The 109,980-nt window shown below is 68.5% G+C and carries 116 protein-coding genes, 2 tRNA genes and 3 pseudogenes (1 of these 121 only partly in view); 61 read left to right on the top strand and 60 right to left on the bottom strand.

Translation table 11 applies throughout. The features are described 5' to 3' along the window. Positions 1–1,679, bottom strand: the 5' portion of a protein-coding gene (locus AC4FS1_RS00605) for an alpha-galactosidase (protein WP_491151763.1). It extends 523 nt beyond the left edge of the window; 1,679 of the gene's 2,202 nt are visible here — the first part of the coding sequence; its start codon is at positions 1,677–1,679; the stop codon falls past the left edge of the window. A gap of 133 nt (positions 1,680–1,812) precedes the next feature. Here AC4FS1_RS00605 and AC4FS1_RS00600 point away from each other — a divergent pair, with 133 nt between their 5' ends. The 5 genes from AC4FS1_RS00600 to AC4FS1_RS00580 all read left to right on the top strand — a co-directional run bounded on the left by AC4FS1_RS00600 (position 1,813) and on the right by AC4FS1_RS00580 (position 7,559). Next, entirely contained in the window at positions 1,813–3,012 is a 1,200-nt protein-coding gene (locus AC4FS1_RS00600; protein ID WP_491151761.1) for an ROK family protein, read from the top strand. Positions 3,013–3,103: 91 nt separating this feature from the next. Next, positions 3,104–4,372 (top strand): ABC transporter substrate-binding protein, encoded by a 1,269-nt coding sequence (locus tag AC4FS1_RS00595; RefSeq protein WP_491151759.1) that lies wholly within the window; start codon positions 3,104–3,106, stop codon positions 4,370–4,372. After that, on the top strand, positions 4,369–5,364 hold the full coding sequence (locus AC4FS1_RS00590; RefSeq protein WP_491151757.1) for a carbohydrate ABC transporter permease: 996 nt from the start codon (positions 4,369–4,371) through the stop codon (positions 5,362–5,364). The genes AC4FS1_RS00595 and AC4FS1_RS00590 overlap by 4 nt, the downstream gene beginning before the upstream one ends. Next, complete coding sequence (locus AC4FS1_RS00585) at positions 5,361–6,212, top strand: carbohydrate ABC transporter permease (RefSeq protein ID WP_491151755.1); 852 nt, start codon at positions 5,361–5,363, stop codon at positions 6,210–6,212. The genes AC4FS1_RS00590 and AC4FS1_RS00585 overlap by 4 nt, the downstream gene beginning before the upstream one ends. A gap of 36 nt (positions 6,213–6,248) precedes the next feature. Next, on the top strand, positions 6,249–7,559 hold the full coding sequence (locus tag AC4FS1_RS00580) for an ADP-ribosylglycohydrolase family protein (protein ID WP_491151753.1): 1,311 nt from the start codon (positions 6,249–6,251) through the stop codon (positions 7,557–7,559). 109 nt (positions 7,560–7,668) lie between these two features. Here AC4FS1_RS00580 and AC4FS1_RS00575 read toward each other — a convergent pair. Then, positions 7,669–7,944: pseudogene (locus tag AC4FS1_RS00575) on the bottom strand (winged helix-turn-helix transcriptional regulator); the annotation flags it as partial. Further along, a pseudogene (locus tag AC4FS1_RS00570) lies at positions 7,941–8,270 on the bottom strand (VOC family protein); the annotation flags it as partial. The pseudogenes AC4FS1_RS00575 and AC4FS1_RS00570, both read right to left, overlap by 4 nt. A 138-nt stretch (positions 8,271–8,408) precedes the next feature. Between AC4FS1_RS00570 and AC4FS1_RS00565 the strand changes: the two are divergent. After that, on the top strand, positions 8,409–9,110 hold the full coding sequence (locus AC4FS1_RS00565) for a DUF899 domain-containing protein (protein ID WP_491151751.1): 702 nt from the start codon (positions 8,409–8,411) through the stop codon (positions 9,108–9,110). A gap of 100 nt (positions 9,111–9,210) precedes the next feature. Here the strand turns inward: AC4FS1_RS00565 and AC4FS1_RS00560 are convergent, their stop codons facing one another. Together AC4FS1_RS00560 and nhaA are read right to left on the bottom strand one after the other, a co-directional pair. Next, positions 9,211–9,495 carry a hypothetical protein gene (locus AC4FS1_RS00560; protein WP_491151750.1) on the bottom strand — a complete coding sequence of 95 codons (285 nt, stop codon included), beginning with the start codon at positions 9,493–9,495 and terminating at the stop codon, positions 9,211–9,213. A 169-nt stretch (positions 9,496–9,664) separates the two neighbouring features. After that, positions 9,665–11,020, bottom strand: coding sequence for a Na+/H+ antiporter NhaA (gene nhaA / locus AC4FS1_RS00555; protein WP_491151748.1), 1,356 nt, complete (start codon positions 11,018–11,020; stop codon positions 9,665–9,667). A gap of 165 nt (positions 11,021–11,185) precedes the next feature. Between nhaA and AC4FS1_RS00550 the strand changes: the two genes are divergently transcribed. Further along, entirely contained in the window at positions 11,186–11,875 is a 690-nt protein-coding gene (locus AC4FS1_RS00550; RefSeq protein WP_491151747.1) for a hypothetical protein, read from the top strand. A 51-nt stretch (positions 11,876–11,926) separates the two neighbouring features. Here AC4FS1_RS00550 and AC4FS1_RS00545 read toward each other — a convergent pair whose 3' ends face one another. From AC4FS1_RS00545 to AC4FS1_RS00535, 3 genes are all read right to left on the bottom strand, one after another. Beyond that, a complete protein-coding gene (locus AC4FS1_RS00545) occupies positions 11,927–12,367 on the bottom strand; it encodes an iron chaperone (RefSeq protein WP_491151745.1) in 441 nt (146 codons plus the stop codon). 192 nt (positions 12,368–12,559) lie between these two features. Next, the gene (locus AC4FS1_RS00540) at positions 12,560–13,672 is read right to left on the bottom strand and encodes a fatty acid desaturase family protein (RefSeq protein ID WP_491151743.1); all 1,113 of its coding nucleotides are present in this window, start codon (positions 13,670–13,672) and stop codon (positions 12,560–12,562) included. Between the two features lie 191 nt (positions 13,673–13,863). Then, entirely contained in the window at positions 13,864–14,067 is a 204-nt protein-coding gene (locus AC4FS1_RS00535) for a cold-shock protein (protein ID WP_135068062.1), read from the bottom strand. A 96-nt stretch (positions 14,068–14,163) separates the two neighbouring features. On the opposite strand from AC4FS1_RS00535, the gene AC4FS1_RS00530 reads away from it, so the two are divergent. Together AC4FS1_RS00530 and AC4FS1_RS00525 are read left to right on the top strand one after the other, a co-directional pair. After that, positions 14,164–14,379 (top strand): hypothetical protein, encoded by a 216-nt coding sequence (locus AC4FS1_RS00530; protein WP_491151741.1) that lies wholly within the window; start codon positions 14,164–14,166, stop codon positions 14,377–14,379. A gap of 318 nt (positions 14,380–14,697) precedes the next feature. Next, positions 14,698–15,168, top strand: coding sequence for an SRPBCC family protein (locus AC4FS1_RS00525; RefSeq protein WP_491151739.1), 471 nt, complete (start codon positions 14,698–14,700; stop codon positions 15,166–15,168). Between the two features lie 84 nt (positions 15,169–15,252). Here the strand turns inward: AC4FS1_RS00525 and AC4FS1_RS00520 are convergent, their stop codons facing one another. Then, the gene (locus AC4FS1_RS00520; RefSeq protein WP_491151737.1) at positions 15,253–15,564 is read right to left on the bottom strand and encodes a hypothetical protein; all 312 of its coding nucleotides are present in this window, start codon (positions 15,562–15,564) and stop codon (positions 15,253–15,255) included. A 208-nt stretch (positions 15,565–15,772) separates the two neighbouring features. Between AC4FS1_RS00520 and AC4FS1_RS00515 the strand changes: the two genes are divergently transcribed. Beyond that, complete coding sequence (locus tag AC4FS1_RS00515) at positions 15,773–17,104, top strand: APC family permease (RefSeq protein ID WP_491151735.1); 1,332 nt, start codon at positions 15,773–15,775, stop codon at positions 17,102–17,104. A 23-nt stretch (positions 17,105–17,127) separates the two neighbouring features. Here the strand turns inward: AC4FS1_RS00515 and AC4FS1_RS00510 are convergent, their stop codons facing one another. After that, entirely contained in the window at positions 17,128–17,844 is a 717-nt protein-coding gene (locus AC4FS1_RS00510; RefSeq protein ID WP_491155603.1) for a sulfite exporter TauE/SafE family protein, read from the bottom strand. 214 nt (positions 17,845–18,058) lie between these two features. On the opposite strand from AC4FS1_RS00510, the gene AC4FS1_RS00505 reads away from it, so the two are divergent. Continuing rightward, positions 18,059–18,991: an ROK family protein gene (locus tag AC4FS1_RS00505; protein ID WP_491151734.1), complete on the top strand. Its 933-nt coding sequence runs from the start codon at positions 18,059–18,061 to the stop codon at positions 18,989–18,991. Positions 18,992–19,008: 17 nt separating this feature from the next. Here the strand turns inward: AC4FS1_RS00505 and AC4FS1_RS00500 are convergent, their stop codons facing one another. The 8 genes from AC4FS1_RS00500 to AC4FS1_RS00465 form a co-directional block, all read right to left on the bottom strand. Then, positions 19,009–19,386 carry a UBP-type zinc finger domain-containing protein gene (locus AC4FS1_RS00500; RefSeq protein WP_491151733.1) on the bottom strand — a complete coding sequence of 126 codons (378 nt, stop codon included), beginning with the start codon at positions 19,384–19,386 and terminating at the stop codon, positions 19,009–19,011. Between the two features lie 19 nt (positions 19,387–19,405). Then, a complete protein-coding gene (locus AC4FS1_RS00495) occupies positions 19,406–20,200 on the bottom strand; it encodes a DUF2510 domain-containing protein (RefSeq protein ID WP_491151731.1) in 795 nt (264 codons plus the stop codon). Positions 20,201–20,251: 51 nt separating this feature from the next. Beyond that, positions 20,252–23,848: an error-prone DNA polymerase gene (locus tag AC4FS1_RS00490; RefSeq protein WP_491151729.1), complete on the bottom strand. Its 3,597-nt coding sequence runs from the start codon at positions 23,846–23,848 to the stop codon at positions 20,252–20,254. A gap of 189 nt (positions 23,849–24,037) precedes the next feature. Then, the gene (locus AC4FS1_RS00485; protein WP_491151727.1) at positions 24,038–25,660 is read right to left on the bottom strand and encodes a DNA polymerase Y family protein; all 1,623 of its coding nucleotides are present in this window, start codon (positions 25,658–25,660) and stop codon (positions 24,038–24,040) included. Next, complete coding sequence (gene imuA', locus AC4FS1_RS00480) at positions 25,661–26,386, bottom strand: DnaE2-dependent mutagenesis accessory factor ImuA' (RefSeq protein ID WP_491151725.1); 726 nt, start codon at positions 26,384–26,386, stop codon at positions 25,661–25,663. It lies immediately after the preceding gene. Positions 26,387–26,547: 161 nt separating this feature from the next. Continuing rightward, on the bottom strand, positions 26,548–27,045 hold the full coding sequence (locus AC4FS1_RS00475) for an HNH endonuclease (RefSeq protein WP_491151724.1): 498 nt from the start codon (positions 27,043–27,045) through the stop codon (positions 26,548–26,550). Positions 27,046–27,371: 326 nt separating this feature from the next. Continuing rightward, positions 27,372–28,262, bottom strand: a complete 891-nt coding sequence (locus AC4FS1_RS00470) for a M23 family metallopeptidase (RefSeq protein WP_491151722.1) — start codon at positions 28,260–28,262, stop codon at positions 27,372–27,374. Between the two features lie 231 nt (positions 28,263–28,493). Continuing rightward, positions 28,494–29,195 carry an iron-dependent transcriptional repressor DtxR gene (locus AC4FS1_RS00465; RefSeq protein WP_491151720.1) on the bottom strand — a complete coding sequence of 234 codons (702 nt, stop codon included), beginning with the start codon at positions 29,193–29,195 and terminating at the stop codon, positions 28,494–28,496. 198 nt (positions 29,196–29,393) lie between these two features. Between AC4FS1_RS00465 and serC the strand changes: the two genes are divergently transcribed. Continuing rightward, positions 29,394–30,506 carry a phosphoserine transaminase gene (serC, locus tag AC4FS1_RS00460; RefSeq protein WP_491151719.1) on the top strand — a complete coding sequence of 371 codons (1,113 nt, stop codon included), beginning with the start codon at positions 29,394–29,396 and terminating at the stop codon, positions 30,504–30,506. Between the two features lie 77 nt (positions 30,507–30,583). Here the strand turns inward: serC and AC4FS1_RS00455 are convergent, their stop codons facing one another. Both AC4FS1_RS00455 and AC4FS1_RS00450 read right to left on the bottom strand, forming a co-directional pair. After that, entirely contained in the window at positions 30,584–31,258 is a 675-nt protein-coding gene (locus AC4FS1_RS00455) for a DUF3027 domain-containing protein (RefSeq protein WP_491151717.1), read from the bottom strand. Further along, positions 31,242–31,625, bottom strand: a complete 384-nt coding sequence (locus AC4FS1_RS00450) for a cold-shock protein (protein ID WP_491151715.1) — start codon at positions 31,623–31,625, stop codon at positions 31,242–31,244. Before AC4FS1_RS00450 ends, AC4FS1_RS00455 begins: the two co-directional genes overlap by 17 nt. Positions 31,626–31,738: 113 nt before the next feature. On the opposite strand from AC4FS1_RS00450, the gene AC4FS1_RS00445 reads away from it, so the two are divergent. The 3 genes from AC4FS1_RS00445 to AC4FS1_RS00435 are packed head-to-tail and all read left to right on the top strand — an operon-like array spanning position 31,739 to position 35,424. Then, the gene (locus AC4FS1_RS00445) at positions 31,739–32,005 is read left to right on the top strand and encodes a multidrug ABC transporter ATPase (RefSeq protein WP_491151714.1); all 267 of its coding nucleotides are present in this window, start codon (positions 31,739–31,741) and stop codon (positions 32,003–32,005) included. 2 nt (positions 32,006–32,007) lie between these two features. Continuing rightward, the gene (locus AC4FS1_RS00440) at positions 32,008–33,735 is read left to right on the top strand and encodes a helicase-associated domain-containing protein (RefSeq protein ID WP_491151712.1); all 1,728 of its coding nucleotides are present in this window, start codon (positions 32,008–32,010) and stop codon (positions 33,733–33,735) included. A gap of 39 nt (positions 33,736–33,774) precedes the next feature. Next, the gene (locus AC4FS1_RS00435) at positions 33,775–35,424 is read left to right on the top strand and encodes a DNA repair helicase XPB (RefSeq protein ID WP_491151710.1); all 1,650 of its coding nucleotides are present in this window, start codon (positions 33,775–33,777) and stop codon (positions 35,422–35,424) included. 45 nt (positions 35,425–35,469) lie between these two features. On the opposite strand, the gene AC4FS1_RS00430 is transcribed toward AC4FS1_RS00435, so the two are convergent. Next, positions 35,470–36,354: an alpha/beta fold hydrolase gene (locus tag AC4FS1_RS00430; protein ID WP_491151708.1), complete on the bottom strand. Its 885-nt coding sequence runs from the start codon at positions 36,352–36,354 to the stop codon at positions 35,470–35,472. 75 nt (positions 36,355–36,429) lie between these two features. Here AC4FS1_RS00430 and AC4FS1_RS00425 point away from each other — a divergent pair, with 75 nt between their 5' ends. From AC4FS1_RS00425 to AC4FS1_RS00410, 4 genes are all read left to right on the top strand, one after another. Next, positions 36,430–36,972, top strand: coding sequence for a TetR/AcrR family transcriptional regulator (locus tag AC4FS1_RS00425; protein WP_491151706.1), 543 nt, complete (start codon positions 36,430–36,432; stop codon positions 36,970–36,972). 58 nt (positions 36,973–37,030) lie between these two features. Then, a complete protein-coding gene (locus AC4FS1_RS00420) occupies positions 37,031–37,723 on the top strand; it encodes a response regulator transcription factor (protein WP_491151705.1) in 693 nt (230 codons plus the stop codon). A gap of 143 nt (positions 37,724–37,866) precedes the next feature. Beyond that, complete coding sequence (locus AC4FS1_RS00415; RefSeq protein ID WP_491155602.1) at positions 37,867–39,483, top strand: HAMP domain-containing sensor histidine kinase; 1,617 nt, start codon at positions 37,867–37,869, stop codon at positions 39,481–39,483. 111 nt (positions 39,484–39,594) lie between these two features. Further along, complete coding sequence (locus tag AC4FS1_RS00410) at positions 39,595–39,882, top strand: WXG100 family type VII secretion target (protein ID WP_491151704.1); 288 nt, start codon at positions 39,595–39,597, stop codon at positions 39,880–39,882. Between the two features lie 79 nt (positions 39,883–39,961). On the opposite strand, the gene groL is transcribed toward AC4FS1_RS00410, so the two are convergent. From groL to AC4FS1_RS00385, 5 genes are all read right to left on the bottom strand, one after another. Further along, positions 39,962–41,581, bottom strand: coding sequence for a chaperonin GroEL (gene groL / locus AC4FS1_RS00405; protein ID WP_491151702.1), 1,620 nt, complete (start codon positions 41,579–41,581; stop codon positions 39,962–39,964). A gap of 227 nt (positions 41,582–41,808) precedes the next feature. Beyond that, positions 41,809–42,009, bottom strand: coding sequence for a cold-shock protein (locus AC4FS1_RS00400; protein WP_491151699.1), 201 nt, complete (start codon positions 42,007–42,009; stop codon positions 41,809–41,811). A 127-nt stretch (positions 42,010–42,136) separates the two neighbouring features. Further along, a complete protein-coding gene (locus AC4FS1_RS00395) occupies positions 42,137–42,727 on the bottom strand; it encodes a LytR C-terminal domain-containing protein (RefSeq protein ID WP_491151697.1) in 591 nt (196 codons plus the stop codon). A gap of 30 nt (positions 42,728–42,757) precedes the next feature. Then, entirely contained in the window at positions 42,758–43,003 is a 246-nt protein-coding gene (locus tag AC4FS1_RS00390) for a DUF3263 domain-containing protein (protein WP_491151695.1), read from the bottom strand. 9 nt (positions 43,004–43,012) lie between these two features. Further along, positions 43,013–44,005, bottom strand: a complete 993-nt coding sequence (locus tag AC4FS1_RS00385) for a DUF2332 family protein (protein ID WP_491151693.1) — start codon at positions 44,003–44,005, stop codon at positions 43,013–43,015. A gap of 72 nt (positions 44,006–44,077) precedes the next feature. Between AC4FS1_RS00385 and msrB the strand changes: the two genes are divergently transcribed. Both msrB and AC4FS1_RS00375 read left to right on the top strand, forming a co-directional pair. Further along, complete coding sequence (gene msrB / locus AC4FS1_RS00380) at positions 44,078–44,485, top strand: peptide-methionine (R)-S-oxide reductase MsrB (RefSeq protein ID WP_491151692.1); 408 nt, start codon at positions 44,078–44,080, stop codon at positions 44,483–44,485. Between the two features lie 17 nt (positions 44,486–44,502). Next, positions 44,503–45,099, top strand: a pseudogene (locus tag AC4FS1_RS00375) (nitroreductase family protein); the annotation flags it as partial. Between the two features lie 131 nt (positions 45,100–45,230). On the opposite strand, the gene AC4FS1_RS00370 reads toward AC4FS1_RS00375, so the two are convergent. Continuing rightward, positions 45,231–46,196 carry a DMT family transporter gene (locus tag AC4FS1_RS00370; protein WP_491151690.1) on the bottom strand — a complete coding sequence of 322 codons (966 nt, stop codon included), beginning with the start codon at positions 46,194–46,196 and terminating at the stop codon, positions 45,231–45,233. Positions 46,197–46,314: 118 nt separating this feature from the next. Then, positions 46,315–46,387 (bottom strand) — tRNA-Thr (locus AC4FS1_RS00365). A 173-nt stretch (positions 46,388–46,560) separates the two neighbouring features. Between AC4FS1_RS00365 and AC4FS1_RS00360 the strand changes: the two genes are divergently transcribed. After that, the gene (locus AC4FS1_RS00360; RefSeq protein WP_491151689.1) at positions 46,561–46,992 is read left to right on the top strand and encodes a hypothetical protein; all 432 of its coding nucleotides are present in this window, start codon (positions 46,561–46,563) and stop codon (positions 46,990–46,992) included. Between the two features lie 10 nt (positions 46,993–47,002). Here AC4FS1_RS00360 and AC4FS1_RS00355 read toward each other — a convergent pair whose 3' ends face one another. Further along, entirely contained in the window at positions 47,003–47,965 is a 963-nt protein-coding gene (locus tag AC4FS1_RS00355; protein WP_491151687.1) for a DsbA family protein, read from the bottom strand. Positions 47,966–48,183: 218 nt separating this feature from the next. Between AC4FS1_RS00355 and AC4FS1_RS00350 the strand changes: the two genes are divergently transcribed. Next, on the top strand, positions 48,184–49,287 hold the full coding sequence (locus AC4FS1_RS00350; protein ID WP_491151685.1) for an ABC transporter ATP-binding protein: 1,104 nt from the start codon (positions 48,184–48,186) through the stop codon (positions 49,285–49,287). 71 nt (positions 49,288–49,358) lie between these two features. After that, positions 49,359–50,687 carry a DUF4032 domain-containing protein gene (locus tag AC4FS1_RS00345; RefSeq protein WP_491151684.1) on the top strand — a complete coding sequence of 443 codons (1,329 nt, stop codon included), beginning with the start codon at positions 49,359–49,361 and terminating at the stop codon, positions 50,685–50,687. Positions 50,688–50,711: 24 nt separating this feature from the next. On the opposite strand, the gene AC4FS1_RS00340 is transcribed toward AC4FS1_RS00345, so the two are convergent. Next, positions 50,712–51,353 carry an NAD(P)-dependent oxidoreductase gene (locus AC4FS1_RS00340; protein ID WP_491151682.1) on the bottom strand — a complete coding sequence of 214 codons (642 nt, stop codon included), beginning with the start codon at positions 51,351–51,353 and terminating at the stop codon, positions 50,712–50,714. A gap of 206 nt (positions 51,354–51,559) precedes the next feature. On the opposite strand from AC4FS1_RS00340, the gene AC4FS1_RS00335 reads away from it, so the two are divergent. Continuing rightward, complete coding sequence (locus AC4FS1_RS00335) at positions 51,560–52,765, top strand: acyl-CoA dehydrogenase family protein (RefSeq protein WP_491151681.1); 1,206 nt, start codon at positions 51,560–51,562, stop codon at positions 52,763–52,765. Between the two features lie 139 nt (positions 52,766–52,904). Here the strand turns inward: AC4FS1_RS00335 and AC4FS1_RS00330 are convergent, their stop codons facing one another. Then, positions 52,905–53,015 carry a helix-turn-helix domain-containing protein gene (locus AC4FS1_RS00330; protein WP_491151679.1) on the bottom strand — a complete coding sequence of 37 codons (111 nt, stop codon included), beginning with the start codon at positions 53,013–53,015 and terminating at the stop codon, positions 52,905–52,907. Continuing rightward, positions 53,012–53,383, bottom strand: a complete 372-nt coding sequence (locus tag AC4FS1_RS00325; RefSeq protein WP_491151677.1) for a hypothetical protein — start codon at positions 53,381–53,383, stop codon at positions 53,012–53,014. The genes AC4FS1_RS00330 and AC4FS1_RS00325 overlap by 4 nt, the downstream gene beginning before the upstream one ends. 53 nt (positions 53,384–53,436) lie before the next feature. Between AC4FS1_RS00325 and AC4FS1_RS00320 the strand changes: the two genes are divergently transcribed. The 7 genes from AC4FS1_RS00320 to AC4FS1_RS00290 are packed head-to-tail and all read left to right on the top strand — an operon-like array spanning position 53,437 to position 58,989. Next, positions 53,437–54,573, top strand: coding sequence for an FAD-dependent oxidoreductase (locus AC4FS1_RS00320; protein ID WP_491151675.1), 1,137 nt, complete (start codon positions 53,437–53,439; stop codon positions 54,571–54,573). Next, a complete protein-coding gene (locus AC4FS1_RS00315) occupies positions 54,570–55,157 on the top strand; it encodes an amino acid synthesis family protein (protein ID WP_491151673.1) in 588 nt (195 codons plus the stop codon). The genes AC4FS1_RS00320 and AC4FS1_RS00315 overlap by 4 nt, the downstream gene beginning before the upstream one ends. 21 nt (positions 55,158–55,178) lie before the next feature. After that, entirely contained in the window at positions 55,179–55,958 is a 780-nt protein-coding gene (locus AC4FS1_RS00310) for a class II aldolase/adducin family protein (protein ID WP_491151671.1), read from the top strand. A 46-nt stretch (positions 55,959–56,004) separates the two neighbouring features. After that, positions 56,005–56,949, top strand: a complete 945-nt coding sequence (locus tag AC4FS1_RS00305) for a 3-hydroxyacyl-CoA dehydrogenase NAD-binding domain-containing protein (RefSeq protein WP_491151669.1) — start codon at positions 56,005–56,007, stop codon at positions 56,947–56,949. Then, positions 56,949–57,788, top strand: coding sequence for an alpha/beta fold hydrolase (locus tag AC4FS1_RS00300; RefSeq protein ID WP_491151667.1), 840 nt, complete (start codon positions 56,949–56,951; stop codon positions 57,786–57,788). Before AC4FS1_RS00305 ends, AC4FS1_RS00300 begins: the two co-directional genes overlap by 1 nt. Before the next feature lie 32 nt (positions 57,789–57,820). Further along, entirely contained in the window at positions 57,821–58,276 is a 456-nt protein-coding gene (locus AC4FS1_RS00295; protein WP_491151665.1) for a YbhB/YbcL family Raf kinase inhibitor-like protein, read from the top strand. Continuing rightward, a complete protein-coding gene (locus AC4FS1_RS00290; protein WP_491151663.1) occupies positions 58,276–58,989 on the top strand; it encodes an amidohydrolase family protein in 714 nt (237 codons plus the stop codon). The genes AC4FS1_RS00295 and AC4FS1_RS00290 overlap by 1 nt, the downstream gene beginning before the upstream one ends. Before the next feature lie 22 nt (positions 58,990–59,011). Here the strand turns inward: AC4FS1_RS00290 and AC4FS1_RS00285 are convergent, their stop codons facing one another. The 6 genes from AC4FS1_RS00285 to AC4FS1_RS00260 all read right to left on the bottom strand — a co-directional run bounded on the left by AC4FS1_RS00285 (position 59,012) and on the right by AC4FS1_RS00260 (position 63,873). Beyond that, complete coding sequence (locus tag AC4FS1_RS00285) at positions 59,012–59,176, bottom strand: hypothetical protein (protein ID WP_491151661.1); 165 nt, start codon at positions 59,174–59,176, stop codon at positions 59,012–59,014. Next, a complete protein-coding gene (locus tag AC4FS1_RS00280; RefSeq protein ID WP_491151659.1) occupies positions 59,173–60,135 on the bottom strand; it encodes a M20/M25/M40 family metallo-hydrolase in 963 nt (320 codons plus the stop codon). The genes AC4FS1_RS00285 and AC4FS1_RS00280 overlap by 4 nt, the downstream gene beginning before the upstream one ends. Positions 60,136–60,158: 23 nt before the next feature. Beyond that, on the bottom strand, positions 60,159–61,697 hold the full coding sequence (locus tag AC4FS1_RS00275; RefSeq protein ID WP_491151657.1) for a GMC family oxidoreductase: 1,539 nt from the start codon (positions 61,695–61,697) through the stop codon (positions 60,159–60,161). Between the two features lie 44 nt (positions 61,698–61,741). Continuing rightward, a complete protein-coding gene (gene pldH, locus AC4FS1_RS00270) occupies positions 61,742–62,467 on the bottom strand; it encodes a pyridoxal 4-dehydrogenase, SDR-type (RefSeq protein WP_491151655.1) in 726 nt (241 codons plus the stop codon). 62 nt (positions 62,468–62,529) lie between these two features. After that, positions 62,530–63,288 (bottom strand): 4-pyridoxolactonase, encoded by a 759-nt coding sequence (gene pldA, locus AC4FS1_RS00265; RefSeq protein ID WP_491151653.1) that lies wholly within the window; start codon positions 63,286–63,288, stop codon positions 62,530–62,532. A gap of 93 nt (positions 63,289–63,381) precedes the next feature. Further along, positions 63,382–63,873 carry a hypothetical protein gene (locus tag AC4FS1_RS00260; protein ID WP_491151651.1) on the bottom strand — a complete coding sequence of 164 codons (492 nt, stop codon included), beginning with the start codon at positions 63,871–63,873 and terminating at the stop codon, positions 63,382–63,384. 181 nt (positions 63,874–64,054) lie between these two features. On the opposite strand from AC4FS1_RS00260, the gene AC4FS1_RS00255 reads away from it, so the two are divergent. From AC4FS1_RS00255 to AC4FS1_RS00230, 6 genes are all read left to right on the top strand, one after another. Continuing rightward, entirely contained in the window at positions 64,055–65,158 is a 1,104-nt protein-coding gene (locus AC4FS1_RS00255) for a putative B6 ABC transporter substrate-binding protein (protein ID WP_491151649.1), read from the top strand. A 106-nt stretch (positions 65,159–65,264) separates the two neighbouring features. Further along, a complete protein-coding gene (locus AC4FS1_RS00250; protein WP_491151647.1) occupies positions 65,265–66,863 on the top strand; it encodes a putative B6 ABC transporter ATP-binding protein in 1,599 nt (532 codons plus the stop codon). After that, positions 66,860–68,002, top strand: a complete 1,143-nt coding sequence (locus AC4FS1_RS00245) for a putative B6 ABC transporter permease subunit 2 (protein ID WP_491151645.1) — start codon at positions 66,860–66,862, stop codon at positions 68,000–68,002. The genes AC4FS1_RS00250 and AC4FS1_RS00245 overlap by 4 nt, the downstream gene beginning before the upstream one ends. Beyond that, positions 67,999–68,928: an ABC transporter permease gene (locus AC4FS1_RS00240; RefSeq protein WP_491151643.1), complete on the top strand. Its 930-nt coding sequence runs from the start codon at positions 67,999–68,001 to the stop codon at positions 68,926–68,928. Before AC4FS1_RS00245 ends, AC4FS1_RS00240 begins: the two co-directional genes overlap by 4 nt. A gap of 31 nt (positions 68,929–68,959) precedes the next feature. Further along, the gene (locus AC4FS1_RS00235) at positions 68,960–70,120 is read left to right on the top strand and encodes a pyridoxal-phosphate-dependent aminotransferase family protein (RefSeq protein ID WP_491151641.1); all 1,161 of its coding nucleotides are present in this window, start codon (positions 68,960–68,962) and stop codon (positions 70,118–70,120) included. A gap of 42 nt (positions 70,121–70,162) precedes the next feature. Further along, positions 70,163–70,954, top strand: coding sequence for an IclR family transcriptional regulator (locus tag AC4FS1_RS00230; protein ID WP_491151640.1), 792 nt, complete (start codon positions 70,163–70,165; stop codon positions 70,952–70,954). A 77-nt stretch (positions 70,955–71,031) separates the two neighbouring features. Here AC4FS1_RS00230 and rlmB read toward each other — a convergent pair whose 3' ends face one another. Together rlmB and cysS are read right to left on the bottom strand one after the other, a co-directional pair. Further along, entirely contained in the window at positions 71,032–72,033 is a 1,002-nt protein-coding gene (rlmB, locus tag AC4FS1_RS00225) for a 23S rRNA (guanosine(2251)-2'-O)-methyltransferase RlmB (protein ID WP_491151638.1), read from the bottom strand. Then, positions 72,026–73,450: a cysteine--tRNA ligase gene (gene cysS / locus AC4FS1_RS00220; RefSeq protein ID WP_491151636.1), complete on the bottom strand. Its 1,425-nt coding sequence runs from the start codon at positions 73,448–73,450 to the stop codon at positions 72,026–72,028. The genes rlmB and cysS overlap by 8 nt, the downstream gene beginning before the upstream one ends. A gap of 93 nt (positions 73,451–73,543) precedes the next feature. Here cysS and AC4FS1_RS00215 point away from each other — a divergent pair, with 93 nt between their 5' ends. Further along, on the top strand, positions 73,544–74,464 hold the full coding sequence (locus tag AC4FS1_RS00215) for a DMT family transporter (RefSeq protein ID WP_491151634.1): 921 nt from the start codon (positions 73,544–73,546) through the stop codon (positions 74,462–74,464). Positions 74,465–74,466: 2 nt separating this feature from the next. Further along, the gene (locus AC4FS1_RS00210; protein ID WP_491151633.1) at positions 74,467–74,925 is read left to right on the top strand and encodes a GNAT family N-acetyltransferase; all 459 of its coding nucleotides are present in this window, start codon (positions 74,467–74,469) and stop codon (positions 74,923–74,925) included. A 118-nt stretch (positions 74,926–75,043) separates the two neighbouring features. On the opposite strand, the gene ispD is transcribed toward AC4FS1_RS00210, so the two are convergent. Both ispD and AC4FS1_RS00200 read right to left on the bottom strand, forming a co-directional pair. Then, positions 75,044–76,243 (bottom strand): 2-C-methyl-D-erythritol 4-phosphate cytidylyltransferase, encoded by a 1,200-nt coding sequence (gene ispD / locus AC4FS1_RS00205; protein WP_491151631.1) that lies wholly within the window; start codon positions 76,241–76,243, stop codon positions 75,044–75,046. A gap of 23 nt (positions 76,244–76,266) precedes the next feature. Further along, positions 76,267–76,749, bottom strand: coding sequence for a CarD family transcriptional regulator (locus tag AC4FS1_RS00200; RefSeq protein ID WP_491151630.1), 483 nt, complete (start codon positions 76,747–76,749; stop codon positions 76,267–76,269). 155 nt (positions 76,750–76,904) lie between these two features. Between AC4FS1_RS00200 and AC4FS1_RS00195 the strand changes: the two genes are divergently transcribed. Then, complete coding sequence (locus tag AC4FS1_RS00195) at positions 76,905–77,384, top strand: DNA modification methylase (RefSeq protein WP_491151628.1); 480 nt, start codon at positions 76,905–76,907, stop codon at positions 77,382–77,384. 26 nt (positions 77,385–77,410) lie between these two features. On the opposite strand, the gene AC4FS1_RS00190 is transcribed toward AC4FS1_RS00195, so the two are convergent. Continuing rightward, a complete protein-coding gene (locus AC4FS1_RS00190; RefSeq protein ID WP_491151626.1) occupies positions 77,411–78,097 on the bottom strand; it encodes a response regulator in 687 nt (228 codons plus the stop codon). Beyond that, positions 78,094–79,314 (bottom strand): sensor histidine kinase, encoded by a 1,221-nt coding sequence (locus AC4FS1_RS00185; protein WP_491151625.1) that lies wholly within the window; start codon positions 79,312–79,314, stop codon positions 78,094–78,096. The genes AC4FS1_RS00190 and AC4FS1_RS00185 overlap by 4 nt, the downstream gene beginning before the upstream one ends. Before the next feature lie 170 nt (positions 79,315–79,484). Between AC4FS1_RS00185 and phoU the strand changes: the two genes are divergently transcribed. Further along, positions 79,485–80,165 carry a phosphate signaling complex protein PhoU gene (phoU, locus tag AC4FS1_RS00180; protein WP_491151623.1) on the top strand — a complete coding sequence of 227 codons (681 nt, stop codon included), beginning with the start codon at positions 79,485–79,487 and terminating at the stop codon, positions 80,163–80,165. A gap of 4 nt (positions 80,166–80,169) precedes the next feature. Here phoU and AC4FS1_RS00175 read toward each other — a convergent pair whose 3' ends face one another. Beyond that, positions 80,170–80,922, bottom strand: coding sequence for a phosphoglyceromutase (locus AC4FS1_RS00175; RefSeq protein ID WP_491151621.1), 753 nt, complete (start codon positions 80,920–80,922; stop codon positions 80,170–80,172). Positions 80,923–80,992: 70 nt separating this feature from the next. Between AC4FS1_RS00175 and AC4FS1_RS00170 the strand changes: the two genes are divergently transcribed. Further along, a complete protein-coding gene (locus AC4FS1_RS00170) occupies positions 80,993–81,796 on the top strand; it encodes a class I SAM-dependent methyltransferase (protein WP_491151620.1) in 804 nt (267 codons plus the stop codon). Positions 81,797–81,811: 15 nt separating this feature from the next. Here AC4FS1_RS00170 and ygfZ read toward each other — a convergent pair whose 3' ends face one another. The 3 genes from ygfZ to AC4FS1_RS00155 form a co-directional block, all read right to left on the bottom strand. After that, positions 81,812–82,915, bottom strand: a complete 1,104-nt coding sequence (ygfZ, locus tag AC4FS1_RS00165; RefSeq protein WP_491151618.1) for a CAF17-like 4Fe-4S cluster assembly/insertion protein YgfZ — start codon at positions 82,913–82,915, stop codon at positions 81,812–81,814. Next, positions 82,915–83,514 (bottom strand): heme-binding beta-barrel domain-containing protein, encoded by a 600-nt coding sequence (locus AC4FS1_RS00160; protein ID WP_491151616.1) that lies wholly within the window; start codon positions 83,512–83,514, stop codon positions 82,915–82,917. Before AC4FS1_RS00160 ends, ygfZ begins: the two co-directional genes overlap by 1 nt. 843 nt (positions 83,515–84,357) lie before the next feature. Further along, on the bottom strand, positions 84,358–84,648 hold the full coding sequence (locus tag AC4FS1_RS00155) for a hypothetical protein (RefSeq protein WP_491151614.1): 291 nt from the start codon (positions 84,646–84,648) through the stop codon (positions 84,358–84,360). A gap of 113 nt (positions 84,649–84,761) precedes the next feature. On the opposite strand from AC4FS1_RS00155, the gene AC4FS1_RS00150 reads away from it, so the two are divergent. The 3 genes from AC4FS1_RS00150 (at position 84,762) to AC4FS1_RS00140 (ending at position 88,627) form a co-directional block, all read left to right on the top strand. Then, positions 84,762–85,457 carry a winged helix-turn-helix domain-containing protein gene (locus AC4FS1_RS00150; protein ID WP_491151612.1) on the top strand — a complete coding sequence of 232 codons (696 nt, stop codon included), beginning with the start codon at positions 84,762–84,764 and terminating at the stop codon, positions 85,455–85,457. Between the two features lie 66 nt (positions 85,458–85,523). Continuing rightward, positions 85,524–87,692, top strand: coding sequence for an RNA degradosome polyphosphate kinase (locus tag AC4FS1_RS00145; RefSeq protein ID WP_491151611.1), 2,169 nt, complete (start codon positions 85,524–85,526; stop codon positions 87,690–87,692). Next, a complete protein-coding gene (locus tag AC4FS1_RS00140; protein WP_491151610.1) occupies positions 87,689–88,627 on the top strand; it encodes an NUDIX hydrolase in 939 nt (312 codons plus the stop codon). Before AC4FS1_RS00145 ends, AC4FS1_RS00140 begins: the two co-directional genes overlap by 4 nt. On the opposite strand, the gene AC4FS1_RS00135 is transcribed toward AC4FS1_RS00140, so the two are convergent. Then, positions 88,513–89,031, bottom strand: coding sequence for a hypothetical protein (locus tag AC4FS1_RS00135; protein WP_491151609.1), 519 nt, complete (start codon positions 89,029–89,031; stop codon positions 88,513–88,515). The two genes, AC4FS1_RS00140 and AC4FS1_RS00135, sit on opposite strands and share 115 nt — an antisense overlap. A gap of 182 nt (positions 89,032–89,213) precedes the next feature. Between AC4FS1_RS00135 and AC4FS1_RS00130 the strand changes: the two genes are divergently transcribed. The 4 genes from AC4FS1_RS00130 (at position 89,214) to pstB (ending at position 93,265) form a co-directional block, all read left to right on the top strand. After that, entirely contained in the window at positions 89,214–90,314 is a 1,101-nt protein-coding gene (locus AC4FS1_RS00130) for a phosphate ABC transporter substrate-binding protein PstS (RefSeq protein WP_491151608.1), read from the top strand. Between the two features lie 82 nt (positions 90,315–90,396). After that, entirely contained in the window at positions 90,397–91,350 is a 954-nt protein-coding gene (gene pstC / locus AC4FS1_RS00125; RefSeq protein WP_491151606.1) for a phosphate ABC transporter permease subunit PstC, read from the top strand. A 1-nt stretch (position 91,351) separates the two neighbouring features. After that, a complete protein-coding gene (gene pstA, locus AC4FS1_RS00120; RefSeq protein ID WP_491151604.1) occupies positions 91,352–92,449 on the top strand; it encodes a phosphate ABC transporter permease PstA in 1,098 nt (365 codons plus the stop codon). A gap of 36 nt (positions 92,450–92,485) precedes the next feature. Next, positions 92,486–93,265, top strand: a complete 780-nt coding sequence (gene pstB, locus AC4FS1_RS00115) for a phosphate ABC transporter ATP-binding protein PstB (protein ID WP_491151602.1) — start codon at positions 92,486–92,488, stop codon at positions 93,263–93,265. Between the two features lie 16 nt (positions 93,266–93,281). Here the strand turns inward: pstB and AC4FS1_RS00110 are convergent, their stop codons facing one another. The 4 genes from AC4FS1_RS00110 to sigK form a co-directional block, all read right to left on the bottom strand. Then, positions 93,282–94,166, bottom strand: coding sequence for an aminotransferase class IV (locus AC4FS1_RS00110; protein WP_491151600.1), 885 nt, complete (start codon positions 94,164–94,166; stop codon positions 93,282–93,284). A gap of 286 nt (positions 94,167–94,452) precedes the next feature. Beyond that, positions 94,453–95,091 (bottom strand): DNA-directed RNA polymerase subunit beta, encoded by a 639-nt coding sequence (locus AC4FS1_RS00105; RefSeq protein ID WP_491151598.1) that lies wholly within the window; start codon positions 95,089–95,091, stop codon positions 94,453–94,455. 50 nt (positions 95,092–95,141) lie between these two features. Beyond that, positions 95,142–95,969: an anti-sigma factor domain-containing protein gene (locus AC4FS1_RS00100; protein WP_491151596.1), complete on the bottom strand. Its 828-nt coding sequence runs from the start codon at positions 95,967–95,969 to the stop codon at positions 95,142–95,144. After that, positions 95,966–96,568, bottom strand: a complete 603-nt coding sequence (gene sigK, locus AC4FS1_RS00095; RefSeq protein ID WP_491151594.1) for an ECF RNA polymerase sigma factor SigK — start codon at positions 96,566–96,568, stop codon at positions 95,966–95,968. The genes AC4FS1_RS00100 and sigK overlap by 4 nt, the downstream gene beginning before the upstream one ends. Before the next feature lie 200 nt (positions 96,569–96,768). On the opposite strand from sigK, the gene AC4FS1_RS00090 reads away from it, so the two are divergent. From AC4FS1_RS00090 to AC4FS1_RS00075, 4 genes are all read left to right on the top strand, one after another. Further along, a tRNA-Lys gene (locus AC4FS1_RS00090) sits at positions 96,769–96,841 on the top strand. A gap of 303 nt (positions 96,842–97,144) precedes the next feature. Beyond that, on the top strand, positions 97,145–97,741 hold the full coding sequence (locus tag AC4FS1_RS00085) for a Type 1 glutamine amidotransferase-like domain-containing protein (protein ID WP_491151592.1): 597 nt from the start codon (positions 97,145–97,147) through the stop codon (positions 97,739–97,741). A gap of 100 nt (positions 97,742–97,841) precedes the next feature. Then, entirely contained in the window at positions 97,842–98,198 is a 357-nt protein-coding gene (locus tag AC4FS1_RS00080) for an META domain-containing protein (protein WP_484533468.1), read from the top strand. Positions 98,199–98,279: 81 nt separating this feature from the next. Then, entirely contained in the window at positions 98,280–98,780 is a 501-nt protein-coding gene (locus AC4FS1_RS00075; protein ID WP_491151590.1) for a hypothetical protein, read from the top strand. 69 nt (positions 98,781–98,849) lie between these two features. Here the strand turns inward: AC4FS1_RS00075 and AC4FS1_RS00070 are convergent, their stop codons facing one another. The 4 genes from AC4FS1_RS00070 to AC4FS1_RS00055 all read right to left on the bottom strand — a co-directional run bounded on the left by AC4FS1_RS00070 (position 98,850) and on the right by AC4FS1_RS00055 (position 101,382). Next, positions 98,850–100,013, bottom strand: a complete 1,164-nt coding sequence (locus AC4FS1_RS00070; RefSeq protein WP_491151589.1) for a tyrosine-type recombinase/integrase — start codon at positions 100,011–100,013, stop codon at positions 98,850–98,852. 291 nt (positions 100,014–100,304) lie between these two features. Next, positions 100,305–100,616: a hypothetical protein gene (locus AC4FS1_RS00065; protein ID WP_491151587.1), complete on the bottom strand. Its 312-nt coding sequence runs from the start codon at positions 100,614–100,616 to the stop codon at positions 100,305–100,307. After that, the gene (locus AC4FS1_RS00060; RefSeq protein WP_491151586.1) at positions 100,613–100,864 is read right to left on the bottom strand and encodes an addiction module protein; all 252 of its coding nucleotides are present in this window, start codon (positions 100,862–100,864) and stop codon (positions 100,613–100,615) included. The genes AC4FS1_RS00065 and AC4FS1_RS00060 overlap by 4 nt, the downstream gene beginning before the upstream one ends. Positions 100,865–101,055: 191 nt before the next feature. Further along, entirely contained in the window at positions 101,056–101,382 is a 327-nt protein-coding gene (locus tag AC4FS1_RS00055) for a hypothetical protein (protein ID WP_491151584.1), read from the bottom strand. Between the two features lie 560 nt (positions 101,383–101,942). Between AC4FS1_RS00055 and AC4FS1_RS00050 the strand changes: the two genes are divergently transcribed. The 3 genes from AC4FS1_RS00050 to AC4FS1_RS00040 all read left to right on the top strand — a co-directional run bounded on the left by AC4FS1_RS00050 (position 101,943) and on the right by AC4FS1_RS00040 (position 104,454). Further along, entirely contained in the window at positions 101,943–103,061 is a 1,119-nt protein-coding gene (locus tag AC4FS1_RS00050; RefSeq protein WP_491151582.1) for a hypothetical protein, read from the top strand. A gap of 230 nt (positions 103,062–103,291) precedes the next feature. Next, positions 103,292–104,056 (top strand): hypothetical protein, encoded by a 765-nt coding sequence (locus AC4FS1_RS00045; RefSeq protein WP_491151581.1) that lies wholly within the window; start codon positions 103,292–103,294, stop codon positions 104,054–104,056. A 116-nt stretch (positions 104,057–104,172) separates the two neighbouring features. Further along, positions 104,173–104,454 (top strand): hypothetical protein, encoded by a 282-nt coding sequence (locus AC4FS1_RS00040; protein ID WP_491151579.1) that lies wholly within the window; start codon positions 104,173–104,175, stop codon positions 104,452–104,454. Positions 104,455–104,960: 506 nt separating this feature from the next. Here the strand turns inward: AC4FS1_RS00040 and AC4FS1_RS00035 are convergent. Together AC4FS1_RS00035 and AC4FS1_RS00030 are read right to left on the bottom strand one after the other, a co-directional pair. Further along, positions 104,961–105,473: a restriction endonuclease gene (locus AC4FS1_RS00035; protein WP_491151577.1), complete on the bottom strand. Its 513-nt coding sequence runs from the start codon at positions 105,471–105,473 to the stop codon at positions 104,961–104,963. 13 nt (positions 105,474–105,486) lie between these two features. Beyond that, positions 105,487–106,335 carry a hypothetical protein gene (locus AC4FS1_RS00030; RefSeq protein ID WP_491151575.1) on the bottom strand — a complete coding sequence of 283 codons (849 nt, stop codon included), beginning with the start codon at positions 106,333–106,335 and terminating at the stop codon, positions 105,487–105,489. A gap of 185 nt (positions 106,336–106,520) precedes the next feature. Between AC4FS1_RS00030 and AC4FS1_RS00025 the strand changes: the two genes are divergently transcribed. Together AC4FS1_RS00025 and AC4FS1_RS00020 are read left to right on the top strand one after the other, a co-directional pair. Continuing rightward, complete coding sequence (locus AC4FS1_RS00025) at positions 106,521–107,570, top strand: hypothetical protein (RefSeq protein WP_491151573.1); 1,050 nt, start codon at positions 106,521–106,523, stop codon at positions 107,568–107,570. Positions 107,571–107,770: 200 nt separating this feature from the next. Beyond that, positions 107,771–108,046, top strand: coding sequence for a hypothetical protein (locus tag AC4FS1_RS00020; RefSeq protein WP_491151571.1), 276 nt, complete (start codon positions 107,771–107,773; stop codon positions 108,044–108,046). 99 nt (positions 108,047–108,145) lie between these two features. Here the strand turns inward: AC4FS1_RS00020 and AC4FS1_RS00015 are convergent, their stop codons facing one another. Then, positions 108,146–108,565, bottom strand: a complete 420-nt coding sequence (locus AC4FS1_RS00015; protein ID WP_491151569.1) for an META domain-containing protein — start codon at positions 108,563–108,565, stop codon at positions 108,146–108,148. A gap of 124 nt (positions 108,566–108,689) precedes the next feature. Between AC4FS1_RS00015 and AC4FS1_RS00010 the strand changes: the two genes are divergently transcribed. Both AC4FS1_RS00010 and AC4FS1_RS00005 read left to right on the top strand, forming a co-directional pair. Then, the gene (locus AC4FS1_RS00010) at positions 108,690–109,133 is read left to right on the top strand and encodes an SRPBCC family protein (protein ID WP_491151568.1); all 444 of its coding nucleotides are present in this window, start codon (positions 108,690–108,692) and stop codon (positions 109,131–109,133) included. 68 nt (positions 109,134–109,201) lie between these two features. Beyond that, on the top strand, positions 109,202–109,858 hold the full coding sequence (locus AC4FS1_RS00005) for a hypothetical protein (protein ID WP_491151566.1): 657 nt from the start codon (positions 109,202–109,204) through the stop codon (positions 109,856–109,858). The last annotated feature ends 122 nt before the right edge of the window (positions 109,859–109,980 follow it).

The raw sequence follows: 109,980 nt of genomic DNA, 5'->3' as shown, positions 1-109,980 counted from the left end.
TGCGTGCGGTGGGTCGTATGCGCAGTCGGCGCGCCGACGTGCGAGCCGACGAGCTCCGGAGGCAGGAGGAGCCCCGTCCAGCGCTGGATCTGCTGGCGCTCGAGGGCATCGATGCAGTCGCTCGCCCACACCCGCTGCGTGCGCTCGAGAACGGCGAGGTCCACGCGCCCGCCTCCGGAGGAGCACGACTCGATTTCCAGTCCCGGGTGCCTCCGGTGCAGCTCGTCCATCAGCGCGTAGGTCGCCAGCGTCTGCGCGTGCACCCGCGGAGCGCCCGTCGCCCGGTCGCCGGCTTCGACGAGATCGCGGTTGTGGTCCCACTTGATGTAGTCGATGGAGTACTCCTCCACGAGGGAGCTCATCGACTCCAGGATGTAGTCGAACGCCTCGGGGATGGTGAGGTTGAGCACCTGCTGCGAGCGCCCGGCGATCGGCAGGCGCTCGCCCGGGGCGAGAATCCACTCGGGGTGGGCGCGAGCGACATCCGAATCCTCGTTGATCATCTCGGGCTCAAACCACAGGCCGAACTGCATCCCGAGCGAGCGCACGACGTCGACGAGAGGACCCAATCCGTCCGGCCACACGTCGCGCGCGACCTGCCAATCGCCGAGACCGGCGCGATCGTGGCGGCGGTGGGTGAACCAGCCGTCGTCGAGGACGAAGCGCTCGACCCCCACTCGGGCGGCCAGCTCGGCGAGCTGCGTGAGGGAGGCCAGGTCCTGGTCGAAGTACACCGCTTCCCACGTGTTGAGGACGACGGGTCGGGGAGTCGTGGGGTGCGATTGCCTGCCGCGGAGATGCTCATGGAATGCCTGGGCGATCCGGTCGAGCCCTACTCCGTAGGCGCCGTACACGAACGGGGATGAGTAGGACTCCCCCGGCTCCAGGATGATCTCCCCCGGGAGCAGGAGTTCGCCGGCGCCGAGCACCCGCGCGCCGGTGAGGCCGAGTTCCGCGAAGGTGGCGTGGTTGCCGCTCCACGCAGTGTGAACGGCCCATACCTCGCCCGAGCGGAAGCCGAACCCGGGTGTGCCGGCGGCCAGGAGGATGCTGGCGTCGGAGCCCGTGCGGCCTCGCCGACCCTCACGGAGGTGCGTCCCGCCGACGAAGGGATGTCTTTGCGGTGTGCGCTCGCGGAGGTGGCGCCCGGTGAAGTCCAGGATCTCGGCTGCTTCGGCGGGAACGGGGAGCACCACCCGCAGCGCGTTGACGTGATAGTTGCTGCGCTGCGCGGTGTTCGTCACGCTTGCGGCGACACGGATCAGCCCCGAGGACAGCATCTCGATCGTGGTGGTGACACGCAGCTGTGCAGCGAGGTCCTCTGCATCCACGATGAGGGTCTGCGCTCCCCCGCTCGAGTCGTCGAGGCGCCACTCGCTGAGGTGGAAGGCGGACGAGAAGCTCGTTCCGTTCCGATGGCCTTCCAGACCCGGGGTTCCCATCCATCCCGCAGACTGCTCCGGAAGCACGCTGGGCGATTTGCGCACCTCCAGCAGGTCGGCACCGCCCTGCGTGTCGCCCAGCGAGGCAAGGAAGGCGGCATCGTCGGAGGTCGAGGCGACCGAGGGTCCCCAGTGCAGGATTCGCGGGATGCCGCCGGACACATCGACCATCAGGGACGTGTCGCCGGCTGCGAGGACGACCGGCCCGGCTGCCTCTTTCGCCCTCGGTACACTCATCCGAACTCCTTTGTCACGCACTTCATATTTCGGACCGAAACTAATAAAGTCAAGCATGGCACAGATGCCCCACACGCCTTCGGTCGCCGTCGACCGCCCGCGCGACGCCTCCTCGAGCGGACGGACGTGACTCGTGGACGCCCATGAAACGGCCTTCGGCCCGGTGCTGTCGGCATCATCCAAGGCCGTTGCCATCGAGATCCTCGTCCACGGGGCAGAGTCCCGCGCACGCCTCGCGCAGCGCATGGGGCTGTCGCCGGCGACCCTCACGCGACTTGTCAGGCCACTGGTGGAAGCGGGCGTCCTCGTCGAATCGGATGCCGTTCGAACGCCCGGCCGGGGGCGGTCCTTCCTCCCCCTGGACGTCGTCCCCGGCAAGTACCTCTTCATCGGGCTGAAGCTGACAGAGCAGTCCATCTACGCCGTCGTCACCGATGTTCGTTCACACGTCCTCGCTCAGGAAACGGTGCCCTTGCCGTCTCTTCGCGTCGCCGATGTGGTGGCCTCTGTCAAAGACGTCGTCTCCGACTTCCAGGCGCGGATTCCGCAGCAGGTGACTGCCGTGGGGCTCACAGTGGGAGGCAAGGTCGAAGCGGGTGAGGTGGTCGCCGACTCCCCCTACCTGCACTGGCACGACGTGCCGTTCCGCTCTCTCGTGAGCGAGGCACTCGAGCTCCCGGTGCATCTGGACAACGATGTCGTGGGGCTCACGAGGGCTCAGCAGTGGTTCGGGCACGGAAGGGGCTACTCGAGCTTCGCCCTGCTGACCGTCGGAGCCGGAGTGGGATACGGGCTGGTCATCAACGACGTCATGGTTCCCACCTTGGTGAACCCGGTGAGCCACTACCCGGTGGATCCGCTGGGGCCGCTCTGTCCGCTCGGTCATCGTGGGTGCATGACGGCCATGCTGTCGTCGGGGGCGATCGCCACCGCGGTGTCGGTGGCGCACGGCCGCTCCATCGGCTACGACGAAGTCCTGAACATGGCGAAAGGCGGGGACGCGACGGCCGTGCGGGTGGTGCGCGATGCCGCTCGGGCCCTCGGCCGCGCGGCATCAGCCATCACCGCGCTCACGGGGGTGACCCGGATCATCCTCTCGGGCGAGGGTGTGCACCTCGTCGATGTCGCCGGCTCGAGCGTCGAGGAGGGGCGAGCGGAGTACGACGTCGATGGGGCGATGCACGGAGAGCTGATCGTCCGCCCCATGGACTTCATCGAGTGGGCTCGCGGCGCGGCCGTCATTGCGATCCAGAAGGAGTACCCCGGCGCTGCCGCCGGCGCAACGGCTGATGCGGCACCGCTCGAGCCGGAGCCCGCCGCCTCATTCGGTTAGGGAATTGCACGGCATCTTGACATTTCTCGTTTCAGGCTGAAATTATGTCCGAGGGCCCGTCTCAGGACTTTCAGCGTTAGGAATCGCAACGATGCATACCTTCTCTCTCAGGACGCCGGCCATCCTCACGGCCGCCGCCACAGTGCTGATCCTCAGCGGCTGCACCGGTGGTGGCACCGGCTCCAATGCGGACGGTGACACACTGCGGTATCTCGTGGAGCAGCCCGAGGATCCCGCGGCGTTGCAGGCGCTGGAAGATCACCTCGCGGAGTTCTCGGAATCGAGCGGGATCGACGTCGAGGTCGAAGCGATGCCGTTCGACACCCTCCGCACGGTTCTGCAGACGCAGCTGCAATCCGGCGAGGGGCCCGATGTGTTCAACTGGGGCTCGGGCCCAGGATTCGGCGGGGCGTTCGCGGAGGCGGGCCTGCTCTACGACCTCACCGACGCCTACGCCGAGTACGACTGGCCCTTCTACGACTTCGCCAAGGAGCGCGTCACCTTCGAGGACACTCTCTATGGCATCCCCGGCGAAATGGAGACCCTCGGGCTCTTCTACAACGCGGATCTCTTCGCCGAGCACGACATCGCGCCTCCGGAGGACCTCGCCGGGTTGGAGGCCGCCTCGAAGAAGCTCGCGGATGCGGGCATCGTTCCGATCGCCGCCAGCAACCAGGAAGGGTGGCAGGGCGGGCACCTGCTGAGCATGGCGCTCTCGAGCCGCGTCGGGTCGACGGGAATGGACGCGCTGGTCAGTGGCGAAGCCTCGTGGGATTCCCCTGACGTGGTCGCCTCCCTTCAGCTGTGGCAGGACTACCTGGAGCAGGGCTACCTTCCGGAATTCCCGACCTCGCTCAGCTACGACGGCGCGAGTGCGCTCTTCTACTCGGGCGAGGCGGCCATGGTCCCGACCGGGAGCTGGCTCATCTCTGAAATCGACGACAACGCAGACTTCGAAGTCGGGTACATCCCCTTCCCCGCTGAGGATGGCCCCGGAATCTTCGCGGGCGGACTCGGCTCAGGTCCGATGATCTCCGCGAGCACGACGAAACTCGATTCTGCCCTCGAGCTCGTCGACTACCTTGCATCGCCGGAGCACGCGCAGTGGATGGTGGAGAACCTGAACGTCATCCCGCCCCAGCCGATCGCCGCAGACGTCGACGTGTCGCCGCTCTTTCGTCAGGTGCTCGATGACACCGCGAAGTTCTCCGATGGCACGGGCGACTTCGGTTACAACATCGACGTGCTGACCACGGATGAGTTCAACGAGGCCATGCTCGACGGTGTCGCTGCGATCCTCTCCGGTCAGATGAGCGCCGAAGAGGTCGCCGCCCAGATGCAGGCTGCGGCGCAGCAGTGACCGTCGGGATCGCGGTCGGCGCCTCGGCTCTCGCCGACGGGCCTGACCCGGCGACCAAGAAGAGAAGGCGCTCGACCCGGATCGTGCTCGACACGCCGCGCGCGACCAGGCGGGCGCAGACCCGCCTCGGGTTGCTGCTCGTCGCGCCCGTGATGATCCTGGTCGTGCTCTTCTTCCTCGTGCCCCTCGGAAACGCCATCTGCTACGCGTTCGTGGACTTCAACGGGGTGAACCCGAACCCCGAGTTCGTCGGGCTCGCCAACTTCATCGAGCTGTTTCAGGATCCGAACCTCTGGCCGGCGTTGAAGAACAACGCCATCTGGATCATCATCGGAACGATCGCGCCGCTGGTGATCGGGCTCGCTCTCGCGCTTCTCATGTGGAACGTCGGGCGGGGTGGCGTCCTCTACCGAGTCGCGTTCTTCCTCCCGTACGTCCTCCCGCAGGTGGCCGTCGGCGTGGTGTGGAGCTGGATCTATGACCCGGTGCGCGGCTGGCTCAATCAAGCGCTCGATGCGGTAGGGCTGTCCTTCCTGCGGACGGGATGGCTCGGCAACCCGGATACAGCTCTGTTCGCGGTGCTCGCCACCGCCATCTGGGCGACATCGGGTTTCGTCTTCGTCATCCTGCTCGCCGCGCTACGGAACGTGGACATCGAGCTGGTCGACGCGTCCCGGCTCGACGGGGCGAACACCATCCAACGACTCTGGTACATCATCCTTCCGCAGATCATGCCGGTGTTCCTGATGGTCACGACGATCACTCTCGTTGGCGGGTTCAGCGTCTTCGACATCATCTTCGTCATGACCGGGGGCGGTCCGGCCGGTGCGACCGATGTGCTCGGCACGCTCGCCTACAGCGAGGCATTCCAGCTCAACCGCATCAGCTACGGCACGACCATCGCACTGGTGATGACGGTCCTCGCGGTCCCGTTCGCGGTATGGCTGAACCGACTCCAACGACGGGTTTCTCTGCAGGGAACGGGCGCATGACCATCAACGACAACCCGACCTCTCCGCGCGTGAGAGCGGGGCGCGTGGGCAGGCACGCCGTTCTCATCGTGCTCTCGCTGTTCGCGATCTTCCCGATCATCCTCACGATCTCGACGGCTTTCAAAACGGACGCCGACGTGACGGTGAATCCCTTCGGGTTGTTCTCGTCGTTCTCCTTCGAGAACGTCGTGGCCGCCTGGACGGACGGCAATTTCGGCGACTACGTGCTCAACAGCTTCCTCCTGTCGGTGCCCAGCACGATCCTGGTGGTGGTCGTCTCGACGATGGCGGGATACGCCTTCGCCCGGCTGCCCTTCCCCGGGCGTGGCATCGCGTTCTACTTGGTGATGCTGGGCCTGCTGGTGCCCTTCTTCACCTACATGATCCCGCTCTACTTCCAGCTCAGGGGGATGGGTCTTCTCGACACCCTCCCCGGCGTCAACCTGGTACTCACCACGACGGGGCTCGCCTTCGGAACGTTCTTCATGAGGGCGTTCTTCTCCGATCTGCCCACCGAGTTGGAGCAGGCCGCACGCATCGACGGGGCCTCCGAGTGGCAGATCTTCTGGAGGATCATGGTCCCGCTGGTCTCGGCGGGAGCCGGAGCGCTCGCCGTTTTCACCTTCCTCCAGAACTGGAACAACTTCCTCGTTCCCCTGCTCTACGTTCCCGGCGGGGAGTTCCGCCCGCTCACGACGGGGCTGTATCTGTTCCTCGGCGGCCGGTCGATCGACATCGGGCCACTCGCGGCGGGCACGCTCATCACGATCATTCCGGTGATCGTCGTGTTCATCCTGTTGCAGAAGCAGGTCACTCAAGGTTTCCTCTCCGGTGCGGTCAAGGGCTGATCCGCTCCGTTCCCCCTCGACCCGAAAGCGACGCGCATGCACGACGTCCTCGATCCCCGCGACTATGTCCCCGACGAGGCCGAGCAACTGCGATTGAGCGGGTTCGACGTCGGCGAGATGGAACAAGAGGCCGCGGACGCTGCCCGGCGGGGAGATCTGGCGGCGCTCCTCTCCCTCGAAGAGAGGATGCGACGGCTCGAACGGACGCCGGACTGGCGGTACCGCGAGCCGGACGACGATGCGTCGCTGGAGGCCCTGTTCGCGGGGATGCCGCGAACAGCGGTGGATGCCGCGCAGCTGCCCTCTCGCATCCGCGGCGCTTGGCTGGGGCGAACCGTGGGGAACACACTCGGGAAGCCGATCGAGGGGCTGACACGCGCCGAGCTCGAGATCTACCTGAAGGCGACCGGCCACTGGCCGCAGCGTGGCTATCTCCCGCTGCTGGAGCCGCTGCCCGCGGGGGTCGGTGCGCTCCACCCCTCTGCGAACACGGCGTCGGCGGGGCTCTTCGAAGACGTACCCCGCGACGACGACATCGACTGGACCATCCTCGGCCTCCACCTGCTGGAGACGTACGGGCGCGACCTGACCACCGAGCAGGTCGCGGCCGAGTGGCTCGACCGGGTGCCGTTCAGCCAGACCTTCACGGCGGAGCGCGCGGCGTATAGGAACCTCATCCACGGTGTGACCCCGCCGGACACGGCAACCCGGAGCAACCCGTACCGGGAGTGGATCGGTGCACTCATTCGCGCCGACGCCTTCGGATTCACGAACCCGGGCGATCCCGGTGAAGCGGCCCGGCTCGCCCTCGTCGATGCCCGGCTGACGCATACCGCGAACGGCCTCTACGGCGAGCTGTGGGCGGCGGCCCTGGTTGCCGCAGCGCTGACGTCGACCAACGCCGAGGACGCTCTCCGCCGGGCAGCGGGCGTCGTGCCCCCGGAGTCCCGGCTCGCGGAGGCGCTCGATGGCGTGTTGGATCTGTTCGATTCCGGCGCGGACCACGTGGCGGCGCTCGACTGGGTGGACGAGACCCTCGGCGAGTACCCGTGGGTACACACCATCAACAACGCCGCCCTCATCGCGATCGGCCTGTTGTGGGGCGACGATTTCGTCAGCGCCGTGGGGATGACGATCTCGGGCGGGCGGGACACGGATTCCAACGCCGCGACGGTCGGGGGCGTCTTCGGCGCTATCCATGGGGCTGGAGGCATCCCCGCCGAACTGATCGGAACCACTCACGTTCGGGTGCGGAGCGCCGTGCGCGACTTCGATCGCGTGACCATCGACGAGCTGACGGAGCGCACTCTCGCTGTCACCCAGAAGCTCGCCTTGGAGGAGCGGTGACTCCGGCCGCCTAACGTGATCCAGATCAGGGCGGCGACGGGGCTGACGGCGGCGCGGCAGTTGCGGAGGAGCGTGTCGGGGCGCCTCGCGATCCCGCCGCCCGTACGCCCTCCTCGGCGCCCCAGCGTCCGAGCGCGACGATCGCCTCGCCCAAGGCGAACCCGCGATCGGTCAGCGCGTACGCCCGGGTGTTGTGCCGGAGGGGCAGCCGGGAGAGCACGCCGGCCGCTTCGAGCTCGCGCAGGCGGGTCGCCAGCATGTTCGTGGGCACTCCGAGGTCGCGCTGCAGATCGCCGTAGCGCTGTGGCCCGTCGAGCAGCCGCTCCACGATGAGGAGTGCCCACCGTGGTCCGACGATGTCGAGGGCTGCGGCGAGGTCGCTCACGCGCTCTGATCGGCGTCCGGCTTCATCCAGAACGGCGAATAGTGGTAGCCGTCCGGGTCGTCGAACTGGCGCTGGTACATGAAGGGGTAGTCGTCGGTGTCACCGATCCGCCCGCCGGCCGCGCCGGCGCGCTCGGTGAGCTCGTCGACCGCCTCGCGGCTGCCGAGGTCGAACGACACCGTGACCTTCGAGGGCGTGTCGGGTCCACCCACCAGCTCCTCGGCGGCGCCGACGCTCGCGTACATCTCGCGGCTGCCGAGCATGACGTACTGCTCGGGCGCGATCGCGAAGCACGACACGTTGTGATCGGACATCTCGGCGTTGAGTGCGTCGTCAAGCCCTGCACTCGCACGGCCCTCTTGACTGGCTGTCGCGGGCGCGTAGGGTGAAGGCCAAATGTGTACGGTGTGAACATCATCCGGCGCGCTGCGGCGCCCCGGTTCGATCTGAAAGGGGTGAGACTCATGGATTCCACGACCATCACGGCGCACCCGCCCATCACCGACGCGGACGAATGGCGCCGCCAACTGGACGAACTGCGCGTGCGCGAGAAGGCGGCCACGCGCGAGCTGGACGCGATCGCCGCTCAGCGACGACGGCTGCCCATGGTCCAGATGCCCGACTACGTTCTCGACAGCGAGAACGGGCCGGTCCGCTTGGCGGACATGTTCGAGGGGAAGTCGCAGCTGATCACCTACCACCACATGTGGCGACCGGGACAGGAGTGGCAGTGTGGCGGCTGCACGGGCTTCACCGCCCAGTTCACGCGGCTGGGCTTCCTGGACCTCTACGACGCCCGCTTCGTGATCGTCACGCAGGGCGAGATCGGCGAGGCGCTCGCCTACCGGGACAAGGTCGGCAATCGGATGCCGTGGTACTCCACGGGCGCAAGTTCCTTCGGCGCGGATGTCGACGCCCCTCCCGGAGGCGGCTTCGCCGTGAACGTGTTCCTCCGCGACGGCGACACCGTGTACCGGACGTGGCACACGAACGGACGGGGCACGGAACAACTCACCCACACGTTTTCCCTCATCGACCTGCTCCCGTACGGCCGGCAGGAGGAGTGGCAGGATTCCCCGGAGGGCTGGCCTCAGCATCCGGCCTATGAGGGATGGCTCGACTCGAAAGACATCGCGCGTCTCTACGGTCCGAAGCAGCCGACCTGAGCCTCAGAGGAGAAGCACGCACGGCGAAGGCCCCCTGCGAAAAAGCAGAGGGCCTTCGTTGCAAGCGATCGGGGTTGTCCCCTGTGCTCGGTGCTGAAGCTCAGCGACCGTTGCGAGCCTCGCGGTCGTCGCGGTCGTAGAACTCCCGGCTGCCCGACTTGGCCAGCCCGCGGCTGATCATGTAACCGATGGTGAGCAGCGTGGCGTAGAGCCAGACCTGCGACGCGCCGAAGCCCTGGCCGTCTTCGTGGTTGTCGACGACGAGGGAAGCGATGAACATCGCGACCAGAATCACCACGTAGGCGATGAACTCGGTGGTCTTGAACGCCGCCTTCGTCTCGGTGGAGAGGCGGGAGCTGCGGACGTTCTGAGTGGTATTGCTCATTAGTGATTTCTTTCCTGTGACGGTCGGGCGCGAATGCGCGCCTCAGGGAGATAACCAGGCTGAACGAATCCTGTATCCCCCCTTGCTTTTCGGGGCCGGCATCAGGAAAAACCAGACGGCACACCCTGCGCCCCCACCGGCTCGGCGCGCGGCCGCGGGCGCGCCGAGGTCAAGCGGTGCTGTCGCCCTGTCCGGCGGGGCGTTGGTACACGTCCGGAACACCGTCCTCATCCGCATCCACGCTCTCCTCCTCGGCGATGCGCTTGTAGACGCGGTTCCGCGCGATCAGGATGAGGGACGCGGCGAGCGACGCGATGACCGACGCGAGCATGATCGCGATCTTGGCGTCGTCGTTGTGCACGCTCTCGGGACCGAAGCTGAGTTCTGCGATGAGCAGGGAGACGGTGAATCCGATGCCGGCGAGGATGCCCACACCGATGAGGTCGATCCACCGGAGGGCCGGGTCCAGGCGCGCGTGCGTGACGGCGGTGAGTATTCGCGTCGTGAGGACGATGCCGATGGGCTTCCCCAGTACCAGTCCGGCGACCACCCCGATGGTGACCGGATCCGTCACGGCGCGCGCGATCCCGTCCACTCCCCCGACGGCCACTCCGGCAGCGAAGAACGCGAAGATCGGTACGGCGAAGCCGGCCGAGAGCGGTCGGAAGCGGTGCTCGAACACCTCCGCCAGTCCTCCCTGCAGGGACGTCAGCGCGGAGCCTCTGGGCTGTTTCACCGGGACGGTGAAAGCCAGCGCCACGCCGGCGATCGTGGCGTGCACCCCTGAGGCGTGCATGAACGCCCACGCGAGGAAGCCGATCGGGAGGAGGATCAGCCAGGCGGCTGCGGGCTTCAGGTGGAACAGCTTCTGGTATCGCTGCGCGATGACGCCGTACATGCCGACGGTGAGCACCGCGAGGAGAAGCGGAATGAGCTCGATGTCGCTGGTGTAGAAGATCGCGATGATGACGATCGCGATGAGGTCGTCGACGACGGCGAGGGTGAGAAGGAAGATGCGCAGCGGGCTCGGCAGGTGCGATCCGACGATGGCCAGGACCGCGACGGCGAAGGCGATATCGGTCGCCGCGGGAATCGCCCATCCCGCGAGCAGAGTCGGCGACTGCCACACGATCGCCACGTAGATGAGTGCGGGGACGGCGACGCCTCCCGCAGCTGCGGCGATCGGAACGACGGCCGTCCGGAAGTCCCGCAGATCGCCGACGATCAGTTCCCGCTTGAGTTCGAGCCCGACGAGGAAGAAGAAGATCGCGAGAAGCCCGTCCGCCGCCCACGCACCGAGGGACAGTTGCAGATGCCAGGGCGCGTAGCCGATCGTGAAGTCACGCAACGCGAAGTACGCATCGGCGGCGGGCGTGTTGGCCCAGATGATCGCGACGGCGGCCGCGGCCACCAGAAGGGCGCCACCGACGGCTTCCTTCCTCAGCAGCGTGCCGATGCGGCTGGCCTCGGCGTAACTGCCGCGCTGGGGGAAAGCGGCCGGGGTCGATCGTGGATTCTGTGGCATCGGTTCCCGCCTATGGCTTCGGTCGACAAGGGAAGTGTCGACCAGACTTCCCGACGCGCCTCGTCCACCCTACCGGCGCGACTGCCGCGTCCAGGCATCGTAGTCCGTTCGCTCCACCGCGGCGAAGGGGGGTGCGAAGCCTGCGCGCATGCCGACAATGGCCCCATGTTCCGTGGTTTCTCCGGGGTCGTCGGCGCCGCCCTCCGCGGCTTCTTCGCCCTCCTCCTGCTCGCGCGTCGACCCCGACCGATCCACGCACGAGGCGTCCTGCTGGAGGGCGACCTGACGTGGATCGGCGGGACGGTGTCCTCCGGTATCCGATGGATCGACGAGGCGTCGCCCGCCCCCGTGCCGGTGGTCGCGCGGCTATCGCGGTCGGTCGGCCTGCCGCCGGCACTCCCGGATGTTATCGGCCTGGCCCTGCGGTGCCGCGCCGGCGGGCGGGCTGTCGACCTCGAACTGGCGACGACCGGCGTCGGAGTGCCGTCCCGCTTCCTCCTCCTGCTGCGCCGCTCCCCCACCCGCGCCACGTTCGGAAGCCTCCTGCCCTACCGATCGCAGAACGGGCCGATCCTCGTGTGCGCGCGCAGCGCTCCCCCGCGGATGCTGCCGGCCGAGGTCGCCCGCGTCGGGGATGCCCTGCGCCGGGAACCGTGGCGCATCCGCCTGTACTTCGCGAGACCGACCGGGAAGTGGCATCCGTTCGCTCAGGTGGACCTGCGCACATCCGCCGAGCAGGACGACCGCGACCTGCGCTTCGACGCTGTGCGCAACCCGCTCCCGGGCGCACAGATCTACCGATGGGTGGAGCGGCTGCGTCAGCCCTCGTATCGGCGCGTGCAGGGCACACCGTGACGCCGTGGATGCCCCGAACGATGTCGGCGGGCGCGCGGGTGGAGCCCGGACTTACGTGACGGCCTTCCGCACCAGGTCCGTCACCGTCGCCTCGACACCGGGCGTCCAGGTGCGCACCGCGAACCCGACCGGCCACATGTCGCCGTCGTCGAGGTGGGACTTGTCTTCGAAGCCGATCGTGGCGTAGCGCGTCTTGAATTTGCGGGCCGGCTGGATGAAGACGACGATCTTGCCTTCGGCGTTGGCGAACCCGGGCATGCCGTAGTACGTCTTGGGCACGAGGTCGGGGGCCACTTCGCTCACCACCTTGTACAGCCCCTCGGCGAGGCTCTTGTCCTCCGGTTCGAGGTCGGCGATGGCCTCGAGAACCGCCTTCTCACCGGCGGCGCGGCTCTTGCCGGCCTTCTCCTGCTCCCGCAGCTCTTTGGCGCGCTGCTTGACCGCCTCGCGTTCTTCCGCGCTCAGTCCGTCGGACGTATCCGTCTTAGCCATAGCCCTTACCTTTCGCTACCTGCCTGAGGTGTCGAGCCTCACGTTACGGCGCTGAGTGCGGCGACGCTTCTCGGATCGTGATCGAGTCGGCGAATCACTCCCGCGGCAGGGCGACAGGTCTTCCATCGCACCTGCCCGTCAATGCGGAACGCCCCCTTCCGCGCAAGGCGGGAGGGGGCGTTCCGGGTGCCGTCAGATACCGCGTATCTGGTGACGGGTGGGGCAGTCGAAGGGGTCGCGCGCGGCGAGCCCGACCTCGTTGAGGTACTTGATGACGATGCCGTAAGACTGGATGAGGCTCGTCTCGGTGTACGGAACGTTGAGCGTCTCGCACGCCTCGCGCACGATCACGCGGGCCCGTGACAGATACGGGCGGGCCATGCTCGGGAACAGGTGGTGCTCGACCTGATAGTTCAGGCCGCCCATGAGGGCGGTCGCCCACCACCCACCGCGAACGTTGCGGGAGGTGCGGACCTGCTTGGTGAAGAAGTCCAGGCGGGCGTCCGGTGCGATGACCGGCATGCCCTTGTGGTTCGGAGCGAAGGAGGCGCCCATGTAGACACCGAACACGGCCATCTGCACAAAGATGAAGGCGACGGCCAGTCCGAGCGGCAGGAAGAGGAAGACGGGAACGATGACCGCGGCCAGGCGCAGCAGGATGAGGGTGAGCTCCATCCAGCGGCCCTTGATGGGCTCACGCGAGGTGATGAGGTGCTTGATGCCGAGGAAGTGGAGGTTCCAGCCCTCCATGGTCAGCAGCGGGAAGAACAGCCACCCCTGACGCTGGGTGATGAAGCGAACCACACCACGCGCCTTGGCGGCGTCGTCCTGGACGAACGAGATCGTGTCGATCTCGATGTCGGGGTCTTTGCCGACCCGGTTCGGGTTGGCGTGGTGGCGGCTGTGCTTGGAGTCCCACCACGAGTAGCTCATGCCGACGAGGGCAGGGCCGATGAAGCGGGAAAGGCGATCGTTCGCCGGACCGGAGGAGAGGATGACGCGGTGCGCGGCCTCGTGTGCGAGGAACGCGATCTGCGTGAAGACGATGCCGAGCGCGGCGGCGATCAGGAGCTGGAACCAGCTGTCGCCGAGCAGGATGAATCCTGCGATGCAGCCGGCCAGGGCAACGAGGAGAGCGCCGGCGACCAGGGCGTAGAACCACTGGGCACGACGGAGAAGACCCATTTCTTTCACCACCTGCGAGACCTGTGTATAGGCCTTGGCGACCGGGGGGAATGATTCACGGGTGGCATATGTCTGCCGGACCGGACCCAGTGTGGCCTTTGTGGGGGTGACAGTGGTCAAGGGTCTCCTTGGGTTAGACAGCCAGACCCAAGGTCATGCTGAAAGTGATATGCGGGGGCGGATGCGCCCGCTATTGCCGACCATACTAAGGACGGCTGGTACCCGTATGTCAACGCGCGGATGCACAGTTACTGCACAGCCGCCCGAAACGAGATGGATGCGGCGGGCTTCACGCCCGCCGCATCCTCACGTCACACGAGGCGGATGCTCGAGGCCTGGGGGCCCTTCGGGCCGCGCTCGACGTCGAACTCCACGCGCTGCGCCTCTTCGAGGGAGCGGAAGCCGCCGCCCTCAATCGCGCTGTAGTGCGCGAACACGTCGGGCGAGCCATCCTCGGGGGCGATGAAGCCATAGCCCTTTTCGGAGTTGAACCATTTCACAGTTCCGAATGCCATCGGATCTCTCTTTCTTAAAGAGGGGCCGCTACGGCGGCCCCGATTACCGCGACGAAAAGATCGCGGAGATGTCGGGCGACGTCGCCCAGGATGGGGGTGGCTGTCGAAGCAGCCCAGTGCGTCTTCCAGGCAACGCTGCGCCAGAAGGAGGGCGGCGAAGACGCCGAGGCGAGTGCCGACGGCATCGTGTGCCGAGAAGCGCGTGTCGTCGATGGTCACGTGCCCGGCGTATTCACCGGCACGGTGTGCGACATACACGTCGAGATCGGCCTTGAGCCAAGTCAACGGAGAGGAAGAAAGTTCAGAAGGTGAAAGCAAAGAAGAGATGTGAAGATGTCGATTCAGTCGTGCAACCCGGTTCAGCGATGAGAGCGGGTCTGTGGATTTTTGCCCGGATGGGCGGTGTCCGTCATTGGAGAACTCATCCGGACAGGCGACGCGCGTGATGCTCGTCGTAGTACGACACTACCCCAGTGCGGTGCCGCTGTCTGCATGTTCACCCGAATGCTGCGAAACCGGCGGCCGTTCAGCGCCTCGCGCGCTGAGCGCCGCATTATGCTCTCGCTGCACGGGATGGCCGACACCGGAACCATCACGAGAGAAAATCCCCCAGAAGAGGATGAGTCACGCATGCCCCACTTGACCAGCACGGTGGACATCGACGCGCCCGCCCACGTCGTGTGGCGAGCCCTTACCGACTTCGAGAGCTATCCCGATTGGAATCCGTATTACCGTTCCGCCTCCGGGGTTGCCGCGGCCGGAGAGACGGTTCTCCTCGGCGCGACACTTGACGAGGGCTTCGGGAAACCGCGACAGGGGCCCGTCCGGGTAGTCACGGCGACTCCCGGGACGGAGCTCCGCTGGACGAGCCGATTCCTGCTGCCTGGGCTGATGGACGCCGATCACCGGTTCACTCTCACCGCGTTGAGCTCGACTCGCACCACGCTGGCGCAATCGGAGAAGCTGACGGGGCTGCTCGTTACTCTCTCGCCCGCGATGATGAAGAAGATTCAGGTCAAGCTCGGTGAATTCGACCTCGCCCTCAAGTCCCGCGCCGAAGGACTGGCCACCCGGACGAATGCCGATGACACGCAGGCCTGACCGCAACCAGCACACCTGGGTGGAGTGCGACCCGCTTTAGGTGCGCGCCGTCTCCTTCAGCTGCCTTCGAGAAACCCGGCCACCTCAGTGGCCCTCGTCCCAGTCGAAACCGCCTGTTCGTCCGGCCACGACAGCGGTGCGCCGCCGGATGCTCCAGGCTGCGAGCTCCTCCCCCTCCAGGGTGAATGGCAGCTCCGGCTCGGAGCGCACCGCGACGAGAGAGATTCCGGCACCCAGGGTCACCCAGGCTTGGCCGGTCTGCCCGTCCAGGAGCACCGGGAAGGACACCATCTCCGTCCGCTCTTGCTCGGAGAGAACTCCGCAGTACTCCAGCAGCGCCTCGGCGACGTCGTCAGTGGTCGCCATTCGGGCACCGGTCACGAAGATGTCGAACATCTCGGGTCTCCTCCGGTCGCGAGACGATTCGGGCGACGAGCTCACGACTCTGTTCATCCTCCTCTCAGGGGGTGCGACAGCCTAGGTCTTGACCGTCTCTGCGACGCGCGGTAGTGGGAGGCCGGCAGAAGAAGGGCGCGGCCGTTGCGTCCGCGGCCTCCCTGTCAACCCGACGGCGGCGCGCGCGGGGACCTCCTACGGTGAAACGATGACCACAGACAGGGAACCGCCCACGCGTCTGCGGCGAGGCATCTCCGGGCCGCTCCTGTTCGCTTTCATCCTCGGTGACGTGCTCGGTGCGGGGATCTACGCGCTGATGGGCGTGCTCGCCGGGCGGGTGGGCGGGATGCTGTGGGCTCCGCTTCTGCTGGCCCTCCTGCTCGCGTTGCTGACGGCCGGGTCGTATGCCGAACTCGTCACGAAGTACCCGCGCGCCGGGGGCGCCGCCGTCTTCGCCGAACGGGCCTTCAAGAACCCCCTGGTGTCCTTCCTCGTCGGCTTCAGCATGCTCGCCGCCGGGGTCACCAGTGCGGCGGGCTTGTCCATCGCGTTCGCGGGAGAGTACCTGAGCACGTTCATCGACCTCCCCGTCATCCCCGTCGCCATCGTCTTCCTCGCGATCGTCGCGGCGCTGAATGCCCGCGGCATCCGCGAGTCGATGGGGGCGAACCTCGTGATGACGGTCATCGAAGTGAGCGGTCTGGTACTCGTGGTGGTCGTGGTCGCCATCCTCCTCGGCCGCGGCGGTGGGGACGTGTCGCGCGTCACGGAACTTCCCGAGGGCGCGGCCTTCGGGCCTGCCGTGCTCGCGGGCGCCATCATCGCCTACTACTCGTTCGTCGGGTTCGAGACGTCGGCCAATGTCATCGAAGAGGTCAAGGACCCCTCCCGCACCTTCCCCCGCGCCCTGTTCGCCGCGCTGCTGACAGCCGGCGTGGTCTACGTGCTCGTGGGGCTGGCAAGTTCCATCGCCCTGCCCGCCCAGGAGCTGGAAGACTCGAGCGGACCGCTGCTGCAGGTCGTCGAAGCCAGCGGGGTGCCCGTCCCGCCGTGGCTGTTCAGCCTCATCGCCCTGATCGCCGTGGCCAACGGTGCGCTGCTGACGATGATCATGGCGAGCCGACTCGCGTACGGGATGGCCGAGCAGGGCCTCCTGCCGAGCGTCCTGGCGCGAGTGCTGCCGAAGCGGAAGACCCCGTGGGTGGCCATCGTCGCCACCACCGTCGTGGCGATGCTCCTCACGCTCGTCGGAGACCTGGCGACACTGGCCGAGACGGTCGTGCTCCTCCTGCTCATCGTCTTCCTCAGTGCCAATGTCTCGGTCCTGGTCCTGCGGCGCGATCACGTCGAGCACGAGCACTTCCGGGTGTGGACGTTCATCCCCGTGCTGGGCATCGGCTCCTGCATCCTGTTGCTCACCCAGCAGCGGCCGGAGGTGTGGCTGTTCGCCGGCATCCTCCTCGCCGTGGGCGTGGTGCTGTTCCTGCTCGCCCGCTGGACGCGTCGGCGCAGCCAGGGTGCGACAACGTCCAGGCCCTGAGCGCCCTGCGTCACTAAGGAGCGTCACCAGAGGAGATAGAGCGCCCCGACGATCGTCAGCCCGATCACGAGACGCTCGAACACGACCTGCGGAAGGCGACCGGCGATGAACCGGCCGAGCAGCGCCCCGGCCAGAACCGCCGGTATCAGCCACAGGTCGATCAGCAGACTGTCGACGGAGAAGAGCCCGAGGGCCGCTGCGAACGGCACCTTGGCGACGTTCACGACGGCGAAGAACCACGCGGCCGTGCCCAGGAACGCCTTCACCGGGAAACGGGCGGCGAGGAAGTACATCGACATGACAGGGCCGGCGGCGTTCGCGACCATGGTCGTGAAGCCGCCGAGGGTGCCGTACACGGTGGCAGCGAGCCATCCGCCGCTCGGGGATCGCCCGGAAGCGCGCGTCGCGCGTCGCCGCCACAGGGTCACGGCGACCACCATGAGCAGGAGCACGCCGATGACGCGCTTGACCCACGCATCGTCGGCGACGGCGAGGAACACCACGCCGAGAAGGATGCCGGCAAGCACGGCGGGGATCAGTCGCAGGAGCGCCCGCCACTGCGCGTGACGCCGGTAGGCCCAGAGCGCCAGCATGTCACCGACGATGAGCAGGAGCAGCAGCGTCGCGGTGGATTCGCGCGCGGGCAGCGCGGAGGCGAACAGAGCGACCGCGATGGCGCCCGCACCCGGCAGTGCCGTCTTGGACATCCCGACGACGAGCGAACCCAGTGCCAACAGCATCCAGGAGACGACGGTGAGATCTCCGAGGACCACTGCACCGCTCACCGCTCCAGGCTACGGCGTGAAACGCAGCCTTCCGCACGCACGGAACGGGGGCGAGGCGGCTTGGGTCATGTGGTCTCAACCACGGTCCGATGAGCATTGTCACCTCGCCGGTGCCCAGGTCTCTGTCGCGTCAGAAGCCGGCGGGCGGAGGGGCCAGTAGGCTTCCGTCGTGCCGCTCGCCATCGCCGTCGACCTCGGCGGAACCAAGATCGAAGCCTGCCTCGTCGACGAATCCGGTGCCGTGGTGCCCGGCTCCCGTGCCCGCGCGGCCACCGGCGCGCAGAGCGACCGGTCACACCTGGAGCGCGCCCTCACCACCGTCGTCACTGCAGCCGTCGCCGCCATCCCGCCTGGTGCGGAAATCGTCGGGGTCGGTATCGGCAGTGCCGGCCCTCTCGACACCGCACGCCAGACCGTGTCTCCGCTGAACCTGCCTGACGCCGCGGGGTTTCCCCTCGTGGCCGCGATCCGCCGCGTCCTCCCCCCGCACCTGCACGCGACCCCCGTGCGCGTCGCCCTGGACGGGCTCTGCATCGCGATCGCGGAGCACTGGCTCGGCGCCGGCCGCGATGTCGGCACCATGATGGGGATGATCGTGTCCACCGGCATCGGCGGGGGCATCATCACCCGCGGCGCCCCCTATGCCGGAAGCACAGGCAACGCCGGGCATCTCGGGCAGATCGAAGTCGCCGGCTTCACCGCCCCGGGAGTCCATGGCCTCGACGCGACGGTGGAGCGCGTAGCGAGCGGTCCGAACGTGGTCCGATGGGCGCGCGAACAGGGCTGGGAGGGCAGCACCGGCGAGGAGCTCGCCGCCGCGTATGCCGCCAATGACGCGATCGCCGGCTCCGCGGTGCGTCGGAGCGCCGCCGCGGTCGGTTCCGCGCTGGCATCGGCCAGCGCGCTCCTCGACCTCGAGCTCATCGTGATCGGCGGCGGCTTCTCCCACGTCGCGGAGGACTACGTCGATCTTGTTCGCGCCTCCCGCGACGCCGCCGCGCCCTACCCGTTCCTCGCGCGTGCGCGGATCATGCGAGCCCAGCTCGGAAGCGACAGTCCGCTCCTCGGCGCCGCGGCGCTCGTACTACGCGCCCAGGCGTGACGCGTCACAGCGGATTCTCACTCCGACGATGCGCGACGCAACGCCTGCCGCCAGTCGTTCGGAACCCGGCCTTCCGGGCCGGGTGACGGCTGGGATTCGGGGCGACTGGTGGGAGGCGCCAGCTCCGGACCTTCGATGGAGGCCTGCTCCTGGTAGTCCCACCACCAGTCCTCCCCCGGCTCGAAGCTCTGGATGAAACGGTGGCCCGCGCTCTGCCAGTGCGCGGTCGCATGACGACCGAGCGAATCGTCGCAGCATCCCACATGCCCGCACGCCGCACAGCGGCGGAGGTGCACCCACCATCCGCCCGCCGCGTCGCACTCGGCGCATCCCGACGACCACGGCTTCGCGGTGGGGTCGATCTGGTCGGTGGGGTCGATCTGCTCGGTGGCCATGTCTCCTCTTTTCGACGGGCTAGAAGGGCGAGCCGGCGTCGTAGATCGAGATGAGGGTGAACACCTCGTTGAGGAGGTAGACGGCGAAGGCCGCACCCACTCCGATGCTGAGCACCGTCACCGCGATCCACGCCCACACGGGGGCAAGACCCTTGCCGGTCTGCCGACGGAGGATCACGCCGCGACCGATGACGTAGACGCCGTTGCTGACGATCAGCGTGAAGAAGATCCACGCCCAATGGAACGGCTTGTCGATCCCGCGTGCGCGCAGCGCCCGCCAGTCGAGGTAGGCGAACGCCACCTGCGCGGCGATGACCAGGTATCCCAGGAGGGTCAGGAGCAGCGTGGCGCCGGTGAACGAGGCCGCCCACGCGTTGGAGGGCGACTCGAGGGAGTCGTTGATGCTGTCCTCGAGGAACCCACGCCAGTCGATGAAGAACAGGGGCAGGAAGGTGACCAGCGGCAGGAAGACGATGAGCCAGATCCACGGCGTCTCGGTCGGGATGTCACGACGCTCGGGGGCGGGCGCCGTGGGGGCCGACGGATAGGCCGGGTACGCCGCGGGCGCTGACGCATAGGTCGGGTACGCGGGCTGCGCCGGGGCGGGGGTGGGGTGTGCGGGCGCCGCAGGGGCAGCGGCGGCCGCGGCGGCGGTGGCCGGGGCGGGCACGGCGGCCGGGGCGGCCGGGGCGGGTGCGGCGGCGGAAGCCGGCTGTCGGGCCTCGGTCCACGCCGATCCGTTCCACCAGCGATGGACGGAGGGGTTGTCCGGGTCGGCGTACCACCCCGGAGGGAACTGAGGGGCGTCGGTCATGTCGGTCCTTCCGCGAGAGCCGGGTCGCGTCGAGTCTATTCGGCAGCCCGATCACCGGAAGTCTCGTGAGGTGTGCGACACCCCCACCCGCAGGTCTTCGAACCGGTCCGCCACGAGGTTGGTCACCCCCTCGACCGAACGCTCCAGCATCCCCCGCACGATGAGCGCGGGAGATTCCCGCACCACGCGCCGATGACGGTTCCACACACCGACCGAGCAGATCACGTTGACCAGGCCGTGCTCGTCCTCGAGGTTGAGGAAGGTGATGCCGGATGCCGTGGCCGGCCGCTGCCGGTGGGTCACGAGCCCGGCGACCTCGACGCGCCGGCCGTTCTCGTGCGTGCGCAGTTCTCGCGAGGTGAGAACCCCCCGCGCATCGAGCTGGGAGCGGTAATGCGTGAGGGGATGATCGCCCGGTGAGATGCCCGTCGCCCACAGGTCGGCCGCGAGCACCTCATAACTCGTGGGGTCGGGGAACAGCGGCGGCTGCACCGACACCATCGACTCGGGCAGGAATTCGGCGCGGTCCTGCGCCGCGGAGCCGGCCAGCCAGATCCCCTCGCGGCGGCTGATGCCGAGGCTGTCGAACGCACCCGCCGTGGCGAGCGCCTCCAGCTGGGCGGCGGTGAGGCCGGTCCGGCGCACGAGGTCGCGCAGATCGCGATACTCCCCTCGTGTCTCCCGCTCGGTCACGATGCGCTCCGCCACCTTTGCACCGATCCCAGTGACCTCCGCCAGTCCCAGACGCACCGCGAACCGCCCGTCGCGGCGGTGCGCATCCGACTCGTCGGGGGCCTTCGGATCGAAATCGCCGACCGGCGGCTGGTGGCGGTCAGCGCACGCGGGCAGGCCGGTGGCCCCGGCCGGCGAAAACCGAGGAGATCGCGCGAATCGAGGGCCGGATCGGGCCGCAGCATCCTCGATTTCCGGGATCCCCTCGAAATCCGCGGTGGATCCGGCCGGCTCGCCCGGCCCGGCGGGCGAAAACCGAGGAGATCGCGCGGATCGAGGACCGGATCGGGCCGCAGCATCCTCGCTTTCCGGGATCTCCTCGAAATCCGTGACGGGTTCGAGGGTTGCCTGGACGCCCGAGCGCAGCAGGTCGGGTCGGCGCACCTCGACACCATGCCGGCGGGCGTCGGCGCTCAGCGTCGCCGGCGAGTAGAACCCCATCGGCTGAGCGCGCAGCAGCCCGGCCAGGAACGCGGCCGGATAGTGCAGCTTGATCCACGAGCTCGCATAGACCAGCAGGGCGAACGAGAGGGAGTGGGATTCGGCGAACCCGAAGTTCGCGAACGCCTGGATCTTCGCGTAGATCCCGTCGGCGACCTCGCCAGTGAGTCCGTTGCGGGCCATTCCGGCGTACAGCTTCTCGCGGAGCTTCTCGATCCGCTCCACGCCGCGCTTGGATCCCATCGCCCGGCGGAGGAGATCAGCATCCTCGGCCGTGCAGTCCCCCACCGCGACGGCCATCTGCATGAGCTGCTCCTGGAACACCGGCACGCCCATCGTCCGCTCGAGCACCGGCTCTAGCTTCGGGTGCGCATAGGTCACCTTCTCCTGGCCGAGCTTGCGCCGGACGAACGGATGCACGGCGCCTCCCTGGATGGGCCCGGGGCGGACGAGCGCGATCTGCACCACGAGGTCGTAGAACCGGCGCGGCTGCAAACGCGGGAGCAACCCCATCTGCGCGCGGGACTCGACCTGGAACACCCCGATCGAATCGGCGCGGCACAGCATGTCGTAGACGGCCTTCTCCTCCTTCGGGATCGTCGCGAGCTCCCACACCTCCCCCGTCGCATCGCGGATGAGGTCGAAGCAGTACTGCAGCGCCGCCAGCATCCCGAGGCCCAGCAGATCGAACTTCACCAGCCCCATCCAGGCGGCATCGTCCTTGTCCCACTGGATGACCGTGCGGTTCTCCATGCGCGCGTGCTCGATGGGCACCACCTCCCCCACCGGGCGGTCGGTGAGCACCATGCCGCCGGAGTGGATCCCCAGGTGCCGCGGCGCCTTCAGCAGTTCGGTGGCGTACGCCAGCACCTGATCGGGGATGTCGTGATCGGCCCCGGTATCCAGCGCCGCCCCCCATCGCTCGACCTGCTTCGACCACGCGTCCTGCTGCCCCGGCGAGTGCCCGAGCGCCTTGGCCATGTCGCGGACGGCGTTCTTCGGCCGGTACTGGATGACGTTGGCCACCTGCGCGGCGCGGTCACGGCCGTACTGGCGGTAGACCCACTGGATGATCTCCTCGCGCCGGTCGGAGTCGAAGTCCACGTCGATGTCGGGTTCCTCGTCGCGGAGGCTCGAGAGGAACCGCTCGAACGGCAGGTCGTAGGCGATCGAATCGACCGCGGTGATGTCGAGCAGGAAGCACACGGCGCTGTTGGCCGCCGACCCGCGCCCCTGGCACAGGATGCCTCGGCGGCGGGCCTCCTGCACGATGCCGTAGACGATGAGGAAGTAGCCGGGGAAGTCCTTCATCTCGATCACCCCGAGCTCGCGCTCGATGCGGTCGCGATCCTTCGGCTTCAGGTCGGGGTACTTGCGCGGCACCGCCTCCCAGACGAGGTGCCGCAGCCAGGACATCGGCGTGTGCCCGTCGGGCACCTTCTGCTTCGGCAGCGCGGGCTTGGCGCGCCGCAGGGGGAACGCGAGCTCATCGGCGAGGGTCACGGTGCGCGCCACCGCGCCGGGATACCGCGCGAACCGCCGGGACATCTCCGCCCCCGAGCGCAGGTGGGCGCCGGCGTGGGCGGGCAACCATCCGTCGAGTTCGTCGAGGCCCCGGTTCGCCCGCACCGCGGCGACGGCCGCTGCCAGGAGTTCCCGTTCGGGGGCCGCGTAGTGCACGTTGTTGGTGGCGAGCACCGGCAGCTTCCGCTCGGCGGCGAGCGCGGCGAGCAGGTCGTTGTGGCGCGAGTCCAGCGGATTACCGTGATCCATCAGCTCGACGTGCACCGCATCGGGGCCGAAGCGCTCGACGAGCCGGTCGAGCGCGGCGGCCGCCGCATCCGGGCCGTCCTCGGCGAGCGCGCGACGGACCGGCCCCTTACGGCAGCCGGTGAGCACCGCCCACTGCGGGTCGTGGGGACCGCCGGCCCGTTCGGCGAGCTCGTCGAGGTCGTACACCGGCCGCCCCTTCTCCGCACCGCGCAGCTGCGCGGACGTGATCGCCGCCGCGAGCCGGTGGTACCCCTCCTCCCCGCGCGCGAGCACGAGCAGATGCGAGCCGACCGGATCGGGTTCGCCGTTCTGCGGCCCGGGCAGGTTCAGCGACAGCTCCGCGCCGAAGACGGTGCCCAGCTGCAGCGACTCGGCGGCCTCGGCGAAGCGGACGATGCCGTAGAAGCCGTCATGGTCGGTGACCGCGAGCGCGTGGAGCCCCAGGCGCTCGGCCTCCTCGGCGAGTTCTTCGGGCGAGGATGCGCCGTCCAGGAACGAGTACGACGAGTGGGCGTGCAGTTCCGCATACGGCACGGTGTCGGCGGGACGCTCGATGGCCGGGGGCACGTAGGGTCCGCGCTTGCGCGACCACGCCGGACTGTCGCCGCCGTCGGCTCCGGCGGGAACCGTGCCGGGGCGACGTCGATCACTGAGCGTGCGTTCGATCTCCGACCACGGCACGGGCGGGTTGTGGAAGCCCATCAGCGTGCCTCCGCCCGGCTCAGGGACCGGGTGCGGCCGGAACAGGACCGGATGCGGCCCGTTCCTGCCCGGCTGGGCAGAGGAGATCTGCCGAGCAGAGGAGCGAAGGCGCGTCCTCCGTCCTCGGCTCGGCAGATGTCCTCGCCCGGGCCGGCCACTCGGGACGGGGCTGAGGTGCGAGACGAAGGGTCAGTCATAGCGGCCCTCGGCGGTCCAGACGCCGTTCTCCTCGACGAGCAGCCAGGCGACCCCGTCGTCATCGACCACCTGGAAACGGTGCGCGCGACGCCGGCGCACCGCATCCCACCCCCGTTCGCGAATCGGCCAGGGCCCAGCCCACGACCGGATGCGGCCGCGCCGACCACCGACCGCGAACAGCGCCGGCTGCGCGCTCAGCACCTCGCGCTCCCCCACCACCACGGTTCCGCCGGCGGCATCGGTGACACCCACCGGGCGCGGCTGCGGGTAGACGGTGGTCGGCAGCGGATCGGGCAGGCTTCCCGGCCACGGGCGGGCGCGTTCTTTCGCCACGACCGCTCGATCCCCCCACGGCACGAGCACCTGCCGTTCGGTGAGCCAGCGCCCGCCGCCGACGGCCGGGGTGAGCACCCCGCGATGACCGAGCATCGCCTGCACACGCGAGAGGGCGTGATGCACGCGCTCTTCCGGACCAGCACCGAACAGCCCGATCACGTGATGGGATGCCTCATCCACGGCCTCGGGCGAGATCCTCACGCGAGCGACGCCGCTGCCGAGGACGCTCTGCGCGTCTTCGGCGAGCTGCCACCGCACCCGGTCGACCACAGCGGACGCGTCGAACGACCCCGGATGCAGCCACACCCGCTCGCTGCGCTCTCCCCGGTCGCCGACCAGCTCGACCCGCAACTCCGTGCACACCAGGTGACGCTCCCCGAGGCCCTGCACGAACTCATCGGCGGCGATGCGCATCCCGAAGGCGATCTGCTCGGCCAGTTCCAGGGGCGGTTCGAACGACACCTCGCGGTGCAGCTCGGGCGGCGGGGTGCGGGGTTCGACCGGGCGGGAGTCGCGACCGGCCGCGAGGGCGTGCAGCCGCACGCCCTGCTCCCCGAAGCGGTCGCGCACACGTTCGACCTCCATCGCCGCGAAAGCGCCGAGGGTGTGCACCCCGAGCCGTGCCAGCAGTTCGGGCAGCGCCGTCTCACGGGATGCGGTCGATCCGGCCCCCGCCGACTCCAGCACCCCCACCGACAACGGCGCGAGGAACGGCGCCGCCTCCCCCGAGGGCACGATCCGCACCGGGGCGTCCGCGCGGGTGGCACGTGCGGCGAGCTGGGCCGTGAACAGGCCGTCGGCGACCCCTGCCCGCACCCCCGTCATGCCGTCGGCGACGAGGGCGGCCAGAAGCGTCCGGGCGGCTTCGTCCTCACCGCCGTAGTACCGCGCGGGCCCGCGGGCGCGCAGGGCGCACAGCCCCGGGCGGACGATCTGCACGCCGGGGGCGAGTTCTTCGATGCGCGCGACGATCGGTGCGAAGGCGCGGGCGTCGCGCACGGGATCGGCGGGAACGATCACGAGCCCGGGGCTGACCGCCTGCGCGTCCCGTCGTCGCTGCCCGCGCCGGACGCCGGAGGCACGGGCCGCATCCGAGCACGCCACGACGATGTTGTGCTCGAACACGGCGATGGAGCTCTGCGGGTGCAGCGTGTGCGCGTCCGGGTCGAGCGCAGCCGGGTCGAGGGCACCGGATTCGGCGGCGGCGCCGTCCAGGGAGAGCGCCGTCACCGGCCAGTCGGGAAACCACAGCACGAGGCTGCGTACGGGTGCGAGCATTCAGCCCACCGCCCTCACCTCGGAGAACTCCGGCACCGCCTCCAGGCGGGGGCGGGATGCTTCGGCGGCAGGCCCGAGCAACGACACGGTGCCGTCGGCGGCGGGAAGAAGCATCCGCGCTCGGCGTGCCGACGGCGAGCGCCGGCTGGTCACCGAGACGGTCAGTTCGCGTGCGGCGAGGTATCCGTGCCCGGCGCCCAGGCCCTCCCAGCGCGGATCGGCGACATCGATCGTCGCCTCGGCCTGCGGCCACGCGCCCTGGACGAGCAGCACGGTTCCGCGATCGCGCAAGCGGGCGGACAGCCGCGAGACCTCGCCGTCGGTCACACGCGCGGGCGGGCGCACGGCGACCACGGGCATCACCTCGGCGATCGTCGCGGTGATCGCCAGCCACCGCGGACCCGGTTCGGGGACGAAGACGAGCCGGTCGAGGTCGAGCCCATAGCGCTCGGCGGCTTCGACACCCAGTTCGGGCATGCCCACGGCCGCGCACCACGCGCCGTCTTGCGACGGTCGCGCCATCAGTGCCAGCAGCAGCGCGGTCGAGGGGGCGAGGGTATAGGCCGACCCGGGCCGCAGCCCTCCCCCGGGAAGGAGACCGGCGAACGCGGGATGGGTCGGCATCGCGGGAGCGTCCAGACGGCGGCCTTGCATACGCTCGAGCTGCGCGCGCAGCTCGCGTACGTCGCTCAGCGCTTCCGCCTCGGTCCGCACGATCGCCCTCATTCCCACAGGCTAGAACATTTGTTCTACGGTCTCAATCCCGTGGTTCGAAGATACGAACGCCCTCCGACATTCCGCATCCCCTCACGATGACGGACGGTTTCGTCGCTCTGGGACGCCGCGAAGCGACGAAAACCGTCCGTAACCGTCAGGGGCAGGAGAGGTCAGGCGGCGAGAGCCAGGTAGGGCTCCCAGCGCGGGTCGGCGCGGTCGGTGCCGCGAACCGTCCACTGCGTCCCGTGGGGGGCACCCGGGATCAGCCGCAGACTCCACGACATCTCCTGCGGCGTGCGGTCGCCCTTGAGGTTGTTGCAGCGAAGACAGCACGCGACCAGGTTCTCCCACGAGTCCGCGCCCCCGCGCGAGCGCGGCAAGACGTGGTCGATCGTGGATGCTGTCTTGCCGCAGTAGGCGCAGCGATGCCCGTCGCGGCGCAGCACGCCTCTTCGCGTGACCGGGATGCGGCGCGCACCGGGCACTCGCACGTAGCGGGTGAGGAGGATGACCGCGGGGCGGTCGTAGGCCCCTGCGGCCGCCCACACGGGGTCGCCCTCCACCCGCTCGATCACGGTGGCCTTCTCGTCCATCACGAGCACGAGCGCTCGCTTGAACGACACGACAGCGAGCGGCTCATAGCCCGCGTTGAGCACCAATGTGCGCATTCCGCTTCCTCTCGAATGGCCGGGACGGATTCTCGGATATTCGACATGCGACGGATCAAGGAGCGCAGGTTATGAAAAAGGCGCTGTCTTCACAGACAGCGCCAGAACGCCACGGCCGAGCCGCGGCGTCCGATTCCACGATGCCGAAGGACGAGCAGACCGAGCGCATCCGTGGTGCGAATGCGTGGTGTGATGCCCATCGGCTCCTCCGCTTTCTCTCAGCGTCGCTGACAGGCTAACCCACGCGACACGCCCGGGGATCGCCTCGGGGAACGAAAAGGCGGCGTGTCGGGAACCATTCCCCGGCACGCCGCCTTTGCGAAGTCTCAGCTGGCGTTGGACTGGAGCCAGCCCCACGGGTCCACGACGCCGCCGTTGACGTGCACCTCGAAGTGCAGGTGGCACGCCGTGGAACTGCCCGTCGACCCGACGACGCCGATGAGCTGCCCGGCGGCGACGCTCTCGCCCGCCCGGACGACGCGGCTGCCATAGGTCATGTGGCCGTACAGGGTGCTGACCCGCTGGCCGTTGATGACGTGATCGATCGTGACCGCCACGCCGTATCCGCCGAAGCTCTCCTGCGAGACGCGCACGACACCGCCGGCGGCGGCGAACAGCGGTGTGCCGCATCCGGCGAGCAGGTCGACGCCCTGGTGGTAGCCGGAGTCGCCGAGGCCACGGCCCTGCTTGAAGCCCGACAGCGGCCAGCGGACCTCGCCGGAGCCCGGAGCGGTCATGGTCAGGTCGATCGACGACAGCGATACCGGGGAGGAGGCGGCACGGACGCGAGCACGCTCGGCAGCGGCTTCGGCGGCCTTCTTCTTCTCGATCTCCTCCGCCGTGGTGGCTGCGTAGCTGCTGCGCTGGAGCTGAACCGCGGATGCGTCCGAGGCCACGACGAGCGACTGCGCATCGTCGGCGGCGATCTGTTGCAAGGTCCGCGACTCCTCCTCGGGCTGCCAGGCCGCATAGGCCGGCAGCGCGACGGTGGCGATCAGACCGGCGACCATCGTCAGGACCGCAGCGCTGCGCAGCGGCGCAGCCTTCCCCGAGCGGAGCGGGCGCTGACGGGTGGGTCGTGCGGCGGCACGAGGCGCCTTCGCCTTCGCCGGGGGCCGCACCTTGGCGCGAGTCGAGGTGCGCGCTCGGGCGCGGCGGGTCGTGTCGGTCGTGTTCTGCTCGGGTGCAGATCCGACCGAATCGATATCTTCAGCCAATAGTTCCTCCGGCGCCTCCGCGCCTGTCGGCACTGGCTCGTCGGGACTCAGTTGGGGACGATATGCGGGCTTCACCCTCCGCAGACGACGAGCCGATGAGGCAGCCTGCGCGGGGTCCGACGGTGGGGCTTTTCACCTGGGGACGGGATGAACGCTACCGGAAGGTAACGAATATGTCACGCTGACCACAAATCCCGTGGACAACTGCCAGCGAGACCCGGCTGGGGAGGATCAGTGCTGGTCGTCGACGAGGAAGATGTGCGAGGCCACTTCGATCGGCAGTTCCAGGCCCTCGTCGCTGCCGTCCATCTGCAGCAGGACGTAGCCCTCGTTGAACCGGTAATCGCCGCGAGCGCCGGGGACGACCCCGGCTGCCTTGAGCTGCTGCAGCAGTTCCGGATCGACCTGCGCGGGCTCGGCGAGGCGCCGTACCGTCCCGGCGATCGGCGCGCCGGCCTCGTTGAGTCGACGGACAAGGCCCACGACACCCTGCTCGAAAGTGTTGGCCGGGTGGTCGCCGAGCTGATCGAGTCCCGGGATGGGGTTGCCGTAGGGCGACTCGGTGGGGTGACCGAGGAGTTCGACCAGGCGACGCTCGACCTGCTCGCTCATGACGTGCTCCCACCGGCACGCCTCCTCGTGGACGTACGCCCAGTCCAACCCGATGACGTCGCTGAGGAGGCGCTCGGCCAAACGGTGCTTGCGCATCACATCGACGGCCTTCTGGCGACCGGCGTCGGTGAGTTCGAGTCGCCGGTCTTCGGAGACGACGACGAGTCCGTCACGCTCCATGCGCCCGACGGTCTGCGACACCGTCGGGCCGGAGTGCCCGAGGCGCTCGGAGATGCGCGCACGAAGAGGCACGATGTTCTCCTCTTCCAGCTCGAGGATCGTGCGCAGGTACATCTCCGTGGTGTCGATGAGATCGGTCATATGGCGGGGTTCCTCGGCGCTCAGCGGTGGACTTCCAGCCTATCCAACGCTCCTGAGCCCCGGCCCGGCCATCCCCCCTTCCCCGTGCGGTCACGGACGACTTTCGTCGGAATCCGGCCGCGCAGAACGACGGAAACCGTCCGTGACCGTGCCTGGGGGCGGAGAGGGCGGTGCGCGGGGCCGCCCTAGAATCGAGCCATGCCGCACGTGGATCTGCCTCGCGACCTCCTGCCCGCCGATGGACGCTTCGGATGCGGCCCCTCGAAGATCCGCGGAGCGCAGCTCGAGGCGCTGGTGACGCGCGGCGCGACGCTGCTCGGGACGTCGCACCGTCAGGCGGCCGTGAAGAACCTTGTCGGAAGCGTCCGCGGACGCCTGGGCGAACTGTTCCGCCTTCCCGACGGCTACGAGGTGATCCTCGGCAACGGCGGGTCGACGGCGTTCTGGGATGCTGCGGCGTTCGGCCTCATCGAGCGCCGCGCGCAGAACCTCGTCTTCGGCGAGTTCGGCGGCAAGTTCGCCGCTGCCGCGAAGACGCCGTGGCTGGAAGCTCCCGATGTGCGCAAGGTCGAGCCCGGGACCGCGACCGTCGCCGAGCCCATCGAAGGCGTCGACGTGTACGCGTGGCCGCACAACGAAACGTCCACCGGGGTCGCGACCCCCGTGACGCGTGTCCAGGGCGACCCCGGCGCGCTCACCGTGATCGACGGGACGAGCGCCGCCGGCGGCATCGACCTGGACGTCGCCCAGGCCGACGTCTATTACTTCGCGCCGCAGAAGAACCTCGGGTCCGACGGCGGCCTCTGGTTCGCCGTCGTCTCCCCCGCCGCGATCGAGCGCATCGAGCGGATCGCCGCATCCGACCGGTACATCCCCGAGTTCCTCAGCCTGAAGAACGCGCTGGACAACTCCCGCCTGCAGCAGACGCTCAACACCCCGGCGCTGACCACGCTGCTGCTGCTGGACGACCAGCTGAGCTGGATCCTCGACAACGGCGGGCTGACGTGGGCGAACGCGCGCACGTCGGAGTCTTCCACCACGCTGTACGACTGGGCCGAGGCCTCAGCGGTCGCGACCCCGTTCGTCGCCGACCCGGCCGACCGCTCGCCGGTCGTCGTGACGGTGGACTTCGATGAGCGGGTGGATGCAGCCGCCGTGGCGGCGAGCCTGCGCTCGAACGGCATCGTCGACACCGAGCCGTACCGCAAGCTCGGCCGCAACCAGCTGCGGATCGCGACCTTCGTGTCGATCGAGCCCGACGACGTGCGTCAGCTCATCCGCTGCATCGACTACACGATCGAGCGCCTCTAACCGACCGTCGACTCGCCACAATACGTCCGGTTTCACCCGAAATCCGGACGTTTTTTGGCGAGTCGACTGAGGAGGAGTTAGCGCTCGGACTCGTCGTCGGAGTCGGAGTCGGAGTCGTCGAGGTCTTCGTCGGAGTCGTCGTCGAGGTCCTCGTCGGAGTCGACGTCGACGTCTTCCTCGGAGTCGTCGTCGGAGTCGAGATCGTCGTCGTCGTCGGGGGCGGAAGGATCGAGCTGGTCGATGTCGACACCGTCGAGGTCTCCGGCGTGCAGGATGGGCGACCCGTCCTCGTCGAGTTCGTCGTCGTCATCGTCATCGCCCAGCACGTCGTCGATCTCGTCATCGTCGAGGTCGTCGTCGGACTCGTCCGCGTCGTCCTCGTCGATGTCGGCGTCTTCACCGGCGGCGTCGGCCGCTTCGGCCAGGGCGGTCTGCGCGGCCTGGTACTCGGCGAGACGGACAGCCCACGGCGTCCACTCGGGCGCCAGCAGGGCATCATCCCCGGGAAGCAACTCGACTTCGAGAACCGTCGGCTCGGCGTCTTCGACGCGCGCGACGCTGACGGTCCAGAACCAGCCCGGGTAGCCGGCGAGCCGGTTGGCGAAGCGCAGCGACACCACGCCGTCGCCCTCGTCGATGTACCCGACAGGGTCGCCCACGGAGGCTTCCGAGGTCACCTCGAGGAGCGCGGCGCGGGCGAGGTCGGATGCGGCGAGCAGGCGCTCGTCGATGGAATCAGGCGTCGAGGTCATCAGCGACCTTGCGCAGCACGGCGGCGACCTTCTTGCCGTGCGAGCCGCTGGGGTACCGGCCGCGACGGAGGTCGGTTCCCATGTCGTCGAGCAGCTTGACGAGATCCTCCACGATCACCGCCATGTCGTCGGCGGGCTTGCGGGTGCGCTTGGCCACGCTGGGCGGCGCCTGGAGGACACGCACCGACAGCGCCTGCAGACCGCGCTTGCCCTCGGCGACACCGAACTCCAGCCGCGCGCCTGCCTTGGGGGCAGGGGCGCCGGCGGGCAGGGCAGTCGCGTGCAGGAAGACGTCCTGGCCGTCATCGCTGGTGATGAAGCCGAACCCCTTCTCTTCGTCGTAGAACCTGACCTTGCCGGTGGGCATGGAAACCTCGCTGAAAGCAGAAGTCCGCGCGGACGCGGACGGGGATGGATCGCGACCGATGGATCGCCATCATCAAGACTACGGCACGGGCGCGAACCGCTAGGCTGAAGCGGATGAGCACCCGCACGCCCGGCGAAGACCTTCCGGTCCGCCGCATCGACCGCATCCTGGCGTTCATGTCGCTGGGCCTTCTGGTGTTGTCGATCGTGTGCTTCATCGCCATCATGATCGGCTCGGCCATGGGCTCCGACTTCGCGACGGGTGTGTGGCCGACCGTGGGTGCGACCGTCTATATCGCGCCGGTGCTCGCCTTCGTGTTGCTGATCACGGTGCTCGTGATGAGCTTCGTGCGAAGGGCCCGCGCCAACCGGGATCACTGACCGTGCCGCCCACCTCCGACCAACGCGCGCTGGCCATCGCCCTCGCCCAGTTGGATGATGCGGACTTGGCGGAGCTGCTCGCTGCCCGGGGCGCTCCTCCCACCGCGGCGTGGCGCGACCTGTTCGACGTGGCTGCGGCCCTCCTCGAGCCCACCTCCGTCGCGCGGGCGCTCACGGCTCTGCCGTATCCCTCGGCGTCGGCGCTCGCCCACGCCGCGGCCGACGGCGCCCCCGTGCCCGTCGATGCGCGCCCCGCCCTCGTTGCGGCGGGACTGGTGGATGCTGACGGCCATCCCTTCGCGGCGGTCGGCGTCGCCGTGCGCGACCGCGAAGCTCCCGCCGAACCCCCGCAGGCGGTGGATCGGTCGACATCCCCCGCCGACGATGCCGCCGCGGCGGAACACGCTTTCACCTCCGCCGCCTCCCTCGCCGACGTGCTCCTGCGCGCCCTGACCGAGCCGCTCACCCGCATCGGCAACGGCGCGCTCGGCGCCGGCGACCGCCGGGCCCTGGTCGACGACGGCGCCGCACCGGACGGCGATACGGCCGACCTGCTCGTCGGGCTCGCCGCATCCACCGGCCTGCTCCATGCAGAGGAGCGGGCGTGGCTGGTGACCGCGGCCGGGCGCGCCTGGGTGGCAAGCCCCACCCTGGAGCGCTGGATGAGCGCCGCCGAACGCTTGCGCGACGCCTTTCCCGCCGGCCTGCGGACGCCCGAGGGGGGCTGGGTGCCGGCAGCGGCGTGGATCGACGCCTATCCCTTCGACACCGCGTGGCCGACGCGCGCCGGCCTCTGGCGCGCCCGCGCTGTGGCGTGGGGCCTGCTGACGCCCGGAGGTGGTGAGCCGCCGTGGGCCTCGCCTCTGGCGGCGGGCGGCTCGGCCGACACGGCGGCGCTCGGCGCCTTCCTGCCCCCTGAAGTCGACCGCGTCTACCTCCAGAACGACCTCACCGCCATCGCCCCCGGCCCCCTCGTGCCGCACCTGGACGTGCGGCTGCGCAGCATGGCCGTCCGCGAGTCCCGCGCTCAGGCGTCGACCTATCGGTTCAGCGCCGACAGCCTCGCGGCCGCCATCACCGCCGGAGAAAGCGCCCAGTCGGTGCGCGCCTTCCTCCAGGAACTGTCGCTCACCGGCGTCCCGCAGCCTCTGGAGTACGTCCTCAGCCGCACCGCCGAACGGTACGGGCTCCTCCGGGTGGGCCGCGATCCCGTGAGCGGGCGCACGCGCGTAACCAGCGATGACTCCGCAGCCCTGGAGACCGTGGCCGTCGATCAGGCCCTGCGCGCGCTCGGCCTCGTCCGCGACGGCGGGGCACTGGTCTCCCGCATCGGTGAGGAAACCGTGTACTGGGCCCTCGCCGACGCCCGCTACCCCGTGATCGCGGTGGATGACGCCGGGATGCCGCGGCAACTGGATCGCGCTCGGCTCGCCGCCGAGCGGTCGGTGCCGCCGGCATCCGAACAGTACGCAGCGCTTCTCACACGTGTGCGGGCGGGCAGTGAGTCGGAAGACGCGGACGCCGCGTGGCTGGAACGCGAACTCGACACCGCGGTGCGCGGACGCGCGGTGGTCGATGTCGTCGTGCGGCTCCCCGACGGGTCGACCCGCACGTTCCGCCTCGAGGCGACCGGCCTCGGCGGTGGGCGCCTGCGCGGCCGCGACCGTAACGCCGACGTGGAACGGACGCTGCCGCTGTCGAGCATCGCAAGCGTTCATCCGGTGTCGTGAGGGCCGTGCACCGTCGGCGCGGCGGTAGAATTGCCGGTTATGGTTGACGGCCCCCTGATCGTGCAGAGCGACCGCACGGTGCTCCTCGAAGTCGCGCATCCCGATGCCGAGAGCGCGCGGCATGAACTCGCGATCTTCGCCGAGCTCGAGCGCGCCCCCGAGCACATCCACACCTACCGCATCACGCGGCTCGGGCTGTGGAACGCCCGCGCTGCCGGGCACGGCGCGGAAGACATGCTGGCGACGCTCGAGCGGTGGTCGCGGTTCCCCGTTCCCGCGTCCGTGTCCGTCGATATCCGCGAGACCGTGGGCCGTTACGGGCGCCTTGTCATCGAGCGTGACGACGAGGGGACCCTCGTTCTTCGTTCCACCGATCCCGCCGTGCTCACCGAGGTCGCCCGCAACAAGCGGATCCAGCCGCTGCTGATCGGTCGCCCGTCCCCGGATGCGTACGTGATCGACGCGTGGGCGCGCGGGCACATCAAGCAGGAGCTGCTGAAGATCGGGTGGCCGGCCGAAGACCTCGCCGGGTACACGCCGGGAACGCCGCATCCCATCGACCTCGATGAGGCCAGCTGGCACCTGCGCCCGTACCAGCGGCAGGCCGTCGACGCGTTCTCCGAGGGCGGCTCGGGTGTCGTGGTGCTCCCCTGTGGCGCCGGGAAGACGCTCGTGGGCGCCGGCGCGATGGCCGAGACGAAGACGACGACCCTGATCCTCGTGACCAACACGGTCAGCGCACGGCAGTGGCGCGATGAGCTGCTGCGTCGCACCACGCTCGCAGCCGAGGACATCGGCGAGTACTCCGGGCAGGTCAAGGAGATCAAGCCGATCACGATCGCGACCTACCAGATCCTCACGGCCAAGCGCGGCGGTCAGTATGCGCACTTGGCGCTGCTGGATGCCCTGGACTGGGGTCTCATCGTCTATGACGAGGTGCACCTTCTGCCCGCCCCGGTGTTCAAGCTCACCGCCGACCTGCAGGCCCGCCGGCGCCTCGGCCTCACCGCCACCCTCGTCCGCGAGGACGGGCGCGAGGGCGACGTGTTCAGCCTCATCGGCCCGAAGCGGTTCGATGCGCCGTGGAAGGAGATCGAGGCACAGGGCTTCATCTCCCCGGCCGCCTGCTACGAGGTGCGCATCGACCTGCCCGACGGCGACCGCCTCGAGTACGCGGCCGCGGCGGACGACGAACGGTATCGCCTCGCAGCGACCGCCCCCGCGAAGATCGAGGTGGTCCGAGGACTCGTGCAGCGTCACGCCGGCGAGCGCATCCTGGTGATCGGCCAGTACCTCGACCAGATCGATGTCCTCGCCGAGGCCCTGGATGCTCCGCGGATCACCGGGGCGACCCCGGTGTCGGAGCGCGAGGAGCTGTACCAGGCGTTCCGGGAAGGATCGATCTCGCTGCTCGTGGTGTCGAAGGTCGCGAACTTCTCGGTGGACCTGCCCGAGGCATCCGTCGCCATCCAGGTGTCGGGGTCGTTCGGCTCCCGGCAGGAGGAGGCGCAGCGGCTCGGCCGGCTGCTGCGCCCGAAGGAGTCGGGAAACACGGCGAGCTTCTACACGCTGATCTCCCGCGACACCGTCGATCAGGACTTCGCGCAGAACCGGCAGCGGTTCCTCGCCGAACAGGGATACGCGTACACGATCCTCGACGCCGACGACCTGCTCGCCCCCGCGGCCTGAGCCGCTCGCCGGGCTCGTCGCCGGCTCGTCGCCGGCTGAGGTGCCTCAGGGCGCCGTCAGGCCGGCGAAGCGCTGGATGCGCTCGGCGACGCCGGCGGGCTGTTCGTCCACGACGAAGTGCCCGGCACCGGCGATCCCCTCGATCCGGATGTTGCGCGCGTACCGCTCGAGACCACCGAGCGCATCCCGCGGCAGCACAGGGTCTTCGTCGCCGAGGAGAACCAGCGTGGGCATGGACGGCAGTGTCCGCCGGTAACGGCCGAAGACGATCCGCGCGAACTCGGGCAGCACCAGCTGCCGGTACTTCCGCGATCCCGCTTGCGCGTGGCCCGGGCGCCTCAGGTCGGCGAGGTACTCCTCGACGTCCTCCGGTCGGACTCCCCCGCCGCTGCTCGCGAAGGTGGTGAAGAGCCAGCGCGGGAGGCGCTGCCGGCCCCGGCTGAGCAGGCGGGCGCCGAGGCCCGGCACCGCCAACGCGTACTGGAACCAGAGGTGGCGCGTGACGCCGAGCATCGAGGGCGTCATCCGCAGGTACAGCGGCGGCACCGAGAGCACCACGAGGTGGGAGACCCGCCCGGGGTGATCCACGGCGAGCGCCAGAGCCGCGAGCGCACCGACATCGTGACCGACCACGACCGCGCGCTCGATGCCGAGTGCATCCAGCAGGCCGACGGCGTCCGCGCACAGCGCGCGTCGGTCGTTCCGGCCTGCCGGGGCGCTGGTGCCGCCCGATCCCCGGAGGTCGGGCGCGAACACGTGGCCGACCCGCGCAAGCTCCGGGATCACGCGGGACCACTCGCGGGATGTCTCGGGAAAGCCGTGGAGCAGGAGCACCGGCGTCCCCGCTCCGGCCTCCCGCACGTGCACGTCCAGGTCGGGCAGAGCGATCATGCGCTCCGTCACCACGACCTCACCCCGTTGCGGGTCCATGCCCGCGATGATACTACGTCTGTAGTAGTCCCACATCCCCCTCTTCCGCGGCGCGCGACACCCTAGGGTCGACGTGTGAGTTCGACGCGCGACCGCTCCCTCGACGCCGCCGTGCGCCTCATCGGCGAGCAGGGCATCCGGGCGCTCACGCACGCGCGCGTCGATGAGCGGGCCGGCCTGCCGCGCGGCTCCACGTCGAACTGGTTCCGCACCCGGGCCGCGCTCGTCGCCGGTGTCATCACGTGGATCGCGGAAAACGAGCGCGACGACCTGCCGGCCGCCGCGGAGGGAAACCACCTCGATCTCGTCGCGGCCTTCACCGCGATGGTCGATGCCGAGACCGGTCGGTATGCCGACCGATCGCGTGCGCGGCTCGCGCTGTTCCTCGAGGCCGCTGCCGACCGCGACCTCCTCGCGCCCCTGCTCGCACAGCGCGAGGTCTTCGTCCGCTGGGTGGTCGACCTGCTCGCCGACGCCGGTGCGACAGACCCCGACGGCGCCACGCGTGCGCTCATGGCCGGTCTCGACGGGCTGGTCCTGCACCGGCTCACGGTCGATCCGGATGCCCCGATCGGCCCGACGGTGGCCCGGTTGGTGACCGCGGCCCGATCGGGCTGATCCCGGCGGGTGCGCGCATTTCCAGCCTCCCCAAGGAATCGGATGCCAGTATGGGCCTATGACCGCACCGCGCATCCTCGTCGTGGACGACGAGCCGAACATCCGCGACCTGCTCATCACCAGCCTGCGATTCGCGGGATTCCAGGTCCGGGCCGTCTCCAACGGCGCGCAGACCATCTCTGCCGTGCTGGAGGAAGAACCCGACCTCATCGTTCTCGACGTCATGCTGCCCGACATGAACGGGTTCAGCGTCACCAAGCGCCTCCGCGGGGCCGGCTACACCGCGCCCATCCTGTTCCTGACGGCCAAGGATGAGACGGAGGACAAGATCACCGGTCTCAACGCCGGAGGCGATGACTACGTCACGAAGCCGTTCAGCCTCGACGAGATCGTCGCCCGCATCCAGGCGATCCTGCGCCGCACGATGCAGGCCGACGAGGAGTCGGTGATCCGCGCGGGCGAACTCACGATGGACCAGGACACCCACGACGTGACGGTCGGCGACGTGTCGATCGATCTCAGCCCCACCGAGTTCAAGCTGCTCCGCTACCTCATGCTCAACCCGAACCGGGTGCTGTCGAAGGCGCAGATCCTCGACCACGTGTGGGAGTACGACTTCAACGGCGACGCGGGAATCGTGGAGAGCTACATCTCCTATCTGCGTCGCAAGATCGACCCGCACTCGACCGAGCCGCTCATCCAGACCAAGCGCGGTTTCGGCTACATGCTCAAGGCCGGTAAGACCGCCTGAGCGCCTCGACGAAAGACTCTCTCCTGGCTGAGAAGCACGATGCCGTGACCGGATGGTGGCGTGGGCTCAGCCTGCGCGCCAAGGTCACCGGCGTGACCGTCGGTCTGCTCGCCGTCGGACTGGTCGCCGCCGGGTTCGGCACCATGGCGTTCCTGCGCAACACCCTCGTCGACTCGGTCGACGAGCAACTACGTCTCCTGGCGGCCAGCGACATCGCAGACACCGTCTTCGACGCGCGCAACGACGGCGGGAAGATCACCTTCACCCCCCGCGACGACGTCGCGGCGACGGGCAACATCATCGTCCTGTACCGGGGCGTGGACGGGGCGCTGGAGGCGCTCTACGACGGCACGTCGTCCCACATCATCCCCGACCTGCCGCGGGAGTTCCCGCTGCAGGAAACCTCCATGCACGTGGGGCAGGCGCTGGAGTACCAGGACCCGGAAACCGGCGCATCGTTCCGCGCAAGCGTGGACTTCTTCCAGCCCCCGGGCGCCGGGGAAGCGTTCACGCAGATGGTCGTCGCGCCGCTGGCCCCGACCGAACGCGTCGTCGGGACCTACATCGGCATCTACAGCATCCTGGCCCTGCTCATCCTCATCGCCAGCGCCCTGCTCACGCGGTGGCTCGTCACCCTCACGTTCCGCGGTCTCGGTCAAGTCGAGGCGACGGCCATGTCGATCGCGGGCGGCGATTTCAGCCAGCGCATGTCGGACGTGGTGCCCGGCACCGAGGTCGGCCGGTTGAAGATGGCCATCAACACGATGCTCGACCGTGTGGATGCGGCGATCCGTCAGCGCGATGCCACGGTCGGGCAGATGCGCCGTTTCATCGGCGACGCCAGCCACGAGTTGCGCACGCCACTGGTGACCGTGCGAGGGTACGCCGAGTTGTACCGGATGGGCGCCATCCGTGGCGACGAGGAGATCGCACAGTCCATGGAGCGGATCGAGAAGGAAGCGATCCGCATGGGCGTTCTCGTCGAAGACCTCCTCGCCTTGGCACGCCTCGACGAGCGACGCGACGTTCTGCTCGAACCGGTCGACCTGCGACCGGTCGCCCGGGATGCCGCACTGGATCTTCGGGCGGCGTCCCCGCAGCGCGAAGTCACCGTCGAGGACACGACGCTCCACGACGGGACCGCGGAGACGACGTCGACCACCGCCGACCCTCCGACCGGCCCGACAGACGAGCCGCGCCGGCGCGCGACCGCGGGGTCCTCGGCGATGGCGTTGGCCGGTGCGAGATTCTCCCGCCTCCGTCGGCGTCCTCGCAACGCGGCCGACAGCGGACCGATCGATCCGCTGACGGACGAACCGGCCGACGGGTCATTCCTGCTGCCGGACGAGCCGATCGTGCTGGGCGATGAGAACCGCATCCGGCAGGTGATCGCGAACCTCCTGGGCAACGCCCGCCGCTTCACCGGAGAGGATTCCCCGATCGAGGTGCGCGTCGGGGTTTCTCCGACCGAGAACACCGGGTGGATCGAGGTCGTCGACCACGGCGAGGGCATCCCCGAGCAGATCCGCGAACAGATCTTCCAGCGCTTCTGGCGCGCCGACACGTCTCGAGCGCGGGAGACCGGTGGCTCAGGGCTCGGCCTCTCGATCGTCGCATCGATCGTCGAGGCGCTGCACGGCACGGTGTCGGTGCGAGAGACGCCCGGCGGCGGAGCGACCTTCCGGGTGTCGCTGCCGCTGGCTCCTCGTCCCTTCGCCGACGAGATCGCCGACACCCGGCCGCTCCCCCGGCTCCGCTGACCTTCCTCCCCAGGGGCGCCAGAAGGCGCGCCATCCACCGGGTCGTCAGCGTCTCCTCGGTGCGGGACCGGCGCGCCCTAACGTGGCCGGCACGTACAGAAAGGAGTTCTCATGGCTGTCTTCTCCGTCGACAGCGACGCGGTCTTCACCGCGTCGCACGCCGTCCGCGCGACGGTCGACCGTCTGGAATCGGAGTCCGCCGCGCTGCTGTCCCAGCTCACCCAGCTGCAGGGGTCGTGGACGGGGGCGGCGTCGGCGGCCTTCACCGGCGTCGTGGAGCGGTGGCGGGCGACGCAGCAGCAGGTCGCCGCCTCTCTCGCCGAGATCGACGGCGCCCTCACCGTCGCCGGGCGCCACTACGCCGAGGTCGAGCAGGCCAGCACGAGCCTGTTCCGCTGACCGCCGACCGCTATCCCGAACGCAGAACGGCCCCCTCCGCGTGGAGGGGGCCGTTCTGTGCGTCAGACGCGGGGTGGACTCAGAAGTCCATGCCGCCCGTCGGGTCGGCGGGAGCTGCCGAAGCCTTCTCGGGCTTCTCGGCGACGACCGCCTCGGTGGTGAGGAACAGACCCGCGATGGACGCTGCGTTCTGCAGCGCCGAACGGGTGACCTTCGCCGGGTCGATGATGCCCTGCGCGAAGAGGTCGCCGTACTCGCCGGTCGCGGCGTTGAGGCCCCAACCTGCTTCGAGCTCGGCCACCTTGTTCGCCACGACACCGGGCTCCATGCCGGCGTTGAGGGCGATCTGCTTGAGCGGAGCCTCGATCGCGACGCGGACGATGTTCGCGCCGGTCGCCTCGTCGCCCTCGAGCTGCAGGGTTGCGAACGCGATCTTGCCGGCCTGGATCAGCGCGACGCCACCACCGGGGACGATGCCCTCCTCGACGGCTGCCTTCGCGTTGCGAACGGCGTCCTCGATGCGGTGCTTACGCTCCTTGAGCTCCACCTCGGTGGCCGCACCCGCCTTGATGACGGCAACGCCGCCGGCGAGCTTGGCGAGGCGCTCCTGGAGCTTCTCGCGGTCGTAGTCGCTGTCGGTGTTCTCGATCTCGCGACGGATCTGGGTCACGCGACCCTCGATCTGCGCCGAGTCACCGGCACCCTCGACGATGGTGGTCTCGTCCTTGGTGATGATGACCTTGCGCGCACGGCCGAGCAGGTCGACCGTGGCGTTCTCGAGCTTGAGGCCCACCTCTTCGGTGATGACCTGGCCACCCGTGAGGATCGCGATGTCCTGCAGCTGAGCCTTGCGACGGTCGCCGAAGCCGGGAGCCTTGACGGCAGCCGACTTGAAGATGCCGCGGATCTTGTTGAGCACGAGAGTTGCGAGAGCCTCGCCCTCCACGTCCTCAGCGATGATGAGGAGCTCCTTGCCCTCCTGGATCACCTTGTCGACGATCGGCAGAAGGTCCTTGATGTTCGAGATCTTCTGGTTCGCGATCAGGATGTACGGGTCTTCGAAGACCGCTTCCTGACGCTCCGGGTCGGTCACGAAGTAAGGGTTGATGTAGCCCTTGTCGAAGCGCATACCCTCGGTGAGCTCGAGCTCGGTGCCGAACGTGTTGGACTCCTCAACGGTGACCACACCCTCCTTGCCCACCTTGTCGATGGCCTCGGCGATCAGCGCGCCGATCGCGGGGTCGGCGGCGGAGATCGATGCGGTGGCAGCGATCTGCTCCTTGGACTCGACCTCCTTGGCGCCGGCGAGGAGCTGGTCGGTGATGGCCTTGACGGCCTTCTCGATGCCCTTCTTGAGCGAGATGGGGTCGGCGCCGGCGGCGACGTTGCGCAGGCCCTCGCGAACGAGTGCCTGAGCGAGAACGGTCGCGGTGGTGGTTCCGTCACCGGCGACGTCGTCCGTCTTCTTGGCGACCTCCTTGACCAGCTCGGCGCCGATCTTCTCGTAGGGGTCGTCGAGCTCGATCTCCTTGGCGATAGAAACGCCGTCGTTCGTAATCGTGGGGGCGCCCCACTTCTTCTCGAGCACGACGTTGCGACCGCGGGGGCCGAGCGTCACCTTGACGGCGTCGGCGAGGATGTTCAGGCCGCGCTCGAGGCCGCGTCGGGCCTCTTCGTCGAAAGCGATGATCTTTGCCATATGTATGTCGTCCCTCCAGGACGGAGCTATCAGTCTGTTAGCACTCCACAAACACGAGTGCTAACTCATTCTGGCACTCGCCCCATGCGAGTGCAAGCTGCGCCACCGGGATACGACGCCCGTGTCGGCGATGCCGAAAAGGCGGCACCCCGGAAAGACCTCGGGCTTCCCTGCCCTGATGAGGTCTTCACGCGGTGCCGCCTCGGAGGCGATGCCGGGATGCTGCGTCAGATAACGCGGACCGATTCGGCCTGCGGACCCTTCTGCCCCGCCCCGACGGTGAACTCGACGGCCTGCCCTTCCTCGAGCACCCGGAAACCGGTCATGTCGATGTTCGAGTAATGGACGAAAACGTCCTCTCCGTCGCCGGAGGTGATGAAGCCGAAACCCTTCTCGGCGTTGAACCATTTGACAGTGCCCTGGGCCATGCTGTTCTCCTGATGCTGTGGGACGACGTCATCGTATCCACGGCATATGGGGCGCAAACCCCCGCTCGGGCAAGTGTTGACACGGCCGCATCGAACTGTTTACCCGCCCGAAACACCCGGTCGCCGACTACGGTTCCGTGCCCTCCGAGGGCGCCTGGATGCGGTCGAGCCCGAGCACCACGGTGAGCTGCCGGCCCGCCTCATCCGCCTCGGTCTCCGGGTCATCCGGTGGGAGATATTGGTCGCTGAGCGCGATCTCCGCACCGCCGATGACCTCGGCCAGCCCCAGAGCGGCGGCTTCGGCGTCTTCGGTCGCGTAGTAGACGGTCGTCGCGGGGAAGTCGCTCGAGCCGGCAGCTCCGGCCGAGACGATGTCGGCCGACCAGCCGGCGGCAACCACGGTGTCCCGCACCTGCGCCGCCAACCCCTCCTGCGGGGTCGCATTGAGGACGAGCACCGGCACGGACGTGTCGACCACCGGCTCCACGATGGGAAGCGGAGTGGTGGTGGGCAACGGCTCCGTCGAGAAGGAGATGCGCCCGGTCACCAGGAGCGAGCCGAAGATCCCGGCGATGAGGAGAACGATCGTGGCGACAACCGCCCACAGGAACACGATGCCACCGCGCATCCGTGGGTTCTCCGCGCGGTGTGCGCCGACGCGTCCCGTCTCAGGCGCGAGCTCGTCGAAGCGGTCGCGCGGGTAGGTCGTTCGGGCCACCCGTCGATGCTATCGGCAGGCGGTCGAAGATCACTGAGCGCCGGTGCGGGCCGCCCGGATCGTGGCTCGCTGATCGCGGAGACGGCGCAGCCTGCGCACCAGGAGCGGGTCATGCTCGAGAGCCTCTGCCGTGTCGATCAGGCGACCGAGCAGCTGGTAGTAGCGCGCCGGCGGCATCGCGAACTCCGCCCGGATGGCTTCCTCTTTTGCCCCGCCGTGCCGCCGCCACTCCGCCTCGAAGGCGAGGAGGGCGCGATCGCGGTCGGTGAGGGGCACTCCTCCACGCTAAGCCTGTTGGCGGCGTTCGCCCGGGAGCCACTCCACGGACGCGCCGAGCGGGTCAACGGCGGCGAGGATGTTCCCGTCCAACGCCAGGGCGAATCCCCCGGGCCAGGGATCAGGGACCGCGGTCCAGCCATCGTGCAGGGCCGGATCGTCGATCGTGATCCACCGCCCCGCGGCCCGCGCCGCGTCGATGAGCGGCCGCCGACCCACCCGCGGAACGTGGGCGAGCACGCCGGGCGTCGTAATCACGAGAGTCGCCCCCCGCGGCGCCCGTGCGGCCGTCTCCGCGAGAACCTCCCTCGCGTCGCCGGGCACCAGGAGTGGCGGGTCGGCCGCGGCCACATCGAGTGCGCGCTCGATGCGTTCGCGGCGACCGGTTTCGCCAGGCCAGACAAGTCCGGTCAGCCACGCTCTGTCGGCCTTGTCGCGCGCGTTCCGCGGCGCCAGGTCGATGCCGGCACGCCACACGATGTCCGGCATCCGCAAGACCGGCGCGCCGACGAGCCTGCAGTGCAGCACCACGGCGCTCGGGCCACCGGGCGGGTCGAGCGCGCGCAGCCCCCCGCCGCCGGTGGCATACCGGTAGGAGTACCTGTCGGGGTACAGGCAGAGGCCGGCACTGGCACCGACCTCCAGGAGCGCGATCGGTCCGGGCACGAGGCTGAGCGCGGGGAGGAGCGCCGCGCAGCGCAGCGGCTCGTTGGTCTGGATGCTGCGCGTCGCGCTCTCGGCCACCACCCGGTCGGCGTGCGCCTGGACCCACCTCGCCCACTCGCCATATCCGCTCTCCGAAGCCCCCAGCATCCGGGTCACGGCGAACACCAGGGGCGGCTGGCGGTGCGTCTCGGGGATGCGGGCGAGGATCGCGGCCGTCTCGTGATCGCCCGCCACTCCGGCGGCCCACTCGGCGTACAGGTCGGACCGGCCCGGCGCCTCGTCCCGTGCGAAGCGCTCGTAACGGGCGATCACGGGGGCGACAGCATCCGGGTCCATCCCGGCATTATCGCCGGGAGCGCCTGCTGCCCTGGTGTTCGGGTTGAATGGACGGTGGAGAGGAAGACCCCCATGAGCTATTCCGTTGAGAAGACCGAGGACCAGTGGCGCGCCGAGCTCGGCGAGGAGCAGTACGCCGTGCTGCGGCAGGCCGCCACCGAGCGCGCCTGGACCGGTGAGCTCCTCGACGAGGAACGCGCGGGACTGTACTCGTGTGCCGGCTGCGGCGCCGAGCTGTTCCAGAGCGGAACGAAGTTCGACTCGCACTGCGGATGGCCGAGCTTCTACGAGTCGGTCCGCCCGGAGGCCGTCGAGCTGATCGAAGACCGCGCCCACGGCATGGTGCGCACCGAGGTGCGCTGTGCCGCGTGCGGATCGCACCTGGGGCACGTGTTCCCGGACGGGTTCGGCACGCCCACCGGCGACCGGTACTGCATGAACTCCCTGGCGCTGAACTTCGCCCCCGAGCCGGAGGCGTGAGCATCCCTCCGCAGCCTCTGCACGCCGCTGATGCGCCGCGCGGAGGCTCCGGGCGGGCGGGATCGGCGCTCGAGGCCGTCCGCGCACGCCGATCGTGGTCGCGCGTGACCGAGGAGGCACCCTCGTCGGCTGAGCTGGAGACGCTCGTGGCCGCGGCCGGTCGCGTCGCCGACCATTCGTCGCTTCGCCCGTGGCGTCTCATCGAGCTCCGCGGAACCGACCGGGAGCGACTGGGCCGCGCCATCAACAAGGCGCTCGGCGAGAAGGGGTCCTCGGCCAAGCCGCTGCGCGCTCCGCTCCTGATCGCGATCGTGGCCAGCTACCGCGAGAGCGAGAAAGTTCCGCGCTGGGAGCAGGAGGCGGTCGCTTCCGGGGTCGCGCACATGTTGAGCCTGCTGCTGGATGAGGCCGGATGGGGCGTCATCTGGCGAACCGGCCACTACACGCGCAGCAAGGCCGTCGCCAAGGCGCATGGCCTCGGCAAGAACGAGGAGCTCCTCGGCTGGCTGTATGTCGGCGGCAAGCCGGCTGCCACCCGGCTCGGACCGCGCAAAGGCGTGAACGCGAGCGAGATGCTCACGCGCATGCCCGAAGAGTCGCGCCGCGAGACGAAGAAGCGCGAGAAGAGCGCGACTCCGCCGACGGCGCGTGACACCTCCGGTGAGCCGCCGATGGCGCGCGACGCCTCCGGTGAGCCGCCGATGGGGCGCGACGCCTCCCACGGGGCGGCCGATCCCACACTGCTCTAGCGGCCGGGCCGCCGCCGTCGCCATCCCACCACGATGGCGACACCGACCAGGGCCACCGCCACCGCGGTGAGCGCAATGGGCAGGGGCGGCCCGGAGGGCGCCGGCCAGAACGCGTCGAGCACCACCGACATCGCCAGCAGCCCCACCACCGACCCCAGCCCCAGCAGCAGCACACCGGTGGTGCGCACGATGGCCGCCGACAGGAAGATGTACACGGCGCCCACGGCTCCCCCGAGGTACAGCCACGGGTCGACCACGAGCGTCTGCGGTGCGCCCGCGACCGAGATGTGCACGGCGGCGGCGATCGCGAGTGCGATGGTGCCACCGGCGAAGTTCACCAGGGTCGCGGTGAGCGCGTTCCCGGTGCGCTGACCGAGGCGCCCGTTGGTGCCCTGCTGCCAGGCGATTCCTGCGCCGGCGAGGAACGGGAGCATCAGCATCCATGGCGCCGGCGCTCCCGTGACCCCTGCCACGCACACGATCACTCCCGCCACGGCGAGTGCGCCGCCGACCACGCGCGGCACGGTGACGGCCACCACACCCCCGGGCCCGTATCCCAGGCGGTCGAGGATCAGCCCGTGGATCGTCTGCCCGGCGACCACACCCACTGTGAACAGCGCGACCCCGATGGTTCCGACGGTGAGTCCCTGCGTCGCGACCGTGAGGGCTCCGGCGAGACCGCCCAGCAGCATCCACACCGGCACGTCTCCCCCGCGGATGCCCCGCACCAGCCGGCCGAAGCCCGTGCGGGCCGAGGGGAGAAGGACGGTGATCGCGAGGACGATGAGCAGGCCAGAGCCGAACGAGATGACCGCGGCGGTGTAGCCGTCGTCGATGGCGTCGCCGAGAGACCCGTTGATGCGAGCCTGGAGCGCCGTCAGCACTCCGACAGCCACCGCGGATGCGACCGCCAGCCCCAACGGGATGCGTCGCGCCGCACCCGGGGCTTCGCGCGAGGTCACTCGCATGATGCTACGGCCCACCCGCGAGAAACGACGATCCGGACGAGAAACGGCGCGATGCGTCCCGTCTCATCCGGATCGTCGTTTCTCGCGGACGACGGGAGGCGGGAGCGCGGAGAGCCGACTGCGGGACTCGAACCCGCAACCCCCTAATTACAAGTTAGGTGCGCTACCAATTGCGCCAAGCCGGCGAGCCGCGGAGGTACGCGGATCTCGACAACCGAGTCTAGAGCGTCCGCCGCCCGGCCCCTCGCTAGCGCACCGCCTCCCCCACGGCAAGGCGGTTCTCGCCGCCGTGTGCCGTCGGCTTTGGTAGCGGGAGGCGCCGCACAGCCGGGTCGGTGCCACACGAGAAGGAGGAGCCATGGACACGAGTGCCCTCATCTGGATCATCGTCGCCATTGTCGTCGTCGTGGTGATCGTGGTCATCGTTCTGACCGTCACGGCGAAAGGACGTCGGGAGCGCCGCCAGCACGCGCAGCACGAGAAGGCCGAGAAGCTGCGCGCCCAGGCTCGAGAGGCCGACCTCGGCGCGCGGGAGCATGAGGCGGAGCTCGCGCAGGCGCGGGCCGACACCGCCGCCGCTACCGCCGAGTCGGAGCGGGCCAAAGCCCGCGCCGCCCAGGCCGACATCGAGGCGCAGCGACGCGCCGGCGACATCGACCAACATGCGGCGGATGCCGCGAAGCGGCGTGAGGAGCAGGCCGAGACGCTCCGGAAGGCCGACAAGGTCGACCCCTTCGTCGGAAACGGCGACGAGGGCGACCGAGGCAGGACGGGCGGCCCGGCTCGCTGATCCGGCGGGACTAAGGCGCCGGGGTGGGCGTGACGGATGCCGACGGGGTCGGCGACGGCGTGCGGTAGTACGAGTCGCTGGCGGCCGTGAGCACGAACTGCGCGAATTCCTTCGGGTCATCCATCGCCCCGACATACTGCGTGCCGTTGACGAGGATCATGAGCGTCGAGCTCAGCGCGGCACCATCGGTGTCGGGAATGCTCTCCAGTGCACGATCGGTCGCGGCGCGTGCCCACGTCGAGAACGAGCCGTCTTCGATGCAGTTGCGAACGATCTTCGGCGAGGCCGCACCGGAGGCCTGCGCCAGCTCGGCGAGTTGTTCGTCGTTCAAGCCGTCCGAATCGATCTCCGGCTGCTGGCGCAGCAGCTCGTCGTTGAAGGCGAAGAAGGTGTCGGGCGAATACGTCGCGACGCACGCGGCCGCCCCCGCCGCACGCAGCGAGTACTTGGTGCCGTTCGACTTCGACGTCAGCATGGCCACGGGGTAGTAGCTGAGGGTCGCGGCGTCCTGGCTCACCCACTTCTTCAGCTGGTCAGCATTGGCGAGCTGGAACTCGCGCGCCTCGGGAGCGAGGTAATCCACGTAGACGCGGATGTCCACGGCGGGAGTTTCGCTGGCCGTCGGGGTCGGCGTGGGCGCTGCCTCCGTGGGTGCTGCCTCTGCGGGCGCGGGCGTCGCCGCCTCGTCGACACCGCCTGCCACCGGATCAGCGGCCCCGGTCACGGTGGTCACCGCGAAGCCGTCGTTCTGCGCGTTGGCGGGCTGAATGACGGGACGCGGGCCCATCTCCGCGAACGCCCAGATGATGGCGGCGGTGGCCACGCCCGCGACGGCGAGACCGGCCGCGCTGAGCAGGATGCCACGCAGCAGCCGCAAGCGCGACTGCTTGGCGTGCACCTGCTGGGCCTTTTCGCGGACGGCCTCTCGGCGGTCGCGCGTGGCAGGCACCTGCGGTGTCTGGTCGTTCGACATGAAACCTTCTGGAACGGATAAGCGGGCCGGGGATCCGGCGGGCCGCACGGGTAACGCGGCCGGAATCGATGCTAACGAGGCAGCCTGGGAAAAACCCAGACGCAGGACGCCCGACACCTATACTGAAAGTTGCGCCCGATGGCGGGCGTGCGGGTTAGCCCCCGCTCATCCATCACTACGGATCGTCCGGCACGTACCTGCCGGTGAAGGAGAAGAAAATGGCGTCCGTCACGTTTGACAACGCAACCCGCCTGTACCCCGGGGGCACTCGCCCCGCCGTGGACAAGCTCAACCTCGAAGTCGCCGACGGCGAGTTCCTGGTTCTCGTCGGCCCCTCCGGCTGCGGTAAGTCCACGTCCCTGCGCATGCTGGCCGGCCTCGAAGAGGTCAACTCCGGCCGCATCCTGATCGGCGACCGCGACGTCACGGACGTCCCGCCGAAGGACCGCGACATCGCGATGGTCTTCCAGAACTACGCGCTGTACCCCCACATGACCGTCGCCGAGAACATGGGCTTCGCCCTGAAGATCGCCGGCATCGGCAAGGAAGAGCGTGCCGCGCGCGTGCTCGAGGCCGCCAAGCTCCTCGACCTCGAGGAGTACCTCACGCGCAAGCCGAAGGCCCTCTCGGGTGGTCAGCGTCAGCGTGTCGCGATGGGTCGCGCGATCGTCCGCCAGCCGCAGGTGTTCCTCATGGACGAGCCGCTGTCGAACCTCGACGCGAAGCTCCGCGTGCAGACGCGCACGCAGATCGCGTCGCTGCAGCGCCGCCTCGGGGTCACGACCGTCTACGTCACGCACGACCAGACCGAGGCCCTCACCATGGGCGACCGCATCGCGGTCCTCAAGGACGGCATCCTGCAGCAGGTCGGAACGCCCCGCGACCTGTACGAGAAGCCGAACAACGTGTTCGTCGCCGGCTTTATCGGTTCGCCCGCCATGAACCTCTTCTCGGCCGATCTCGCCGAGGGTGGCGTGCGGTTCGGTGACGAGGTCGTGCCGCTGGACCGCGACACCGTCGGCCGTGCCAACGGCAGCCAGGTCACCGTGGGCGTGCGCCCCGAGGACATCGTCGTCGGTCCCTCCGACGGCCGCGGTCTCTCGGTGGTCGTCGACCTCGTCGAGGAACTCGGCGCGGACGGCTACCTCTACGGCCACACCGAGATCAACGGCAAGCGCACCGACCTCGTCGCACGTGTCGACGGCCGGAGCCACCCGAACGCGGGCGAGACGGTCACCCTGGCCGCCAGCGCCGGCCACGTGCACGCGTTCGACATCGAGTCCGGTGAGCGTCTCAACGACAAGCCGGTCGTCTCCGCCTGACCCATCTCTCACCGCCGCGGCGCGGGTAGCCTTGAGGCTGCCCGCGCCGCGCCGTATTTCCGGGAGGTCCCGTGCCCGAATCGCTCAGCATCACCGCCAGCTCCGTCGACCCCGGCCTACTCTCGTTGCCGTGGTCGACGCCCCTGTCGGAATGGTCCAGCAGCACGATCGTGTACCTCCCCAAGGGCATCTCCCGGCACCTGGTGCGCTTTGCGAATCTGTCCGGGCGGGTGGTGGCCATCAAGGAGACCACGCAGGAGATGGCCCGGCGCGAATACGACATGCTCGGCAACCTGCACCGTCTTGCCGCGCCGTGCGTCGAGCGCGTCGCCGTGATCGGCGGACGAACGGATGCGGAGGGGCGGACGCTGCCCGCAGCCCTGGTCACGGCGCACCTTCGCTTCTCGCTCCCCTACCGCGCTCTGTTCACGCAGGTGCTGCGCCCGCACACGGCCGCGCGGCTGGTGGATGCTCTCGCGGTGCTCCTCGTGCGCCTGCACAACGTCGGCTTCTTCTGGGGCGACGTCTCGCTGTCGAACACCCTGTTCCGGCGGGACGCCGGCGCCTTCGCCGCGTATCTCGTGGATGCGGAGACCGGCGAGCTGCACGAGAGCGGGCTGACTCCGGGGCAGCGCGCGCACGACCTCGATGTCGCCCGCACCAATATCGCCGGCGAGATCATGGATCTGGAGGCCGGCGGCCGCCTGGAGGGCGGCATCGACGCGGTGCAGATCGCCGACGGCATCCTGTCGTCCTACTACTCGCTCTGGGGAGCGCTCACCGACAAGGAGTCGTTCGCGCTCGACGAGTCCTGGCGCCTCACCGAGCGCGTCCAGCGCCTCAACGCCCTCGGCTTCGACATCGGCGAGATGTCGATCCAGACGACGCCCGACGGTACGCGCGCGTCCATCCAGCCGAAGGTCGTCGACGCCGGGCATCACCAGCGCCGTCTCCTGCGCCTGACGGGACTGGATGTCGAGGAGAACCAGGCCCGCCGTCTCCTCAATGACCTGGACGAATTCCGCGCGCGGACCAGTCGTCTCGGCCCGGACGAGGAGATGGTCGCGCACGAGTGGCTGACCCGCGTGTTCGAGCCGGTCGTGATGTCCATCCCGTTCGACCTGCGCGCGAAACTCGAGCCGGCGGAGGTGTTCCACCAGGTGCTCGAGCACCGGTGGTACATGTCGCAGGCGCGCGGACGCTCGGTGCCCATCGCGGAGGTGCTGACGTCTTACATCGACGATGTGCTTCGCCACCGCCGGGACGAGGCGACCGTGATGGGCCCGCCGACCGACTCCCTCGCACTCCCCGGTCAGACGGGCATGATGCCCATCGTCGATGACGAGGAGGCCGGGGAGGACGACGAGGAGGCCGTGGTGGACTGGCGCGATCTGGTCTAGCGCCGTCGCGCGGCCACCGCGACGTCAGTAGCCGACGGCGAAGCGCTCTCGCGAGTGCTTCGGCGACTCGATCTCGTCGAGGATCGCTACGGCGAGGTCGGGACCGGAGATGAATGACTCCCCGTCCTCACCCACGACCAGCACGTCTCCGCCGTCGCGGTACGAGCCGGTGCGCTCCCCCGGCGCCCAGACGCCGAAGCCGCCGGCGGGATGGATGTAGAACCAGTCGCGTCCGCCCGCGGTGGACTGCAGGTCTTCGAGCACTCCGATGGCCTCGAGCGACTCCGGCTTGTACGCGTCGAGGAATCCTTCGGTATCGATGAGCCGCGGCCCTCCCGGTGTGACCAGGGAGCCGCCTGCGCCGCCGATGACGCCCACGCGGACATCCTCCGGAAGCGCCGCGAACAGCTCCGCCAGCGCGGGACGCACCTTGCCGAGCATGTCACCGCGCGGCGCGACCGCCGAGATCACCACATCCACACCCTGGAGCTTGTGCACGACATCCGTCACATCCAGGATGCTGCCCTCGAGGTACGTCGCGCCTTCCACGCGCTCGGCGGGAACCGACCGGGCGATCGAGACGACGGTGTGGCCGCGGCGAACGGCCTCCCGGATGATGTGACTGCCGGCGTAGCCGGTTCCTCCGATGACGGCGATGCGGGCCACGAGAATCCTTTCGTTGGACGTGCGAGCGGCAATCGGCGCCGGAATGGTTTCATTCCCGCGTATGCAGCGCTCGTCCCCAGCGTTCCACATGCCGGGCCGAAGGACGCCGGATCCCGCACGGCGCGGCGGTTTCACGCAGGATTCGGTCTGAATTCCCCGGGCTGCGGGTGTTGACTGGGACGACTGTCGTCTCGAAGGAGAGCCCGATGACCACTCCCGCCGCATCCACGTCCGCCGCCGCACCCGCATCCACATCCGCCGCCGCATCCGCATCCCCGTCCGCCTCCGATCGTGCGGACGTTCTTCTGGCCGCCGCCCGAGCGCTCGGCCCCCTGCTGGAGGAGCACGCCCGCGAGGCGGAGCTGATCCGGCGCCTCCCCGACGCCGTCGCCGAGGAGCTCCGCACGGCTGGGTTCTTCTGGATGAAGACGCCGATCGAACTCGGGGGAAGCGAGCTCGACCCGGTGGGCTTCGGCGACGTCATGGAGGAGATCGCGTATCACGACGCCTCGGCGGCGTGGGCGACGATGATCGGCAGCGGCACGATCGGAACCATGGCCGGCTGGCTCCCCGAGGAGGGTGTCGCCGACCTGTTCGCGCCAGGCGAGCCGCTGCCTACGGTCGCGGGCCAGTTCACGCCCCGCGGCAGCGCGATCCCGGTCGACGGCGGCTACCGTGTCACCGGCCGCTGGGCTTTCGGGAGCGGTATCGACCACTCGAACTGGGTCGTCGGCGGATGCATCGTCGAGGGCACCGGAGCTCCGATCTTCGTGACCGCCCCGAAGTCCGAGGTCACTGTCCACGGCAACTGGAACGCTGCAGCCCTTCAGGGGACCGGGAGCCATGACTTCTCCTTCGACGATGTCTTCGTGCCGGCGTCCCGGGCGATGGACGCGTACGGCGGGGCACCGCAGCGCGGCGGCGACATCTTCCGGCAGCCGATCATGATCTTCATCTCGAATGAGCTGTCGCCGCTCCTCGTCGGGATCGCGCGGCGCGCGATCGACGACATGATCGACCTCGCCGCATCCACGGCCCGCTCGCTGAGCGGTTCACTCGCCGGCCGCGCGTCGTTCCAGAAGGCGATCGGTCAGGCGGAGGCGAAATGGGCCGCCGCGCGCACGCTGTACCGGGCGACCGCTCAGGAGGGCATCAACATCGTGCGCTCCGGCGGCACGATCGACGACGACACGGTCGCGGTGCTCCGAGCCCGCCACACCCTGGTCGCCGAACTCTGCGCGGAGCTCATCTCCGACCTGTTCCGCTACGGGGGCGGTCGCGTGCTCTCGGTGGACCACCCCATGCAGCGCCACCTCCGCAATTCTCTCGGGGCGCTGCAGCACGTGTATCTCTCCGAGGAGAACTACGAACTCGCGGGAGCAGCCGCGATTGCGCGGCACGCCGCCGTCTGATTCACGGTGCGGAGGCGCGACACCCGCGGATCGTGTCGGACGGCGACTCGCCGTACGCGCGTCTGTAGTCGGTGGCGAGCCCTCCGACGCGACTGAACCCGTGGTGGATCGCGGCCGCCACAACGCTGGTGGCCCGCTCCTATGCCTGCAGGCTCTGCCGCGCGCGTTCCAGCCGAAGCTCACGCATCCAGCGGCCGGGGATCGTGCCGAACTCACGGCGGAACGCCGCGAACAGCGTCCACTCGCTCACGTGCGCGACCGCCGCGAGGTTGGCGATGCTCTCAGCGGCTCGGCATAGTGCTCGCGGCAGTACCCGGCCACGATCCGCGCGGTGCGCACTAGAGCCGGATCACCTGCCGCGCCGAGGCGGTCGGAATCGCGGTGCGGCAGGTCGAGCAGGAGGTGGGCGGTCACGAGCTCCTGGAACTGCGCGGCGCGGAGCGACGAGGAGCGTGTTGCGGTCGTGTCGTCGAGGCAGAGGCTCAGCGCGTCCACGACATGCCGCAGCATCCCGGCCCGCTGCTGATCGAGAACCGACTCGAACACGAGCGAGGACGTCGCGAAGGCCCCCGAGCTTTCGCTTGCGAGAAGCGCCGCGCTCCGCAAGACTCTCCACATACGAGAAGAACAAATCAGATCGTAATAAAACCTTTCCTCTGAAAGTTGGTCTCATGGCCTCATCCCGCCACGCGGCGATCTCGGGCGCCGGCTTCGCCGGGCTCACCGTCGCCACTGCGCTTGCTCAGAAGGGGTGGAGCGTCCGTATCCATGAGCGTTCGCCCGAGCTCCGCGCCGAAGGGGCTGGGATTGTACTCTGGGGCAACAGCCTCCAGGTCCTCGACCTGCTCGGCGCTACCCCCGACCTGGAGTCCCGCGCCATGCACTCCCCCGCCTACGAGACGCGGATGAACAACGTGGTGCAGTCGCAGGAGAGACTCGAGGGCATCCGCTGGATCTCGGTTACGCGCCCCCACCTGTACAGCACGCTGCTCACTGCCGCCCGCGAATCCGGGGTTGAGATCGTCTCCGGGTCGCCGGTCACCGGCGCGACCCCGGACGGTCGCATCAGCTTCGCCGACGGAACGTCAGAGGACGCCGATCTCGTCGTCGGCGCAGACGGTGTCGGCTCCGCGGTCCGCGGTTCGGTTGGCATCCCGCTCAAGCGCGAGCGGTCGCGCGACGGCATCACACGGTTCCTCGTGCCTCGTCACAAGGCCGAGCTGCAGCAGCTCGAACCGGACACCGAGTGGGACAACTACATCGACTTCTGGAACATCGAGCCGCGCGTGCTCCGCGTGCTCTACGTGCCGTGCAACGACGAGGAAGTGTACATCGCCCTGATGGCACCGGCCAGCGACGCGCAGGGCTCGAAGGTACCGATCGACCTCCCACTCTGGACCGAGAACTTCCCGCACCTGGCCCCACTGCTGGAGGAGGCCGCCAAGCTGCACGGCAAGTACTACGGCTACCAGACCACACGGCTCGACCGGTGGACCGAGGGCAGGGTCGCACTCATCGGCGACGCCGCGCACGCGATGTGCCCCGCGCTCGCACAGGGCGCCGGATGCTCCATCCACAACGCCTGGACATTGGCGACCGCGGCGACCGAAGCGCCCGACGACCAGATGGCGGAGGTCCTGCGCGAATGGGAGCGCCTGGAGCGGCCCATCACCGATCGCGCCCAAGACCGCTCGCAGTACTACGCCGACACCCGCCAGATGGCGGAGGGCAACCAGTTCCAAGGCGACGTGGTGGAGACCGCACTGTACAACCCCACGGATCCCCACCGACACGAGGTGAACTCATGAGCATCGACCCCTTTTATCGCGTCCGCGCGATCCACTCCTTCATCTCGGAGACGCTCCACGACCTCGGTCCCGCACCGGAGCAGCCACTGGTCAAGGCAGCCGTGGCGGTCGTCCTGGAGAACCCCTTCGCGGGTCGCTGGGTGAAGGACCTGTCCCCGCTCACCGCGCCGAGCGCGAGCATCGGGACCGAGCTCGGTCGTCGCGCCGCGGCGCTGCTCGGGGGTCGTCCCGTCGAGTCATACGGCAAGGGCGGTCTCGCCGGGCTGAACGGCGAGCAGGAGCATGTCGTCGCCTGCATCACCACCGTCTTCGGTGACGCCCTTCGCGACGCGGTGGGCGGCGGCAAGGCCTGGATCTCCTCCGCCTCGAAGGTCGCCGGCGCCGGATCACAGATCGACATCCCTCTCGCGTACAAGGATGAGGTCTACGTCCGCTCGCACTACGACGCGATGACGATCACGCTCCCCGACGCCCCGCGTCCGGACGAGCTCGTGATCATCGTGGCGGTCGCGAGCGGCGGCCGACCGAACGCCCGTGTGGGCGGGATGACGGCCGCCGAGGCCGCGGGCCGAGACGCGAACTAGTCTCTCGAGGAGCAGGAAAACATGACGTATCAGCACACGCAGTACTTCGAAGACGCCTCGATCGCGAGCGTGCTCGCGGATGTCGCCCGGGCGCACCGGATCCTCGAGCTCGAGGGCCACGGCGACATGTCGATGGGACATCTCTCCTACCGCGACCCGTTCGGGCGCGGACTCTGGCTGAAGCGCGGCAACCTCGCGCTCTCGGAGGTCGAGGACGATGATTTCATCCTCATCGACTTCGACGGCAACGTCCTCGAGGGCACCGGCCTCCGCCACCTCGAGTGGCCGCTACACGCCGAGATCCTCAAGGCCCGGCCGGACGTCAACTTCGTCGGCCATTCGCACGCGCACTTCGCGACGGTGCTCGGCGCCTCCGAGGAGACGCTGAGGCCGTACAACAACCACGGCGTCTGGTTCGCCTACGAGGGCGTCCCCCGCTTCGCCGAGACTAGCCACATCATCACGACGGTGCCGCTCGGAGTGTCCGCCGCGGAGGCGCTCGGACCGGCGCAGGCGCTCCTGCTCGCCAACCACGGCGTGGCCTTCGTCGGCAGCACCGTCGCCGAGGTGACGCTCACGGGGATCTTCCTCGAGAAGGCCGCGCGATTCCAGGTCGACCTCAAGTCGTCGGGCTTCGCGCCGATCGAGCCCGACGCGGAAGAGACGAAGGAGAAGTTCGACCGGATCTACCCCGCCAAGGCCCAGCACAACTTCTGGACCTACTTCAACCGCCGACTCGACCGAGTCGAGGCGCTCCAGGGCATCGGCATCTCGCAGATCAGCCTCCCGCCGGGCGTCTGAATCCCAAACCACCGCACCTCCATCGAAGTCAGCAAGGAGCACGAGTATGAGCAGCATCCTTCCGAAGATCGCCACCGTCGTCGGGTCCGGCACCATGGGTCCCGGTATCGCCGCGACCCTGGCCCGCGCGGGGGTCGTCGTCCGCGTCTACGACATCTCCGACCAGGCCATCGAGAACGCGAAGGCGTCGTACGCGATGGTCAACGGCGTCCTCGAGACCGTCGGGACGCCGAAATCCGACGGCGGCTCCGTGTCGTTCGGCACAGACCTCGCCGAGGCGGTCGCCGACACCGAGCTCGTCATCGAGGCGATCCCCGAGCGGCTCGAACTCAAGAAGACGCTGCTCTCCGAGCTGGAGGACGGCCTCGTCGGCGACGACGTCATCATCGCCTCGAACACGTCCGGCATCCCGATCACGGCGATGAGCGAGGGCATGAGTGTTCCCGGCCGGCTCATCGGCATGCACTGGTCGAACCCGCCGCACCTGATCCCGATGATCGAGGTGATTCCGGGCGAGGCGACCGACCCCGCCCTCGTGGACCGTCTCGTCAGCGTCGTGAAGGCGTTCGACTACGTTCCCGTCGTCGAGAAGGAGACCCCCGGCTTCGTGGAGAACCGCGTCCTCTACGCGATCCTGCGCGAATGCCTCGATCTTCTCGAGAAGGGAATTGTCACACCCGAGGGTCTGGACGCCTGCGTCAAGTGGGGCATCGGCTATAAGCTCTCGGTCGTCGGCCCCACCCGACTCCTCGACATGGCAGGCCTGGACATCTACAAGGCCGTCTCGAGCTACCTCAACGCCGACCTCGCCGACCGCAAGGACACCCCGGCGATGATCGAAGAGAAGATCGCCGCCGGAACGCTCGGGTTCAAGACAGGCGGTGGCATGTACGACTACGACGGCCCGGAAGCGGTCGCCGAGAAGCGCAGGGAGATCATCACCGGACTCGTCGCCGCCCGGAAGACACTCTCGTCCATTCCGAACGTCTGATGAAAGCCCCGATCGGTGTGGAGCCGATCGCGGACGGGCTCTTTCGCACCCGGGGCAACGAGGTCGACCTCGCGTACCGGGTGCGCGGCTCGGGCCCGGCGATCGTGCTGTTGCATGGGACCTCGGCGAACCACGCCGTCTGGGAGCCCGTGGCCGAGTCACTCTCGGCGCACGCCACGGTCATCGCGCTCGACCAGCGCGGACACGGGCGCAGCGACAAGCCGGCGACCGGCTACACCGGCCCGGACTTCGCCGGCGACGTCGTCACCGTGCTCGACGCGCTCGGGATCGAGCGCGCCATCGTCGGCGGGCATTCGCTCGGCGCACGAAACGCCTGGCTCGCCGGCGCGCTCCATCCCGACCGCGTCGCCGCGGTCGTCGCCGTCGACTACACCCCATATGTGGAGGCGACGGTCCTCGACGAACTCGCGGCCCGCGTCGCCGGCGGCCACCGGGCCTTCCCCGACGCAGTCGCCGTCGAGGAGTACATCCGCAGCCGCTACCCCCGCATCCTGCCCGGCGCCGCCCAGCGCCGCGCACGCTGGGGCTACGACCGGGGCGTGGACGGGCAGTGGTGGCCACTCGCCGACCCGGGGGCGATGACGCAGCTCATCGCGGGGTTCCGCACCCAGTGGGACGCGGAATACCGCGCGGTGAGCGCACCGATGACGAGCCTTCGTGGAGTCGACAGCCGCATCGTCAGCGAAGCCGCATGGACGGCGGCGATCGCCGACCGTCCCGACGACCGCTGGTTGGTGGTCGGGGAAGCAGACCACTACATCCCGGAGGAACACCCCGAGCTCGTCACCTCGGAGTTCGAGCGCCTGCTCGCCGACTGAACCGACCAACGAACCACGGAAAGGACGCGCTCATGGCGCTCTTCATCGACAAGCTGACCATCGGAAGCCCCGACATCCCCACCCTCGGGCGCTTCCCGCACGAGTTCACCGCCGACGGCGGCAGTTCGGTGCCGCGTCTGGAGTTCTCGGGCGCGCCTGAGGGCACCGCCGAGTACGCGATCATCTGCCACGATCCGGATGCGCCGCTCCCCCACGGGTTTACCCACTGGGTGGTCTACGGCGTCTCGCCGCAGGCCACGTCGCTCGACCTTGAGGCGCCCGGCGTGCGCGAGGCCCCGAACGGCGCCGGCGCCGCCGCATACTACGGGCCGCAGCCGCCCGTAGGCCACGGCGACCACCACTACTACTTCTGGATCTACGCGCTGAGCCGCACGGTGGATGGCGCGCCGAGCCGCGAGGAGTTCCTGGCGCGGTACGGCGACAGCATCCTCGAGCAGGCCCGGTTCGTCGCGGTCTCTCAGCGCTGATGACGATCACCGACGCGCACTTCCATGTCGGCGACTTCCCGATGTCGGGCGTCCGGCTCGACGAGGCGGGCCTTGCGCCCTACCTCGCCGCGAACGACATCGACACCGCGATGGTCTTCCACGAGGACAACGCCATGGTCCGCCGGGTGGTCGCCGGTATCCCGGGCGCATACCAGCTGTACTGGGCGAACCCGAAGGTGCCCGGCACCGTCGACGAGCTCCGCGAGTACCTGCGGGACCCCAAGGTGCGCGGCGTGAAGCTGCACCCGCTCTTCAACGGCTTCCTGCCGGACGACCCGATCGTCCACCCGATCATCGAGGTGCTGATCGAGCACGACTTGCCCGCGCTTATCCACTGCGGACACCCGATTTTCTCGCTGCCGTGGAGCATCGAGGAGCTCATCGTCCGGTACCCGGAGGCGAAGATCATCCTCGGGCATATGGGTCACGGCAACATCGTCTACATCGATGCCTCAATCGCGATCGCGGGCCGGCATCCCAACGTGTGGCTGGAGACCAGCGGGATGCCGATGAGCCTCAAGATCAAGGAGGCTGTCGAGAAGGTCGGCGCCGACCGCGTGATGTACGGCTCGGACGGGCCGTGGCACGAGCCGAAGGTCGAGCAGCTCAAGGTGAAGCTCGCCGGGCTTGCTCCCGACCATCTCGAGGCGGTCATGAACGGCACCGCCCGGCGCCTCTTCCTGGGCGACTGACCCCGCTCCGGCGGAGCCGACCTCAGGCGGTGAGGCGCGTGCCGGCGAGCGCGAGCACCTCGGCGATGCTCCGCGCCATCGCGACACCCTCCGCACCGGCGAACTGCGGCTCACCGCGGTCGGTGTGAAACGCCCAGCCTTCGGCGCGGCCGACCCCGATGAGGGCGGCGGGGACGACGCCGGTCACGGTCCCGAAGTCCGTCGCGAACGGCAGCGGCGGGATATCCGATCGCACCGGCCGTCCGGCGGCGGTGAGCGCCTCCTGCACCGCGGCAGTGACCCGAGCGTCCGGACGGATCGCCTCGATCGCGTTGCCGCGCTTCCAGACGGCGTTCGGCAGGGCCTGGCGCACCGGTCCGAGGAGATCGTCGATCTCTCCTCTGCCGAGGCGAAGACGAGGAACTGCGCCCGCAGCGAGAGCCCGGATCCCTCCTCCACGTCTCCGTCGAGCACCACCGTCTCGACCATGACCTTCGAGCGATCCAGGCTCTCGAGCAGCGGAGCCAGCCGCCGGAAGGCGGCATACGGAGCGGGTTCGACGTCGTTGCGCAGGGTCCGGTCACCGGCGACGATCGCCGTCTCCCGCCGCATCCACAGCGACTGCGTCCACACCGCGTCGAGGAACTCGGGGTGTACGTAGAGCGCGGCGTCGACGCCCTGCCAGACGCCGCGCGCGGCGGTGAGCGCCTTCCCACTTCCCAGGCGCTGCGTCCCCGCAGCGTGGATCTCGTCGGCCGGAGCGCCGATCACGACAACGGTCCCCGTGATGGAGTCACGCAGGTCGGCGAGCGCCAGCGCCGCGCCCAGGACGCCTGCTGCCTGGGCCGAGTGGCCGCAGGAGTGGGTCGCGACGGTCGTGCCGTCCGAGGTGCGGTGGGCCGGCACCGCGTCGTAGACGGCCAGGAGACCCACGGTGCCGCCCGGACGGCCGGTGTCGAGCTCCGCCCGGAACGCGGTCGGCAGGTCTCCGACGCCGCGTTGAACGCGGTACCCGGCCGCCGCCAGGCGGTCGGCCAGTTCGCGCGAGGTGGCATGCTCCTCGTGCGCGAGCTCCGGGTGTGCGAGCACGAATTCCGAGATCTCCCGGATGTCGCGCTCCCGCGTAACGACGGCGTCGAGGACGGTGCGATCGGGAACGGTGCTCATCGGATCTCCGCAGGTTCGAAGGGTCAGGCGTAGTCGGCGGCGAACGCCTCGGCGATGGCGAGGACGGGGGCGTGCACCGGCCCGGCCGTGATCGAGGGGATCACCGAGGCGTCGACGACGAAGAGTCCGTGCACACCACGGAAGGCGAGGTCCGCAGTCACCGGTGCCGCGTCGTCCGCGCCCATCCGCAGCGTGCCCACCGGGTGATGATGCGTGATCGCGGCGCGGGCGATGAAGGAGTCGACCTCGGCCTCGGTCCGCACGCCCGGCCCGGGCAGCAGCTCCTCGGCACGCCAGCCGTCGAGAGCCTCCGTGGCGCCGATCAGGCGGGCACGCTCGAGCGCGAGCCGGAACATGGCCCGGTCGTGCTCGGTGTCGAGATAGTTCGGGTTGATGATCGGGGCGTCGTCGATCGAGGGGCCGCTGATGCGGATCTCGCCCCTGCTCGTCGGGTTCGTCACGCCGAACAGGAGCGCGAATCCCTCCCCCGGCCCGACGCCAGGGGAGAACGACTCGGAGTAGCTCAATCCGACCACGCAGCCCACCACGACGTCGGCGGCACCCGCGGTCTCACCGATGCCCTTCGCCGACTGGTAGGTCATCGACTCCGACAGGTTGAGCCGGCTCGGCGGCACGGGCCTCGCTGCGCGGTAGAGGTTGCCGGCGCCGAGGACGTGGTCGTGCAGGTTCTTCCCCACTCCGCGTGACTCGACGACGGTCTCGACGCCAGCCGCGGACAGCACGTCCGGGTCGCCGACGCCGGAGCGCATGAGGAGCAGCGGATCCGCGATCGAGCCGGCGGCCAGGATCACGGTGCCCGCCGCGATTTGCATCGGCTGCCCGTCGGCGAGCACCTCGGCGCCGGTGACCCGGCCGCCCGACACCAGGAGACGCTGGACGACCACCCCGGTCAGCACCGCCAGGTTCGGCCGGTCGGCGACGGGATCGAGGTAGGCGTCCGCCACAGTCATCCGCTCGCCGTTGCGGATGGTCAGCGAGTTCGGGGTCGCCCCCAGCATCTCGCCGCCGTTGTGGTCCGCGATCCGCGGGATCCCGAGGGACACCGCACCGCGGAGATAGTCCTGCACCAGCGGGCTCACCAGGTCGGGACCCGGCAGCAGCACCGACAGCGGGCCGTCCGCCCCGTGCACCGCGTCCGCCCCGCCGGAGAAGGACTCCATCGAGCGAAAGCGCGGCAGGAGGGCGTCCCAGGACCAGCGCTCATCGCCGGTGGCGGCGACCCAGCGCTCGTAGTCCGCCCGGCAGCCGCGCATGTGCGCGTTCGCGTGCAGCAGGCTCGAGCCGCCCAGCCCCCGGCCGCGCGCCCAGCTCAACCGCCGACCGGCGAGACCACGCTGCGGCATGGTCAGGTAGTCCCAGTCGTAGTCCCTGTGCTGGATGAGCGGCCAGAGCTCCGGCCGTCGCATGTCCGGGTCGGTGACGCGGCCGCCGGCCTCCAGCACCAGCACCCGCCGTGTGGGGTCCGCGCTGAGCCGATTCGCGAGGACGCACCCCGCGGAGCCTGCGCCGACGATGAGGACGTCCGGATTCGCGGTGGTCATGCGTCTCCGATCGGTAGCAGTGGCAGCGCGGCGGACGGCCGGCGTCAGTTGCGGGTGTGGCCGCCGTCGACGACGAGCAGCTGCCCGGTCACCCAGTGCGCCTTCTCCGATGCGAGGAACGCCACGGCCGGCGCCACGTCGGCGGGCACGCCGCGACGGCTGAACGCCTGCATCGGCACCACGTAATCGAAGCCCTCGCCGTGGCCGGTCGTGAACACGCCCTCACTCGCGATGATCCCGGGGGCGACGGCATTGATGTTGATGCCGTACTTGCCGATCTCCCCCGCCACGGCACGCGTGAAGCCCACGACGGCACCCTTCGTGGCGACATAGTCGGCGCAGTTCGGGGTGCCGGCGACGAACGTGTTGGAGGCGATGTTCACGATGCGGCCGTACTCGTTCGGCTTCATTGCCTCCACAGCGGCCTTCGTCATGTTGAACAGGCCCTCGCCGTTGACGGAGAAGGTGCGGCGCCATTGCTCGATGGTGAGATCGTCGAACGGGGTGAACGGGACGAGTCCCGCGTTATTGACGAGGATGTCGAGTCGACCGAACTCGGAGACCACCTCGGCGACCACAGCGTTCGCCTGCTTCGGATCGGACACGTCGAGCAGTTTCGCAACTCCCCCGATCTCCTCAGCCACGGTGGTAGCGCCGCCGAGATTGATGTCGGTGACGACGACCTTGACGCCGTCCGCGGCGAGTTCCTTGGCGATGGCCGCGCCGATGCCCTGGCCGGCTCCGGTAACGATGGCGACGCGTTCAGTCATGCTGTTTCCTTCTGTTCGGTTCAGATCCATGAGGCCCGAGCGACGGTCGGTCACCGCCGAGGTCAATGTCCGCCGTAGTAAGCGGGCGCAAGCTTCCAGCCGAGGTAGGGCTCGAGCTCGTGGGAGGGGTAGATATCGGCCTTCTTGACGCGGCCCAGGTAGTTGAGTCGGCGGATGGCCTCGACCGACTTCGCGGGATCGAGGTGGAACCCGGCGATCCACTCCTTCTCGAGCGTGGTGCGGGTGTACGCGGCGTCGCCGCAGAAAAGCATGTTCCGGTCGTGCTCGAGCTCGACGAGCATCGAATAGTGCCCGATGGTGTGGCCCGGCGTCTCGATGAGGGTCACACCCGGGACGATCTCGTAGTCCCCGGATATCGGCTTGTAGGTGGCACCCGGTAAGTCGAAGGACAGGTCGGAGTAGCCGAGCCGCTCGAACGGCTCGGGGTACTTCGCCTGACGGAGCTCGGCCTTGTGGACGAGGTGCGTCGCCTCCGTCAGGTACTTGTTGCCGCCGACGTGGTCGAAGTGAAAGTGGGAGTTGACGACGATGTCGACGTCCTCCGGCTTGAAACCCACCTTTGCAAGCTGCGCGGGGATCGTCTGCTCGGGGGTCTGCTCCGGGAGTTCGAAGGGCAGCACCTTCTGGACGTGCTCGAGGTCGTAGCCGGTGTCGTAGAGGATGAGGCCGTCGGTGTGCTCGACGAGCACCGAGTACACCGGGAACCGCACCGGGTTTCCGGCGTTGATGTGCCAATGGACGTCGGACTCGTCGATGACGAGCGTGCCGCCGTCCAGCAGGTAGACCTTCGGATCCGCCATCATCTGCTCCTCGTTTTCTTACATGATTCTGAGTTGCGAGCACACTATGAGAATTATGGACCTTCGGTCAATGCTCGGATCGCGCATCTGAGATCACTCGGCGGCCCGGACCGCCGGAGCGTCGCCGAACTCGGGCTCGTAGTCGTAGTGCACCCACCGGTAGCAGTGGTCGAGCATCGGCTGCTGCGCGAAGTCGCCGATGCAGTTGGTGTCCTGGTAGCGGGCGGTGCCGTCCTCCTGGTGCCAGTGGACGCGGCAGATAACCTTCCACGTGGTGTCGTTCCCGACCTCGCTCGCGGCGATCAGATGCTCGCTCGGTGGCCAGCACTCCGTCCAGTCCGCGAGCTGCGGATCGATCGTGGAGGTGCGCGGTGCGACGTCGGCGAGCTGTGCGAGAGCGTCGGCATCCTGTTGCGGCAGGGGCGGTGTCGGCTCCGCTGATGGCTGGGTCTGGGGCGTCGCCGCCGGAGGAGCTGTCGGGCCAGGACTCGAGGCCGGGACGGCGCCCGTCGATGCGCAGCCGGCAAGCGCGATAAACGGGAGTACGATCGCCGCCGCGGCGAGGCGACGAAGTGGACCGTTCATATGCTCTCTCCTCAGGCGTCGGCGTCAGCATGGCGCGCACGTGTTTCGCGACGGTAACACCTTTGTTCTGATCGTTGACCTACCGACGTTCTTCTCATACTGTGCCGGTATCGGCGCACATTGTGAGAAATCCCGAAGCACAGGCTGCGGCGGCCCCCATCCCTGAGAGGACTTCCAGGCAATGTACAAAGCAGCTCACAGCGGCCTCGCTCGCCGCGCGGCCAAGGGCGCCGGCGCGCTCCTGGCCGGATCCGCACTCATCATCGGCCTCGCAGCCTGCTCGTCGCAGGCCGGGGGCGGCTCCTCCGACGGCGGCAGCGATGGCGCTGGCGCCGAGGTCACGAAGGTCGCCTTCGTCGCCCCCGAGAATGAGACGGACCTCGGCTGGAACCAGGTCGGCCTCGCGAACTCGAAGGCCGCGGCCGACGAGCTCGGGCTCGACTACGTCGCGGTTCCCGACGCGGGCTGGGACAACATCGAGACCGTGCTCGGCCAGGTCATCGACGACGACGGCGCCGACTTCGTAATCGCCCACGCCTCCGGCTACGGCGTCCCGGCGCAGACCGTCTCCGGCCAGACTGGTGTTCCGGTCCTCGCCCAGGACTCCGGCCTCGAGCCGGTGCCCGGTCAGCTCGCCCAAGCGCTCGTGGAGGGCCAACAGGGCGGCTACATCGCCGGCATCGCCGCGGCGATGAGCACGCAGGCTAAGACGGTCGCCGTCGTGATCTCGGCCGATGACGTCAACTGGCTCGACATGGCCGCCGGGTTCGCCCAGGGCGTCTACTCCGTCGACCCAGCTATCAACGTGCTTTTCGGCCAGATCAGCGCAAGCGGCTACGCCGACTCCGCCGGCGGCAAGGCCGCGGTCGAGACCGTGATCGCGGGCGGCGCCGACGTCGTCTTTGGCATGGGCGACGGCGCGACCCTCGGCTACCTCCAGGCGATCGACGCGCACCCCGGTGTGAAGTACATCGCGGACATCGGCGACGTCACGTCCGCGCTGAAGGACCCGAGCGTGCTGCTCACCTCCGTCATCTGGGATTACACGCCCACCTACGAGCAGGCCATCAAGGACGTGGAGGCGGGCACCTTCGGCACCAAGGACTACGTCCTGACCGTCGGCAACGGCGGCCTGTACCTCCAGGAAACCGACGGCCTCACCGACGAGATCAAGGCCGCGGTGAAGTCCGCGACCGACGCGATCGAGGCCGGAGACATCACACCGAAGGGAGCCAAAGACTCCGCCGAGGTGAAGGAGGTCATCGCCTCCAAGAAGGCCGAGTGACACCGGATCCGACAGCCGTCCCGGTACCCAGGAAGACCTGGGCACCGGGACGGCATCCCTCCGCCGACGGACACCGTCCGCGGAGACGACTGAGGAGCAGATCGTATTGAGCAGCATCGCCGCTGCGCCGGGAGTGATCTCCCTGCGCGAGATCACCAAAGCCTTCCCCGGGGTGGTGGCGAACGACCGCATCTCCCTCGACATCGTCGGCGGCCAGGTCCACTGCCTTCTCGGTGAGAACGGTGCAGGCAAGTCAACCCTCATCAGCATCCTCGCCGGGATGCAGCAGCCCGACTCCGGCACCATCGAGGTCGACGGCGTGCCGACCCCCATCAACTCCCCCAAGGCGGCCGTTGACCTCGGCATCGGCGTCGTGCACCAGCACTCCACCCTCGTTCCGGCGTTCACGGTCCTCGAGAACCTGATGCTCGGCGAGACGGGCCTGCTGCGCAGCGAGAAGCGTGCCCAAGCCCGCCTCGAGGAGCTCTCCGAACTGCTCGGCGCCCGCATCGATCCAACCGCCCTCGCCGGTAACCTCGGCCTGGGCCAGCAGCAGCAGGTCGAGATCGCCAAGGCGATGTGGAAGGGCAGCCGTCTGCTCATCCTGGACGAGCCGACCTCGATGCTCACGCCGCAGGCGATCGACAAGCTCGCCGAGTCGGTCGCCCAGATCCGGGCGCAGGGGCTCGCCGTGGTGTTCATCACCCACAAGCTCCGCGAGGCGTACCAAATGGGCGACTGCGTCACCATCCTCCGCGGCGGCAAGAACGTCGGCCACATCGGCGTCGACGAGCTCGCCTCCTTCACCGAGGCGCGGGCGCAGCGGGCGATCCTTGCTGCCATGTTCGGCGACGACGTCGCAAACCCCGACGCCGCCGATCTTGCCGGCGCCACCGAGGCCCGCCGCGAGGTCGACGACCTCGCGCCCGGCGAGAGGCGGATCCGGCTCGAGCTCAGCGAGGTCGCCACGCGCGGCCACGCCCACGACGTCGATATCCGGGACGTCTCCCTCCGCGTCCGCGAGGGCGAGATCCTCGGCGTCGCGGGCATCGACGGCCACGGTCAGGCCGCACTTGCCGAGGTCGTCGCCGGGCAGCGGCCGGCCGCGGAGGGCACCATCCGCTTCGACGGCGAAGACGTGACCCGCCGCGGCGTAGCCGGACGGCAGCAGCTCGGCCTCCGCTACGTCACCGATGACCGGCTGCACGAGGGCACCGTCGCCAGCATGTCCGTCGCCATGAACCTTGTGCTCAAGCGAATCGGCCAACCGCCCTTCTGGAGGTTCGGTCAGATCAACCGCAAGGCGGTCGATGCTGAGGCGGATCGGCTCATCGGCGAGTACGCGATCAAGACCCCGTCCTCCGCAACCCGCGCCGGCACGCTCTCCGGCGGCAACATTCAGAAGATCCTGCTCGCACGCGAGCTCACCGACGGCGCCCGGTTCGTCGTCGTCAACAAGCCCACCTACGGGCTCGACCTGAAGACCGTGCAGCTGGTTCGACAGATCCTCACGCACTTCGCCGCCGGCGGCGGCAGCGTGCTGCTGCTCTCGACGGACCTCGACGAGCTCGTCGAGCTCTCACACCGCATCGCCGTGATCTCAGACGGCGAGATCGTCGGCACCGTGGCGAACGACGGTCGCGGCACCGCGGAACGGGTCGGACAGCTGATGACCGGAGCGATCGAGGGGGCGACGCACGCATGATCGACGAAGTACCGCGCTGGCGCCGGGCCACCGACGCGCTCGTGCGCTCCATCCTGCCTGTTCTGCTGGCACTCGTCGTCGCCGGGCTGATCATGGCCGCGATCGGCAGCAACCCGCTCGACTTCTACGCGGGCGTCTGGAAGTACGGGCTCACCGGCAACAACTGGCAGGACAGCCTGCGGCTCATGGCGCCGTTGATGATCATCGCGCTCGGCCTCATCGTCTCGTTCCGCGGCCAACTGTGGAACCTCGGCTACAACGGCACGTTCCTGCTCGGCTCGGTCGTCACCGCCGGCTTCGGCCCGGCTCTGTTCCCGATCTTGCCGGGCTGGCTCGTGACCATCATCCTCATCGTGGGCGCAATGGTCATCGGCGCGATCTGGTCGATCGTCCCCGCGGTGCTGAAGGCCCGGTTCGGGACGAACGAGATCATCACCTCGCTCGTCATGTCGTTCATCGCCATCGGCGTCGTGAATCTGCTCATCAAGGGGCCGATGCACGACACCAACCCCAGCGTGACGGCGCCGCAGACGGCGACGATCGGGCGAGAGGACCTACTCCCGTTCCTCAGCGGGACGCGGGTGCACGTCGGCATCATCGTCGCCATCCTGCTCGCGGTGGTCGCCCAGTTCGTGGTGAGCCGCACCTCGTTCGGCGTGCGCCTCGACGTCTTCGGGGCGAGCCCGAAGGCCGCGCAACACGTCGGTATCAACCAGAGCGGGATGATCATCCTGCTGTTCTGCCTTTCCGGTGCCCTCATCGCCCTCGCCGGCTCGATCGACGTCCTCGGAAATGTGACCTATCAGCGTGCGAACTGGAACCCGGGGTACGGCGACGCCGTGATGCCCTTCGTCTTCCTCGCGCGGCTAAGTCCGCTGGCAGCGATCCCCCTCGTGGGCTTCTATTCGGTCTTCGCGAACGGCGGCATCAACGCAGCGCGCAGCGTGGGACTCAACTCCGACTTCCTCCTCGTCGTCGTGGGCCTCATCCTCGTGTTCATGACGCTCACCGAATACGTCGGTGAGAAGCGCCGACTCGGGCAGAGCTACCTGCCGGCCGGGATGAAGCAGTCGGCGATGTCGCTGTTCGGGCTGCGCGCGGCCACCGCCACGACAACTCACGGGAAGGTGACCGCATGAGCCTGCTGTCAGCAAGCGTGCTCGCCGCGTTTCTCACCGCGATCATCCTGCAGACGATGCCGCTCATTCTGGCGGCGGTCGGCGAGACCATTGGCGAGCAGTCGGGCGTGCTCAACCTGGGCATCGAGGGCGTCATGTTGGTCGGCGCCTACAGTGGGTTCGTCGTCGCCGTCGTGACCGGCAGCCCGTGGCTCGGCATACTCGGCGGCATCGGCGGCGGCGTGGTGGCGAACCTCCTGCTGCTCGTGCTGAACGTGTGGCTCGGCCTGAACCAGATCGTCATCGGTCTGGCGATCACCGTGATCGGCGAGGGCATCACGAGTGTGCTGTACCTCCAGAACTACGGCAAGTCGCCGAAGAGCCTCGCCGGCGACGCCTGGGCGATCCCCGGCCTCTCCGACCTGCCCGTCGTGGGGCCGTCGTTCTTCCGCCAGTCGGGCATCTTCTGGGTACTGCTGGTCGCCCTGGTGGTCGTCGCGTTCCTGCTCTCTAAGACCAACTGGGGGCTGTCGATCCGGGCAGCGGGACAGAAGCCGGCCTCACTCGACGCCGCCGGGGGCAACGTGGTGCGGACCCGGGCGTCGGCGGTGCTGCTCAACGGCGCCTTCGTCGGCTGCGGCGGCGCGTTCCTGTCGATACTCACCACCGGCACGTTCACTGCGTTCATGACCGGCGGGCTCGGCTTCGTCGCGATCGTCATCACGATGCTCTCGCGGGGCAAGGTGACCTGGATCGTGCTCACGTCGATGGTGTACGGGGTCGCCGTCGCGATCAAGAACCCGCTGCAGCTCATCGGCGTGAGCGTTCCCGCCGACGTCTTCCAGATGCTCCCCTTCATCGTCGTGATGCTGACGCTCATCATCTTCGCCCGCAGCTCGATGGTGCCCCCCGCACTGGGAAGCCCGTACACCCGCGGCGCGCGTTGACGCGCGCCTCCACAGCCAGAGGAGATCGTCCATGAAGAACCTCGAGTTCACGCTGGCGGCCGGCCCGGTCGCCGTCACCGCGCAGACCCTCGCCGGCCTGGCCAAGCCCATCCAGTACCACTACGACGAGGACTTCAAGGCGACCTTCCGCCGCGTGCAGGACAAGACCGCCCAGATCCTCCAGACCCGCAACGACGTGCTCATCATGCAGGGCGAGGCGATCCTTGCCCTCGAGGGCGCCCTGCGCTCGCTCGTGACCCCGGGTATGAAGGTCCTCAACCTCGTCCAGGGCATCTTCGGCAAAGGTACCGGCTACTGGCTCCGGGACTTCGGTGCCGACGTGCACGAGCTCGAGGTCGGTTACGACGACGCCATCACCCCGGAGACGGTCGAGGAGTATCTCGACGCCCACCCCGGCATCGAGATGGTATGCCTCGTCGCCTCGGAGACCCCCTCCGGGACCGTGACCGACGTGTCGCGGATCGGGCCGATGTGCCGCGATCGTGGCATCCTCACCTACATCGACACGGTGTCCGGCGTGCTCGGCATGGAGCACCGCACCGACGACTGGGGTCTTGACCTCTGCGTGACCGGACCCCAGAAATGCCTCGGCGGGGCGCCAGGCCTGGCCCTCGTCTCCGTGAGTCAGCGGGCGTGGGAGAAGATCTATGCGAACCCCGCGGCGCCGCGCGACTCTTACCTGTCTCTCCTCGACTGGAAGGAGAAGTGGCTTGGCGAGGGACGCTTCCCTTACACGCCGTCCGTGAGCGAGGTCAACGGCCTTGAGGCGGCACTCGACCAGGCCCTCGCCGAGGGCATCGACCGGGTCGTCCAGCGACACGTCGACGCGCGCGAGCTCACGAAGGCCGGCGCGCGTGCGATGGGGCTGCAGTTTTGGGCGAAGCGGGAGGACAGCATGTCCGCGTGCGTCACCTCGATCCGTCTGCCCGATGACATCGACAACGCCACGGTGCGCGACCACGCCCGGTCGAAGTACGGCGTCATGTTCTCCCACGGCCAGGGCGCCGGTAATCTGATCCGCCTGTCCCACATGGGACCGACCGCGGGCGGGTTCCACTCGATCGTCGGCCTCGGCGCCCTCGGCCGAACCCTGCTGGACCTCGGCATGGAGCTCGATGTGGGGGCAGGCATCGACACTGCCCTCGAGGTGCTGAGCGAGCAGAGGGCGTGACCGGCCTCCTGGGGAGATGCTGGTTTAGGCTCGACAACGTCTATGAACACCATGAATGCACCTGAGGGGGAGGACGCGGCCCCCACGCTCCCCCAACGGACCAAGGGTGTCGACAGCGCTCGCCGCGTGCTGCAGATCCTGCTCCAGTTCTCGGAGAACCGTCCCGAGCTCACCATCGACAACGTGCTCGAGAGCTTCGACATCTCGGTTCCGAGCGCCTACCGCTATCTCTCGCTGCTGCGCGAGATGAACCTCATCGAGGAACGCAGCAAGGGTGCCTTCGTGCTCAGCCCGCGCGTGCTCCAGCTCGCCCGTTCCGCCGAGGCCTCGCTCGACTACCGTACGGCCGCCCAGCCGATCCTCGATCGCATGCGGGAGGAGACCGGCGAGACCGCGCTCTACCTCCGGCGCGTCAACGATGCGGCGGTGTGTCTTGCGATCGCGGAGAGTGACCACCAGATCTCCATCTCGTTCCAGCCGGGCAACCTCATGCCGCTGCACCAGGGCGCAGCCCCCAAGGTGCTGCTCTCCGAGTACAGCGACGGCAAGCGCGAGCAGTACCTGGACCTGTTGCGTCCGCCGATGTCGAATTCGGCCCGCTCGAAACTCGAGGCGGCCCTCGAGGAGATCCGGGACAGCGGCTACGCCGAGTCGAACGCGGAGGTGGACGCGGGGGTGTGGGCCGCGGCCGCGGCCGTGCGCTCCTACGGCGCCCTCGTCGGTGCCGTCACCGTCGTCGCGCCGGCGTACCGGCTGAGCGACGACGACCGCCGCCGGATCGGCGAGGTCGTCAGAGCGGGGGCCGCCGACTTCGAGGCGCTCATTGCCGACTAGGACATCCCGCCGGAGCGGATGAGCAGGCCGACTGCCAGCCGGGCGCCCAGCGCCCGTTCTCATGCTCCAGCGGAGCCCTACTCGCGCACGGACCGCAGGGTGGCGATCTGGTAGAGCGCCACCGACGCGGCGATTCCCGCGTTCAAGGACTCGGTCGCCGCCGAGATGGGGATCGAGACGATCTGATCGCAGGTCTCCGTGACCAGCCGCGAGAGTCCCTTGCCCTCCGACCCGACCACGACCACCACCGGCCGGTCAGCGAGCTCGAGCGCCGGCAGGGACACGTCGCCGCCGCCGTCGAGACCGAGCACGAACACCCCCTGCTTCTTGAACTCCTTCAGCGTGTTCGTCAGGTTCGGGGCGATGGCGACGGGGATGCGCGCGGCCGCACCCGCACTCGTCTTCCATGCCGCCGAGGTCACACCGGCCGACCGGCGCTGCGGGACGATGACGCCCTGCCCCCCGAACGCGGCGGTCGAGCGGATGATCGCGCCGAGGTTGCGCGGATCGGTCACGCCGTCCAGCGCCACGAACAGCGGCACCTCACCGCTGTCGATGACGTTCTCCAGGAGATCCTGCGGATGCGCGTACTCGTAGGGCGGCACCTTGAGCGCGACGCCCTGGTGCACGCCGTCGAAGCCGGCCATACGGTCGAGCTCGGGACGGGTCACCTCGAGCACGGGGATCTCCCGGTTGGTGGCCAGCGCCAGCATCTCCTTGACGCGGTCATCCATCTCCACGCGCTGGGCGATGTAGAACGCAGTGGCGGGGATGCGCGCACGCAGCGCTTCGAGCACCGAATTGCGCCCGGTTACCGTCTCGGTGTCGTCGCTCTGCTTCGACCGTCCGCCGCGCGCGGAGTTCGGTCCGGTCGTGCGCGGAGCGGGCTTGCCCTTGCCTCCGGCCGCGGTGAACCGTTCCTGGGCGGCCTTGCGCTTACCGGCGACGTGCCAGCTGCGGTCCTCCGCCTTCGGGGTCGGGCCCCTGCCCTCGAGCGACTTGCGCCCGAGGCCGCCGGTGCCTTTGACAGCACCCTTCTTGCCGGACTTTCGTGCGCCGGGGCGCCCTTGCTTAACCATGAATACTCCAATGGGTTCCGTCGGCGGTGTCTTCGAGCACGACACCGGCCGCTGCGATTGCGTCGCGGATGCGGTCGGCACCCGCCCAATCCTTGGCCGCACGCGCCTGGGCGCGCTGGGCGATGAGGGTGGACAGCAGCGCGTCCAGCGCCGCCGCCTCAGGGGCAGCCCCCGTCTCGCCCCAGAAGGGGTCGAGCGGGTCGATTCCGAGCACGCCGGTCATGACCGCTACGTCGGAGAATGCGCGCAGCACCGCGTCACGATCCCCGGCCTCGAGCGCGAGGTTCCCGTCGCGGACCGTCTCGTGCACGACGGCGAGCGCCTGCGGCACGCCGAGGTCGTCGTCCATCGCCGCAGCGAAGCGGTCAGGAAGGACGGCGGTGATCGTACGGTCGTTCTCCTCGTCCCGCAGCATCCGCAGTGCCCGCTCCTGGAACGACCGGATCCGGCCGAGCGCCGCCTCGGCTTCGGCGAAGGCGCGGTCGGACAGGTCGAGGCTGGATCGGTAGTGCGCCGAGGCCAGTGCGTACCGGACGACCAGCGGGTCGACGTCGCGCAGCACGTCTTCGGCGAGGAGGAAGTTGCCGAGCGACTTCGACATCTTCTGTCCGTCAACGGTGACGAGGCCGTTGTGCACCCAGTAGCGGGCGAACGGGTCTCCGGCCGCCGTGGACTGGGCGAGTTCGTTCTCGTGGTGCGGGAAGCGCAGGTCGAGGCCGCCGCCGTGGATGTCGAACTCCGGGCCGAGGTAGCGGCGCGACATGGCGGAGCATTCGATGTGCCAGCCGGGGCGCCCGCGACCCCACGGCGAATCCCACGCGGCACTGTCGGGCTCGTCCGATTTGGCACCCTTCCACAGCGCGAAGTCGTGCGGGTCGCGCTTGCCACGCGGGTCCGCGTCGCCGGCCGGCTCCATGGCGTCGATCGACTGGCGGGTGAGTGCCCCGTACGACGGCCAGGAGCGCACGTCGAAGTACACGTCTCCCGCGGCAGCCGAATCGGCCGCGGCGGGGTAGGCGTGGCCGGCGTCGATGAGGCGCGCGATGATCTCCTGCATCTGCGGGATGGATGCGGTCGCCCGAGGTTCGTACGTGGGGGGCAGGATGCCGACCGCGGCGTACGCGCGGGAGAACTCCAGCTCCATCCGATACGCCAGCGCCCACCACGGCTCGGCGTCGGTGGCGTTCGCGAGGACCTTGTCGTCGATGTCGGTGACGTTGCGGACGAACGTCACCCGACCGAAGCGGTGGGTGAGCCACCGGCGGAGGATGTCGAAGCTCAGCGCCGCCCGCACGTGGCCGATGTGCGGGCCGGACTGCACCGTCGGGCCGCACACGTACACGGTCACGTTTCCGGGGTCGCGCGGGACGAAGTCGCGCAACGCCTGCGCCTTCGTGTCGTGGATCCGGACGGTCATCCTCCCAGACTACCGGCGGCGCCGGCGCGGTCCGCGGGTGCGACGGCGATGACACCCACCCGGAACGCGTGCGGAGGCAGTAGAAAGGAGTTCGTGCTCGCCGTCCTCGCCGTCGTCGCGGCCGCGGTGCTGTTCGGCACGACCGGCACCTCTCAGGCCCTGGGGCCGGACGGCACGACGCCGCTCGCGGTGGGCACGATGCGGTTGCTCATCGGCGGCACGGCACTCGCGCTGGTCGGGCTGAGTCTCGGCACGCGCGCGCGACGCCGGACCGCCGACCCGCCGCGGTACACCCGGCGCGCGGTCGGCCTGATGGCACTGACGGGGCTGAGTCTCGCCGCTTACCAACCGCTGTTCTTCCTCGGCACCGAGCGCAATGGTGTCGCAGTGGGAACGGTCGTCGCCCTGGGGTCGGCGCCCGTGATCGCCGGTCTCCTCGAATGGGCGCTGACCCGGCGGCTCCCGACCGTCACGTGGATCGGCGCGACGGTGCTCGCCCTCGGCGGGGTGGCGCTGCTCGTCTTCGGCGGCGACGCCGGTTCATCGGGCGCCGATCCTCTCGGTTTCGCGGGGTCGGTGGGCGCCGGCGCGGCCTTCGCGGTCTTCGCGAACGCGCAGCGGAGGCTGATGCAAGGCGGATGGGATCCCTTCACCGTCGCCGGTGCGATGGGGGCCGGTTCCGCCGTCGTCGCCGCGGTGGCGGCACCGTTCGTCGATCTGCGTTGGGTGACGACGCCGGATGGCCTCACGATGTCGCTCTGGCTGGGCCTTGCGACCATCGCCCTGGCCTACACCCTTTTCACCTGGGGCCTGCAACGCCTGACGGCAGCCGCGGCATCCACCCTGACGCTCGCCGAGCCGCTCACCGCTGCGGTGCTCGGCATCGCGGTGCTCGGCGAGCGGTTGTCGGGGGCGGCGATCGCGGGGCTTGCCGTCCTCGCGGCCGGCCTCGTCCTGCTTGCGTGGGGCTCGCGCCCGGCCCGCGACCCGGCACCTTTCGCGGCGGAGGCATGAGGATGCTGCGGATCACCGTCGACGACCTGACCGGGGAGCAGACCCGCGCGCTGGTGGCCGCGCACCTGGCCGGCATGCGCGCGCTTTCGCCTCCGGAGAGCGTGCATGCGCTCGATATCGACGGCCTGCGAAGCCCCGACATCACGTTCTTCTCGGCGAAGGTCGACGGCCGCGTGGCGGGCATCGCAGCGCTCGCCCGCCTGGACGACGCGTGCGGCGAGATCAAGTCGATGCGCGTGGATGCGGCGTTCCTCGGGCAGGGCATCGGCCGGGCGCTCCTCCGACACCTCGTGACCGTGGCGCGCGAGCGCGGCTTCACGAGCCTGTGGCTGGAGACCGGCAGCGCCGAGGGGTTCCTGCCCGCACGCCGGCTGTACGCGAGCGAAGGCTTCGCCGAGTGCGGCCCGTTCGACTCCTACGCGCCCGATCCCCTTTCGACCTTCATGACCCGCGCGCTCTGAACCCGGCCCGCCCGCACCGGCCCACGCTCGAGAAACCACATTCGGGCCGAGACACACCGCGTCGCACCCTGTTTCGGCCGAGAAGTCGTTTCTCGGCGGTGGGGCGACTCAGGGGGACTCAGGCGGGGAAGAGCAGCGCGGTCGCGAAAGCCGCGACTCCCTCGCCGCGACCCGCGAAGCCGAGGCCATCCGTCGTCGTGGCGCTCACCGAGACGGGCACCCCGCCGAGGGCTTTGGACAGGGCCGCCTCCGCCTCGGCGCGGCGCGACGCGAAACGAGGACGCGTCGACTGGAACTGCACCGAGACGTTGCCGACGCGCCATCCCGCCTCGCCCACGATCGCCACGGTGCGCGCGAGGAACGCCTCGGCGTGAGCTCCGGCGAACTCCGGGCGATCGGTGCCGAAGTGCGCGCCGATGTCGCCCTGCCCCGCGGCCGACAGAATCGCGTCGACGATCGCATGAGCGACGACGTCGCCGTCGGAGTGGCCGGACAACCCGGGCTCCCCGGGCCATTCCAGCCCCGCGAGCCACAACGCCCCGGCGCCGCCGAACGCGTGCACGTCGGTGCCGACACCCACCCGCGGCATCGACTGCAGGCGTTCCAGCGCCACGTGGGTGAGGTGGGACGGCGCGACCAGGCCGCGGGCGCGTTCCAGGTCTTCCGGCGTCGTGATCTTGAACGCACGCGGGTCGCCGGCCACCACCGCGACGGGATGGCCGGCTGCCGCGACGAGCGCCGCGTCGTCGGTGAAGTCCTTCGCGGCCACCGCGTACGCGGCATCCAGCACGACCCGCGAGAATCCCTGCGGAGTCTGGGCCGCGGCCAGCTCCGACCGGTCGACGACGGAGACCACCTCGACGCCCCGAACGCGCTTGAGCGTGTCGACGACGGGGATGACAGGCACGACGGCAGGAAGCCCGTCGGCCAGGGCGTCCAGCACACGGACGAACACATCGGGCGGCGTGAGTGCGCGGGCGGCGTCGTGCACGAGCACGAAGTCGACATCGGCCCACACCGCTGCCAGGCCGGCAGCGACGGACTCCTGGCGCGTACCGCCGCCGATCACGACGGAGGCGAGGTCTCGGGCGTCACCGGATGCGGCGAGCACCTCGGTCAGCGCATCGCCTTCGCGCCCCGCGGGAGCGACGACGATGACCTGTGCCGAGGGTGCCGCGAAGACGTTGTCCAAGGCATGGCGCAGCACCGTGTGTTCATCGATGCCGACGAGTGCCTTCGGAGTTCCAGCGCCCAGGCGGGTGCCGGACCCGGCAGCGACGACGACGATAGCGACACGGGGAACGGGCGTGATGCTCACGCTCCCACGCTACTGCGGCAGCGTCAGGAAGCGAGGACCTCGTCGAGGACGACGCCGGCGCGCTCCTCGTCGGTCTTCTCCGCCAGCGCGAGCTCGGACACGAGGATCTGCCGCGCCTTGGCGAGCATGCGCTTCTCGCCCGCGGACAGGCCGCGGTCCTGGTCACGACGCCACAGGTCGCGGACGACCTCGCTGACCTTGATGACATCGCCGGAAGCGAGCTTCTCGAGGTTGGCCTTGTAGCGGCGCGACCAGTTCGTGGGCTCTTCCGTAAAGGGAGCACGCAGCACCTCGAAGACCTTGTCCAGGCCTTCCTTGCCGATCACGTCGCGGACGCCGACCAGGTCTACGTTATCCGCGGGTACCTCGATGACGAGGTCTCCCTGGGTGACGTTGAGCTTCAGGTACTTCTTCGTCTCGCCCTTGATGATGCGATCCTTGACCTCGATGATCGTGGCCGCTCCATGATGGGGGTACACGACGGTCTCGCCAACCTCAAAAAGCATGCAGTTATGTCCTTTCGGCAACGTCTAGGATACCACAGCCTCACTTGCGATAAGGTTCTCCGCCCCCGGTCGCGCCGTCCCCGCGGGGGGCGTGGAACCGCGCAGCGGACCCCGTAGAATGCTGGGGAAGCTCGTCTGCTCCACCGGGAGGAACTGTGAACTCGCGCCTTATCGCGTCTGCCGCCTTGGGCGCCGCCATTCTTCTGGGAACGACGGGTTGCAACCTCGTCGCCACGCAGGCGACCACTCTGCAGTATTCGCCGGCTGACGGCGTCAACATCCCCGACTCCGGGCCCCTGAAGGTTCGCAACGTCCTCATCGTCAGCGAGGGCGAGGGCGAAGAGGGCAACATGATCGCGGCCATCGTCAACGATACGGACGAGGCGCAGACGCTGAACATCGAGCTCGGCGAGGGCGCGTCCGCACAGAAGGCGACGGTGCGCGTTCCGGCCAAGTCGTCCCTGAGCCTCGGCAACCCCGCCGACGACACGGAGCCGTTGCCCCTCGATGCGGTCGACGGCCCTCCGGGCTCCACGGTTCCGGTGTACTTCCAGTCCGGTGACGCCGAAGGTGTCCTGTTCCAGGTGCCCGTGCTGGACGGCGAGCTGGACTACTACAACGAGCTGCTCCCCTGACCTGACCGGCGTAGCGCCGCGAGGCCTCAGGCCTCGAAGCGGTAGCCGAGCCCTCGCACCGTGACCAGCATGCTCGGATCACTCGGGCGGGTCTCGATCCGTGAGCGGATGCGTTTGATGTGCACGTCAAGCGTCTTGGTGTCGCCGAAGTAATCCGTGCCCCACACCCGGTCGATGAGCTGCCCACGCGTCAGCACGCGGCCGGCGTTGCGCATGAGCACTTCGAGCAGCTCGAATTCCTTCAGCGGCATGCTGATCTCGCTGCCGTCCACCGCCACCGTGTGCCGGTCGAGGTCCAGGGTCACCCGCCCTCCCTGGAGGATGCGGTCATCCAGGTCTGCCGACTCCGCCTGGGCGTATCGGCGCAGGACCGCCCGCATCCGTGCCAGCAGCTCGCGCGAGGAGTACGGCTTCGTGACGTAATCATCGGCCCCGAGCTCGAGCCCGACCACGATGTCCACCTCCGAGTCCTTGGCGGTGAGCATGATGATCGGCACGCTGGAACTCGCCCGCAGCCGGCGGCACACCTCGGTGCCCGGCATCCCCGGAAGCATCAGGTCGAGAAGGACGATGTCGGCGCCCCGCTCACGGAAAGCGGCGAGCGCGACCGCGCCGTCACCGGCGATCTCGACCTCGTACCCTTCCCGGCGCAGAAGATAGGCCAGCGGGTCGGCGAGGTCGGGCTCGTCCTCGACGATCAGGACTCGGGTCATGTCGGCTCCCCTTTCACGGGTGTAGAACGCGGCGCAGCGGCCGCGCTCTTGCGGCTCTTGCGGCGGGACTTCGGTCGTGCGGGCTCGTGCTCGGGCGGAGCCGAGACGGGGAGCCGGATGGTGAACGTCGATCCGCGGCCAGGCCGAGACCACAGGCGCACTTCGCCGCCATGCCGCTGCACGGCATGCTTGACGATCGCCAGTCCCAGTCCCGATCCTCCGGTGCTGCGCGAGCGGGCCTGGTCGGCGCGATAGAAACGTTCGAACACCCGCTGCTGCTCGGCCTCGGGGATGCCGATGCCTCGGTCGGTCACGGCGATCTCGACGATCCCCTCGACATCTTTCACGCCGACCCCGACGCTCGAGCCGGCGGGCGAGTACGCCACCGCGTTGGCGATCAGGTTGCCGACCGCTTCGGTGAGCACCTGCGCGTCACCGCGCACGTACAACCCGCGGGTTCCGCCACGCACCAGGGTGACCGACGCCGAATCGGCCTGCATGGCGTGCGCCTCGACCGCCGAAGTGACCACCTCGTCCACCGACACATCCCGCATCTCTTTCAGCTCGTCCGTGGCCTGGAGGCGCGACAAGCTCATGATGCGGGAGGTGAGCGCGCCCAGCCGAGCCGCCTCCGCGGTCAACCGGGCGGCGAAGATCCGCACCTGGGCCGGGTCATCCGCCGCCGACTCGACGGCCTCCGCGAGAAGGCTCACCGCACCGACGGGTGTCTTCAGTTCGTGGCTGGTGTTCGCCACGAAGTCGCGGCGCATCTCTTCGACCCGTTCCCGCTCGGTGATGTCGCGAAGAACGACGAGGGTCAACCGGGGAGAGATGCTCGTGGCCCGCACCGCGACCAGACGCGGCTCGGCAGGGGCGGCGCCACGGCGGAGGCGGAGGGTCTCCACGACGGGAGCCCCGGTCTCGCGCGCCGCGCGGGCTACCCTCCGGAGGTCCTCACCCGGGATGACCGCGCCCGTGTGCATGCCGAACACCTCGGCGGGGGTGGACGCAGCCAGCACCGTGGAGGATGTGTCCGACACGAAGGCGGGGTCATCCATGGCGCTCAGCACCTCCGCGACGCCTTCCGGCACCTCCGAGGATGTCTGCTCCCGCTGGCGATCACGGATGCGGAGTGCATAGGCGATGAGGAGGACGACGGAGCCGCCGACGACCACTCCGACGAGGAGGGCCAGCAGCACCAGCTGCGTTCGATCCATGCGTCCCAGAGTACGTGCGCACGTCGGCTCTCCCACCCTGTCGTCCGCAGCGGGCCGCGGGCCGGGGGATACTATTCACTCGCACGGCACCGTCCGTTCACCTTCGCTCACGACAATCGCGAAGGTCGTGGCATGGGTGTGCCGTGCCTCGAATCAGGAAGGTTGCTGCGATGCGCGAAGTTTTCCATCAGTCGCTCCAGGACGTGCAGAACCGTCTCGTCGAGATCGCCGAGCTGGTCACGGTCGCGATCGACGGGGCCACCCGCGCGTTCTCGACGAGCGATGTGGCCCTGGCCGAGGAGGTCATCGAGAACGATCGCGTCATCGACGAAAAGGCGGTCGCGCTCGACGAATTGGCGATCGAGATCCTCGCCCGCCAGCAGCCCGTCGCCCGTGACCTGCGGATCGTCGTCACGGCCCTGCGCGTCAGCGCATCGCTCGAACGGATGGGTGACATGGCCGAGCACATCGCTCAGCTCGCGCGCTCCCGCTTCCCCGAGCGGGCGATCCCCAAGGGCCTGAAGAGCACCTTCAAGCGGATGGGGGAGCTCGACGTGTCGGTGGCTCGCAAGCTCACCGAGCTCCTGCGCACCGAAGACCTGCGCCTGGCGGAGGAGATCCGGAACGACGACGACTCGATCGACGAGCTGCACGTCAGCGTGTTCGAGAAGGTCCTCGGCGACAACTGGAAGGGCGAGGCCATGGCCACCGTCGACGCGACGCTGGCCAGCCGTTACCACGAGCGTTTCGCCGACCACGCCGAGTCGGTCGCGAAGAAGGTCGTCTACCTCGCCACGGGCGACTGGACCGCCGACCACCACCTCTCGGTGGAGGCGGCGATCGCCGAGTAGGTCGTCAGCCCTTCTTACCCTGCGCTGCCACGGCGGCGGCACCGGCGGCCGCAGCATCCGGGTCGAGGTACTCCCCCGGACCCTGCGGGGTGAGGTCTTCGTTGAGGCGGTATACGAGCGGGATGCCCGTGGGGATGTTCAGCTCAGCGATCGCCTCGTCGCTGATGCCCTCGAGGTGCTTCACCAGGCCGCGCAGGGAGTTGCCGTGCGCCGTGACGAGCACGGTCTTGCCGGCGCGGAGGTCGGGGACGATCTCCCCCTCCCAGTACGGGAGCAGCCGATCGATCACGAGCTTCAACGATTCGGTGTCCGGAATCTCACCGTCGATCCCGACGTAGCGCGGGTCGCCGACCTGGCTGAACTCGTCGTCGGCGGGCAGGGGCGGCGGTGGCACGTCGAACGAGCGACGCCACAGCTGGAACTGTTCCGGCCCGAATTCCTCGAGGGTCTGCGCCTTGTCCTTGCCCTGCAGAGCGCCGTAGTGGCGCTCGTTCAGCCGCCACGAGCGCTTGACGGGAATCCACAGGCGATCCGCCGCGTCCAGCGCGAGGTCGGCCGTCTGGATCGCCCGGCTGAGAACGGACGTGTGCAGCACATCCGGGGTCAGGCCCGACTCGGCGATGAGCTCGCCACCGCGGGTCGCCTCGGCCTTGCCCTTCGCCGTCAGCCGCACATCGACCCATCCCGTGAAGAGATTGAGTTCGTTCCACTCGCTCTGGCCGTGACGGAGGAGGATCAGCGTGTAGGGCGCGGTCATGGCGCCATCCTAATCGAGCGACGATCCCGATACGGGGCTCGTGCCCGGGTAGCGCTGGCATCATGGGCGCATGCGTGCGTCGGTGGTGGGTCAAGTCACGCGCGGCACGACCGGCACCAATCGGCTCCGACGCGTCGACCGCTGGATCGCCCGCCACCCCGCGCTGCGCCGGGCGGAGCATCCCCTCGTCGTCGACCTCGGTTTCGGCGCGAGCGCCGTGACCACGCTCGAACTCCACGCGCGACTGGCCCGCGTGCGACCGGATGTCGACGTCGTCGGGTTGGAGATCGATCCCGAGCGTGTCGAGCGGGCCCGCGAGCAGCTTCGGGGGGCTCCGGCGAAGACCCGGGAGCACGTTTCTTTCTCGCGCGGCGGATTCGAGGTGCCCCTTCCGGGCGGACGCCGACCGGTGATCCTGCGCGCCATGAACGTCCTCCGCCAATACGACGAGGCCGATGTCGCGCCGGCGTGGGGGCGGATGGCGGCACGCCTCTCGCCCGATGGCGTCCTGGTCGAGGGCACGTGTGACGAACTCGGGAGGATCGTCACGTGGGTGGAGGTCGGCCCGGATGCCGCGCCCCGGACGCTGACGATCTCCCTGCGCCTGACGGGCCTGGAATCTCCCGCCGTGGCCGCCGAACGCCTGCCGAAGGCGCTCATCCACCGCAACGTCGCCGGCGAGCGCATCCACGCCTTCCTCGCTGCCCTCGAGAGCGAGTGGCAGCGGGCAGCTGTCGTGGCGCCGTTCGGCCCCGTGCATCGGTGGCGCACCGCTCTCGACGCCCTGGTCCAGGCGGGATGGCCGCTGCTCGGACGGGCTCGGTGGCGCCTGGGCGAGGTGACCGTTCCGTGGGACGCGGTCGCACCCGCGTGACGCCGCCGTCGGGGTTCAGCTCGCGGCGGTGCGGCGCCCCAGGCGCGGGATGCGGGGAACGGATGCGGTCGCCCCGGCGTCGGCGGGAACCACGACCTGCTGCGCGGCGGCGACGGGACCCTGGGCGGTGTCGACCACGAGGTCGACGTCCATCGGCGCGGTGCGCTTGATCAGGGCGAGGGCGATCGGGCCGTCTTCGTAGTGCCACGCCGCGGAGGTGATCGCCCCGACGACGGCGTCACCGGCGCGCACAGCATCCCCGCGTTCGGGCAGCACGCTGTCGCTGCCGTCCAGCTGCAGCGCCACCACACGACGGGGCGGGTGGCCGAGATTGTGGACCTTCGCGACCGTCTCCTGCCCGCGGTAGCAGCCCTTGGACAGGTGGACCGCGGTGCGCAGCCAGTCCAGCTCGTGCGGCAGCACGCGCTCATCCGCGTCTGCCGCGAGGCGAGGACGCCAGGCGTGGATGCGCAGGGCATCCGCAGCATCCAGCCCGGCAATGCTGCCGGGCGCGGATCCGGCCGCGGTGATCAGACGCGCGAGCTCGGCCCGCTCCACGACGGCCTCCGCCCAATCGCGATCGGCCCCGGGGTGATCGGTGAGGTCCGCGTACGCGTGACCGCCGGGGGCGACGTTCGGCCAGGGGTCGCGCCAGACCACGGGAACGCCCGCGGGCGCCACGGCGGCGACGGCGTCGAGCGCCCGGGCCGTGCCGCCCACCACCGCCAGGTCATCGGAACGGTCGGTCACCTCCACCCGGAGGCGGAACCGCATGCGCAGGAGCCAGGCGAGCAGCCCCTCGCGATCCGCAGCATCCACCAGCAGCCACGTCGTCTCGCCGTCATCGAGGACCGCGGCCGCGTGTTCGACATGGCCCTGCGGGTCGAGGATCAGCAGCTCGGTCGAGACGCCGGCGGGGAGATGCGTCAGCGCTTGCGACGACAGCGAGTCGAGCCAGCTCAGGCGATCGACGCCGGCGACGGTGAGGATGCGGCGATCCCCCAGCGGGGCGAGCGCCCGGCCATCGGCGAGGGCACGCTGCTCGGCGAGCGGATTGCCGACGTGGCGCAGGCCGCGCTCGTCGCTGACGGCGCCCGGAACGTTCGAGTAGTCGGTCATCAGTCCGCCCGTGCCAGACGGGCCGAGGCATGCGACGTCAGCTCGGAGCCGAGCGCCGCGATGTCCCACGCCCACAGAAGGTGGTTGTCGACGAGGCCGTACATGCGCGTGGCAGCGGTGTACGCCTTCGCGCCGGCGGTACGCACGACCGCGTCGGTGGCGATGTCGATCCTCGGCCCTCGCACCTGGCCGAGGTAGAGCTCGCTGATGCCGTCCGCGTGGACGAGCGTCACTTCGATGTCGAAGCCGCCGGCATCGTTGCGGAGGCTCTCGACGTCATCGACCGTGCGCGCGGGCCCCGCGATGAGAGCCGGCAGCAGGCCGGGGCCGGCATCTGCGGACGTGGCCGGGCGACTGAGACGCCAGTACCCCACCTCGGCGACGAGGGGCGACGGCTCGTCGCCACCGAGGAGCCACGCGTTGGCCGAGTAGTTCAGGTACGGCCCACCGTCGTGGCTGAAGCTCACGCGGTGGGAGAACTCCCCGGTGAAGTGATAATCGCCCGCCGTGTAGTCGATGACACCCGTGCCCTCCCACACGCCGACGAGCCACGACAGTGGCGCAAGGTCGGCGGGAAGGTCAGTCGGCAGCTCGAACACGACGCCGCCGTCAGCGCTGGCCGCGGTACAGGTTCTTGACGACGACGCCCGACACGAACACGATCGCAAGCGAGGCGAGGCCCAACAGCCCTACGAAGAACAGTTCGAGCGCGACGAGATCCATAGCGCTACTTTATCCCACCCCTCCCCCGCGCCGGGCGGTGCCGTCGCGTCCTCGCCCCGGGTTCCGGACGCGGGGCATCCCGACCCCGGACGCTGAGCGAGCGCAGCGAGACGAAGCGCCCCACGCGCGCGGGGACGACCCTTCGTCTCGTCGCTACGCTCCTCGCTCAGGGTCCGGGGGCCGCACCCCCGGATGACCCCGGACGCTGAGCGAGCGCAGCGAGACGAAGCGCCCCACGAGCCACACCCGGGGGACCCTTCGTCTCGTCGCTACGCTCCTCGCTCAGGGCCCGGGGGGGCCGAGCCGCCGAGGAGCGGCGCACCCCGGAGGACCCCGGACGCTGAGCGAGCGCAGCGAGACGAAGCGCCCCACGCACAACACGGGACGACCCTTCGTCTCGTCGCTCCGCTCCTCGCTCAGGGCCCGGGAGAAAGCGAGCCGCCGAGGAGCGGGCATCCCGGCCCGGACGCTGAGCGAGCGCAGCGAGACGAAGCGTCCCACGCGCCACACCCGGGGGACCCTTCGTCTCGTCGCTCCGCTCCTCGCTCAGGGCCCGGGCGCCACACCCCCGGAGAAGCGGCGCATCCGGGCCCCGGACGCTGAGCGAGCGCAGCGAGACGAAGCGCCCCACGCACTACACACGGGACGACCCTTCGTCTCGTCGCTCCGCTCCTCGCTCAGGGCCCGGGAGGCCGAGGAGCGGGGCGGGATGCGGGCGGCTACCCGGGAACGACAGCGGCGAGACCGAAACCGGCGCTGATGACGGCAAGGACGAGGAGGGCGCCCAAGGCGCTCGCGGCGACGCGCACCACGAACTCCTGCGAACGGCCGTACGCCAACTGGACCGCGAACGACAGCACGATGCACGCCCCGAGGCTCACCGTCAGCCACGCCGCACGCCAGCCCTCGGGGACGAAGATCCCGATTCCGATGCCCGCGAGAGCAGCCACCAGCCATACCGCCAGCACCCCCCAGACGGTGCGGCGCGGCGCGAGCTCCGGAACGGTCATACCGGCCATTCTCGCTCAGCTCGAGCCGCCGCGCACGCAGCGCGTGGGAGGAGCCCCGACTCACCCTAAGATATGGGGGTGATGCGGCCCGCCGCATCGGGGGGAGGTCGGTGTTGGCACAGCTTCTCGTTCTGAGTTCCGCGAACGGTGGAGGCGCCGTTCTGCCCGCGCTCGAACTGCTCAGCCACCGGGTACGCCAGATCCCCGCCGAACCCGCTCAGCTCGTCAACGCACCCAGCGCCGACGTCATATTCGTCGACGCGCGCATCGACCTCGTCGGGGCGAAGTCGCTGTGCAAGATCCTCAACACGACCGGGCTCGACGCCCCGCTGCTCCTCGTCGTCACGGAGGGCGGCCTCACGGCCGTGTCCACCGACTGGGGGGTGGATGACGTCATCCTCGTCACCGCCGGACCGGCCGAGGTCGACGCCCGCGTGCGTCTCGCCATCGGCCGAATGTCGAAGGAGCAGGTGTCCACCCGCATCCAGACCTCCGGAATCACGATCGACGAGTCCTCGTACTCCGCGAAGGTCCACGGCAAGCCGCTCGACCTCACCTACAAGGAGTTCCAGCTGCTCCACTTCTTCGCCACGCACCCCTCCCGGGTGTTCACGCGGGAACAGCTTCTCAGCGAGGTGTGGGGCTACGACTACTTCGGCGGTACGCGCACCGTCGACGTGCATGTCCGCCGCCTGCGCGCCAAGCTCGGCGACCTCGAGCAGCTCATCGGCACGGTCCGCAACGTCGGCTACCGCTTCAACGTCTACGAGGACGACCAGCTGCCGACGCCTTCACCCTCTGCATCCTGAGCTCGGGACGCGAACGCGACGAGATCCATTGGCGCCGGATTTCTGTTCCCCTGCAATGATGAAGGGATGATCGAACGCGACGTGCTGGACGCCGGACTCGGCGACGCCGACGACGACGATTTCGATGAGGCAGTCGAAGCAGTCGACGCGCAGCTTCCCGAGAATCGCTACCTGGACCGCGAGCTGAGCTGGCTGGCCTTCAACCGCCGCGTGCTCGAGCTGGCGGAGGATGACCGGCTGCCGGCTCTGGAACGGGCAAACTTCCTCGCCATCTTCGCCAGCAACCTGGACGAGTTCTTCATGGTGCGCGTCGCCGGACTGAAGCGCCGCATCGTCACGGGCCTTGCCGTTCCCACCAACGTCGGTCGCGCGCCGCTGGACGTGCTCACCGATATCTCCGGCGAGGCGCATCGGCTCCAGCTGCGCCATGCGGCGGCGTGGACCGAACACGTCCGGCCCACCCTGGCCGAAGCGGGCATCGAGGTCGTCACGTGGGACGAGTTGGACGACCACGAGCGGGAGCGGCTGTCGGAGTATTTCCAGGCCCAGGTGTTCCCCGTGCTCATGCCGCTGGCGGTGGACCCGGCGCACCCGTTCCCGTACATCTCCGGGCTGTCGCTCAACCTCGCCATCCGCGTACGTAACGCCCGCTCGGGCCGCCAGGAGTTCGCGCGCCTGAAGGTACCGCCGATGCTTCCGCGGCTCGTGCAGATCCCGAGCGAGCGCGGCAAGGCGCGGTACCTGCCGCTGGAAGATCTCATCGCCAACCACCTCGGCGACCTGTTCCCGGGGATGGAGGTGCTGGATCACCACGCGTTCCGCCTCACCCGCAACGAGGACATGACGATCGAGGAGGACGAGACCGAGAACCTCATCCAAGCCCTCGAAGCCGAACTGCTGCGCCGGCGCTTCGGGCCGCCCATCCGGCTCGAGATCACCGACGACATGGATGAGGTCACCCTCGACCTGCTCTTGAGCGAGCTCGACATCACCGAGCAGGAGGTGTACCGCCTTCCCGGCCAACTCGACCTCCGCGGATTGTTCGACCTGTCGCGTATCGACCGGCCCGACCTCCGGTATCCGCCGCACGTTCCCAAGACCGCTGTGCCCTTCCAGCCGCCGGAGCAGAACCGGCGCGCCGACCTCTTCGCGGCCATCCGCCGGGCCGACGTGCTGGTGCACCACCCGTACGAGTCGTTCACCACGAGTGTGCAGGCGTTCCTCGAGCAGGCCGCCAAAGATCCGCACGTCCTCGCCATCAAGCAGACGCTGTACCGCACATCCGGTGACAGCCCGATCGTGCAGGCGCTCATCGACGCGGCCGAGTCGGGCAAGCAGGTGCTCGCGCTCGTGGAGGTGAAGGCCCGCTTCGACGAGGCGGCGAACATCGTGTGGGCGCGCAAGCTCGAGAAGGCCGGCGTGCACGTCGTGTACGGCCTCGTCGGACTCAAGACGCACTGCAAGCTCGCGCTCGTCATCCGTGAGGAAGACGGCGTCCTGCGGCATTACAGCCATGTCGGCACCGGAAACTACAACCCGAAGACCAGTCGCATCTACGAGGATTTCGGGCTGTTCACGGTCGACAACGAGGTCGGGCGCGACCTCACCCGGCTCTTCAACGAGCTCAGCGGCTACGCGATCGAGAAGAAGTTCAAGCGGCTCCTCGTCGCTCCGCTCCACCTGCGGAAGGGCCTCATCCGCCTCATCGACAAGGAGCGGCGCAACGCCCTTGCCGGAAAACCGGCCCGCGTCCGCATCAAGGTCAACTCGATGGTCGACGAGCAGATCATCGACGCCCTGTATCGCGCGAGCCAGGCGGGTGTGCCGGTGGACGTGTGGGTCCGTGGCATCTGCTCCCTCAAGCCGGGAGTCCCCGGGCTCAGCGACAACATCACGGTGCGATCCATCCTCGGTCGCTATCTCGAGCACTCCCGCATCTTCACGTTCGAGAACGGCGGAGAGCCACAGGTGTACATCGGCAGCGCCGACATGATGCACCGGAACCTCGACCGCCGCGTCGAAGCGCTCGTGCGCGTGACCGCGCCGGAGCAGGTCGTCGAACTCACCGACCTGTTCGAGCTGGCGATGAGCTCCGGCACGAGTTCGTGGCATCTGGGCTCCGACGGCGAATGGACCCGTCGCAGCAGCGGCGAAGACGGCAAGCCGCTGGTGGATCTGCAGGAGAAGACCATGGCTTCGGTGCAGCGCCGTCGCCGGGCGCGGACGGTGCGATGACGGAGAGCGCCGTCCACGCCGCCGGCGGCGTGGTGTGGCGCCTGGTCGACGGGAAACCCGTCGTTCTCCTCATCCACCGCACCAAATACCGCGACATCACGCTTCCCAAGGGCAAGGTCGACCCCGGTGAGATGCTCGCCGAGACCGCCGTGCGGGAAATCCGCGAGGAGACCGGAATCCGGGTGAGCCTCGGCGTTCCGATCGGCGTCTCCCGATACCGCCTGCCCAACTCGCGCGAGAAGATCGTGCATTACTGGGCGACCGAGGCGACGGATGCGGCGGTGCGGGAATCGTCGTTCGTCCCCAACCGCGAGATCGCCGCACTCGAGTGGACGAGCGTCAAGAAGGCGCGGGAGCGACTGAGCTACCCGGTCGACATCGAGATCCTCGACGCGTATCAGGCACTCGTAGACCAGGGGGTGACCCGCACCTTTCCTCTCGTGATCCTCCGCCACGGCAAGGCGAAGGCGCGGAGCGAGTGGAAGGGTCCGGACGCCTCACGTCCGCTCACCGCTCGCGGCCGCCGACAAGCCGACGCCATCGTCGGCCCCCTGCAGGCGTTCGGGGCCCCCAAGATCATCTCCAGCCCCGCCGAGCGGTGCATGAAGACCGTCGCCCCCCTGGCGGCGGCGGTGGGGCGGCGCATCGAGCAGAGTCCCCTGATCAGCCAGGATGCGTGGGAGGACGGCACCGCCGATGTGCGGATGGTCGTGGGTGAGCGGGTGCGCGCGCGCCGGGCCGCCGTTCTGTGCAGTCACGGGCCGGTGCTCCCCGACATCCTCAGTGAGCTGGCGCTGGCCACCGGCACCCTGGCGGGGTCTTACCTCGGGAGCGCGTCGTCGTTGGAGACGGGCGGATTCTCCGTCGCCCACTTGTCCGTCGACCATCCGGGCTCGGGCATCGTGGCCATCGAAACCCACGAGCCGAAGGTCTGAGGTCGCCGCGCAGCTTCCGGGCGGACGAGAGCCGGCAGGCCGGCGCCCCGGGCCGCGGGGACCGTCGCGACGACGGGTAGCGAGTCGGTCATCGCGGCCCGCACACGCTGCTGCGTGAGGGCGGCCCGCGCCTGCTCGCGCGCCGTGTGCGCACGCAGCTCCTCGTGCGTCGCCCGTCGGAGATCAGCGGCCGCCTTCTCCGCGGCCCTTCTGACCTGCTTCGGATGCTCCGCCACATCGTGAGCCGCCGCTGCCCACTGCGCGACCTCCGCGGCCCGACGACGCAGCGCCCGCGCCGGCTTGTCGCTGAGCCGCTTCGAGGCCTTGCGCGCCGCACGGGCGGCGTCCGCAGCATCCGCAAGCGCCTCCAGCGCACGGGTTTCCGCGGGTGATCGCTTCGCCATGGTCCCACTGTAGGAGGCGGGCCGGGTCGGAGGGCGGCACACGGTCGCGACGCGCGACAGCCGAGTGCCGTTCACCTCCCGTTCACCTGCGCTGCGCCATCGATTAAGGGGCCGTGTCTACCTTCGTGGCGAGCCCTGCACCGGGTTTTTCACACAATCCCTACTCCCGAAGGATCCACATAGTGAAGATCACTCGTTTCGCCCAGCTGGGCGCTGTCGCCGCCATCGCGGCCCTCGCCCTCGCCGGGTGTGCCGCGAACGAAGGAGGCGGCAATGGGGAGACCACCGCTGCCGATAGCGGCAGCCTCTCCGGGAACCTCGTCGGCGGTGGCGCGTCGTCGCAGGAAGTGGCCGTCCAGACTTGGAGCGCCGAGCTGCAGGGCATGAACCCCGACCTCACGATCGACTACGACCCGGCCGGTTCGGGTACCGGCCGCGAGTCGTTCCAGGCGGGCGCCTTCCAGTTCGCCGGCTCCGACCGCGCGTTCACGGCGGAGGAGATCGAGGAAGGACCGTTCGACGCATGTGTGGAGGGCTCCGACATCGTCGAGCTGCCCACGTACATCTCCCCCATCGCCGTGGTGTTCAACCTCGAGGGCGTGGACACGCTGAACCTGGATGCCGCGACCCTCGCCGGAATGTTCGCCGGGACGATCACCACGTGGGATGACGCCGCGATCGCCGCCCTGAACGACGGCGTCGAGCTGCCGGCGACGGCCATCACCCCCGTGCACCGCTCGGACGACTCGGGCACCACCGAGAACTTCACCGACTACCTCTTCCAGGCCGCTCCGGATGTCTGGACCAGCGAGCCGGACGGCGTCTGGCCGCTCGAGGGCGGCGAGGCCGCTCAGGGCACCTCAGGCGTCATCTCGGCCGTCGAGGGCGGTCAGGGCACCATCGGCTACGCCGACGCCTCCCGTGCCGCCGACCTCGGAACCGTCGCCATCCAGGTGGGCGACGAGTTCGTGGAGTACTCCCCCGAGGCCGCCGCGGCCATCGTGGACGCGTCGCCCGAGGAGGAGGGGCGCGCACCCACCGACATCGCGATCGCTCTGGACCGCACCACGACCGCGGCCGGCGTCTACCCGATCGTCCTGGTCAGCTACATGATCGGGTGCGCCGACTACGAGGACGACGCCACCGCCGAACTGGTCAAGGGCCTGTTCACGTTCGTCGCGAGCCCCGAGGGTCAGGACGCCGCCGCCGAGGCCGCGGGCAGCGCCCCCATCTCGGACACCCTGCGCGAGCAGGTGAACACCGCCATCGAGGCGATCAAGTAAGGTCGCCGAGGATGCCCGGTTCGGCTTTCCGCCGGGCCGGGCATCCGTCTGGACATCGACTCCCTTTCACAGAATCGAAGCCATGACCACCACACCCGAGGTCACCCGGACCGCGCCCCCGCGGCCGCCACAGCGCCGCGGCGATCGCTGGTTCTCGCGGACGGCGCTGTTCGCCGGCGCCATGATCCTCGTCACGCTGGCCGCGGTGGCGATCTTCCTGGTCGTGCAGTCGCTGCCCGCCCTGTTCGCCGGCAACGAGGATGCGTCGATCCTCCCGTCCAACTTCTGGTCCTACGTCGGCCCTCTGGTGTTCGGCACAGTCTGGGCTGCTGCCCTGGCCCTCGTCATGGCGGTGCCGCTGTCGCTGGGCGTCGCCCTCTTCATCTCGCACTACGCGCCGCGCCGCCTCGCCCAGGCGCTGGGTTACGTCGTCGACCTCCTCGCCGCCGTGCCATCCGTCGTCTTCGGCCTGTGGGGAATCGGGGTGCTCGCGCCGGCGGTCCAGCCGATCTACACCTGGCTGGTCGACAGCGCCGGCTGGATCCCCCTGTTCGCGGGGCCGGTCTCCAGCACCGGCCGCACCATCTTCACCGCCGCGATCGTCCTCGCCGTCATGGTCACCCCGATCATCACGGCCATCTGCCGGGAGATCTTCCTGCAGACCCCCGTCCTCCACGAGGAGGCCGCGCTCGCCCTGGGTTCCACGCGCTGGGAGATGATCCGCATGGCCGTGTTCCCCTTCGCCCGCAGCGGCATCGTGTCGGCCGCCATGCTGGGTCTCGGCCGAGCGCTCGGCGAGACGATGGCCGTCGCCATGGTGCTGTCGGTCTCCGGCGGGGTCACCTTCAAGCTGCTGACCCCCGACAACCCCAACACCATCGCGGCCAACATCGCACTGAGCTTCCCGGAGGCCTACGGCCTCAACATCAACGTGCTCATCGCGACCGGCCTCATCCTGTTCGTCGTGACCTTCGCGGTCAACGCCCTCGCGCGCTACATCGTGAGTCGGCGCAAGGAATTCTCGGGGGCCAACTGACATGACCACCACCCTGGCTCCTCCCCCGGTACAGCCGGCTTCGGTCAGCGTGCGCCTGACGAACGGGCGCCTCGCCCGCTGGGCTCCCTGGGCCCTGCTGGTCGGAGCGTTCGCCGCATCCGCCGCCGTCTTCGCCGTCATGGCGGTCTCCTCCGAGACGGGGTTCAACCTCGCCGGGTGGGCGGTCGTCGGCGCGGTCCTCTACCTCGCGCTCATCTTCACGATCTCGGCCATCGTCGAGGGCAACCGCAAGGCCGTGGACCGTCTCGTCACCGGCGTCGTCACGGTCGCGTTCGCGATCGCCATGGTTCCGCTCATCTCGGTCGCGTTCACGGTGGTCACCCTGGGGGCGCCCCACTGGAGCGGCGAGTTCTTCTCCTCGTCGATGCGCAACGTCGTCGGCGAGGGCGGCGGCGCCCTGCACGCCATCGTCGGCACGCTCGTGATCACGCTCGCCGCATCCATCATCTCGATTCCCATCGGCCTGTTCACGGCGATCTACCTCATCGAATACGGCCAGGACAACCGCCTCGCCCGCGGCATCACGTTCCTCGTCGACGTCATGACTGGCATCCCGTCGATCGTCGCCGGCCTGTTCGCCTACGCCCTGTTCGCGCTGTTCCTCGGCCCGGGAGTGCGCCTGGGCATCATCGGTTCGGTGGCTCTGGCCGTGCTGATGATCCCTGTGGTCGTCCGCTCGACCGAGGAGATGCTGCGGCTCGTCCCGAATGAGCTGCGCGAAGCCGCCTACGCGCTCGGGGTACCCAAGTGGCTCACGATCGCCAAGGTCGTGCTCCCCACCGCCATCGCCGGGATCACCACGGGGATCATGCTGTCGATCTCGCGCGTCATCGGCGAGACCGCTCCGCTGCTCATCACCGCAGGCTTCACCTCCTCGATGAACTACGACCTGTTCGACGGCCGCATGCAGACCCTGCCGGTCTTCACCTACACGCAGTACATGAACCAGGGAATCCCGGCCGAGGCCTACATCGGTCGCGCCTGGGCGGCTGCGCTCACCCTCATCGTCATCGTCATGCTGCTGAACCTCACCGCGCGCCTCATCGCGCGACTGTTCGCACCCAAGTCCGGCCGCTGAACGCGGCCGACCTCGAAAAATCGGAAGAAGACAGAAGTGTCCAAGAGCATCGAAGTCAGCGATCTGAACGTCTACTACGGCGACTTCCTGGCCGTGGAAGGGGTCGCTCTCAACATCGAACCGCGCAGCGTCACCGCGTTCATCGGACCGTCCGGCTGCGGCAAGTCCACGTTCCTGCGAACCCTCAACCGCATGCACGAGGTCATCCCCGGCGCGCGCGTCGAGGGCTCGGTACTCCTCGACGGTGACGACCTGTACGCGCCGAACGTCGACCCGGTACTCGTCCGCCGTCAGGTGGGCATGGTCTTCCAGCGCCCCAACCCGTTCCCCACCATGTCGATCCGCGAGAACGTCCTGGCCGGCGTGAAGCTCAACAACCGGCGCATCTCGAAGTCGGACGCCGACGACCTCGTCGAGCGTTCCCTGCAGGGCGCGAACCTGTGGAAAGAGGTCAAGGACCGCCTCGACCGACCGGGCTCCGGCCTGTCCGGTGGGCAGCAGCAGCGCCTGTGCATCGCGCGCGCCATCGCCGTCTCGCCGCAGGTCATCCTCATGGATGAGCCGTGCTCGGCCCTCGACCCGATCTCGACCTACGCGATCGAGGAACTCATCGCGGAGCTGAAGAACGAGTACACGGTCGTGATCGTGACCCACAACATGCAGCAGGCCTCGCGCGTGTCGGACCGGACGGCGTTCTTCAACATCGCCGGCACCGGCAAGCCCGGCAAGCTCATCGAGTACGACGACACCTCGACGATCTTCACCACCCCGTCGGTGCAGGCGACCGAGGACTACGTCTCCGGCCGCTTCGGCTGAGCCGCGCGCCGGCGCCTCAGTCGCGCGGGGAGAGCAGGTAGCGGTTCAGCGAGGCGGTGAAGACCCGATCGCTCGGGAGTGACCGGGCGTCGACGGCGGTGATCGGGGCGGCGAGGCGGATGCTGGAGACCAGCCACGCCGCATCCACCTGCCCGAGCGCCTCGACGGGGACCGGCTCGTACGCCACCTCGTAACCGTGGTCGGTCAGGTAGTCGAACAGGCTCACCTGGGTCGTGCCGTGGAGGATTCCCGCGCCGGGCTCGGGCGTCACGAATCGGTCGCCGAAGCGCAACAGCACCGACGAGGTGGGGCCTTCCAGCACCAGGCCGTCGCTCGTGACGAAGATCGCGTCATCCGCCCCGCGGCGGCGGGCCTCGCGGATCGCCGCCATGTTCACCGCGTACGACAGGGTCTTCGCGCCGAGGAGCAGCCACGGCGCCCGCCCGGGCGCGCCGCTGTCGAGGCCGCGGTCGAGGGTCACGACCCGGACGCCATCCTCGCGGGCCGAAGTGCTGTCCGGCGCAGGGGCGAGCGTCACCCAGGCCGTCGGCGCCGGACCGTGCTCCACACCCCGGCTGAGGATGAGCTTGATGACGCTCTCGCCCGGTTCCGCAGCATCCGCCACCCGGGCGATCGCCTGGCGCCACTGCTCGGTGTGCGGGGCGGGCAGGTCGCAGAGTCCGGCGGAGTACGCCAGGCGCTCGAGGTGCGCCTCCACCTCCTGCGGATGCTTGTCCACGACGCCGATCGACTCGAAGATGCCGTCACCGCGCTGGGTCGACAACTCCCCCACGCTCAGGGCGGGAGCTGCCGGGTCGATCTCGGTGAAGGTGTCGGAGAAGTCGGTGCGCGGGTCGCCCGCGGCGGCGGGATCGATCACGAGTGCGTAACGCCATGCCATGCTCTGAGCCTAAGCGGGTGGAATAACGCGCGCACGATGACGTTAGACTCTTACAGCCGGGCCGCAGTAACCCCGGGCTCCATCTTTTGCCGCCGAGAGCGGCCTCGCGCCGAGAGGCGTTCTGCGGCCCGGCACTTACTTTTTCCGGCGCGCTTACCGCGCGATCCGCGAGAAACGACGATCCGGACGAGAAACGACGCGTCGCACCGTTTCTCAGCCCGATCGTCGTTTCTCGCGAACGAGCGGATGCGGCGCAGCCAGCGGATGCGTGAGGCCAGCGGGTGCGTCAGGCCAGCGATTCGCGTCGCCACAGGACGGCGCACGCCGCGAGATCGGACGCGTAGGTCGACAGCCGGAGCGCGCGAGTCGTCAGGGCAGATGCCCGGTCGGATTCGGTCAGCTCGTAGTCGTCGGCCAGGTGCGTCGCCCCCGACGCCTGCACGCGGCAGAACGCCGCGGCCCGCTCGAGCGCGACGGCGAAGTCGCCCTCGAAAAGCCCGCGCAGGATCATGTCGATGAGGGCCACCAGCTCGTCCGGGCTGGCTGGCGTCGGCGCGCCGGCGACCACCGGGTCGACGGAGAGGATCTCGCTGCGCCCCCGCTCGTACAGCAGCGCCGCGGTCTGCGGATCGTCGTGGATCATCAGCTGCAGCAGGTACAGGCGCCACAGCGCACCCGGGAGGGAGCGAGCCGGCGAGCGCGACCACAGCTCTGCGATGTCGTCGATCCCGTGCTCGTCGGTGAAGGTCACGAGGCGCGAGACAACGTCGGCCGAGGGGTCCTCGCGCACTCGCGAGAGCAACGCCTGCGCCGTGCTGTGCGCGACGCGCGAGACCTCGGCGGGGTCCGCGGCCGCGAAGAGCCGGTCGAACAGCTCAGCGGGTCGGCGCACCGGCTTGTGAAAGTCGCGGGGCTGATCGCTCATGATTCCAGGCTACCCGCGGGCGTCACGGAGAGCCCCGCGAGCGCTCAAGCTCAAGCGGTGGGGATGGCGATCAGCGGATCCCCGGACGGCGCCCCGGTTGGCGAGCCGCCGGCCGGCTCGACGGTCACGGCGATCACATCGCCCGCCTGCATCTCGGCGGTGAGGAGCGCGGTGGCCTCTCCCCCGTCCGCGGCGAACGTACCCGCCGGGATCGCCCCGTCCTCGCGCACGAACCACAGCTCGAACGTCTCATCGTCGGCGAGTTCCGGGAGCCCATCCGACACCAGCACCGCCTGGCCGAGCTCGCCCGACCAGTGCGCGGTCGCCTCGACACCGTCCATCTCGATGCTCGCCGACGACGCATCCGGAGCCTGCTGGATCTCCCGCAGCGCCATGACCGCGGGCGAGGGGTTCAGCTGCTGACCGATGGTGACCGCGCCGAATCCCACGGCCAGAAGCAGAACGACGGATGCGGCGAGGACGAACCAGCGACGCGGACCGCGCAACGCCCCATTGGCCGAGGGGAAGGACGCGCCGGCTCCCGGCTGTGCGGGACCGGCTGCAGGATCGGCCGCGGCCGTTGAGCGGGCCTCGGGACCGTCACCGGAATCCCTACCGGCCGTTCGAGGGGAGTCGGGTTCATCCCCCACCACCGACTCGGCCGCAATGCGGGCGAGCAACGCGTCACGGATGGCGGGCGGAGGCGCGACCGGGGGCGCCAGCGCGGCGAGCCGGGATGCAGCATCCAGGTCGTCGCGGAGGATCGCCTCGCGCTCGGGATACAGCGCGAGTTCGGCCTCGAAGGCTCGCTGCTCGTCGGGCGCCAGCGCACCGAGGGCGGCCGCGGCCGACAGTTCGGCGAAGTCTTTCTCGTTCATGCGCTCACCCCCATCTCGGTGCGGAGCCGCGACAGCCCGTCGCGCATCCTGGTCTTGATCGTTCCCAGCGGTGCTCCGACGAGCGCCGCGATCTCACTCTGGCTGTATCCGCCGAAGTATGCGAGCGTGAGCGCCTCGCGTTGCGCCTCCGGCAGGGTGGCGAGGGCGCCGACAACCCGCTGGCCCTCGATCCGCATCTCGACGCTCTCGGCAACGTCGTCGCGCGGCGCCTCCAGATCGCGGAAACCCGCACGCACGTCACGATCGCTGCTCGCCTGCGCGGACCGCACGCGGTCAACGGCTCGTCGATGTGCGATCGTCAGCAACCATGATCTCCCCTGACCTTTGTTCGGAGCGAACTTGGCGGCGGATTGCCACACCTCGAGGAAGACCTCCTGCAGCACCTCTTCGCTGTGGGAGCGGTTCACCAGCACACGCAGGATGAGACCGAACACGCGGGCCGACAGCATGTCGTACAGTTCGGCGAAGGCGGCCTGGTCGCGGGCGGCGATGCGCACCAGCAGGTCGGCGACGTGGTCGACGGTGTGGCCAGCGTCCTCCGGGACGTCCGCGCCGTCGATGACCATGTGCACCAGCATGCCTCACTCCCCCCACATTCGGCTGCTCTTGCGCTGTCGCTTGTTCGCTGCCGAACGCCCCGCGGATTGCCTGCAGCGGGAGAGGGACGCGCTGGCCGTGCAAAATTCAGGAGAACCGCGCACCACTCGATCCATAACGGCCCCGGACGTCGATTCCTCCTGAGTTTTGCTCGGCGCCGGGCCGGTAGGCTGGATGCCGCGGGCCTCTAGCTCAGTCGGTAGAGCATCGGACTTTTAATCCGCGGGTCGTGGGTTCGAGCCCCACGGGGCCCACCGTGTTTGAACACCCTCGCTCTCTACTCCCGACTGGGATCCCGGATCTCGGAACCTAGCCAAAATGGCCGCGTGACAACAATTTGACAACACCCGCGGAGCTTTCTCCGCCAGCCATGGGGCGCAGTTCGCTGTCTATGAGGCTCGTGTGATGTCTGAAGTTGCCGACCTGTCGGAGCCGTGAGCGCCTCGACCGCTGACCGTCGCGACGACGGGAGTCGCCCTCGACGGTCGGGCCAGAACCGTCCCGACAACCATCGTTTCCAGGTGTTTGCGGGATCAGCGAATCGCTAGCGTTAGCGCGTGCGGATCTATCTCAGCGCCTACCGATTCGGGCCGCGCGCGGAAGCTCTGCGACGTGTCGACGGTCGCGCCCTCATCGTGATGAATGCGCTGGACGAGTACCAAGAGCGCCTGCTGAGCTGGGATCGGGAGGTCGACGACCTGGCTCGACTCGGGTATCGCAGCGAGGAACTCGACCTCCGGGACTATTGGGACGGCGAAGAGAGTTCGCTGAGGAAGCGTCTCGCGTCCGCCGATCTGCTCTGGGTAGTAGGGGGAAACGCGTTCGTGCTCGCGCGAGCGGCGACAGAAGCACGACTGGGGGATGCGCTCGCCCGCTCTCCGCACCTCGACTACGCCGGCTACTCGGCAGGCGCCTGTCTCACCTCGACAGATCTACGCGGCATCCACCTGATGGATGAAGTGTCGACCCATCCTCCTGGCTACCGGACTGACATGCCTGCGCAGACCTTGAACCTGACCAGCACGCGAGTTGTTCCCCACGCTGGTTCCGACGCGGCGCGCGCAGCAGCCGACTACCTCCGGGGGCGTGGTCTCGGCTTCACCGAGCTCGCCGACGGTGACGACAAGCTGATCCACTTGCCGTCCGCGCCCTAGGTCTTCGCAATCCCGTAGTCGATCGATTTCGGTTCGCCGAGTTCACACGGCTCCGTGAATGAATCATGATGGGCGTGTGCCCGCAGCCAGGCCTTCGAGTTTGCCCCGCCGCGCCGTCGCTGCACTTGTCGTAGCCAGCGTGCTCGCGCTCACCGCCTGCGCACCTCCGGGGGATGCGGCGGGCAGGTGGGGTAGCAGCGATGACCGCGAGCCGCATGTCGAGCTGCGTGTCGGCGGGCAGTTCGGTGGCTATGACGGCTGCAACGGGTTCGGTGGCCGCTGGCAGGACGAGGGCGACGGTACCGCAACATTCGAAGAGGTCCACACGACCCTCGTGATGTGTCTCGAGGAACATGACCAGTGGCTGGCTCTCGCCCGTTCCGCCCAGGTACGCGGAGACGAGCTGGTGCTCCTCGACGAGGAAGGGAAAGAGCTTGGCACTCTACGCCGTAGTTGAGCGGGCGCGTGGCCGTGAAAGGGAGCGCGATTGATGGGTCGAGGTCTTCGCCTCGTTCTTGCCGTGGGCATCGCTACACCCATGGCGGTTGTGGCCGCCGGGTGCGCGCCGGTGCCGATGGACTCGCAGCTGTGGCGACAGCTCGACGGTCAGGAAGGAATCGTTTACAACATCCGGAACGCGGGCTACCAAGGGTGGAACCCGCAACGGTTCATCGATGAACTCGCTGACGTGGCTGTGCATTGGGATGGCGGTGACGCCCCAGCTGACCTGGACCCGACGGAACCCGGGGTGGTGTACTTCGACGCGACGGAAGAGGTATCTGATGACTCCGCCGATGAGACGCTGACGTTCAATCTGCTCTTCCACTCCGGCCTTGCGTCCGGCGATGACGGCCAGCGAGACTGGCTCGACCTTCGACCCACCTCGGTCTACACGTGCTACAGCATGGAGGTCGGCTTCATCGCCGACACCATCGGGGACCTTAGGCGCATCCAGGAACGGATCGAATGCCCGGAAGCGCTCGTAGAGGCACTCGGCCCGCACACCCAGTACAACGAGCCACAAGCTTTCGACGGGTAGGTGTTTCCGACACGACCCATGACCGCCTTCGCGAGTGAGTGCATCGGAGCAACCTCCTCGCTCGACTTCCTAATGCCCGTCACCTCGCAACAGATCGACAACACCTGAGGCGCCCGCCGCTTCGTCCAAGGCCGCCGAGACAGCGTCGAGATCGTCGTCGAACAAGTCGGCGTAGGTGTCGAGCGTCATCGCGGCGGAGGCGTGGCCCAGCATCCGCTGCACGGCCTTCACATTGGCGCCGGCAGAGATCGCGAGCGACGCGGCGGTGTGCCGCAAGTCATGCGGCGTGACCCGCGGGAATGGGCGTGGCGGTTCCTCCCCCGCATCCACTGCAGCCTCGATGGCGGCGGCTGACGTCTCCTGCGCGCGGCAGACCGCGCTGTTGAACCATCCGGTCGTCGCCTTCGGCCGGCGGACGTGGATTCGTCCTTCACCGAAGACGAGGGCTTCCCGCCCCTTGCCGGCGACGAGACGCTGCATAGTTTCGGCGAAGAAAGCGGGATACGGGACCTGGCGCTTCTCATGGGTCTTCGGCGTGCCGACCTCGATGCAGCTGCCGACCTCGACCGCATTCTCCTCGACACTCACGCGGCGGCGCTTGACGTCGACGTGCTTCACCCGCAGCCCGGTCGCCTCGCCCCAGCGCAGACCGGTATAGGCGAGGAAGACGATGAGTTCGGGGCGAGCGGCCCCGGCGGCGAGTTGGGCGACCTGTTCATGGCTGAGGTAGGCGCGGGGCTTCGACTTCTTGCGCGGGAGCTTGACTCCGCGAGCGGGGTTGGCGGAGATCCGGCGGTCTCTTACAGCCACCTCGAGGATGCCGGAGAGGATCTCGTGGACGCGACGCACCGAGGTTGCGCTGTGGGTGGTCGAGAGCCCGGCGATCCACATCTGGATCTCGGAGTGGCGGATCCCGCCCACCGCCCGGGCGCCCCACTTCGGACGGACGTGAATGCGCCACGCAGACTCGACCGTACGGAAGGTCGACGGCTTGAGATCCGCCCGACGCGATGCGACCCAGTCCTCACCCAGGTCGCCGACGAGGATGCGCGCGTCGGATGGATCGACGAACGTCCCACGGTTCTTCGAGATCTCCACCTCGGCCAGACGAATCTCCGCGTCGAACTTCGTCCGGAACCCGCGCAGCGTGGCCTGGCTCCCGTCAGGCTTTCGATAGCTGATCCGGTAGACGCGCTTGCCCGAGGCTGCCGTGTAGGAGTGGATGCTGCCCATGCTGGCTCCCGTGGTCTTTGCATCGGTGCGCGGCGTTACGCCGCGCTGCGCATGATGCATCCTGCGCCGAACTCCGGCAACTGTGGAGGGCAGCTTCGGGTCTGTGGATAGGAGCGACCGGCTCCCGGTTCCTATTGATCCGCCTCTGCCGAGGAGTTCGGCCCCGGTCGCCCGCGCCCGCGTCGCTTCAGCTCCTCGACGTCGTACCCAGCCGCAGCCCTCGATCGCCCACGCCGCAATCTGCGCGTCGGTGATGGGCACGCCGTGGATGGTCTCCCTTTCGCTCACCAGTCAGAGCCGCTCGGACCAATAGTTGGGTGTGCGTCGCTCGTGCGCGTAGGCCACGACGATCACCTCGTCTTCGATGACGAGGTATTTGATGTCGTACCGGAACCCTGCGACGCTTCGCGACCGCACCGGCGGTACGCGAGGGCGCCCACGATGAAGCGCCCAAGTATGGAGTGAGTCGAGGATGCTGCCGATGGCAGCCTCCACGGCGTCGGCGAAGCGCTCGCCCCAACCTTCGCGCTGATCTTCGAGGAAGAGGATGGCTTCGCGGAGTTCCGCGTGAGCAGCTTCGTGCTCACGCCACCGGTAGGTCACCGAACGCGCGCTGCCAGTTCGTCCCGGATCGCAGCCAGACCTTCGCGACCATCGACGAGAACGGCTTCTCCTCGCTTGACCTCGTCCAGTCGACGATCGATCTCGTCTTCCCACGCGGCGTCGATCTCGGGCTGGCGCTCATCCGTGTCTTGGTCGACGCTGAGTTGTAAAGCGCGGGCAGCCTCAAGGCGTTCGGCGGGCGTCAGTGCGTAGCCCGCTTCGATGTATTCGTTGAGGTCCAGCGCCATGCACCGAGTGTACGACCGAGGACCGACGGCGACCACGGCAGGTATCCGTCTAACCGAGCGAGTCGCACAACCGTCGCTGACGTCATCGCCGCTCGGAGCATTGTCGAGGCTCAGCTCGTCGAGGCCGCGCGGCATCGCCCGCTACAGCCGCTGGTCCCGTCTCGACGTGCCAACGCGGTGTCCTGGGAACTTCACCGGGCGCGTTTGCTCAGTGCTTGGCGACTGACGCCGCTGCGAAGAGCGATGAGGTTCCAGGACGTGTCGAGAAGGCGCAGGTCGTCGATCAGCTGATCGCGTTCACGGAGGATGTCGCTCTCCTCGGAATGAAGCCGTTCGAGCCTGGTCGACAGTTCGCCCAGTCGCTGCAGACCTGAGGTCGTGCTGCCGTCGAGACGTTGCGAGGCGGCCTGTCGGGCAGCGAGAACCGCCCGCTCGGCGGCAGCCCTCTCATTCCGCTCGCGCTGACGAGCGTGTGCCTTGGCCCTGCCGTCCTCGTTCCGCCGCTTCGATTTGGCCATGCAACATGGTTTACACACGAGACCAGCCAACGCGCAAGATCCGTAGCGCCCACGGAAAGTGCCTGCGTGCATTGCCCCTAATCACTTGATCGCTTGCGTGGTTCTTACCCGCGACCGTCGTTCCCTGCGGACGCTTCGTCATGGGTCGTCGACCGTGCACGTATAGGGGAGCTTCACCGCGCATCTTCGCGGGCGGGTATTGGGAGCATCGCTCCGACCCTTTGAGTCTCGCCTCTTCATCAACCGCTGTGCACAACCCGCGGCGCCCGCAGCAGGACCGTTCTTCGCTCAGCGCTCAGAAGCCATTGACGCCCATGGACTTTGCAATTCCGCGGGCACGCATCGATTCATTCGTCGACCTAGCTCGGACTCGGGAGCTTGAGCACGGTGTCGCGCTCTCTGCGGTCAGACGCAGAAGCATGCGCGAGAGACCTCCACCGTTGCGTGCCGGTGAGCGCGACGAGGATAATCGCCGCCAATTGGGGAAGCAGGCGCGTCGGGGCTCTGTCGCGTTGGAACTGAGTAAAGCAAGTCGTCCACGGCGGGAATGCGGGGGTTCCATGAATCGGCGCAACGCGAACGTCTACAGCTGGACCACGATCTTCTGGGAAGTCGTGACCGCAGCTGTTGCCTGGCTCTTCGTTATCGCACTGCTAGTCAGCGCCGTGACCGTCCTCACACATCAGGACGAACTCGATTGGGGCTCGGGTGCGGCGTTCGCTCGTGACTTGTTTAGCAGCGCGCTGCTGACGTCCGGTGAACTCAGCGTCTGGCTTTGCCCGCTCGTGCCTACTGTTCTCGTGACGCTCCTGGTCTGGTTGGCGATCCCTCCCGCACGAGACATTGCAATGCGCTGGCCAGCGAAGGCGGTGATCCCGAAGTTCATCGACGATGCAGGACTCGTCGAGCTCGCGCAGACTCGACGAGCGCTGTCGAATGCTGCCATCTGGATCACCGGTGCGAGCATGGCCTGGACTGGTCTGGTGATTGCTGGAGCGCTCATTCCCGGCATCGGTATCACCGCGGCCAATATCGGGTGGATTGTCGTGTTTCCGGTCGTGCTCCTCCTAGGCGCAGCGGCGGGGAGGTGGGCAGCGGGTTCGCTTGTTCTCCGCGCCGCGCTCCTTAGCCGCCGGCTGCAATCACTGAACGCCCGATATCGGGCGCTGAGCTGGATCGAACCGGACGGAACGCGTCAGCTGGTTCTGTCGTATCTGGTCCCCGGCGCATACGCGGTCGCGATTCTGATAGGCGTCTTTGCCATTACTCAGAACGGAGCAACGGTCTTCGGATCGACCCTGTTTGCCTGCGCAATGGTGTTGCTCGCGGCACTCGGGTACGCGAAAGGAAGCTGGTGGGCGGCCGCCTCCATACCCCTTGCGACGCTGTTCCTATTTCCGACGATTGTCGGGGTGCTGGGAGTCGTCAACAACGGGTGGCTCGCCGTCCTCACCGTGTTTCTCATCGGTGCGCTTCCGATTCCGTGGATCGCTCCAATCTGGAGGGCGTGGAGTGGCCAAGATCTGCGAGTGTTCGGCCAGTACTCGCCGCTCGCGTCCGCAATCAAGGGGTACGTCGGTGCGGATGAAGAGACGGCTCGCAAGCAGCTTGTCGAGTTGAGCGAGATCCTGAAGAGGGAGTACACCACTACGGGCGCGCCCAGGTCCGTGATCCGCTAGCGCGACGACGCCATCTCAACGGCGCCATTCACCCGTGCCCAACATCTGGTCGACACAACCCGCTCAGGGACCGTCTACCGCGCACCCACCGGCTCCCTGCGACCGATTCTGCTTGCCTCTCACAGCATTGCCGCTCGCCCCAGCGAGAACGCCTCGCCCATCGCTTACTCGAAGCCCAGGTGTAAGTTCAGCCGCAAGCTCACAGGGGGTGAGCTCGCAAGGAGACTGGCATGGGTACAGACGCTTCGGCTGACCACATCAATGACTCGATCGGAAAGGTTGTAAAGCCGGAACCGCCCGCGACACAGCATCAGATTGACGAACACTTTCCGCCGCTCATCTACATCCCCGACGACACGCTTGTCGCGGATCCAGGCGCCGCAGTCGGCCGCGTGTACGTGTACCGCGGCGAGCAGAGCAGACCGGAGAAGTTTCTTTTCTCCGTGAACCTTGACCCGGACGAGAAGTCGATCCTGAAAAGCCCACTCGCGCGAAGCGAGCTCGTGATCACGAAGAAGGCTGCAGCAGAGTTCTCCGCCCTCTCCACAATCACCCTCGAGGGAAATGCTGAAGACGTTTTCGAATTTCGGGTCGTTGACAACTATGCGAGCAATCTGGAAACGGGAACGGATGAATTCGCGGCGGCGATCGACGCCTGGACCGCGCGACCTCAAACGGCCGAAATGTTGGCCGATCCATCCGTCACTAGAGTCGCGCTTGTCGTCGGCATTGCTCAGAAGTACATCTCAACTAAGCGCTTTCAGAAGTATGAAGGCAAGGTTGCCGCGTCTGGGTGGGGCGTCAACTTCGACGGTCAGGCGTTCGTGAGTTCGTCGTCTTACAGGCTCGAGATCCTCTATGGGTTTGATCTCGTGAACCTGCGCACGAGCAGGAACATGTCCGACGATCCTGCGCCATTGACGGAAAGTGACTTCGAAAGCGAGCGCGCGCTGGACCTCACGAAGGAGGTGCTGCGAGAGTCTCTGTTCGAATAGTCGGCCCTCATTCTCCGCATGGCCGCGGCGGTTTCGGACGTCACGGATATCGTTGCAACGGCCCGCTCAGGCACCGGCCAACGGGCGGCGGGCGATCGCATCGGTAGGGTGGCGGCGTGGCTGACGACCGAGAGAACGCGCTCGCGCGTCGCGAGATCCTGGTGGCGTACCTCGAGGTGCTGGATCGACTAGAAGAGCTCGTCGAAGTCTGCTCGGAAGTCGAGGGCGACGCTCAGGAGCTGCGACGTGCGGTGCAGGAAGCGTTTGGGCTAAGCACGATTGCTGCTGAGGCGGTCCTTGCCATCCAGGTGAGACGCTTCACGCCGAGTGAGCGACAGAAGATCAGGGACGAGCTGTCCGACGTTGATCGGTGGATAGCGCGGAACAGCGGCGCGTGAGCCGACCGGCCGTCGCGCAGCGGCACCTGAAGAGTCGACGGCGCAGGGGCGGACTGGCTTCGGATTCATTGGTCAGTCGTCAAGCAGGCCGATCAGCCTCGCGGAGACGTCCGAATCTGGCCATGTATCTTGCTGAAGTCCGTTTGCGCCGTACGCGATGACGTCCCAACTGCCGGGCTGCCAAACCAGGACAACGATCATCCCGCTATTGCAGATGGTCCGAACACAGGTCTGTGTGGCTACGGAGAAGTCAACCCAGTCATCAGGTATGTACTCCTCGCCGGGGAGAGTAGTCAGCTCTGGCCGGATGGACTCATTTCGGTAACGCACTTATGTCCAGCCGCTCTTCGTCCAGTAGGCGGTAATTCAGGAAGTCGTCATGCGAGCGTAGCTTGCCGAGTTCAGGGACCCACGCAGGCCGTGCGGCCGACGCCGGCTCGCGAACACTCGGCGTCGCTAGTTGACATCGCGGTCATGTTCACGCCGGCACTTGTCCTACGGCGCACCTATATCTGAAGCGTGCCAAGCGAGCGATACCCGACCAGCTGCGCGAGAAGCTTCACTGCGAGTGCGCTCGTCGTGGACAGATTAGAGAGCTGATTGCCGTCGACTACTAGAACGGTCACCCCATCTATCAGCGCCGACTCGAGCGCCCAGCCGCCAGCGTGTCCTGTGCCACCGCTGACACTCGTTGTGGTGACGAGGACGCCGGTCTGCGCGCCCTTCTGGCGAAGCCGGGTGGCGAAGTAGGCGATATCGGCCGAGGAGACGTTGCTTGTTGCGTAGTTCTTGCACTCCACGATCAGCACCGGATCAAGAAAGTGAAGACCGCTCCGAGTTCGATCGTTCGTGAAAACGAGGTCTGTCTCTGTCGCGCCGAATGCGTCGAGGACGTTGCGGTGCACCAGTTCAACTCCCGGAAACTTCGAGAAAATGTATTCACCGAGGTCCTCGCACGATCGACCTTGAGCCGTCGTCGTTGATGCGTTCGCGCCCCTCGCAAGGTATCCGTCGATCACGCGGCGACTGAAGTTAGCCATCTGTGCGCTGCCCATGGACAAGCGCGTTGCGCGCTGCACGTATGAGTTCGATTAGTTCGGGCATGTTCTGGCGAGGAAGAGCCACCACAATCCGCCCGTCGCGTTCGACCGCTTGAGGCCTCGCCTCCTCATCTGTTATCAGCACCCCAAGCACAGACCGGCTCGCGTCGAGGAAGCCGAAGACTTGCTCGAAAGCGCGCGGACTGGAAGACCCCTTCACTTCGATGGGGATCGGATTAAACGGCTGCGCACCGTCCAACCACACTAAGAAGTCAGTGAGCGCTTGGCGGCCGCCGACCGTTTCAGTCGATTGCGCAGCACTTCCCAAAACGATCTCTGACACACCGTCGGTCACAAGGAGTTGCTCATACACACGCTGCTCAAGGTCTGAGCGAAGCTCACCTTGACCGACGATCGGCGTTGGCTTCTGCCGGATAGGACGCGCGGGCGATTCCGGGCCTCCACGCGATCGACGCCTGTTGGCCAGCTTCCGCCCGAGCGTCTCCAGCTGGAAAGCGAGGGCCTCCGCGGCGATTGGCTCAAGCAGGGTGTGCATGGCGCCCGGTAGAGAGAAGTCCTGCACGGTCGTGGGTCCGAGGAACACTAGCGGTCGCTGAGCCCCGACGGCGGCGCCCGCGATGAAAGCCTCGGCGGTCGAGATACTTCGGCCGCGCGTGGTGACCACGACAACATCGGCCCAGCGGATGGCGCCCGCTTCACCAAGGTCCGCGACCTCGTCGAGGCCGCCGCGAGCGTCAATCTGGTGCTCGATCAGCCCGTTCACGATCGGCATCGCCCGGCCCGCGTCGCCGGAGACCCATACTCGCACTCGTGGTTCCACGGCCCTATTCTGAGGGAGATTTCGAACGCCTCAAGCGGCTGAGTGCGAGTTTCGCAGTTTCCCGTATTTCGCAGAACTAGCTCACGACTCTCAGTGATTCCGATGATCGACCCTAGTGGGCGGTTGCGATTGCCACTGAAGCCGACCTAGTGCTTGTACCGATTCAGGGCAGATACGGTCGGATCATGAAACGGACCGCAGAGATCGCGGCGCAAGTCTTCACCGCACGCGACGCGCTCCTTCGTGAGCAAGCCGAGGACGATCGCGTCGCATTCCTGCTCCTTGACAGCGCTGCAGAGACCTTGATGGTTCGGCGAATCTCGTCGGGAATGGCCATGCACAAGTGGGACTGGGGCCACTACTGGCGTGCGCCCGGCGAAAAGCTCGTGCAACCCGACCTCAACGACATGGAACAGAGAGATCGTGAGCGCGAGTCTGCTGGGTCAAGGGCGGTCCTGTGGCAGCTGTCAGAAACCCAAAAGCGGAGCATCGAACGCGACTTCAATGCCAAGCTTCAGCTGCTTGCTTGGGATGGCGCGATCCCTCCCGCCTATGTCCCGACGCTGGGCCGACTGCACGACTACAGGAACGAGATGTACCATCGCGAGGAGTCGCGCCCCGCGGCGCTTCGGACAATGGCGCACCTCTACGCATGGCTCATTGCGGATTTGCTCGAGCGTCTGACCGGAGCCTGGTTCAGCTGGTCAAGCAGTGACCCGAAAGACCTCCTTCAGCGCACCTATGCACGCATGGGAATCGATGCTCCAGATGCGGCGGTCGCACTTGATCTCTCGTTCGAGATACAGAACGTGATGGCCGACGTTCTGCGCCGGGACCTTCGACTCGAGACGGCTCCCGACCTGTTAGCGGACTACGCCGCGTCCCGCGTGGAGAACGTCCACGGTTCTTTGAGCTTCTGCGCGGACTTCCTCGCATCAGAGTTGGGCGCGCCGAGGGTCACCGAGATGGAAGTCGTGCGACTCGTGTATGCAGTCGAGCCAGTCCGGCGGATAGAAGATCTTGCTGGCGTACGAACGCCCGTGACAAGACGCCAGCTCGCGACCTGGGATGCATGGCCGGACCAGATCCGGCTGGTTGAATCGCCCCTCGATGCGTTTCTCTCGCTGGCTGACTTCGAGGCCACGTTTGAGCCCTTCGAGAAGAAGGTTCAGGACCTCGCCTCGGCCATCGACGGTGAAATCCAGTTCCGCTCCGACCTCGCGCGAGGGAAGTAGGCGCCGTCCACGACAGAGCATCCGCTCTTCACTAGCCTGTGCACCTGACGAGGGAGATGCGGAGGTCCGTGTGCTAGATCTCGCCATGCGATCGTAGCGAGACGCGGTCACATCATCCGCACGCTGACCGACCGTCTCGCGGACCGTGGGGGCGAGGGTCCTATCGCCTGCGAAGTCGCTTCTTGCGGAGGACTGCGACCGTGACCGCCACGACGATCGCGCTCGACACGGGCCAAAGCCAGATATTCGTATCGATTCCGACGAGCGAGCGCTCGAATGAACCGCAGAGCGATGCGCCTTCAGCCGGCGCATCAGCACACCATCCGCCGCTGATCACCGGCGCGAACAGGATGAAGACTCCGGCCAGTGCCGCCACGCCGATCCACGCGATCGAGGCGGACGATCGCTCGCGGTGCTCCATGGCGCCATCCAATCAGGATGCGCACTGCGGCGGCCGAGTCGACACCGAATCGTGATCGAGATACTGCTTCAACGAGAACCGGAGCTCCTTTATCGCACACGCAACGAAGTCGCTCGCCGAGGTGCTCGCGTAGCGACCGGCTTGCGGGGATCAGTTAAGGACGCTCAGACAATGAGCCTGTTGGATTGCCGTGCTCGTCGAACCCTTGAAGGACGCCATTGTCGACCACAAACGCTCGTGTGATGGCGATCCACTGGTCTCGACCGTCGGTGCACATCATGGCCGTCATGAATCTCTCGCTTAGGACGATCACACCGTCGTCGTCGCTCCAGCGGCCGCCGTGAGCGTTACACGAGTCGTTGCCGGTATACGACCCATCGGCGGCAAACGCGATACCTGCTTTATCGGGCTCTGAGCTTCCCCACTCGCCCACGGGGCTTTCTGTGTCCCCGGGCGGAAGTACGAGCTTGAATACAGGGCTCGTCTTGGTGTGCTCGCTAGAGTGACCGGCGCCGCAGCCGGTGAGAACAGCTGCCGCTAATGCAATGGCGGCAACGCTGGTGAGCCATCTCATGAAGCGATCCTCGCACGGGGCCCACACGCGAACTGATCTTCCGTGAGGCCTAAAGATGCGGCGCGCTGAGCGACCGTGCTGCGCACGGCCAGAACGCCGACCGACGGCGTCCAGAATTGAGAGCATGCCGTCAACTTTTGTCATCGTGACCGACGCCGATGTGAGCGCACGGGAGCTGTTCGAGATCTCTCTCGACATCGATGCCCATCTGTCGTCGATGCAGCAGTCCGGTGAGCGCGCGATCGCCGGCACGACCTCAGGCGCGATCGGTCTGGGTGAGACCGTCACTTGGCGCGCACGCCACTTCGGCATCTGGTTCGCCATGACCTCGAAGATCACAACACTCGAGAAGCCCACGCGGTTCGTGGACCAGCAGGTGCGCGGGCCGTTCAAGACTTTCGTGCACGAGCATCGGTTCGAGTCCGTGGGAGACGGGTGCCGGATGACTGACACCATCACCGTCGGCTCCCCAATCTTCGGGTGGCTCGTTGAGCGCGCAGTCCTCGTCCCCTACTTGCGGCACCTAATCATGAAGCGCAATACTCACCTGCTCGCGGAGCTGGCCTGAAGCGCCCGCTGACCGACCCTTTCGCGATCTGTGCGACATGGGGGCGGTGCGGAGGTAGCGTCGGGAAGGTGACGGCCCAGTCGATGGATGATGCGCGTCCGAACGCGGCGGAAGTCCGGAGTGTGCGCGGTCCGGCAGCCGCGGTGGCGGTCTCGCTCGGCGGCATCCTGGCTCTCTTTCTCGGGTGGTGGGCGCTCGACCTCGTACGGGATACGCTGCACTTGAACTGTTCGTGGGGTATCGGCGGGGAGTGGGGGCCGGAGGGCACGTGGGTGTGCGCCGACGGCATCGGTTACCTCTGGGTAGCTGTGGTGCTCGGCGGCATGTCGGCTCTGCTGGTGGTGGCCGGGCTGCTGGTGGCGGTGGCGAGGCCCTCGCGCGATCGCGCGGTCGTGTTTCTGGTGTTGGCCGCGATCTCGATCGGGTGGATCGGATGGTGGACGTACTACGCCGCGAGCTCATATTTCGGGCCTCGGCCGGCCGGCGAGACGGGATGGGGCCTGTGGGTCGCGGCCGTGCTGCCTAGCATCATTCTGTGCACGATCGGCCTGGTTGTCGGGGCCGTCGGCGCTTTGACGTTGCACCGATGGTCATCGGTCGCACTGTGGTGCGGGGTCGGCCTGACGATCGTCGGGACGGCGCTCCAGCTAGGCATCGGCATCGCGACGTTCGTCTCGGCCGGGATGCTGGCAGCGGCTGAGGCCGGGCGGGCACGCGTACGCTAGACCACTCCTCCTGGGCTCGAGATGGGCCGTCCCTGCGCCGGCCTTCCAGCGGGCGTGGCACGCTGGAGCCATGAAGGGTCCCTCTCTCCGCGCGCGGCTGCTCACGGCGCTTTCGGGCGATC

Source organism: Microbacterium sp. Z12_35 (genome assembly GCF_058310475.1).
The sequence above is the reverse complement of the archived record's forward strand: the minus strand, read 5'-3'. Positions and strand labels throughout refer to the sequence as shown.

What these genes read in the sequence shown, in the direction of transcription:
- AC4FS1_RS00190 (WP_491151626.1), bottom strand. Translation starts at nt 78,097, where the DNA reads ATGACCCGAGTCCTGATCGTCGAGGACGAGCCCGACCTCGCCGACCCG.
- AC4FS1_RS00045 (WP_491151581.1), top strand. Translation starts at nt 103,292, where the DNA reads ATGGGTACAGACGCTTCGGCTGACCACATCAATGACTCGATCGGAAAG.
- AC4FS1_RS00450 (WP_491151715.1), bottom strand. Translation starts at nt 31,625, where the DNA reads ATGCCCACCGGCAAGGTCAGGTTCTACGACGAAGAGAAGGGGTTCGGC.
- AC4FS1_RS00260 (WP_491151651.1), bottom strand. Translation starts at nt 63,873, where the DNA reads ATGAACGGTCCACTTCGTCGCCTCGCCGCGGCGGCGATCGTACTCCCG.
- AC4FS1_RS00335 (WP_491151681.1), top strand. Translation starts at nt 51,560, where the DNA reads ATGACCACTCCCGCCGCATCCACGTCCGCCGCCGCACCCGCATCCACA.
- AC4FS1_RS00140 (WP_491151610.1), top strand. Translation starts at nt 87,689, where the DNA reads ATGACGGAGAGCGCCGTCCACGCCGCCGGCGGCGTGGTGTGGCGCCTG.
- serC (WP_491151719.1), top strand. Translation starts at nt 29,394, where the DNA reads ATGCCGCACGTGGATCTGCCTCGCGACCTCCTGCCCGCCGATGGACGC.
- AC4FS1_RS00525 (WP_491151739.1), top strand. Translation starts at nt 14,698, where the DNA reads ATGCCCCACTTGACCAGCACGGTGGACATCGACGCGCCCGCCCACGTC.
- AC4FS1_RS00105 (WP_491151598.1), bottom strand. Translation starts at nt 95,091, where the DNA reads ATGAGCGATCAGCCCCGCGACTTTCACAAGCCGGTGCGCCGACCCGCT.
- AC4FS1_RS00145 (WP_491151611.1), top strand. Translation starts at nt 85,524, where the DNA reads ATGATCGAACGCGACGTGCTGGACGCCGGACTCGGCGACGCCGACGAC.
- AC4FS1_RS00325 (WP_491151677.1), bottom strand. Translation starts at nt 53,383, where the DNA reads ATGTGGAGAGTCTTGCGGAGCGCGGCGCTTCTCGCAAGCGAAAGCTCG.
- AC4FS1_RS00385 (WP_491151693.1), bottom strand. Translation starts at nt 44,005, where the DNA reads ATGGACCCGGATGCTGTCGCCCCCGTGATCGCCCGTTACGAGCGCTTC.
- AC4FS1_RS00110 (WP_491151600.1), bottom strand. Translation starts at nt 94,166, where the DNA reads ATGGCATGGCGTTACGCACTCGTGATCGATCCCGCCGCCGCGGGCGAC.
- pstA (WP_491151604.1), top strand. Translation starts at nt 91,352, where the DNA reads ATGACCACCACCCTGGCTCCTCCCCCGGTACAGCCGGCTTCGGTCAGC.
- ygfZ (WP_491151618.1), bottom strand. Translation starts at nt 82,915, where the DNA reads ATGACCGACTACTCGAACGTTCCGGGCGCCGTCAGCGACGAGCGCGGC.
- AC4FS1_RS00010 (WP_491151568.1), top strand. Translation starts at nt 108,690, where the DNA reads ATGCCGTCAACTTTTGTCATCGTGACCGACGCCGATGTGAGCGCACGG.
- AC4FS1_RS00280 (WP_491151659.1), bottom strand. Translation starts at nt 60,135, where the DNA reads ATGAGCACCGTTCCCGATCGCACCGTCCTCGACGCCGTCGTTACGCGG.
- AC4FS1_RS00200 (WP_491151630.1), bottom strand. Translation starts at nt 76,749, where the DNA reads ATGCTTTTTGAGGTTGGCGAGACCGTCGTGTACCCCCATCATGGAGCG.
- AC4FS1_RS00435 (WP_491151710.1), top strand. Translation starts at nt 33,775, where the DNA reads ATGGTTGACGGCCCCCTGATCGTGCAGAGCGACCGCACGGTGCTCCTC.
- AC4FS1_RS00510 (WP_491155603.1), bottom strand. Translation starts at nt 17,844, where the DNA reads ATGCTGTTGGCACTGGGTTCGCTCGTCGTCGGGATGTCCAAGACGGCA.
- pldA (WP_491151653.1), bottom strand. Translation starts at nt 63,288, where the DNA reads ATGGCGGATCCGAAGGTCTACCTGCTGGACGGCGGCACGCTCGTCATC.
- AC4FS1_RS00100 (WP_491151596.1), bottom strand. Translation starts at nt 95,969, where the DNA reads ATGAACGAGAAAGACTTCGCCGAACTGTCGGCCGCGGCCGCCCTCGGT.
- phoU (WP_491151623.1), top strand. Translation starts at nt 79,485, where the DNA reads ATGCGCGAAGTTTTCCATCAGTCGCTCCAGGACGTGCAGAACCGTCTC.
- AC4FS1_RS00410 (WP_491151704.1), top strand. Translation starts at nt 39,595, where the DNA reads ATGGCTGTCTTCTCCGTCGACAGCGACGCGGTCTTCACCGCGTCGCAC.
- AC4FS1_RS00415 (WP_491155602.1), top strand. Translation starts at nt 37,867, where the DNA reads ATGGCGTTCCTGCGCAACACCCTCGTCGACTCGGTCGACGAGCAACTA.
- pstC (WP_491151606.1), top strand. Translation starts at nt 90,397, where the DNA reads ATGACCACCACACCCGAGGTCACCCGGACCGCGCCCCCGCGGCCGCCA.
- AC4FS1_RS00255 (WP_491151649.1), top strand. Translation starts at nt 64,055, where the DNA reads ATGTACAAAGCAGCTCACAGCGGCCTCGCTCGCCGCGCGGCCAAGGGC.
- AC4FS1_RS00240 (WP_491151643.1), top strand. Translation starts at nt 67,999, where the DNA reads ATGAGCCTGCTGTCAGCAAGCGTGCTCGCCGCGTTTCTCACCGCGATC.
- sigK (WP_491151594.1), bottom strand. Translation starts at nt 96,568, where the DNA reads ATGCTGGTGCACATGGTCATCGACGGCGCGGACGTCCCGGAGGACGCT.
- cysS (WP_491151636.1), bottom strand. Translation starts at nt 73,450, where the DNA reads ATGACCGTCCGGATCCACGACACGAAGGCGCAGGCGTTGCGCGACTTC.
- AC4FS1_RS00245 (WP_491151645.1), top strand. Translation starts at nt 66,860, where the DNA reads ATGATCGACGAAGTACCGCGCTGGCGCCGGGCCACCGACGCGCTCGTG.
- AC4FS1_RS00155 (WP_491151614.1), bottom strand. Translation starts at nt 84,648, where the DNA reads ATGACCGTTCCGGAGCTCGCGCCGCGCCGCACCGTCTGGGGGGTGCTG.
- AC4FS1_RS00230 (WP_491151640.1), top strand. Translation starts at nt 70,163, where the DNA reads ATGAACACCATGAATGCACCTGAGGGGGAGGACGCGGCCCCCACGCTC.
- AC4FS1_RS00515 (WP_491151735.1), top strand. Translation starts at nt 15,773, where the DNA reads ATGACCACAGACAGGGAACCGCCCACGCGTCTGCGGCGAGGCATCTCC.
- AC4FS1_RS00015 (WP_491151569.1), bottom strand. Translation starts at nt 108,565, where the DNA reads ATGAGATGGCTCACCAGCGTTGCCGCCATTGCATTAGCGGCAGCTGTT.
- AC4FS1_RS00350 (WP_491151685.1), top strand. Translation starts at nt 48,184, where the DNA reads ATGGCGTCCGTCACGTTTGACAACGCAACCCGCCTGTACCCCGGGGGC.
- AC4FS1_RS00185 (WP_491151625.1), bottom strand. Translation starts at nt 79,314, where the DNA reads ATGGATCGAACGCAGCTGGTGCTGCTGGCCCTCCTCGTCGGAGTGGTC.
- AC4FS1_RS00585 (WP_491151755.1), top strand. Translation starts at nt 5,361, where the DNA reads ATGACCATCAACGACAACCCGACCTCTCCGCGCGTGAGAGCGGGGCGC.
- AC4FS1_RS00475 (WP_491151724.1), bottom strand. Translation starts at nt 27,045, where the DNA reads ATGCGCACATTGGTGCTCAACGCGGGCTATGAGCCGCTCGCTGTCGTG.
- AC4FS1_RS00315 (WP_491151673.1), top strand. Translation starts at nt 54,570, where the DNA reads ATGAGCATCGACCCCTTTTATCGCGTCCGCGCGATCCACTCCTTCATC.
- AC4FS1_RS00580 (WP_491151753.1), top strand. Translation starts at nt 6,249, where the DNA reads ATGCACGACGTCCTCGATCCCCGCGACTATGTCCCCGACGAGGCCGAG.
- AC4FS1_RS00565 (WP_491151751.1), top strand. Translation starts at nt 8,409, where the DNA reads ATGGATTCCACGACCATCACGGCGCACCCGCCCATCACCGACGCGGAC.
- AC4FS1_RS00170 (WP_491151620.1), top strand. Translation starts at nt 80,993, where the DNA reads ATGCGTGCGTCGGTGGTGGGTCAAGTCACGCGCGGCACGACCGGCACC.
- AC4FS1_RS00430 (WP_491151708.1), bottom strand. Translation starts at nt 36,354, where the DNA reads ATGGACCCGCAACGGGGTGAGGTCGTGGTGACGGAGCGCATGATCGCT.
- AC4FS1_RS00305 (WP_491151669.1), top strand. Translation starts at nt 56,005, where the DNA reads ATGAGCAGCATCCTTCCGAAGATCGCCACCGTCGTCGGGTCCGGCACC.
- AC4FS1_RS00560 (WP_491151750.1), bottom strand. Translation starts at nt 9,495, where the DNA reads ATGAGCAATACCACTCAGAACGTCCGCAGCTCCCGCCTCTCCACCGAG.
- AC4FS1_RS00535 (WP_135068062.1), bottom strand. Translation starts at nt 14,067, where the DNA reads ATGGCATTCGGAACTGTGAAATGGTTCAACTCCGAAAAGGGCTATGGC.
- AC4FS1_RS00290 (WP_491151663.1), top strand. Translation starts at nt 58,276, where the DNA reads ATGACGATCACCGACGCGCACTTCCATGTCGGCGACTTCCCGATGTCG.
- AC4FS1_RS00400 (WP_491151699.1), bottom strand. Translation starts at nt 42,009, where the DNA reads ATGGCCCAGGGCACTGTCAAATGGTTCAACGCCGAGAAGGGTTTCGGC.
- AC4FS1_RS00300 (WP_491151667.1), top strand. Translation starts at nt 56,949, where the DNA reads ATGAAAGCCCCGATCGGTGTGGAGCCGATCGCGGACGGGCTCTTTCGC.
- AC4FS1_RS00025 (WP_491151573.1), top strand. Translation starts at nt 106,521, where the DNA reads ATGAAACGGACCGCAGAGATCGCGGCGCAAGTCTTCACCGCACGCGAC.
- AC4FS1_RS00360 (WP_491151689.1), top strand. Translation starts at nt 46,561, where the DNA reads ATGGACACGAGTGCCCTCATCTGGATCATCGTCGCCATTGTCGTCGTC.
- AC4FS1_RS00320 (WP_491151675.1), top strand. Translation starts at nt 53,437, where the DNA reads ATGGCCTCATCCCGCCACGCGGCGATCTCGGGCGCCGGCTTCGCCGGG.
- AC4FS1_RS00495 (WP_491151731.1), bottom strand. Translation starts at nt 20,200, where the DNA reads ATGACCGACGCCCCTCAGTTCCCTCCGGGGTGGTACGCCGACCCGGAC.
- AC4FS1_RS00235 (WP_491151641.1), top strand. Translation starts at nt 68,960, where the DNA reads ATGAAGAACCTCGAGTTCACGCTGGCGGCCGGCCCGGTCGCCGTCACC.
- AC4FS1_RS00455 (WP_491151717.1), bottom strand. Translation starts at nt 31,258, where the DNA reads ATGACCTCGACGCCTGATTCCATCGACGAGCGCCTGCTCGCCGCATCC.
- AC4FS1_RS00050 (WP_491151582.1), top strand. Translation starts at nt 101,943, where the DNA reads ATGAATCGGCGCAACGCGAACGTCTACAGCTGGACCACGATCTTCTGG.
- groL (WP_491151702.1), bottom strand. Translation starts at nt 41,581, where the DNA reads ATGGCAAAGATCATCGCTTTCGACGAAGAGGCCCGACGCGGCCTCGAG.
- AC4FS1_RS00465 (WP_491151720.1), bottom strand. Translation starts at nt 29,195, where the DNA reads ATGACCGATCTCATCGACACCACGGAGATGTACCTGCGCACGATCCTC.
- AC4FS1_RS00490 (WP_491151729.1), bottom strand. Translation starts at nt 23,848, where the DNA reads ATGGGCTTCCACAACCCGCCCGTGCCGTGGTCGGAGATCGAACGCACG.
- AC4FS1_RS00175 (WP_491151621.1), bottom strand. Translation starts at nt 80,922, where the DNA reads ATGACCGCGCCCTACACGCTGATCCTCCTCCGTCACGGCCAGAGCGAG.
- rlmB (WP_491151638.1), bottom strand. Translation starts at nt 72,033, where the DNA reads ATGGTTAAGCAAGGGCGCCCCGGCGCACGAAAGTCCGGCAAGAAGGGT.
- AC4FS1_RS00210 (WP_491151633.1), top strand. Translation starts at nt 74,467, where the DNA reads ATGCTGCGGATCACCGTCGACGACCTGACCGGGGAGCAGACCCGCGCG.
- AC4FS1_RS00055 (WP_491151584.1), bottom strand. Translation starts at nt 101,382, where the DNA reads ATGGCCAAATCGAAGCGGCGGAACGAGGACGGCAGGGCCAAGGCACAC.
- AC4FS1_RS00420 (WP_491151705.1), top strand. Translation starts at nt 37,031, where the DNA reads ATGACCGCACCGCGCATCCTCGTCGTGGACGACGAGCCGAACATCCGC.
- AC4FS1_RS00445 (WP_491151714.1), top strand. Translation starts at nt 31,739, where the DNA reads ATGAGCACCCGCACGCCCGGCGAAGACCTTCCGGTCCGCCGCATCGAC.
- AC4FS1_RS00485 (WP_491151727.1), bottom strand. Translation starts at nt 25,660, where the DNA reads ATGCTCGCACCCGTACGCAGCCTCGTGCTGTGGTTTCCCGACTGGCCG.
- AC4FS1_RS00310 (WP_491151671.1), top strand. Translation starts at nt 55,179, where the DNA reads ATGACGTATCAGCACACGCAGTACTTCGAAGACGCCTCGATCGCGAGC.
- AC4FS1_RS00075 (WP_491151590.1), top strand. Translation starts at nt 98,280, where the DNA reads ATGGCGGTTGTGGCCGCCGGGTGCGCGCCGGTGCCGATGGACTCGCAG.
- AC4FS1_RS00070 (WP_491151589.1), bottom strand. Translation starts at nt 100,013, where the DNA reads ATGGGCAGCATCCACTCCTACACGGCAGCCTCGGGCAAGCGCGTCTAC.
- imuA' (WP_491151725.1), bottom strand. Translation starts at nt 26,386, where the DNA reads ATGAGGGCGATCGTGCGGACCGAGGCGGAAGCGCTGAGCGACGTACGC.
- AC4FS1_RS00545 (WP_491151745.1), bottom strand. Translation starts at nt 12,367, where the DNA reads ATGGCTAAGACGGATACGTCCGACGGACTGAGCGCGGAAGAACGCGAG.
- AC4FS1_RS00355 (WP_491151687.1), bottom strand. Translation starts at nt 47,965, where the DNA reads ATGTCGAACGACCAGACACCGCAGGTGCCTGCCACGCGCGACCGCCGA.
- AC4FS1_RS00275 (WP_491151657.1), bottom strand. Translation starts at nt 61,697, where the DNA reads ATGACCACCGCGAATCCGGACGTCCTCATCGTCGGCGCAGGCTCCGCG.
- AC4FS1_RS00550 (WP_491151747.1), top strand. Translation starts at nt 11,186, where the DNA reads ATGTTCCGTGGTTTCTCCGGGGTCGTCGGCGCCGCCCTCCGCGGCTTC.
- AC4FS1_RS00135 (WP_491151609.1), bottom strand. Translation starts at nt 89,031, where the DNA reads ATGGCGAAGCGATCACCCGCGGAAACCCGTGCGCTGGAGGCGCTTGCG.
- AC4FS1_RS00060 (WP_491151586.1), bottom strand. Translation starts at nt 100,864, where the DNA reads ATGGCGCTGGACCTCAACGAATACATCGAAGCGGGCTACGCACTGACG.
- pldH (WP_491151655.1), bottom strand. Translation starts at nt 62,467, where the DNA reads ATGACTGAACGCGTCGCCATCGTTACCGGAGCCGGCCAGGGCATCGGC.
- AC4FS1_RS00595 (WP_491151759.1), top strand. Translation starts at nt 3,104, where the DNA reads ATGCATACCTTCTCTCTCAGGACGCCGGCCATCCTCACGGCCGCCGCC.
- AC4FS1_RS00500 (WP_491151733.1), bottom strand. Translation starts at nt 19,386, where the DNA reads ATGGCCACCGAGCAGATCGACCCCACCGACCAGATCGACCCCACCGCG.
- AC4FS1_RS00520 (WP_491151737.1), bottom strand. Translation starts at nt 15,564, where the DNA reads ATGTTCGACATCTTCGTGACCGGTGCCCGAATGGCGACCACTGACGAC.
- msrB (WP_491151692.1), top strand. Translation starts at nt 44,078, where the DNA reads ATGAGCTATTCCGTTGAGAAGACCGAGGACCAGTGGCGCGCCGAGCTC.
- nhaA (WP_491151748.1), bottom strand. Translation starts at nt 11,020, where the DNA reads ATGCCACAGAATCCACGATCGACCCCGGCCGCTTTCCCCCAGCGCGGC.
- AC4FS1_RS00295 (WP_491151665.1), top strand. Translation starts at nt 57,821, where the DNA reads ATGGCGCTCTTCATCGACAAGCTGACCATCGGAAGCCCCGACATCCCC.